General features: G+C 74.4%; 99 protein-coding genes and 1 tRNA gene (2 of these 100 cut by a window edge). 67 read left to right on the forward strand and 33 right to left on the reverse strand.

Features of this window, described 5'->3' with window-relative positions:
* The 4 genes from ABIE39_RS09910 to ABIE39_RS09925 form a co-directional block, all read left to right on the forward strand.
* Positions 1-270 carry the end of an acyltransferase gene (locus tag ABIE39_RS09910; RefSeq protein WP_155098530.1) on the forward strand. The gene continues 327 nt to the left of window position 1, outside the view, so only the last 270 of its 597 coding nucleotides appear in the window; the start codon falls outside the window, past its left edge; the stop codon is at positions 268-270.
* Positions 267-1,367, forward strand: a complete 1,101-nt coding sequence (locus ABIE39_RS09915) for an aminotransferase class I/II-fold pyridoxal phosphate-dependent enzyme (protein ID WP_175009109.1) — start codon at positions 267-269, stop codon at positions 1,365-1,367. The genes ABIE39_RS09910 and ABIE39_RS09915 overlap by 4 nt, the downstream gene beginning before the upstream one ends.
* Positions 1,367-2,353, forward strand: coding sequence for a Gfo/Idh/MocA family oxidoreductase (locus ABIE39_RS09920; protein ID WP_175009110.1), 987 nt, complete (start codon positions 1,367-1,369; stop codon positions 2,351-2,353). The genes ABIE39_RS09915 and ABIE39_RS09920 overlap by 1 nt, the downstream gene beginning before the upstream one ends.
* Before the next feature lie 265 nt (positions 2,354-2,618).
* On the forward strand, positions 2,619-5,249 hold the full coding sequence (locus ABIE39_RS09925; protein ID WP_354051573.1) for an FG-GAP-like repeat-containing protein: 2,631 nt from the start codon (positions 2,619-2,621) through the stop codon (positions 5,247-5,249).
* Positions 5,250-5,304: 55 nt separating this feature from the next.
* On the opposite strand, the gene ABIE39_RS09930 is transcribed toward ABIE39_RS09925, so the two are convergent.
* The 3 genes from ABIE39_RS09930 to ABIE39_RS09940 form a co-directional block, all read right to left on the reverse strand.
* Positions 5,305-7,299 (reverse strand): SpoIID/LytB domain-containing protein, encoded by a 1,995-nt coding sequence (locus tag ABIE39_RS09930; protein ID WP_354051575.1) that lies wholly within the window; start codon positions 7,297-7,299, stop codon positions 5,305-5,307.
* A 72-nt stretch (positions 7,300-7,371) separates the two neighbouring features.
* Positions 7,372-8,550 carry a glycosyltransferase gene (locus ABIE39_RS09935; RefSeq protein WP_354051577.1) on the reverse strand — a complete coding sequence of 393 codons (1,179 nt, stop codon included), beginning with the start codon at positions 8,548-8,550 and terminating at the stop codon, positions 7,372-7,374.
* A gap of 7 nt (positions 8,551-8,557) precedes the next feature.
* On the reverse strand, positions 8,558-9,739 hold the full coding sequence (locus tag ABIE39_RS09940) for an acyltransferase family protein (RefSeq protein WP_354051579.1): 1,182 nt from the start codon (positions 9,737-9,739) through the stop codon (positions 8,558-8,560).
* Positions 9,740-9,875: 136 nt separating this feature from the next.
* Between ABIE39_RS09940 and ABIE39_RS09945 the strand changes: the two genes are divergently transcribed.
* The 13 genes from ABIE39_RS09945 to ABIE39_RS10005 all read left to right on the forward strand — a co-directional run bounded on the left by ABIE39_RS09945 (position 9,876) and on the right by ABIE39_RS10005 (position 26,520).
* Positions 9,876-11,087, forward strand: a complete 1,212-nt coding sequence (locus ABIE39_RS09945; protein WP_209829551.1) for a glycosyltransferase family protein — start codon at positions 9,876-9,878, stop codon at positions 11,085-11,087.
* Positions 11,088-11,152: 65 nt separating this feature from the next.
* Positions 11,153-12,934, forward strand: coding sequence for an ABC transporter ATP-binding protein (locus ABIE39_RS09950; protein ID WP_354051580.1), 1,782 nt, complete (start codon positions 11,153-11,155; stop codon positions 12,932-12,934).
* Between the two features lie 3 nt (positions 12,935-12,937).
* The gene (locus ABIE39_RS09955; protein WP_175009116.1) at positions 12,938-14,188 is read left to right on the forward strand and encodes a glycosyltransferase family protein; all 1,251 of its coding nucleotides are present in this window, start codon (positions 12,938-12,940) and stop codon (positions 14,186-14,188) included.
* The gene (locus tag ABIE39_RS09960; protein WP_354051582.1) at positions 14,185-15,336 is read left to right on the forward strand and encodes a glycosyltransferase family protein; all 1,152 of its coding nucleotides are present in this window, start codon (positions 14,185-14,187) and stop codon (positions 15,334-15,336) included. Before ABIE39_RS09955 ends, ABIE39_RS09960 begins: the two co-directional genes overlap by 4 nt.
* Before the next feature lie 30 nt (positions 15,337-15,366).
* Entirely contained in the window at positions 15,367-16,452 is a 1,086-nt protein-coding gene (locus ABIE39_RS09965; RefSeq protein WP_354051583.1) for a glycosyltransferase family 2 protein, read from the forward strand.
* Between the two features lie 67 nt (positions 16,453-16,519).
* Entirely contained in the window at positions 16,520-17,818 is a 1,299-nt protein-coding gene (locus ABIE39_RS09970) for a nucleotide sugar dehydrogenase (protein WP_175009119.1), read from the forward strand.
* Positions 17,815-18,780: a glycosyltransferase gene (locus ABIE39_RS09975; protein WP_175009120.1), complete on the forward strand. Its 966-nt coding sequence runs from the start codon at positions 17,815-17,817 to the stop codon at positions 18,778-18,780. The genes ABIE39_RS09970 and ABIE39_RS09975 overlap by 4 nt, the downstream gene beginning before the upstream one ends.
* Positions 18,777-19,664 carry a glycosyltransferase gene (locus ABIE39_RS09980; RefSeq protein WP_175009121.1) on the forward strand — a complete coding sequence of 296 codons (888 nt, stop codon included), beginning with the start codon at positions 18,777-18,779 and terminating at the stop codon, positions 19,662-19,664. Before ABIE39_RS09975 ends, ABIE39_RS09980 begins: the two co-directional genes overlap by 4 nt.
* Before the next feature lie 15 nt (positions 19,665-19,679).
* Positions 19,680-21,653, forward strand: a complete 1,974-nt coding sequence (locus tag ABIE39_RS09985) for a DUF6541 family protein (protein ID WP_175009122.1) — start codon at positions 19,680-19,682, stop codon at positions 21,651-21,653.
* Between the two features lie 112 nt (positions 21,654-21,765).
* The gene (glf, locus tag ABIE39_RS09990) at positions 21,766-22,953 is read left to right on the forward strand and encodes a UDP-galactopyranose mutase (protein ID WP_034650576.1); all 1,188 of its coding nucleotides are present in this window, start codon (positions 21,766-21,768) and stop codon (positions 22,951-22,953) included.
* Positions 22,950-24,947: a glycosyltransferase gene (locus ABIE39_RS09995; protein ID WP_255437260.1), complete on the forward strand. Its 1,998-nt coding sequence runs from the start codon at positions 22,950-22,952 to the stop codon at positions 24,945-24,947. The genes glf and ABIE39_RS09995 overlap by 4 nt, the downstream gene beginning before the upstream one ends.
* Complete coding sequence (locus tag ABIE39_RS10000) at positions 24,944-25,798, forward strand: ABC transporter permease (RefSeq protein WP_175009123.1); 855 nt, start codon at positions 24,944-24,946, stop codon at positions 25,796-25,798. Before ABIE39_RS09995 ends, ABIE39_RS10000 begins: the two co-directional genes overlap by 4 nt.
* The gene (locus tag ABIE39_RS10005; RefSeq protein WP_175009124.1) at positions 25,798-26,520 is read left to right on the forward strand and encodes an ATP-binding cassette domain-containing protein; all 723 of its coding nucleotides are present in this window, start codon (positions 25,798-25,800) and stop codon (positions 26,518-26,520) included. Before ABIE39_RS10000 ends, ABIE39_RS10005 begins: the two co-directional genes overlap by 1 nt.
* Before the next feature lie 35 nt (positions 26,521-26,555).
* On the opposite strand, the gene ABIE39_RS10010 is transcribed toward ABIE39_RS10005, so the two are convergent.
* Positions 26,556-27,344 (reverse strand): TIGR03089 family protein, encoded by a 789-nt coding sequence (locus tag ABIE39_RS10010; RefSeq protein ID WP_354051587.1) that lies wholly within the window; start codon positions 27,342-27,344, stop codon positions 26,556-26,558.
* Positions 27,345-27,522: 178 nt separating this feature from the next.
* Here ABIE39_RS10010 and ABIE39_RS10015 point away from each other — a divergent pair, with 178 nt between their 5' ends.
* From ABIE39_RS10015 to ABIE39_RS10025, 3 genes are all read left to right on the forward strand, one after another.
* A complete protein-coding gene (locus ABIE39_RS10015) occupies positions 27,523-27,852 on the forward strand; it encodes a WhiB family transcriptional regulator (protein WP_342779589.1) in 330 nt (109 codons plus the stop codon).
* 133 nt (positions 27,853-27,985) lie between these two features.
* On the forward strand, positions 27,986-31,351 hold the full coding sequence (locus ABIE39_RS10020; protein ID WP_354051589.1) for a glycosyltransferase: 3,366 nt from the start codon (positions 27,986-27,988) through the stop codon (positions 31,349-31,351).
* 5 nt (positions 31,352-31,356) lie between these two features.
* The gene (locus ABIE39_RS10025) at positions 31,357-33,108 is read left to right on the forward strand and encodes a DUF5719 family protein (protein ID WP_175009127.1); all 1,752 of its coding nucleotides are present in this window, start codon (positions 31,357-31,359) and stop codon (positions 33,106-33,108) included.
* 7 nt (positions 33,109-33,115) lie between these two features.
* Here the strand turns inward: ABIE39_RS10025 and ABIE39_RS10030 are convergent, their stop codons facing one another.
* Positions 33,116-33,694 carry a metallopeptidase family protein gene (locus tag ABIE39_RS10030; protein WP_342779587.1) on the reverse strand — a complete coding sequence of 193 codons (579 nt, stop codon included), beginning with the start codon at positions 33,692-33,694 and terminating at the stop codon, positions 33,116-33,118.
* Between the two features lie 146 nt (positions 33,695-33,840).
* Here ABIE39_RS10030 and ABIE39_RS10035 point away from each other — a divergent pair, with 146 nt between their 5' ends.
* Entirely contained in the window at positions 33,841-34,194 is a 354-nt protein-coding gene (locus ABIE39_RS10035; RefSeq protein WP_009863301.1) for a DUF3499 domain-containing protein, read from the forward strand.
* Position 34,195: 1 nt separating this feature from the next.
* Here ABIE39_RS10035 and ABIE39_RS10040 read toward each other — a convergent pair whose 3' ends face one another.
* Positions 34,196-34,813 carry a dTDP-4-dehydrorhamnose 3,5-epimerase family protein gene (locus tag ABIE39_RS10040; RefSeq protein ID WP_085387525.1) on the reverse strand — a complete coding sequence of 206 codons (618 nt, stop codon included), beginning with the start codon at positions 34,811-34,813 and terminating at the stop codon, positions 34,196-34,198.
* 38 nt (positions 34,814-34,851) lie between these two features.
* On the opposite strand from ABIE39_RS10040, the gene rfbD reads away from it, so the two are divergent.
* Positions 34,852-35,751 carry a dTDP-4-dehydrorhamnose reductase gene (gene rfbD / locus ABIE39_RS10045; RefSeq protein WP_209829617.1) on the forward strand — a complete coding sequence of 300 codons (900 nt, stop codon included), beginning with the start codon at positions 34,852-34,854 and terminating at the stop codon, positions 35,749-35,751.
* Here rfbD and rfbA read toward each other — a convergent pair.
* Positions 35,724-36,587 (reverse strand): glucose-1-phosphate thymidylyltransferase RfbA, encoded by an 864-nt coding sequence (gene rfbA, locus ABIE39_RS10050; RefSeq protein ID WP_175009128.1) that lies wholly within the window; start codon positions 36,585-36,587, stop codon positions 35,724-35,726. The genes rfbD and rfbA overlap by 28 nt on opposite strands.
* Positions 36,588-36,708: 121 nt before the next feature.
* Between rfbA and rfbB the strand changes: the two genes are divergently transcribed.
* From rfbB to ABIE39_RS10070, 4 genes are all read left to right on the forward strand, one after another.
* Positions 36,709-37,704 carry a dTDP-glucose 4,6-dehydratase gene (gene rfbB / locus ABIE39_RS10055; protein ID WP_175009129.1) on the forward strand — a complete coding sequence of 332 codons (996 nt, stop codon included), beginning with the start codon at positions 36,709-36,711 and terminating at the stop codon, positions 37,702-37,704.
* Between the two features lie 66 nt (positions 37,705-37,770).
* The gene (locus ABIE39_RS10060) at positions 37,771-39,213 is read left to right on the forward strand and encodes a phosphomannomutase/phosphoglucomutase (protein WP_209829558.1); all 1,443 of its coding nucleotides are present in this window, start codon (positions 37,771-37,773) and stop codon (positions 39,211-39,213) included.
* 61 nt (positions 39,214-39,274) lie between these two features.
* Positions 39,275-40,453 carry a cell wall-binding repeat-containing protein gene (locus tag ABIE39_RS10065; protein WP_175009131.1) on the forward strand — a complete coding sequence of 393 codons (1,179 nt, stop codon included), beginning with the start codon at positions 39,275-39,277 and terminating at the stop codon, positions 40,451-40,453.
* A 106-nt stretch (positions 40,454-40,559) separates the two neighbouring features.
* Entirely contained in the window at positions 40,560-40,748 is a 189-nt protein-coding gene (locus ABIE39_RS10070) for a hypothetical protein (protein ID WP_175009132.1), read from the forward strand.
* 168 nt (positions 40,749-40,916) lie between these two features.
* Here ABIE39_RS10070 and ABIE39_RS10075 read toward each other — a convergent pair whose 3' ends face one another.
* The 3 genes from ABIE39_RS10075 to ABIE39_RS10085 all read right to left on the reverse strand — a co-directional run bounded on the left by ABIE39_RS10075 (position 40,917) and on the right by ABIE39_RS10085 (position 44,205).
* Complete coding sequence (locus ABIE39_RS10075) at positions 40,917-41,852, reverse strand: glycine betaine ABC transporter substrate-binding protein (protein ID WP_175009133.1); 936 nt, start codon at positions 41,850-41,852, stop codon at positions 40,917-40,919.
* A gap of 125 nt (positions 41,853-41,977) precedes the next feature.
* The gene (locus ABIE39_RS10080; RefSeq protein ID WP_061267508.1) at positions 41,978-42,847 is read right to left on the reverse strand and encodes an ABC transporter permease; all 870 of its coding nucleotides are present in this window, start codon (positions 42,845-42,847) and stop codon (positions 41,978-41,980) included.
* Complete coding sequence (locus ABIE39_RS10085) at positions 42,844-44,205, reverse strand: quaternary amine ABC transporter ATP-binding protein (RefSeq protein ID WP_209829560.1); 1,362 nt, start codon at positions 44,203-44,205, stop codon at positions 42,844-42,846. Before ABIE39_RS10085 ends, ABIE39_RS10080 begins: the two co-directional genes overlap by 4 nt.
* Positions 44,206-44,789: 584 nt before the next feature.
* Here ABIE39_RS10085 and ahcY point away from each other — a divergent pair.
* The 5 genes from ahcY to ABIE39_RS10110 all read left to right on the forward strand — a co-directional run bounded on the left by ahcY (position 44,790) and on the right by ABIE39_RS10110 (position 50,858).
* Positions 44,790-46,343, forward strand: coding sequence for an adenosylhomocysteinase (gene ahcY / locus ABIE39_RS10090; RefSeq protein WP_021483170.1), 1,554 nt, complete (start codon positions 44,790-44,792; stop codon positions 46,341-46,343).
* A gap of 40 nt (positions 46,344-46,383) precedes the next feature.
* A complete protein-coding gene (locus tag ABIE39_RS10095) occupies positions 46,384-46,992 on the forward strand; it encodes a hypothetical protein (RefSeq protein WP_175009135.1) in 609 nt (202 codons plus the stop codon).
* 82 nt (positions 46,993-47,074) lie between these two features.
* Positions 47,075-48,574, forward strand: coding sequence for a sensor domain-containing protein (locus ABIE39_RS10100; protein ID WP_175009136.1), 1,500 nt, complete (start codon positions 47,075-47,077; stop codon positions 48,572-48,574).
* A 115-nt stretch (positions 48,575-48,689) separates the two neighbouring features.
* Positions 48,690-49,349 (forward strand): response regulator transcription factor, encoded by a 660-nt coding sequence (locus ABIE39_RS10105; RefSeq protein WP_354051594.1) that lies wholly within the window; start codon positions 48,690-48,692, stop codon positions 49,347-49,349.
* Positions 49,350-49,505: 156 nt separating this feature from the next.
* Positions 49,506-50,858 carry an acyltransferase family protein gene (locus tag ABIE39_RS10110; RefSeq protein WP_354051596.1) on the forward strand — a complete coding sequence of 451 codons (1,353 nt, stop codon included), beginning with the start codon at positions 49,506-49,508 and terminating at the stop codon, positions 50,856-50,858.
* On the opposite strand, the gene ABIE39_RS10115 is transcribed toward ABIE39_RS10110, so the two are convergent.
* On the reverse strand, positions 50,831-51,649 hold the full coding sequence (locus ABIE39_RS10115) for an RDD family protein (protein ID WP_074807620.1): 819 nt from the start codon (positions 51,647-51,649) through the stop codon (positions 50,831-50,833). The genes ABIE39_RS10110 and ABIE39_RS10115 overlap by 28 nt on opposite strands.
* An 86-nt stretch (positions 51,650-51,735) precedes the next feature.
* Here ABIE39_RS10115 and ABIE39_RS10120 point away from each other — a divergent pair, with 86 nt between their 5' ends.
* On the forward strand, positions 51,736-52,725 hold the full coding sequence (locus ABIE39_RS10120; RefSeq protein WP_085387529.1) for a stage II sporulation protein M: 990 nt from the start codon (positions 51,736-51,738) through the stop codon (positions 52,723-52,725).
* Between the two features lie 16 nt (positions 52,726-52,741).
* Here the strand turns inward: ABIE39_RS10120 and ABIE39_RS10125 are convergent, their stop codons facing one another.
* The 7 genes from ABIE39_RS10125 to ABIE39_RS10155 all read right to left on the reverse strand — a co-directional run bounded on the left by ABIE39_RS10125 (position 52,742) and on the right by ABIE39_RS10155 (position 60,167).
* Entirely contained in the window at positions 52,742-54,052 is a 1,311-nt protein-coding gene (locus ABIE39_RS10125; protein ID WP_354051598.1) for a winged helix DNA-binding domain-containing protein, read from the reverse strand.
* Positions 54,053-54,059: 7 nt separating this feature from the next.
* Positions 54,060-54,182, reverse strand: a complete 123-nt coding sequence (locus ABIE39_RS10130; RefSeq protein WP_255179365.1) for a hypothetical protein — start codon at positions 54,180-54,182, stop codon at positions 54,060-54,062.
* A 143-nt stretch (positions 54,183-54,325) separates the two neighbouring features.
* Positions 54,326-55,618: a DUF58 domain-containing protein gene (locus ABIE39_RS10135; protein WP_175009138.1), complete on the reverse strand. Its 1,293-nt coding sequence runs from the start codon at positions 55,616-55,618 to the stop codon at positions 54,326-54,328.
* 10 nt (positions 55,619-55,628) lie between these two features.
* A complete protein-coding gene (locus ABIE39_RS10140) occupies positions 55,629-56,603 on the reverse strand; it encodes an AAA family ATPase (RefSeq protein ID WP_209829619.1) in 975 nt (324 codons plus the stop codon).
* Positions 56,604-56,806: 203 nt separating this feature from the next.
* Positions 56,807-58,072: a DUF4350 domain-containing protein gene (locus ABIE39_RS10145; RefSeq protein ID WP_354051600.1), complete on the reverse strand. Its 1,266-nt coding sequence runs from the start codon at positions 58,070-58,072 to the stop codon at positions 56,807-56,809.
* Positions 58,069-58,731, reverse strand: coding sequence for a DUF4129 domain-containing protein (locus tag ABIE39_RS10150; RefSeq protein ID WP_175009139.1), 663 nt, complete (start codon positions 58,729-58,731; stop codon positions 58,069-58,071). Before ABIE39_RS10150 ends, ABIE39_RS10145 begins: the two co-directional genes overlap by 4 nt.
* Positions 58,728-60,167 (reverse strand): DUF7847 domain-containing protein, encoded by a 1,440-nt coding sequence (locus tag ABIE39_RS10155; protein WP_175009140.1) that lies wholly within the window; start codon positions 60,165-60,167, stop codon positions 58,728-58,730. Before ABIE39_RS10155 ends, ABIE39_RS10150 begins: the two co-directional genes overlap by 4 nt.
* 203 nt (positions 60,168-60,370) lie before the next feature.
* Here ABIE39_RS10155 and mtrA point away from each other — a divergent pair, with 203 nt between their 5' ends.
* The 7 genes from mtrA to secA all read left to right on the forward strand — a co-directional run bounded on the left by mtrA (position 60,371) and on the right by secA (position 71,511).
* The gene (gene mtrA / locus ABIE39_RS10160; RefSeq protein WP_034655451.1) at positions 60,371-61,054 is read left to right on the forward strand and encodes an MtrAB system response regulator MtrA; all 684 of its coding nucleotides are present in this window, start codon (positions 60,371-60,373) and stop codon (positions 61,052-61,054) included.
* The gene (gene mtrB, locus ABIE39_RS10165; RefSeq protein ID WP_342779588.1) at positions 61,051-62,892 is read left to right on the forward strand and encodes an MtrAB system histidine kinase MtrB; all 1,842 of its coding nucleotides are present in this window, start codon (positions 61,051-61,053) and stop codon (positions 62,890-62,892) included. Before mtrA ends, mtrB begins: the two co-directional genes overlap by 4 nt.
* A complete protein-coding gene (locus ABIE39_RS10170) occupies positions 62,889-64,649 on the forward strand; it encodes an LpqB family beta-propeller domain-containing protein (protein WP_354051603.1) in 1,761 nt (586 codons plus the stop codon). Before mtrB ends, ABIE39_RS10170 begins: the two co-directional genes overlap by 4 nt.
* Before the next feature lie 146 nt (positions 64,650-64,795).
* Entirely contained in the window at positions 64,796-65,713 is a 918-nt protein-coding gene (locus tag ABIE39_RS10175) for a ComF family protein (RefSeq protein WP_354051605.1), read from the forward strand.
* A 270-nt stretch (positions 65,714-65,983) separates the two neighbouring features.
* Positions 65,984-66,637, forward strand: a complete 654-nt coding sequence (gene hpf, locus ABIE39_RS10180) for a ribosome hibernation-promoting factor, HPF/YfiA family (RefSeq protein ID WP_175009143.1) — start codon at positions 65,984-65,986, stop codon at positions 66,635-66,637.
* A gap of 263 nt (positions 66,638-66,900) precedes the next feature.
* The gene (locus tag ABIE39_RS10185; RefSeq protein ID WP_175009144.1) at positions 66,901-68,145 is read left to right on the forward strand and encodes a DNA glycosylase AlkZ-like family protein; all 1,245 of its coding nucleotides are present in this window, start codon (positions 66,901-66,903) and stop codon (positions 68,143-68,145) included.
* A 300-nt stretch (positions 68,146-68,445) separates the two neighbouring features.
* On the forward strand, positions 68,446-71,511 hold the full coding sequence (gene secA, locus ABIE39_RS10190; protein WP_175009145.1) for a preprotein translocase subunit SecA: 3,066 nt from the start codon (positions 68,446-68,448) through the stop codon (positions 71,509-71,511).
* A gap of 117 nt (positions 71,512-71,628) precedes the next feature.
* Here secA and ABIE39_RS10195 read toward each other — a convergent pair whose 3' ends face one another.
* Both ABIE39_RS10195 and ABIE39_RS10200 read right to left on the reverse strand, forming a co-directional pair.
* Positions 71,629-72,219: an Rv3235 family protein gene (locus ABIE39_RS10195; RefSeq protein WP_209829567.1), complete on the reverse strand. Its 591-nt coding sequence runs from the start codon at positions 72,217-72,219 to the stop codon at positions 71,629-71,631.
* A gap of 28 nt (positions 72,220-72,247) precedes the next feature.
* The gene (locus tag ABIE39_RS10200) at positions 72,248-73,312 is read right to left on the reverse strand and encodes a LysM peptidoglycan-binding domain-containing protein (RefSeq protein WP_354051608.1); all 1,065 of its coding nucleotides are present in this window, start codon (positions 73,310-73,312) and stop codon (positions 72,248-72,250) included.
* Positions 73,313-73,479: 167 nt separating this feature from the next.
* On the opposite strand from ABIE39_RS10200, the gene ABIE39_RS10205 reads away from it, so the two are divergent.
* Positions 73,480-74,019, forward strand: a complete 540-nt coding sequence (locus ABIE39_RS10205; RefSeq protein WP_175009147.1) for a hypothetical protein — start codon at positions 73,480-73,482, stop codon at positions 74,017-74,019.
* Between the two features lie 92 nt (positions 74,020-74,111).
* On the opposite strand, the gene ABIE39_RS10210 is transcribed toward ABIE39_RS10205, so the two are convergent.
* Positions 74,112-74,327, reverse strand: coding sequence for a helix-turn-helix domain-containing protein (locus ABIE39_RS10210; RefSeq protein WP_175009148.1), 216 nt, complete (start codon positions 74,325-74,327; stop codon positions 74,112-74,114).
* Between the two features lie 124 nt (positions 74,328-74,451).
* Between ABIE39_RS10210 and ABIE39_RS10215 the strand changes: the two genes are divergently transcribed.
* From ABIE39_RS10215 to ABIE39_RS10225, 3 genes are read left to right on the forward strand one after another with little or no spacing between them, the layout of a single operon-like run.
* Entirely contained in the window at positions 74,452-75,144 is a 693-nt protein-coding gene (locus ABIE39_RS10215; RefSeq protein ID WP_354051610.1) for a hypothetical protein, read from the forward strand.
* Positions 75,141-76,517, forward strand: coding sequence for a CpaE/TadZ family protein (locus ABIE39_RS10220; protein ID WP_175009150.1), 1,377 nt, complete (start codon positions 75,141-75,143; stop codon positions 76,515-76,517). The genes ABIE39_RS10215 and ABIE39_RS10220 overlap by 4 nt, the downstream gene beginning before the upstream one ends.
* A gap of 4 nt (positions 76,518-76,521) precedes the next feature.
* Complete coding sequence (locus ABIE39_RS10225) at positions 76,522-77,052, forward strand: DUF6912 family protein (RefSeq protein ID WP_175009151.1); 531 nt, start codon at positions 76,522-76,524, stop codon at positions 77,050-77,052.
* Positions 77,053-77,115: 63 nt separating this feature from the next.
* Here the strand turns inward: ABIE39_RS10225 and hisN are convergent, their stop codons facing one another.
* The 4 genes from hisN to ABIE39_RS10245 form a co-directional block, all read right to left on the reverse strand.
* Positions 77,116-77,910: a histidinol-phosphatase gene (gene hisN, locus ABIE39_RS10230; protein ID WP_021482063.1), complete on the reverse strand. Its 795-nt coding sequence runs from the start codon at positions 77,908-77,910 to the stop codon at positions 77,116-77,118.
* 58 nt (positions 77,911-77,968) lie between these two features.
* Positions 77,969-79,036, reverse strand: a complete 1,068-nt coding sequence (gene rsgA, locus ABIE39_RS10235; protein WP_354051612.1) for a ribosome small subunit-dependent GTPase A — start codon at positions 79,034-79,036, stop codon at positions 77,969-77,971.
* The gene (gene aroA / locus ABIE39_RS10240) at positions 79,036-80,430 is read right to left on the reverse strand and encodes a 3-phosphoshikimate 1-carboxyvinyltransferase (RefSeq protein WP_175009154.1); all 1,395 of its coding nucleotides are present in this window, start codon (positions 80,428-80,430) and stop codon (positions 79,036-79,038) included. Before aroA ends, rsgA begins: the two co-directional genes overlap by 1 nt.
* Before the next feature lie 83 nt (positions 80,431-80,513).
* On the reverse strand, positions 80,514-81,140 hold the full coding sequence (locus tag ABIE39_RS10245; protein ID WP_354051614.1) for a DoxX family protein: 627 nt from the start codon (positions 81,138-81,140) through the stop codon (positions 80,514-80,516).
* 313 nt (positions 81,141-81,453) lie between these two features.
* Between ABIE39_RS10245 and ABIE39_RS10250 the strand changes: the two genes are divergently transcribed.
* Both ABIE39_RS10250 and rsrA read left to right on the forward strand, forming a co-directional pair.
* On the forward strand, positions 81,454-82,185 hold the full coding sequence (locus ABIE39_RS10250; RefSeq protein ID WP_354051616.1) for a sigma-70 family RNA polymerase sigma factor: 732 nt from the start codon (positions 81,454-81,456) through the stop codon (positions 82,183-82,185).
* Positions 82,182-82,517, forward strand: coding sequence for a mycothiol system anti-sigma-R factor (rsrA, locus tag ABIE39_RS10255; protein ID WP_021483111.1), 336 nt, complete (start codon positions 82,182-82,184; stop codon positions 82,515-82,517). The genes ABIE39_RS10250 and rsrA overlap by 4 nt, the downstream gene beginning before the upstream one ends.
* Before the next feature lie 133 nt (positions 82,518-82,650).
* Here the strand turns inward: rsrA and ABIE39_RS18720 are convergent, their stop codons facing one another.
* A complete protein-coding gene (locus ABIE39_RS18720) occupies positions 82,651-82,725 on the reverse strand; it encodes a 50S ribosomal protein bL37 (protein WP_099052597.1) in 75 nt (24 codons plus the stop codon).
* Between the two features lie 234 nt (positions 82,726-82,959).
* Here ABIE39_RS18720 and ABIE39_RS10260 point away from each other — a divergent pair, with 234 nt between their 5' ends.
* The 3 genes from ABIE39_RS10260 (at position 82,960) to ABIE39_RS10270 (ending at position 85,356) form a co-directional block, all read left to right on the forward strand.
* Positions 82,960-83,889 carry a DUF4097 family beta strand repeat-containing protein gene (locus tag ABIE39_RS10260; RefSeq protein WP_354051618.1) on the forward strand — a complete coding sequence of 310 codons (930 nt, stop codon included), beginning with the start codon at positions 82,960-82,962 and terminating at the stop codon, positions 83,887-83,889.
* The gene (locus tag ABIE39_RS10265) at positions 83,889-84,488 is read left to right on the forward strand and encodes a PadR family transcriptional regulator (protein WP_354051620.1); all 600 of its coding nucleotides are present in this window, start codon (positions 83,889-83,891) and stop codon (positions 84,486-84,488) included. The genes ABIE39_RS10260 and ABIE39_RS10265 overlap by 1 nt, the downstream gene beginning before the upstream one ends.
* Before the next feature lie 64 nt (positions 84,489-84,552).
* Positions 84,553-85,356 (forward strand): DUF4097 family beta strand repeat-containing protein, encoded by an 804-nt coding sequence (locus tag ABIE39_RS10270; RefSeq protein WP_074807571.1) that lies wholly within the window; start codon positions 84,553-84,555, stop codon positions 85,354-85,356.
* 92 nt (positions 85,357-85,448) lie between these two features.
* Here the strand turns inward: ABIE39_RS10270 and ABIE39_RS10275 are convergent, their stop codons facing one another.
* Together ABIE39_RS10275 and ABIE39_RS10280 are read right to left on the reverse strand one after the other, a co-directional pair.
* The gene (locus ABIE39_RS10275; protein WP_031316757.1) at positions 85,449-86,072 is read right to left on the reverse strand and encodes a GDSL-type esterase/lipase family protein; all 624 of its coding nucleotides are present in this window, start codon (positions 86,070-86,072) and stop codon (positions 85,449-85,451) included.
* Between the two features lie 88 nt (positions 86,073-86,160).
* Positions 86,161-87,075, reverse strand: coding sequence for an aldose 1-epimerase family protein (locus tag ABIE39_RS10280; protein WP_209829577.1), 915 nt, complete (start codon positions 87,073-87,075; stop codon positions 86,161-86,163).
* A gap of 108 nt (positions 87,076-87,183) precedes the next feature.
* Here ABIE39_RS10280 and ABIE39_RS10285 point away from each other — a divergent pair, with 108 nt between their 5' ends.
* A complete protein-coding gene (locus ABIE39_RS10285) occupies positions 87,184-88,179 on the forward strand; it encodes an aldo/keto reductase (RefSeq protein ID WP_175009159.1) in 996 nt (331 codons plus the stop codon).
* Positions 88,180-88,366: 187 nt separating this feature from the next.
* Here the strand turns inward: ABIE39_RS10285 and ABIE39_RS10290 are convergent, their stop codons facing one another.
* The 3 genes from ABIE39_RS10290 to ABIE39_RS10300 form a co-directional block, all read right to left on the reverse strand.
* A complete protein-coding gene (locus tag ABIE39_RS10290; protein ID WP_502914849.1) occupies positions 88,367-92,179 on the reverse strand; it encodes a multifunctional oxoglutarate decarboxylase/oxoglutarate dehydrogenase thiamine pyrophosphate-binding subunit/dihydrolipoyllysine-residue succinyltransferase subunit in 3,813 nt (1,270 codons plus the stop codon).
* Between the two features lie 395 nt (positions 92,180-92,574).
* Positions 92,575-93,780 (reverse strand): ATP-binding protein, encoded by a 1,206-nt coding sequence (locus ABIE39_RS10295; RefSeq protein ID WP_175009161.1) that lies wholly within the window; start codon positions 93,778-93,780, stop codon positions 92,575-92,577.
* Positions 93,777-94,583, reverse strand: a complete 807-nt coding sequence (locus tag ABIE39_RS10300) for a response regulator transcription factor (RefSeq protein WP_228088118.1) — start codon at positions 94,581-94,583, stop codon at positions 93,777-93,779. The genes ABIE39_RS10295 and ABIE39_RS10300 overlap by 4 nt, the downstream gene beginning before the upstream one ends.
* 185 nt (positions 94,584-94,768) lie before the next feature.
* On the opposite strand from ABIE39_RS10300, the gene ABIE39_RS10305 reads away from it, so the two are divergent.
* From ABIE39_RS10305 to ABIE39_RS10320, 4 genes are all read left to right on the forward strand, one after another.
* Complete coding sequence (locus ABIE39_RS10305; RefSeq protein WP_114553572.1) at positions 94,769-96,145, forward strand: hemolysin family protein; 1,377 nt, start codon at positions 94,769-94,771, stop codon at positions 96,143-96,145.
* A complete protein-coding gene (locus ABIE39_RS10310; protein ID WP_034655108.1) occupies positions 96,142-97,185 on the forward strand; it encodes a hemolysin family protein in 1,044 nt (347 codons plus the stop codon). The genes ABIE39_RS10305 and ABIE39_RS10310 overlap by 4 nt, the downstream gene beginning before the upstream one ends.
* A 155-nt stretch (positions 97,186-97,340) precedes the next feature.
* The gene (locus ABIE39_RS10315; RefSeq protein ID WP_175009162.1) at positions 97,341-98,147 is read left to right on the forward strand and encodes a D-alanyl-D-alanine carboxypeptidase family protein; all 807 of its coding nucleotides are present in this window, start codon (positions 97,341-97,343) and stop codon (positions 98,145-98,147) included.
* Between the two features lie 55 nt (positions 98,148-98,202).
* On the forward strand, positions 98,203-98,766 hold the full coding sequence (locus ABIE39_RS10320) for a hypothetical protein (protein WP_175009163.1): 564 nt from the start codon (positions 98,203-98,205) through the stop codon (positions 98,764-98,766).
* A gap of 41 nt (positions 98,767-98,807) precedes the next feature.
* Here the strand turns inward: ABIE39_RS10320 and ABIE39_RS10325 are convergent, their stop codons facing one another.
* Complete coding sequence (locus ABIE39_RS10325) at positions 98,808-99,440, reverse strand: CYTH domain-containing protein (RefSeq protein ID WP_034655122.1); 633 nt, start codon at positions 99,438-99,440, stop codon at positions 98,808-98,810.
* A gap of 110 nt (positions 99,441-99,550) precedes the next feature.
* Positions 99,551-99,623 (reverse strand) — tRNA-Arg (locus ABIE39_RS10330).
* 193 nt (positions 99,624-99,816) lie between these two features.
* On the opposite strand from ABIE39_RS10330, the gene argS reads away from it, so the two are divergent.
* From argS to ABIE39_RS10400, 14 genes are all read left to right on the forward strand, one after another.
* Positions 99,817-101,502, forward strand: a complete 1,686-nt coding sequence (argS, locus tag ABIE39_RS10335; protein WP_354051627.1) for an arginine--tRNA ligase — start codon at positions 99,817-99,819, stop codon at positions 101,500-101,502.
* Positions 101,499-102,887: a diaminopimelate decarboxylase gene (gene lysA / locus ABIE39_RS10340; protein ID WP_175009165.1), complete on the forward strand. Its 1,389-nt coding sequence runs from the start codon at positions 101,499-101,501 to the stop codon at positions 102,885-102,887. Before argS ends, lysA begins: the two co-directional genes overlap by 4 nt.
* 162 nt (positions 102,888-103,049) lie before the next feature.
* Entirely contained in the window at positions 103,050-104,390 is a 1,341-nt protein-coding gene (locus ABIE39_RS10345) for a homoserine dehydrogenase (RefSeq protein WP_354051629.1), read from the forward strand.
* A gap of 11 nt (positions 104,391-104,401) precedes the next feature.
* Positions 104,402-105,505, forward strand: coding sequence for a threonine synthase (gene thrC / locus ABIE39_RS10350; RefSeq protein ID WP_175009213.1), 1,104 nt, complete (start codon positions 104,402-104,404; stop codon positions 105,503-105,505).
* Positions 105,505-106,434, forward strand: coding sequence for a homoserine kinase (gene thrB / locus ABIE39_RS10355; protein ID WP_175009166.1), 930 nt, complete (start codon positions 105,505-105,507; stop codon positions 106,432-106,434). Before thrC ends, thrB begins: the two co-directional genes overlap by 1 nt.
* Before the next feature lie 249 nt (positions 106,435-106,683).
* Complete coding sequence (gene rho, locus ABIE39_RS10360; protein ID WP_354051631.1) at positions 106,684-108,801, forward strand: transcription termination factor Rho; 2,118 nt, start codon at positions 106,684-106,686, stop codon at positions 108,799-108,801.
* A gap of 164 nt (positions 108,802-108,965) precedes the next feature.
* On the forward strand, positions 108,966-109,184 hold the full coding sequence (gene rpmE / locus ABIE39_RS10365) for a 50S ribosomal protein L31 (RefSeq protein WP_074807541.1): 219 nt from the start codon (positions 108,966-108,968) through the stop codon (positions 109,182-109,184).
* A 201-nt stretch (positions 109,185-109,385) separates the two neighbouring features.
* Positions 109,386-110,489, forward strand: a complete 1,104-nt coding sequence (prfA, locus tag ABIE39_RS10370; protein ID WP_175009168.1) for a peptide chain release factor 1 — start codon at positions 109,386-109,388, stop codon at positions 110,487-110,489.
* Between the two features lies 1 nt (position 110,490).
* A complete protein-coding gene (prmC, locus tag ABIE39_RS10375) occupies positions 110,491-111,561 on the forward strand; it encodes a peptide chain release factor N(5)-glutamine methyltransferase (RefSeq protein WP_175009169.1) in 1,071 nt (356 codons plus the stop codon).
* Positions 111,558-112,325 (forward strand): L-threonylcarbamoyladenylate synthase, encoded by a 768-nt coding sequence (locus ABIE39_RS10380; protein ID WP_175009170.1) that lies wholly within the window; start codon positions 111,558-111,560, stop codon positions 112,323-112,325. The genes prmC and ABIE39_RS10380 overlap by 4 nt, the downstream gene beginning before the upstream one ends.
* Positions 112,322-113,578, forward strand: a complete 1,257-nt coding sequence (locus ABIE39_RS10385) for an MraY family glycosyltransferase (RefSeq protein ID WP_175009171.1) — start codon at positions 112,322-112,324, stop codon at positions 113,576-113,578. Before ABIE39_RS10380 ends, ABIE39_RS10385 begins: the two co-directional genes overlap by 4 nt.
* Positions 113,575-114,102: a Cg1360 family ATP-synthase-associated protein gene (locus ABIE39_RS10390; protein WP_354051634.1), complete on the forward strand. Its 528-nt coding sequence runs from the start codon at positions 113,575-113,577 to the stop codon at positions 114,100-114,102. Before ABIE39_RS10385 ends, ABIE39_RS10390 begins: the two co-directional genes overlap by 4 nt.
* A 238-nt stretch (positions 114,103-114,340) precedes the next feature.
* On the forward strand, positions 114,341-115,135 hold the full coding sequence (atpB, locus tag ABIE39_RS10395; protein ID WP_354051636.1) for a F0F1 ATP synthase subunit A: 795 nt from the start codon (positions 114,341-114,343) through the stop codon (positions 115,133-115,135).
* Positions 115,136-115,239: 104 nt separating this feature from the next.
* Positions 115,240-115,343, forward strand: partial view of an ATP synthase F0 subunit C gene (locus ABIE39_RS10400; protein WP_021482769.1) — the start only. The gene runs 127 nt beyond the window's last position; only the first 104 of its 231 coding nucleotides appear in the window; it begins with the start codon at positions 115,240-115,242; the stop codon falls past the right edge of the window.

Consider the following 115,343-nt stretch of genomic DNA (forward strand, 5'->3'; position numbering starts at 1 on the left):
ACGATCGGCGAGGGGGCCGCGATCGGAGCTCGCGCCGTGTGCGTCGCCCCCGTGACGATCGGCGCCTGGGCGACCGTGGCCGCCGGCGCCGTCGTCACCAAGGACGTCCCGGACCACGCCATCGTCGTCGGGGTTCCCGCGCGGCGCGTCGGCTGGGTCGGGCGAGCGGGCCGACCGCTGGAGCAGGACGGCGAGCACTGGGTCTGCCCGGTGACAGGGGTTCGCTACGAAGAGCACGACGAGACCATCAGAGAGGTTGCGGCCGAATGAGCCAGACACTGATCCCCGCGGCGAAGCCGATCGTCGGGGACGACGAGCGAGCGGCCGTGGACCGCGTGCTGCGCAGCGGGATGATCGCCCAGGGCCCGGAGGTCGCCGCCTTCGAGCAGGAGTTCGCCGACGTGCTCGTCGGCGGGCGCACGTGCGTCGCCGTCAACTCCGGGACCTCCGGGCTCCACCTGGGCCTCCTCGCCGCGGGCATCGGCCCCGGCGACGAGGTCATCGTCCCGTCGTTCACGTTCGCGGCGACCGCGAACTCGGTCGCGCTGACCGGTGCGACGCCGGTGTTCGCGGACATCGAGCCGGACCACTTCTGCCTGTCGCCCGACGCGGTGCGCGCCGCGATCACCGAGCGCACCAAGGCGATCATGCCGGTGCACCTCTACGGCCACCCCGCGGACATGGCGGCGCTGGGAGCGATCGCCGAGGAGCACGGCCTGCTGCTCTTCGAGGACGCCGCCCAGGCGCACGGTGCGACGCTCGACGGCCGCCCGGTCGGCTCGTTCGGCACGTTCGCGATGTTCAGCCTGTACCCGACGAAGAACATGACGTCGGGCGAGGGCGGCATGGTGTCGTGCGCGACCGACGAGGTCGCCCGCAACGTCCGTCTGCTGCGCAACCAGGGGATGGAGCGTCAGTACGCGAACGAGGTCGTCGGGTTCAACGCCCGCATGACCGACGTCCACGCGGCGATCGGCCGGGTCCAGCTCACGAAGGTCCAGGGCTGGACCGCGGACCGCCAGCGCAACGCGGCGTTCCTCACCGAGAACCTCGAGGGCGTCGTCACGCCGCCCGTCGCCGACGGCGCGGTGCACGTCTACCACCAGTACACGATCCGGGTCGCCGACGACCGGGACGGCGTGGTGACCGCGCTCCGCGAGGAGCACGGCGTGGGCTCGGGCGTCTACTACCCGATCCCGAACCACCGTCTCGAGAGCCTGCGGCACTTCGCGCCGGGCCTCGACCTGCCCGAGACCGAGATCGCGGCGCAGCAGGTGATCTCCCTGCCCGTGCACCCGTCGCTCACCCAGGCCGACCTCGACCGCATCGTCACCGCGGTCAACACCGTCGTGAAGGCAGGTGCGTGATGGCAGACCTTCGCGCAGGTCTCATCGGGCTCGGCGCCATGGGTCGGCACCACGCCCGGGTGCTCCGCGAGATCGACGGCGTCGACCTCGTGGCCGTCGCGGACCCGGGCGGCGACCCCTACGGGGTGTCGGGGGACCTCGACGTCCTTCCCGACGTCGAGGCGCTGATCGCCGCCGGTATCCAGATGGCGGTCGTGGCGGTCCCCACCGTCTTCCACGAGGACGTCGCGCTCGCCCTCGCCGCGGCCGGCGTCCACACGCTCGTCGAGAAGCCCATCGCCGCGACGAGCGAGGCCGGCCGGAAGGTCGCCCAGGCGTTCGCGGAGGCCGGCCTGGTCGGCGCCGTCGGGCACATCGAGCGCTTCAACCCCGCGCTCCAGGAGCTCCGCCGCCGCACGGAGGCGGGCGAGCTCGGCGAGGTGTACCAGATCGCGACCCGTCGCCAGGGGCCCTTCCCCGCGCGCATCGCCGACGTCGGGGTCGTCAAGGACCTCGGTACCCACGACATCGACCTCACGGCCTGGGTCGCCCAGAGCCCGTTCCGGTCGGTCGCGGCCCAGACGACCCACCGCAGCGGTCGCCCGCACGAGGACATGGTGACGGTGACCGGACGGCTCGAGAACGGCGTCGTGACGAACCACGTCGTCAACTGGCTCTCGCCGATGAAGGAGCGGGTCACCATCGTCACCGGCGAGCGCGGCGCGTTCGTCGCGGACACCGGGACCGCCGACCTCACCTTCTACGCCAACGGGGTCATCCCGACGGAGTGGGAGGCCGTCTCGGCCTTCCGGGGCGTCTCCGAGGGAGACGTCACGCGGTACGCCTTCGCCAAGCGCGAGCCGCTCCGCGTCGAGCACGAGGCGTTCCGCGACGCGGTGCTGGGACTGCGCCACGACGTCGTGACCATGGAGGAGGGGCTGCGCACCCTCGAGGTCGCGGAGGCCGTGCTCGATTCGTCCCGTACCGGCACGATGATCACCCTCTGAACCTGCTCGCCCGCACTGCGGACTTTCTCCCGGGAACGTACGGTGACGAGAGAGTGCCCAAGGCACACATCTCGACCACAGGGGAGGAACGATGCAGTCGCATCGGTTCGGCACGTCACTTCGATCCCTCGTGGCGGGCGCCGCGGTACTCGCGCTGCCGTTCACGGCAGCGACCGCGGCGCCCGCCACGTCGGCACCAGCCACGTCGGCACCAGCCACGTCGGCACCAGCCACGGCGGCGCCCCCTCGCGCCTCGCTCGAGGTCGTGGAGGGCGACGAGGGGATCGAGTCCGACGTCGCGGAGCTCGCCGTGGACGAGAGCCCCCAGGCGCTGGACGCGCCCGCGGACGCCGACGCCCCGTTCACGGAGGCAGGTGCTCCCGAGCAGGACGGCACGGTCGTCGCGACCTCCGGCGAGACGACCGGCCTCGCGGTGGTCGGCGTCACCTGGGAGCAGGGCACCGCACCTGACGGCTCGACCGTGGTGCTGCGGACGCGCACGGCGGACTCCTGGTCCGAGTGGGCGGTCCTCGACCAGGAGGAGGTCGTCTCGGACGACCCCACGGAGGACGAGGTCGGGTCCGACGCGACCGTGCTCCGCGACGGAACGGAGCCGGCCTTCGTCGGGGACGTCGACGAGGTCGAGGTCGCTGTGCGCGGCGCGGCCGACAGCCTTCCGCAGGACATCCGCCTCGTCGTGATCGAACCGGGAGAGGCCGACGCGGAGCCGACCGTGGCGACGACGAGCCTCGTCGAGGAGCCGGATGCCGCGCCGCCCGCGATCGTCGACGAGTCCGCGCCCGGCGGCACCTCCTCCGAACCCGACGGCTTCGCGGCGGCCGCCGTGTCCCGTCCGACGATCAACACGCGCGCGCAGTGGGGCGCCGACGAGTCGATCATGACCTGGACGCCGCAGGTCGGCCGCGTCAACGGCGCCGTGGTGCACCACACCGCCGGCTCCAACAACTACACCGCGGCGCAGGTGCCGTCGATCATCCGGGGCATCTACACCTACCACGCGCAGTCCCGCGGCTGGGGCGACATCGGCTACAACTTCCTCGTCGACAAGTTCGGTCGCATCTGGGAAGGACGCGCGGGCGGGGTGGAGCGAGCGATCGTGGGCGCACACGCGTCAGGCGTGAACTCCCACACGTTCGGCCTCTCGCTCATGGGGAACTACGACCAGGTCGCCGTGCCGGCCGCGGCCATGGACTCGATGTCGCGCCTGATCGCGTGGAAGCTCTCCCTCCACGGCGTCCGCGCGAACGGGACCGCGGCCATCGACGGTCGCACCCAGCCTGCGGTCGTCGGGCACCGCGACGTCGGGCAGACGTCCTGCCCGGGGGCGAACCTCTACCCCCGGCTCGGAGAGCTGCGCTCGCGTGCGTCGAGCCTGCAGGGCGGCGGACCCTTCCGGTCGATCACCCGTAGTCTCGTCGGCGACGCGCAGCCGGATCTCGCCGTGCAGAAGAACGGCGTCGTGTCGCTGCTCACCCAGGCCGGCTGGGCGTGGTCGTCACCCACCGCCGTCGGGAACGGCTGGAGCTCGGGGACCGTGATCGGAGCGGGCGACTGGAACCGCGACGGGCGGGGTGACCTCATCCTTCGGGACGCGGCCGGTGGACTGTTCCTCTACGGACGCACGGCCGACGGCTGGCAGCCCCGGAAGCAGATCGGCAGGGGCTGGGGCACGATGACCCTGATCACCGGTGGTTCCGACTGGGACGGCGACGGTGTTCCCGACCTCCTGGCGCGGACTCGCGACGGCGCGCTGTGGCTCTACCCGAACAACGGATCCGGCGGTTTCGGTACACCGCGCAAGATCGGTACGGGATGGGGCTCCATGTCGGCCGTCGTCATGCTGGGCAACGTCCAGGGCGGACGACCGGCGCTCGTCGCGAGGTCGTCCGACGGTCGCCTGACGACCTACTTCGGGGACGGCAAGGGCGGCTTCTCCGGCAGCGTGGCCTCCGGCTCCGGCTGGAACGCCATGACGACGATCCTCGGCGTCGGCGACGCGTCCGGTGACGGGCACGCGGACCTCATCGCCCGGGACGCGCAGGGGCAGATGTGGCGGTACCCGGGGAACGGTCAGGGCGGGTTCGGCGCGCGAACGCAGATCGGGACCGGCTGGCAGTCGTTCACCAGCGTCGTCGCGGCCCGGACCGGGAGCACGGTCGAGGTCTACGCGGTCGCCAAGGACGGGCGCCTCCACCGGTACGCGTACGCGAAGAGCGATGTGCTCGCGCGGAGCGTCCCCACCACGGTCCGCGTCGCGCAGGGCGCCGACGTGATCGTCGCCGGGGACTGGGACGGCGACTCTCGCCCCGACCTGATGGTGCGCAACCCGGGCGGCGAGCTCCTGCTCCACCGGGGGACCGGGAACGGGACGTTCGCGACCAGCGGTGTCCGCGTGGGCAGCGGGTGGAACGCGATGCGGGACGTCGTCGCCGCACCCGGCTTCGTCGGCGACGGGAAGCCCGCGCTGCTCGCGCTCGACCGGACGGGCGGGCGGATCTGGCTGTACCCGGGCGACGGGAAGGGCGGCTTCGGCGCGCGCATCCTCCTCGCGACCGACGCGGGCGCCGCCGACACCATCGTGAGCGCCGGCGCGTGGACCGGGCTCGTCCCGGACGTGATCACCCGGGAGAACGGCCGACTCTTCCTACGCCAGGGCAACGGGGCGGGGACGCTCGGCCCGTCCCGCCAGATCGGGTCCGGCTGGGGTTCGGCTGCCGCCGTCATCGGGACGGGCGACGCGACGCGGGACGGCAACCCCGACCTCGCGTTCGTCGGGAACGACGGCCGGATCACCCTCTACCCGGGCAACGGCCGAGGCGGGTTCGTGCCTGCCTGGAGCTTCGGCGCCGTGCCCTCCGGAGGCGTGGCGTCCTGACACGGCTGCGGCCGGGGCAGCACATGCCACCCCGGCCGCAGCGCGTCGACGCGTGTCACGCCAGACGGGCGACGACCCCCCAGCCGTTGCCGATGGTCGTCCGGCTGGCGAAGCCGGAGCCCGTCCAGCGGTAGAGGTACAGGAGCCCGTCGGCGCCGGTGGCGACGAGGTCAGGGAGTCCGTCGCCGTCCCAGTCCCGCACGACGGTGAGCAGCCGCATGGAGCCCCACCCTGTGCCGATCTGTGCGCGGTCGAACCCGTTCCCCGCACCGCGGTACAGGTAGAGACGTCCGGCACCGTCGCGGGCGAGGAAGTCCGCCCTCCCGTCCGAGTTCCAGTCCCCGCCGCCGACCACGACGGACATCGACTGCCACCCCGCGCCCATGCGCTCGCGTGCCGAGAACCCGCCGTTGCCCTGGCCCCGGTACCGCCACAGGACGCCCGCCGTGTCGATGGCGAGGAGGTCAGCGTTGCCGTCGCCGTCGAGGTCCCCGGGGGCGACGACCGTCCGTGCGCCTCCCCAGCCCGAACCGACGCGGACGCGCGGCGCGAACGTCCCGTCGGCCGTGGTCGGGTAGCGCCACATGACGCCCGCCGCGTCGACCGCGAGAAGGTCGGTGCGGCCGTCGCCGGTGAGGTCGTTGGCCCGGACGACGAGCCGCATCGTGGACCATCCGTTGCCGACCTGGCGAGACTCGGCGAACCCGCCCGTCCCGTTCCCCTCGTACACCCGGAGGGTCCCGTCGGACATCACGGCGGTGAGGTCCGTCCGTCCGTCCGTCGTCGTGTCGGAGTCGAGCGCCGTGCTGCCCGTGATCTTCCACCAGTCGCTCCGCAGGCCGAGCGCGCTGCGGAACCCGGAACCCGTCGTGGACGTCGACCCGCTCGACCCGGAGACCACGACCTCGACGACGCGACCACCCCACTCACCGTCGCCGGTCCGGCGCCGGATCTCGACGGAGCGGGGGGTCCCGACCTGGGGGAACGCCGAGCGCAGCGTGCTCGCCGAGACCTTCACCGACCACGCGTGCGACGGGTTGCCGATCGGGTCCCAGGGATCGCGTCGCGCCACCTGGTAGGGCAGGTTCCCCGCGGCCGTCCAGCCACCGTTGGACGCGCTGAACTGGGTGAAGGCGAGCGCCCCGCCGTAGTGGCGCACCTGGTTCGCCGTCGCCGAGATCGCGGCGTCGGTGGACGCTGCCTCGTGGACGGCGGTCACGGTGCCCGACGCGTTGAGCGTCCTGATCCCGGCGTAGACCTGGCACTGCGTGGTGTCGCAGGTCTGCCACCCCGCGTTCCCCGCGGAGGCCCGCTGGTGGGACGCGTACGTCCGGGCCGCGACGGCCTGTGCCCGCAGCGCGTCGGCGGGCCAGCTCGACGGCGACTCGGCCGGCACCACGGAGCGCAGGTACGACTCGAGCGGCACGGCGTTCACCGTCCGCAGCCGGGGAGAGTCGCCGTCGCTCACACCACGGAGCGACCCTCGGTACTCCTTCTGCCGTCCGTCCGGGAGGATCAGCCGCAGGGTGCCGTCGGGTGAGGCAAGGTCGAGGTACGTCGCGGACGCGCCCTGCGACCACCTCCGCCACGAGCCGTTCACGAGCCCTTCGAGGTACAGTCCGGGCGCCTGGCGGACGATCCGCCACTGTGTGACCTGCTGACCGCTGAATCCGATGGGGCGGGGCCCGTTGACGGTGTCAGAGGCGGTCATTCCGGCCTCCGCGACGACCCGGACCTCGTTGTCGGTGTCGGCACTGATGAGCACGCGGATCGCCTGGTTCGACTGGGTGACCGCCACGGTACCGGGATAGTAGAAGTCGAGGATGGCCGGGTAGCCGACGCCCTGAGCGGCCGCCGCTCGGGCCCCCCACTGCGACAGTCCACGACCGTGGCCGTAGCCGCGTCCCGCGATCGTCACCGTCCCCGACGGTGGGAGGACGACGCGCTCCGAGGTCACCACCGCGGCGGACGCCGCGACGGGACCGACGAGGCCGGAGACGAGCAGCCCCAGGGCGGTGAGGAGTGCGAGGGCGCGAGGACGACGTGGCATGGGGGCAGCATCCCACGCGCTCAGGGACCTGGCAGCGCGGCACGGCGCACCGCCGTCGGTGCGTGGGCTCGCCTAGCGGCGTGCGGCCAGGACGATCTCGGCGACCCGCTCGCCGACGGCGTCGAGCGAAGCGTTGGCCTGCACCCATGCCGCGCGCTCCGCGCGTCTCCCCGCGTCGCCGTCGGAGCCGCGGGCGACCGTCCGGAGTGCGTCGGCCACGGCGTCGGCGTCCCACGGGACCGCGTGCCCGAGCCCGCCCTCGGTCACGACGTCGACGGTCGGTCCCTCGCCCGCGAAGACCACGGGCGTCCCGGTCGCCGCCGCGGCGACCGCCTTCGTCGCGAGGGCGATCGTGTAGCCGCCGCCGGGTCGGACGGAGGCGAGGGCCGCCGTGGCTCCGCGCACGATCGCGGCGACGTCCGTCCCCGGCATCGCGTCCAGACCCACGAACGAGCCAGGCTCGAGGGTGGCGCCTGCGGCGGCGACGCGCTCGACCTCGCTGCCGCGGCCCACCATGACGAGCGTCGCCCCGGGGAGGTCCGGGAGCGCCCGCCGGAAGCCCTCGACGAAGACCTCGGCACCGTGCAGGTCGTTCATGGTCCCGGGATAGACGAAGAGCGGTCCCGACCGCCCGGGTGCGACGTCCCGGACCGGGCCGTCGAGGGTGAAGACCCCGGTGTCGACTCCGTTGCCGACGACGTGGACGCGCGAGGGCGTCGCTCCCAGGCGCTCCACGTGCCGGCGGAGGTCGTCGTTCACCGTCACGACGGCGGCGGCGCGACGCACCGCGAAGGCCTCGAGCGCCCGCGTCAGCGCGACGACCGGGGCCGGGAAACCGGCACCCTCGGCGGCCGCCGACACGAGGTCCGCGGCGTAGTAGACGTAGGGCGTCCGGCGGATCGTGAGCGCCAGGCGCGCGACGGTGCCCGTGGTCGGGGGCGGCTCGACGAGGACCGTGTCGTTCCGTCGGCCGAGGAGGAGCCGCCCGAGCAGGGGTGCGTCGAAAGAGGCGTACGGGAGGTAGCCCCGGACCGTGCCGTCCTTCGCGCGCAGGACCGGCCACCGTCGGACCCGTACCCCGCGCTCGCCCGCGAGACCTGCTGCTGACGTGCGGCTCGTGAGGACGGTCACGTCGGCCCCGCGTCGTGCGAGGGCAGAAGCGGCGGCCCGGAGCCGGAAGGCCGCGGCCGCGGGCTCGGGAGCATAGACCCGGGAAGCGATCGCGACGCGGGTCGGGGTGCGTGGGGGCATCGGTTCCTCAGACGGTGGTGGGCTTGGGCTGCGGCATCGTCGCACCAGGGCTCGGGACGAGCCCGGTCGGTGGCTGCCTGCGTGCACGGCGTGCGTCCCACCATCGCCGCATGCGCCGCTCCACGGGTGCCTCCACGCCGTGGTGCAGCGCGAGCGCGAGCGCCAGCGAGAGCGCGAAGGTCACCGCGTACCACCCGAGGTTCGCCCATGCTTCGCCCCGGTGACCCAGGAGGGCGAGGAGCGCGTAGAGCACCGTAGCGTGCACCAGGTAGAAGGCGTACGAGGCGTTGCCCAGGGCGACCAGGGGCCGGGTGCGGAGCAACGAGGGGCGGCCGGCGAGGTCGCGCACCGCGACGAGAACGATCATGAGGGCGCAGACGACCATGGCCAGCTCGTTCGCCGAACCGTTGACCCAACGTGCGACCGAGGCGGGCGCGGCAGGAGTCCGGCACACGATCAGCAGGCCGACGAGACCGAGCGCGGCGGCGTACCCGAACCATGGGCGCAGCCGAGGACGCCAGCCGCTCCGTACGGCCCAGGCCAGGCACATGCCGAGGAAGAACTCGCTGAGCCGGACCACGGGCCACGGGAGACCGGAGGACCACCATGAGCCCGGTGCCCCCATCGCGGCGGTGCGATACGTGAGCGCGACGACGATGGTGCCTGCGGCAAAGAGGAGCGCGCCACGCGTGCGCACGGCCAGGAGAGGTCGCTGCAGCGCCGGGTGCAGGGCGTAGAAGAAGGCCTCGCAGGTGAGCGTCCACGCGGCCGGATTGCCGGAGAAGAGGACGGACGGGTCCCGCGACCAGCCCTGCAGCAGAGGGATCGAGAGCAGGAGCACGGCGCCGAAGGGTTTGACCCACCACTGCTCGGGGTCGGGCGACACCGAGTAGAAGACGGGTATCGCGAGGGCGAGGGCGACGAGGTGCGCGGGGTAGATGCGTGCCACGCGTCGCCACCAGAACGTCGTCGCGGGCGTGGCGGACGACCATGCCCAGGTCAGCACGAACCCGGAGAGGACGAAGAAGAACGTCACCCCGAAGTTGCCGTAGTCGAACACCGCCTGGACCGGCAGGGGGGCGAAGTTCGCCATGTGGTAGCAGAAGACGCCGAACGCCGCCCACCACCGCAGACCGGTGAGAGAGTCGGCTCGCGGCATGCGCGCGACGGGGCCTGACCACGACGACATGGTCGAGAGGCTATCAATCGGGCACGCCCGGCCCGCGCAGGGCGGAGCGGCCGTTTGTCCTCGGCGCGGTGCGAACACCATGATGGGCTCCGTCCTGGGCGGAGGTCCGACGGACGACGAGACTCCAGGAGGTTCGATGGGCGCGGCGGGACGGCTCCGCGGGATCGTTCCCCCGCGGCTCGACGGGTTCCTGTACGAGGTGCAGCGGCGGCTCCCGCTCGTGGTCGGGGAGCGGCTCGACGAGCGCTACTTCGGGTACAGCGCCGCGGACCGCCCCGCGCCGGTCGCGGTGCCCGCGACCGGTCGACGGGTCTACGTCGCCCCCGCCAACTTCGCCGGCCAGGGGTATGCGTGGTCGCGCGCGCTCGAGCGGCACGTCGACGACCTCACCGCGGTGAGCATGGCGCCCGTGCGCGACGGGGGCTTCGGGTTCCGTGTCGACGACCCGGTGCCCTACCCGGTCTACGCCGCCTCGCGACGGTGGCAGCGCGCGCAGCGGAAGCAGGTGCTGCGCTTCACGCACGTCGTCCTCGAGGCGGGGCGACCGCTCTTCCCTCGTCTCGGGGCGGGGACCGCCGCGGCCGAGGTCGCCGAGCTGCGCGCGCACGGGCTGCGGGTGGCGATGCTGTTCCACGGGAGCGACATCCGGTCCCCGGACCGCCACGCGGCGTCGAGCAGGTGGTCCCCGTTCCACGAGAACGGTTGGGAGGAGGTCCCGCGGCTCCGCGAGATCGCCGCGGTGAACAAGGCCACCGCCACCGACCTGGGCGTGCCCGTGCTCGTCTCGACACCGGACCTCCTGCTCGACGTGCCGTGGGCGCGGTGGTGCCCCGTCGTCGTCGAGCCGGAGCGGTGGGCGAGCGGGACCCCGCTGCTCGAGCGGGAGCGACCGCTCGTCGTGCACGCCCCGAGCCGGGGCGTCGTCAAGGGCACGGCCCTCGTCGAGCCCGCACTGCGTGAGCTGGACGCCGCGGGGGTGATCGAGTACCAGCCTGTCTCGGGCGTGCCGAACGACGCCATGCCCGCGCTCTACGGGGAGGCCGACGTCGTCGTCGACCAGTTCCGGATCGGGAACTACGGCGTCGCGGCGTGCGAGGCGATGGCCGCGGGGCGCGTCGTCGTGTCGCACGTCGACGACCAGGTGCGGTCCGCCGCGCGGGACGCGAGCGGCCTCGACGTTCCCATCGTCGAGGCGACACCGGATACGCTGTCCGACGTGCTGCGGCGGATCGCCGGTGACCGGGAGGCATTCCGTGAGGTCGCCTCGCGCGGGCCGCGGTTCGTCGACACGTTGCACGGGGGGAGGTTCTCGGCGCGCGTGCTCGCCGAGACGCTCGACGTCCTCTGACGAACGGCGCGGTGCCCGCACACGTGCGGGCTCAACCACCCGTCCAGGTGAAAGGTCCGGTCCGCTTGAAGGTCATCTTCGGAACGCTCAGCAGCATCCTGCCCTACCTCCCCGGCGGCGCGCGCCGGTTCCTCAAGTGGTACGTCGCGCTCAGCTGCGCGCTGGGTCTGCTGGACATCGCGGCCCTCGGCGTGATCGCCGTGGCGCTGTCCAGCATGGCGACGGGGTCGTCCACGATCGACCTGCCGCTCGTGGGCTCGGTCGAGCAGTCGAGCTTCGTGTGGGTCATCCTCTTCGCCTGCCTGCTGATCATCACCAAGTCGGGGCTCTCCGTCCTGCTCCAGTGGTTCGCGACCCGCCGCTTCGCCGCGTTCGAGCTCGAGATCGGCGACAGGCTCTTCGAGGCGTACATCCGGGCGCCGTGGACCGAGCGTCTCGGGCGGAACACCGCGCAGCTGGTACGTCTCGCGGACGTCGGCATCGCGAACGTCACCTCGGGCTTCCTGCTCCCCGTCGCGGGTCTGCCGATGCAGGTGGTCACGCTCGGAGCGGTGCTCCTGGTGCTCGCCGTGTCCCAGCCCGCGACCGCCGGCATCACGTTCGTCTACCTCGGTCTGGTGGCGGCCTTCCTCTACCTGTGGGTCGGGCGCCGTTCGTACCAGGCGGGCCGGGTGAACCGCGACTACTCGTTCCGGGTCGCGACGCTCATGACGGAGATGGTCTCCGCCCTGAAGGAGATCACGCTCCGCGACAAGGCGGGCGAGGTCGCCCAGGTCGTGCACGCGAACCGCATCCACACCACCCGGGCGCGTGCGAACATCTCGTTCCTCGGTGCCGTGCCGAAGTTCGTCATCGACTCCGCGCTGATCGGCGGGTTCGTCCTCGTCGGCGGGTTCGCCTGGCTCACCCAGGGGCAGGCGGAGGCCTTCGCCAGCGTCGCGCTCTTCGGCGTCGCAGGCTTCCGCATGGTGCCCGCGCTCGTCACCTTCCAGTCCACGATGTCGAGCGCGACGGCGAACATCCCGCACGTCCAGGCCGTGATCGGAGACATCCGCGCCGCCCAGGAGTACATCGCGCACGCCGAGCAGATCGGCAAGGCGCCCATCGTCGGCGAGCCGCGCACGCTCGAGCTGCGTGACGTCGCGTTCACCTACCCGAGGACGACGGTCGAGGCCGTGCACGGGATCACCCTGTCCGTCCCGCTGGGCAGCACGGTCGGTGTCGTCGGGCAGTCCGGCGCGGGAAAGTCGACCCTGATCGACATCTTCCTGGGCCTGCTCGTGCCCTCCCGTGGGTCGATCACCGTCGGGGACCAGCGTCTCGAGGACGTCCTGGGCGCCTGGCGCAGCCGCGTGGGGTACGTCCCGCAGGACGTGGCGCTCTTCGACGGGACCGTGGCCCAGAACGTCGCCCTCTCCTGGAGCGGCGACATCGACCGCGACCGTGTCGTGGCCGTGCTCCAGCAGGCGCAGCTGTGGGACGTCGTCGCGTCGCGCGACGGAGGGATCGACGCCCGCATCGGTGAGCGAGGCATGGCATTCTCGGGCGGCCAGCGTCAGCGTCTCGGGATCGCCCGTGCGCTCTACTCCGACCCGCTCGTGCTGGTGCTCGACGAGGCGACGAGCGCGCTGGACACCAAGACGGAGGCCAGCGTGGCGGAGGCCATCAGCGGGCTGCGCGGTCGGGTGACCGTCATCAGCGTGGCGCACCGGCTCTCGACCGTCCGCAACAACGACCTGATCTGCTTCATGCGGGACGGCACGATCGTCGACCAGGGCCGGTTCGACGAGCTGGTGGAGCGGGTGCCCGAGTTCGCCGTGCAGGCGACGCTCGCAGGCCTGGTGTAGCTCATGTCGATCTCCACGCGTCTCAACCGGCTCGTCAGCGCGCTCGTCGCGCGTCGCTCGCGTCTGCCCCGCCCCGTCAACGCAGCGCTCGACCGGATCGTGGCGGGCGGCGGAGGCCCGCTGGGCCGCGTCGCCCAGGACGTCCTCGGCCGCCTGTCGGGCGGGGGAGCGCGCGCCGGATCGCGTCCACCGGTGCCGGGCACGCCGGTGCGTCTCTTCGTGGGCCCGACGAACTACGCGGGGCAGGGCTACCTGTGGGCCCGTGCGGTCGAGCGCGAGATCCCCGGCGTGGGGGCCGTGAACATGGTGGCCGAGGTCGAGCACGGGTTCCGGTTCCCCGCCGACGACGCGGTACCGGTCGCGACCTACCTCCTGTCCCGGCCCTGGCAGGAGGAGCAGCGGCGGTACGTCGAGCAGTTCACGCACGTCCTCGTCGAGGCGGAGCGCCCGCTCCTGGGCCGGCTGCACGGGGGAGACGCCTTCGTGGAGGCACGGTCCTTGCAGGAGTCGGGGCTGCGCGTCGCGATGATGTGCCACGGCACCGACGTGCGCCTGCCGAGCCGGCACCGGGACACTCACCCCTGGTCGCCCTTCCACGACGACCCTGCCGCTGCCGCCACGCTCGAGGACGTCGCCCGCAAGAACATCGACGGGCTCGCCTCTCTCGGCGCGCCGGTCTTCGTCTCCACGCCCGACCTCCTGGACGACGTCCCCGACGCCACGTGGTGCCCGGTCGTCGTGGACGCGGCCCGGTGGTCTCCGTCGGCGCGCGTGCTCGAGCGACCGCGACCGCTCGTGGTGCACGTCCCGAGCAGCTCGTCCGTGAAGGGCACGCAGCTGATCGCCCCGGTGCTCGAGAGGCTCGCCGAGCGCGGGACGATCGACTTCCGGTACGTCGAGGGCGTCGCGGCGGCCGACATGCCCGCGCTCTACGGTGAGGCCGACATCGTGCTCGACCAGTTCCGGATCGGCAGCTACGGGGTCGCGGCGTGCGAGGCCATGGCGGCCGGCCGTGTGGTCGTCGGGCACGTGTCGCCCGCGGTGCGGTCCCACGTCCTCCGGGCGACCGGCCTGGAGCTGCCGATCGTCGAAGCGACGCCCGACTCGCTCGAGGAGGTGCTGACGTCCGTGCTCGACGACCGCGAGCGCCACCGACACCGAGCGGCCCGAGGTCCCGAGTTCGTCGCGGCCGTCCACGACGGCCGGACGTCGAGCCATGCACTCCGCCCGTTCCTCCTGGAGGCCCGCACGTGACGGACCGGTCGCGCCCACGACTGCTCATCCTCTCCTTCTCGCCCATCGTCTCCGACGCCCGGCTGCTCAAGCAGGTCCGGAGGTTCCGCGACGACTACGCGGTGACGACCTGCGGGTACGGAGACGCGCCCGAGGGTGTCGACGAGCACGTGCGGATCCCCGACGATGCCCCCTACAACGACGTGAACGCCAAGCTCCTCGCGGTGCGGCAGTTCTCCGTCGCCTACTGGCGCACGAGCGCCGTGCGGGCCGCCCACCGTGCGCTCGCCGGGCGCGAGTTCGACGCGGTGCTCACGAACGACCTGGAGACCGTCCCGCTCGCGCGGCGGCACTGGCCCTCGCGGATCATCCACGCGGACCTCCACGAGTACAGCCCACGGCGGCACGAGCACGTCGCGGACTGGGTGCGGTGGCGGCAGCCGTACTACGAGTGGTTGTGCCGCGCCCACGTCTCCCGGGTGGCCTCGACCTCGACGGTCTCCGGAGGGCTGGCGCGCCAGTACGCGGAGCAGTTCGGCTTCCACCCGGAGGTGGTGACCAACGCCGCGCCCTACGCCGACCTCGCGGCCCGGCCGACGGGCGAGCCGCTGCGGCTGGTCCACAGCGGCGCGGGGATGGCGGACCGCGACCTCATGCTCATGATCGACGCCGTCGACCTCGCGCGCACCGACGTCACGCTCGACCTGTTCCTCACGCCGAACAACCCCCGGTACGTCGACGACCTCCGCGCCCGCGCGAGCCAGGTCGAGGGCGTCACGGTGCACGATCCCGTCCCGTACGAGCGGTTGGTGGCGACGCTCAACGAGTACGACGTCGGCGTTTTCATCCTGCCGCCCATCAACTTCAGCTATCGGTGGGCTCTGCCCAACAAGTTCTTCGACTACGTCCAGGCCAGGCTGGGTGTCGTCGTCGGGCCTTCGGAGGAGATGGCAGGTCCCGTCCGGGCCCACGGGATCGGGGCGGTGGCGAAGGCCTTCGACGCGCCAGCGCTGGCCGAGGTGATCGACGGCCTCAGCCCGGAGCAGGTGACCGCCTGGAAGCGGGCCTCAGACGCCGCGGCGCACGAGCTGTCGGCGGAGAACGTCGCGCACGTGTGGGCACGCGCCGTCGACGCGATCGTCGCGGGACGCCCCGGCGGCGGTCGATGACGCCGACCCAGGAACGACCAGGAGGATCTCATGAGCATCTCTGACCCGACACCCGCGGTCGACCTCGTCGTCGCCGTCCACAGCGCGGGGCGGCCGGTGGAGCGCGCTGTCGCGTCGGTGCTCGACGGCACCCGGGCGGCGATCCGCGTCACGGTGGTGTGCCATAACATCGATCGCGCCGAGATCGCCGAGAAGCTGGGTCCCCTCGCCGCCGATCCCCGGGTGCGGCTCGTCGAGCACGTCGACGGCGTGCGGTCGCCCTCCGGCCCGTTCAACCGGGGCATGGACGAGGCGACGGCGCCGTTCACGTCGATCATGGGCTCCGACGACGTGCTGGAACCGGGCGCGGTCGACTCCTGGCTGAGGAAGCAGCGTGCCGACGACGCCGACGTCGTGGTCACCCGGCTCCGGCATGCGGCCGGTCCGGTCGTGCCGACGCCACCCGTCCGCCCGGGCAGGACGCGCCGCCTGGACGGGACCCGCGACAGGCTCTCGTACCGCAGCGCTCCGCTGGGGCTCGTCCGTCGGGAGGCGTTCCCGACGCTCCGCCTGACGGAGGGAGCGCCGGTGGGAGGGGACATCGCGTTCGTCCTCGCGCTGTGGTTCTCCGGGCGCCGCATCAGCTACGACAGGACCGGTCCGGCCTACGTGATCGGTGCCGATGCGGTAGATCGCGTGACGTTCCGCCCCAAGCCCGTCGCCGAGGAGTTCACGTACCTGCCGAGCCTCGTCGAGGCGGAGTGGTTCATGAACCTGCCTGCCCGGGCCAGGGCGTCCTACGCGGTCAAGTTCCTCCGGGTCCAGGTCTTCGGTGCTGTGCACAACCGACCCGATCCCGCGTTCTGGACGCCCGAGGAGCGCGACGACCTGCGCGACGTGACGCGGCGTGTGCTCGGGTTCGCCCCCGGTGCGGAGCGTGTGCTCTCCGTGGCCGACCGCCGTCTTCTGGACGCCGTCCTGGACGTGGGCACCCCCGTCGACCGCCTCTTCGCGCTCAGCGAGGCGCGGCGCCGCTACCGCTCGGCCGCCGCTGTGCTGACTCGGGACCCGTCACGTCTCCTGGCTCGCGAGGCGCCGCTGCGTTTCATGACCGCGTCGGTCCTGACACGACGCTGACCGCCATATCATCCTGTACGGCGCACTGCTGTCGCGTGCGCAACGTCCCCTTCCAGATGAGGAACCCATGCGCATCGCCGTCATCGCTCTCGGCAAGATCGGTCTTCCCCTTGCCGTCCAGTTCGCCGACCAGGGGCACGACGTCGTGGGCGTCGACGTGAATCCCGCCGTCGTCGAGAAGGTCAACGCCGGGGTGGAGCCGTTCCCCGGGGAGGCCCACCTCCAGGAGAAGCTCACGGAGCTCGTCCCTGCCGGCCGGCTGCGCGCGACGACCGACTACGGGGACGCGGTGCCGGGTGCGGACGCCGTCGTGCTGGTGGTGCCGCTCTTCGTCGACGAGGAGACGGCGCAGCCGGACTTCGGCTGGATGGACGCCGCGACCCGGTCGCTGGCGGAGCACCTGACCCCCGGGACCCTCGTGTCGTACGAGACGACGCTGCCCGTCGGCACGACGCGCAACCGCTGGAAGCCGCTCCTGGAGGAGGTCTCCGGCCTGCGTGAGGGAGAGGACTTCCACCTGGTCTTCTCGCCGGAGCGGGTGCTGACCGGACGGGTGTTCGCGGACCTGCGTCGCTACCCGAAGCTCGTCGGTGGGCTGTCCGAGGCCGGCGCGCAGCGGGCCCGGGAGTTCTACGAGGCGGTCCTCACGTTCGACGAGCGGGACGACCTCGCCCGTCCGAACGGGGTGTGGGACCTGGGGTCCGCCGAGGCGGCGGAGCTCGCGAAGCTCGCCGAGACCACCTACCGGGACGTCAACATCGGCCTCGCGAACCAGTTCGCCCTGTTCGCCGACGAGCACGCCATCGACGTGTACTCCGTGATCGAGGCGTGCAACTCCCAGCCGTACAGCCACATCCACCGTCCGGGCATCGCGGTCGGCGGCCACTGCATCCCGGTGTACCCGCGCCTCTACCTGTCGGTGGACCCGAAGGCGTCGATCGTCCGCGAGGCCCGCGCCGTGAACGCCGCCATGCCGGACCGCGTGGTGGAGCGCGCGGCCGAGGTCCTCGGTGACCTCACGGGGCTGCGCGCCGTGGTCCTCGGGGCCGCGTACCGCGGCGGGGTCAAGGAGACGGCGTTCTCCGGCGTGTTCGCCACCGTCCGAGCGCTCGAGGATCGTGGCGCGACCGTGGTGGTCCACGACCCGCTGTACTCCGACGACGAGCTGCGGTCGCTGGGCCTCGAGCCGTACGCCTACGGGGACACCGCCGACCTCGCGGTCGTCCAGACCGACCACGCGGAGTACGCGGAGCTGGGGCCGGACCGGCTGCCGGGTGTCCGCCTCGTCGTCGACGGGCGTCGGGTCACCGACGCGGCGCGCTGGTCCGGCACGCCGCGCATCGTGCTCGGGGGCGGGACGGCGTGATCACCTCGGGCGGCGCACCGGCGCGGGTCGTCGCGGTCGTCGTCGCGTACGCGCGCCGGGACCTGCTCGTGGAGGCGCTCGACGCGCTCGCTGCCCAGACGCGGCCGGTCGACGCGGTGCTCGTCGTGGACAACGCGTCGCCCGACGACTCGGCGGTCGTCGCTGCGGCCCACCGCGTCGCGCCGACCGTGCTCGAGCTGGCGCGCAACACCGGCGGTGCCGGGGGCTTCGCCGTCGGCCTCGCGCACGCGGTCGAGGCGATGGACGCCGACCTGGTCTGGCTCATGGACGACGACACGATCCCGACGCCGGAGGCGCTGCAGGAGCTCCTGGCCGCCCGCGACGGCTACGGCGGGCCCGTGGCACTCCTGGGGAGCCGCGTGGTGTGGACCGACGGCCGCGACCACCCGATGAACACGCCGCGACGGCGCCCCGGTGCGGCCGGGGCGGAGGTGCGGTCCGCGGCCTCGGTCGCCGCAGTCCCGGTGCGGTCCTCCTCGTTCGTCTCGATGCTCGTCGACGCACGAGCGGTCCGGCACCACGGGCTGCCCGTGGCGGACTACTTCATCTGGAACGACGACTTCGAGTACTCCGCCCGGTTGCTGCGGTCGGGGACCGGACTGCACGTGCCGCGGAGCGTCGTCGAGCACCGGACGAAGACCTTCGGGGCGACCGATGCCGACCCGGGGCCCCGGTTCTACTACGAGGTGCGCAACAAGATCTGGATGCTGACCCGCTCGTCGTCGCTCTCGGCGTCGGAGCGGGTGCTGTACGCCGGGGCCAGCGCGCGGCGGTGGCTGCGCACCGCGGCCCGCTCGCAGGACCGGCGCACCCTGCTGACCGCCGGGGCGAAGGGGCTGCGGGACGGGGTGTTCCGCCGCCCTCGGCCGAACACCCGGGTCCTCGCGGGGCTCGGTCCGGTCAGCGCCTCGGTCGAGCGGCTCGAACGGTCCGCAGCGTGACGACGACGTCGTTCTCCGTCCTGCTCCCGTACTACCGCAGCGACGACCCGGAGCACCTGCGGAGGTCGTTCCTCTCGGTGACGGCCGACCAGACGCTCCCGCCGGACGAGGTGGTGCTGGTTCAGGACGGACCGACGGGCCCGGAGCTCGACGAGGCCGTCCGCGCACTCGTGGACGCCTCCGTCGTCCCCGTCGACCACGTCCGGCTCGAGGCGAACGTCGGCCTGGCCCGCGCGCTGGAGGCCGGCCTCGTGCGTTGCCGTCACGAGGTCGTCGCCCGGCAGGACGCCGACGACGTCTCCCGCCCCGAGCGCTTCGCCGCCCAGCTGCCGCTCCTCGAGCGGGGGTTCGACCTGGTCGGCAGCGCCATCGAGGAGCTCGACGACAGCCGGCCTGACGACGGGCTGGTCCGCGTCCCCCCGACGACGCAGGCGGAGATCGTGCGACGGGCCCGGTTCGCGTCTCCGTTCAACCACCCGACGGTGGTGTTCCGTCGGAGCGCGGTCCGCGAGGCCGGTGGGTACCAGCACCTCGACCTGCTCGAGGACTACTGGCTCTTCGCGCGCATGATCGCAGGCGGTGCCCGGGTGGCGAACGTCCCCGAACCGCTCGTCCTCTACCGGGTCGACGCCGGGGCCTACCGGCGGCGCGGTGGACGCCGGCTCCTGCGGTCGGAGATCGAGCTGCAGCGACGCATGCGGGCCATCGGGTTCACGACGCTCGCGCAGTTCGTGCGCAACGTCGTCGTCCGTGGCGGATATCGTGTCCTGGGCGAACCGGTTCGGCGTGCCCTGTATCGGGTGTGGGTGCTGGTGGCGGTCCGACGGGAGCCGCTGGTGCCCGCCCGGCACGCGAACCGGCGGACGAAGACCCGTCGTGAGTGAAGAATCGAGGCCTCGGTGAGCTGGTGGTCCGTCCTGGACGAGCTCGGGTGGGCGCTGCTGTTCCTGTTCGGGCCGGGCCTCGCCGTCGGCGCGGCGCTGGGCCTGCGGCGCGTGTGGCTGTTCGCTGCCGCCCCTGCGGTGAGCATCGCCGTGCTCGGCGCCGGCGCGGTGCTCCTGGAGCTCGTCGGGATGCCGTGGGGCCGGCTCGGTGCGCTCGTCGTCACGGTGGTCGTCCTGGTGTGCGTGCTGGGACTGCGCCGCCTGCTCGGCAGGCGTTGGCCGACCGACGCCCCCTCCCCGCCCTCGGCGCTGTGGACCCTCGTGGGTCTCGTCGTGTCCGCACCTCTCGCGGCGCTCCCCGTCAAGCGCGGCATGGTCGACCCGGGGATGCCCGCGCAGACCTGGGACACGCCCTTCCACGTGAACGCGGTGCGATGGATCCTGGAGACGGGTGACGGGTCGACGCTCCACCTCGGCGCGGTGTCGAGCAACCCGCAGATCGCGCGCTTCTACCCGGCCGGGTGGCACGATCTCGTCGCCCTCGTCGTCGGTGACTCGATCCCCGCCGCGGTGAACGTCACGGCCATCGTGGTGGCCGCGGTCGTCTGGCCGCTGGGTCTGGCCTGCCTCGTCGGCGCCGTCGTGCCGACGAGCCGCCTCGCGCCCGTCGTGGCGATGTGCCTCGGCGGCGCGTTCATCGCGTTCCCCGCGCGGATCCAGTCGGTCGGGACGCTCTGGCCCAACGCGCTCGCGTTCGCGCTCGTGCCGGTCGCGCTCGCCCTGACCGTCCGTCTGACGGGGATGCGACGTGCGGCGCTGCCGGGAGCCGACCCCGGCAGCAGGCCCGCGGTGCTGGTCGGGCTCGTGGCCGTGCTCGGCGGGGTGACCGTCTGCCACCCCAACGGGCTGCTGGCCTACGTGGTGCTCGGTGCTCCGCTGTGGGCGGCGACGTGGTGGCGTGCCGCGCGCGGATACCGCGAGTCCTCCCGGGTGGTGCGCTCGGTCGTCGTCGGGATCCCCGTGGCGGTCGTCGCGCTCGCCGTCGTCCTCGCGTTCTCCCCTCTCGTCCGGTCCGTGTCGTCGTACCGGCGTGAGCAGCTCGAGGGGCGTCTCGACGCCGTCCTCAGCGTCGTCACGGACTCCCAGCAGGGCGCCATGCTCTACGGCAACACCGACCGTGCCTGGTGGCTGCTCGGGCTCGTGATCCTCGGAGTCCTCACGACGTTCCTGCTGCGCCGAGGACGGTGGCTCACCGTGAGCCTCGTGATCGTCCTGGGGATGTACACGCTGACCGTGGCGCCGCTGCCCGCGCTGCAGTGGGTCGTCGGCCCGTGGTACTCGGACCCGCTGCGCATCGGGGCGCTCTGCGTGGTGGCGATGGCGCCGTTGACCGCCATCGGGCTGGTAGGAGTGGGTGAGGCGGTCCGTCGGGTTCTCCGAGGGCGCGGGGCAGGCCGGGCCGCGGTCGCGGCCGAGGTGGTGACCGCCGTGGCGCTCGTCGCCGTGATCCTCGGCAGCGGCTGGCTGCGTGCAGACGGGCGGCAGTGGATGTACGACCTCTACTACGCCGACCCCGAGGGTCGTTGGGGCCTGGTCACGCAGGACGAGCTCGCCATGATCGACCGCCTCGACGACGAGCTGCCCGACGACGCGGTCGTGCTCGGGTCGCCCTTCACCGGGGCGCCGTTCGTCTACGGGATCACCGGTCACGACGTCGTCTTCCCGCACATCAGCGGAAGCTGGGGGGCAGACGAGCTGCTGCTCGCGACGGAGCTCGACGCGAGGAGCGAGGTCGACGACGTCTGTGCAGCCCTGGACCGGATCGGCGTGACGCATCTCTACACGGACTCCCGGCCCTACTGGCCGGAGAACGAGAACCAGGTCCGCTACGAGGCTCTGCTCGAGGACCCCGAGGACCTGCCGCTCGGCCTCGAGCTCGTCGACGAGGGCGGTTCGGCGCGGGTGTACGCGATCACGTCCTGCGGGTAGTCCTCGCGCGTGAACGTTCCGTGTTGACCGTTCCCCGCGGCTCGCTGCGGGCATTCCCGGCCGTGCCGGTCACGTAGGCTGTCCCGGCCAGCGTGCTACCTAAGGAGATTGAGTGGACGCCGACCTTGTCGTTGTCGGTTCGGGTTTCTTCGGCCTGACCGTCGCGGAGCGGATCGCCGCAGAATTCGACCGGAAGGTCCTCGTGATCGACCGCCGGTCCCACATCGGTGGCAACGCCTACAGCGAGGCCGAGGAGTCGACCGGGATCGAGGTGCACCGCTACGGCGCGCACCTGTTCCACACGTCGAACGAACGGGTGTGGGAGTACGTCAACCGCTTCACGGCGTTCACGAGCTACGTCCACCGGGTGTACACCACGCACCGTGGCGAGGTCTTCCCGATGCCGATCAACCTCGGCACGATCAACCAGTTCTTCCGTTCGGCCCACGGGCCCGACGCCGCGCGCGCGCTCGTCAAGGAGCTGTCCGCGGAGCTCGGCGGCAAGAAGCCCGAGAACCTCGACGAGCAGGGGGTCTCCCTCATCGGGCGCCCGCTGTACGAGGCGTTCATCCGCGAGTACACGGCGAAGCAGTGGCAGACGGACCCGCGCGAGCTGCCCGCGTCGATCATCTCGCGCCTGCCGGTCCGGTACACGTACGACAACCGGTACTTCAACGACACGCACGAGGGACTGCCGGTCGACGGCTACACGGCGTGGCTCGAGCGCATGGCCGACCACAAGAACATCGAGGTGCGTCTGGGCGTCGACTTCTTCGACGAGTCGCAGCCGGTGAGCAAGGGCAACGTGGTGGGGAACGTCCCCGTCGTCTACACGGGTCCGGTCGACCGGTACTTCGACTACGCCGAGGGCGACCTGTCGTGGCGCACGCTCGACTTCGAGGAGGAGGTCCTCCCGGTCGGCGACTTCCAGGGCACCCCGGTGATGAACTACGCCGACGCGGACGTGCCGTACACGCGCATCCACGAGTTCCGGCACTTCCACCCCGAGAGGGACTACCCCACGGACAAGACCGTGATCATGCGGGAGTTCTCCCGCTTCGCCGACCGCGCCGACGAGCCGTACTACCCGGTCAACACGCCGGCGGACCGTGAGCGGCTCCTCAAGTACCGCGACCTCGCGGCGGGGGAGACGGACGTGATCTTCGGTGGCCGGCTGGGGACCTACAAGTACCTCGACATGCACATGGCCATCGGAGCCGCGCTCTCCGTGGTCGACAACAAGCTCGCGCCGCACTTCGGTGGGGGCACGCGAATCGAGAGCGGAGGGGTCGACGCGTGACGGCGACCGACGAGAAGCAGACGACGACGCAGAGCGAGACGATGCGGACGGTCCAGCGGGTCATCTTCCCCGTGGAGTCCGACTCCGACAGCCTGGCGCTCTACGTCGAGGCGGGGGAGGCGCGGCCGGCGCCGTCCAAGACGGACTTCGACTCCCTCCGCGCGGGAGCAGGTGCGGGTTCGGCGCCCCGGGCCTCCGAGTCCGTCCGCGCCCAGGACATCCGCAGCCGACTGTCGATGAGCGTCCGGGCGGGGCGTCGTGTCTCCTTCGGCAGCTACTTCAACGCGTTCCCCGCCGGGTACTGGCGCCGGTGGACCGTGGTGCGCTCCGTCCGGCTGACCGCCGAGCTCGTGGGCAACGGGAACCTCACCGTCTACCGCTCGAACGCCAAGGGCGCCCAGCACCGGGTGGAGTCGTTCCACGTGGAGGGGCGCCAGACGATCTCCGTGGACCTCCCGCTCGACCGCTTCGGCGACGGCGGGTGGTACTGGTTCGACCTCATCGGCGGCACGGAGCCCCTGTTGCTCGAGAGCGCGGTGTGGGAGGTCGAGGACGACGCGGCGCGGCACGGCCGGACGTCGCTCGGCATCACGACGTTCAACCGCCCGGACTTCTGCCTCGAGACCATCCGCAGCGTGGCCGAGAACGACTCCGTGCGCGCGCTCCTCGACGAGCTGATCATCGTCGACCAGGGGTCGCAGCGCGTCGAGGACGAGGACGGGTTCGCCGACGTGGCGGCCGCCATGGGCGACCAGCTGCGCATCATCAAGCAGGCCAACATCGGCGGGTCGGGCGGCTTCTCGCGCGCGATGTACGAGACCGTCACGGCCGGCCGCAGCGACTACGTGATCCTTCTCGACGACGACATCGTCCTCGAGCCGGAGAGCATCCTGCGGCTCGTGACGTTCGCGGACTTCACGCGGGTGCCGACGCTCGTCGGTGGGCACATGTTCGACATGTACAACCGTTCCGTCCTGCACACCTTCGGCGAGATCGTCGAGCCCTGGCGGATCCAGCCCGGCGTCCCGCACCCGGACATGGAGAACGGCCACGACTTCCGCGAGAGCGGGCTCCGGGCCACCTCGTGGCTGCACCGCCGCGCGGACGTGGACTACAACGGCTGGTGGATGTGCCTCATCCCCACCGAGGTGATCCGGACGATCGGCCTGTCGCTCCCGGTCTTCATCAAGTGGGACGACGCCGAGTACGGCCTGCGTGCGCGGGCGCACGGCTTCCCGACGGTCTCGCTCCCCGGGGCGGCCGTCTGGCACGTCTCGTGGGGGGACAAGGACGACCTCGTCGGGTGGCAGTCGTACTTCCACGAGCGCAACCGGCTCATCACGGCGCTGCTCTACTCCCTGTACGAACGAGGCGGGCGTGTGCTGCGCGAGTCCACGTACATGGACGTCAAGCACCTGATCTCGATGCAGTACTACACCGAGCAGGGGCGCATCCTCGCGATGCGGGACGTCCTCGCCGGGCCGGACGGCCTGCACGGCATGATCGGGACGAAGCTCCCGGAGATCCGTCGGCTCACGCAGGACTTCACGGACGCCCAGCTCAAGCCTGATCTCGACGAGTTCCCGGCGCCCGCGGCGGCGAAGCCCCGGAACAAGGGGCGCGGCGTCCAGATGCCGAGCCGCCTGATGCTGGGGCCGTGGGCGGCGAAGACCGTCGTCCGGCAGATCGCCAAGCCGGTCCCGGAGAACAAGCGGGAGCGTCCCGAGGCCGTCGTCCCGCACCAGGACGCGCGCTGGTGGCGCCTGTCGCAGTACGACTCCGCGATCGTCTCGAACGCCGAGGGCACCGGGGTCTCCTGGCACCGGAGGGACCCGCGGGTCGTGCGCACGATGCTCACCGAGGCCGTGAAGCTCCACGCGGAGCTCTTCGCGCGCTGGGGCGACCTGCGGACCGCCTACCGTGACGCGCTCCCGCGCATCACCTCCGTCGAGGCGTGGGAGAGGACCTTCTCCGACAACCCGCCGTCCTCGTGAACGCACCGGCTCCGCTCGTCGCCCCCGGGCAGGGGCGAGGTCTCCTCGACGTCCTCGACCGACGGTTCCTGCTCCGCCTGATCGTCCGGAAGGAGCTCCGGGTCCGCTACCGCGGGTCGGTGCTGGGGATGGCGTGGTCGTACGTGAAGCCGGCGACCCAGTTCGCCGTGTTCTTCGTGGCGATGGGCCTGTTCCTCCGGCTGGGCGACCAGATCGAGGACTACGCGGTCTACCTCTTCTCGGGCATCGTCGTCATCAACTTCTTCGGCGAGGGTTTCGGCAACGCGACGCGTTCCATCGTCTGGAACGCGCCGCTCGTGCGGAAGATCTACCTGCCGCGCGAGCTGTTCCCCGTCGCGTCGATCTACGTCTCGGCGGTGCACTTCTTCCCGCAGCTCGTCGTCCTGCTGGTCGGTACGGTGATCGCAGGGTGGAGGCCGAACCCGGCGGAGGTCGCGGCGGGGCTGCTGGGCCTGGTGATCATCGCGACGCTCGCGCTGGGTCTGGGGCTCCTGGCCGGTGCGATCAACGTCTTCTACCGGGACGCCGAGAACTTCGTCGACCTCATCGTGATGGTCGCCACGTGGGCGTCGCCGATCCTGTACAGCTGGGAGATGGTCCGGGACACGCTGCCCGGCTGGCTCTTCACCGTCTACCAGCTCAATCCCATCACCGCCGCCGTGGAGCTCTTCCACTACGCCTTCTGGTTCCCTGCCACGTCGCGCACCGCCGCGATGCCTCCGAACCTGTGGATGTGGGGATTCGTCGGCCTCGCCATCTCGGTCGTGGTCGTGTTCCTCGGGCAGTCCGTCTTCCGGCGCCTCGAGGGGCGCTTCGCGCAGGAGCTGTGATGACGTCGTCCATCGAGATCTCTCACGTCCAGAAGCGGTTCACGCTGCGGCACAACCGTTCCCTCAAGGAGCTGGCCGTCGCGATGGTCCGGGGCAAGGACCTGTCCGACACCTTCCTCGCGCTCGACGACGTCTCGCTCACCGTCGAGGAGGGCGAGACGGTCGCGCTGCTGGGGTTCAACGGCTCCGGCAAGTCGACGCTGCTCAAGCTCATCTCGGGCGTGCTGCAGCCCGACGCCGGCACGATCCGTACGCGGGGGCGGGTCGCCGGTCTCATCGAGGTCGGAGCGGGCTTCCACCCCGACCTCACCGGTCGCGAGAACGTCCTGCTGAACGGTGCGATCCTCGGCATGTCCGAGAAGCAGGTGGAGCAGCGGTTCGACGAGATCGTCGCGTTCAGCGAGATCGAGAAGTTCATCGACACCGAGGTGAAGTTCTACTCCTCCGGCATGTTCCTGCGGCTCGCGTTCGCCGTCGCGGTGCACTCCGACCCGGAGGTCTTCCTCATCGACGAGATCCTCGCGGTGGGGGACGAGCCGTTCCAGCGCAAGTGCCTCGACCGTGTCCGTCAGCTGCGCGACGAGGGCCGCACCCTCGTGATCGTCAGCCACGACCTCGACATGGTGGCCGACCTGTGCGACCGCGGCGTCCTCCTCGAGAAGGGTGTGGTCGTCGCGGACGGCGAGTCGCACGCCGTCGTGGAGAAGATGCGCGGCGACTGACGTCTCCGCCCGGTCCGTCGACCCGACCGAGCGCGTCAGCGGGTGACGCGCTCGGTCGACACGAGACGCTGGAGCCGCTGCTCGTCGGCCGACAGCATCCCGGCCGTGGCAGGGGAGACCACGACCGCGGACCCGTCGGCCGCCAGGAGGGCGAGGACCTCGCGCAGCCCGGAGGCGAGCGAGCCGCCCTCCAGCCCGACGAGTGCGCGCGGGCCCGGCCCGCCGTTCCCGGAGACGCCCGCAGGGGGCGGCACGAGGCTCTCGTGGCGGACGACGAGGGGGCCGTCCACGAGCGCGTCGAGCTCCCGGTCCGGCTCCGGCGCCCAGCCGAGCTGGTCCCCGTAGCTCATCACCGCCGAGGCGGCGTCGATCGCCCCCGTGGGCAGGGCGCCGTCGAACCGGCGCGCCAGGGCCGGCAGCGCCACGGCGACGAGCTCCGCGCCGGAACCCGTCCGGGCGTCGGGGCGGTGGGTGACGACGACCTCGGCGTGCGTGGAGCCCGGGTCGGTGGCATTCTCGTCGACCAGGACCACGGTGGCTCCCACGCGCCATGCAGCCAACGCCCAGATCAGCGTGCGCCAATGCACAGGAAGATCGAGAACGACACGCGTTCCGGGACCGGCGTCGAATTCCTCGACGAGCAGGTTCGTCGTCTTGTTGACCCAGTTCTCGAGCACCGCGCCGGAGAGCTCGACCCGTTCGCTGTCGTCCCCGTACCACGTGAGCCGGGGCCGGCCGGGGTCGCGCGTGACGAGTCGGAGCAGGTCAGCGACGTGGGCAGGACGGCCGCCGCGAGGGGCGGGGGTGTGGGGAGCGGGCACCATGGACACCACCCTAGGGTGTTGATATCGACACCCGAGATGTGGTGATTTCACCCTCGGCCTCCGCGGGGCTATCACATTTCGGCTTGACGCCCGCGGATGACACGCGTGTAATTTCTTCAATGCAGTTTCCTGCCTGGTTCTCGCTCGAGGCCCGGCGAACGGCATGAAGGGGCGAGCAATGTGGAACATGCTGGACGGGACGGGCGGGGTCTTCCCCACCGACGCTGAGCGAGAGGTGGAGCGCGTGGCACCGGTGCTGCCGCTCTTCGGTGAGCCGGTCGACGACTCGCTCATGGGGTGGCAGGAGCGCGCGCTGTGCGCTCAGACGGACCCGGAGGCCTTCTTCCCGGAGAAGGGCGGGTCCACGCGCGAGGCGAAGAAGGTCTGCACGGGCTGCGAGGTCCGCGCGGAGTGCCTGGAGTACGCGCTCGAGCACGACGAACGCTTCGGCATCTGGGGCGGTCTGTCGGAGCGGGAGCGCCGCAAGCTCAAGCGCCGCGTCGTCTGACGCCCGGGGCACGTCGCGGAGTGCTCCTCGGCGCCGCCGACGGGTGCCGTCGTGACGGGTGCCCGACACCCGCCACACCGGGGCCGCGCAAATGCCGCGCCTGGAGCCGTGTCCGTCGCATGATCGACGGGACATGACTTCCTCCGACCTCACCACGTCCGCGCGCAGCGCCCGTCCCGGCGACGTCACGCCGGGGGCCGCCGCGCGCGCCGCCGCCGTGCCGGGCGTCGTCGCGGCACCCGGGATCGTCGCCGCCGTCACGGGCGCGCTGCCCGTCGTGACCACGGTCACGGCGGTGGTCGTGACCCGCGGCCGCACCCCGTTCCTCGCCCACACCCTCGCGGCGCTGCGCGCCCAGACGGCGAGCCCCCACGAGGTGGTCGTCGTCGACGCCGCGACCGGCGACGCGAGCAGCGAGCACCAGGGCCTGCAGCTCGGGGACGCGCGCTTCGTCGCCGCCCCGCGCGCCCGCTCGTTCGGTGACGCGGTCGACACGGCGCTCGCGAACGTCGAGCCGGGCACGTGGCTCTGGCTCCTGCACGACGACTCGGCACCCGCGCCCGACGCGCTCGCCGAGCTGCTGCGCGCCGTCGAGCACTCGAGCGCGGTCGCGGTGGCCGGCCCCAAGCAGGAGCGCTGGGTGCCCGGCACCGACGCCCAGCCCGCGGCGCCGTTCGAGCCGGGCACGGTCAGCCGCCTCGTCGAGGTGGGCGTGACCACGACCCCGCTGGGGCGCCGGCTGACCGGCATCGACGAGGACGAGGTCGACCAGGGGCAGCACGACGCGCGCGAGGACGTGCTCGCCGTCGGGCTGGCCGGGGCGCTCGTCCGGCGGACCGTGTGGCAGGAGCTCGGCGGGACCGACCCCGAGCTCGGCCCGTTCGGCGACGGCCTCGACCTGTGCCGACGGGCGCGCCTCGCGGGGCACCGGGTCGTCGTCGTCCCGTCGGCCGTGGTGCGGCACGCGCAGGCCTCCCTGCTCGGGCTGCGCGAGCGCCGGCGCGGGACGACGGCGCTCCCCGCGCCGGACCCCGACGCGTCGTCGGCGGCGCGCCGCCACTCCCAGCTCCACGCGCGGCTCGTCGGCGTCGCGTCACCGTGGCTCCCGTTCGTCGCGCTCGCGATGGTCGTCGGCGCACCGTTCCACGCCGCGTTCCGGCTGCTCGTCAAGCAGCCCGGGCAGGCCCGGGACGAGCTGCTCGCGCCGCTGTGGGCGCTCGTGCGGGTCGGTCCGGTCGTCCGGGCGCGTCGCGTGGCACGGCGGACCCGCCGGCTCCCGCGCCGGGCGCTGCGCCCGCTGCGCGGCACGTGGCGCGAGGTGCTCGCCGAGCGGCGCGACCGGCGGCTCGCGCGCGCCGAGCAGCGGCGCACCGCGTGGGCGCCCACCGACATCGAGCGGCGCGAGCTCCGCGCTCTCGCGGTGCGGCGTCGGGCGGGGCTCGCGGGGGCCGTCGTCGTGCTGGCGGGCTTCACCGCCGTCGTCTTCGGGCCGTTGGCGGGGGCTCTCCTCGCGGGCGGGCGGCTCGTCGGCGGCTCGCTGCTCCCGGCCACCGGGACGCTCGGCGACGTGTGGCGCGCGGCGACGACGGGCTGGGTCAGCACGGGGCTCGGCGCGCCCGCGCCGGCGGACCCCTTCGTGTCCGCGCTCGTCCCCGCGTCGCTGCTCGCCGGGGGCGCCACGCAGACCGCCGTGAACCTGCTCGTCCCCGCGTGCTTCCTCGCCGCGGGCCTGGGCGCGTGGTTCGCCGCGGGCGCGGTCACGCGCTCCGTGCCGCTCCGCGCCTGGGCGACCCTCGTCTGGGTGGCTGCTCCCGCGCTCCTCACGGCCGTGGGCGCCGGCCGGGTCGGCGCCGTCCTCGTGCACGCCACGCTCCCGTGGCTCGCGCTCGCGGTCGTCCGCGCGCTCGGGCTCCAGCGGCTCGACGTCGTCGCGCCCCCGACGCAGGACGTCGCCCGCCGCGCCGTACGCCGCGAGCCCGGCTCGCTCGCCGCCGCCGCCACCGCGGGCCTGCTGCTCGCGGTCGCCGTCGCGGGGGCGCCCGTGCTCCTGCCCGTCGGCGTGGTCGTGCTCGTCGTCGTGGCGCTCGGGGCCCGGGCGCACCGGCGCTACCTCGCCCTCGTCCCGGTGCCGTCCCTCGTGCTCTTCGCCCCGTTCCTCGTCCACATGGCCCGCACGGCGGGCGACGGCGGGTGGCGGCTGCTGCTCGCCGACCCGGGGGCGCCGGTCGCGGCGACGCCGGCCGCGCCGTGGCAGCAGCTCCTGGGGCTGCCGACCGCGCCCGAGGCGTGGTTCGGGCTCGACGGGGGCGGAGCCGCCGACCTCCTGGCGCGCTGGGCCCCGTTCGCCGCCGGTGCGGTCGTCGTGGTGCTCGCCGTCCTCGCGGTGCTGCGCGGCCGTCGTCTGGCCGTGGGGGCGTGGTTCGTCGCGGCGCTCGGGCTGGCCGCGGCCGTCCTCGCCGGGTCGACCGTGGTGGCCACCGGGACGACGCCCGACGCCCCGGTCACGGGCTGGCCGGGCGCCGGCCTGTCGCTCGCTCTCCTCGCCCTCCTCGGTGCCGCGCTCGTGGGCGTCCCCCGGTGGCCCGGTGCCGGGGCCCCGGCCTGGCGCTCGGGAACCGTCGTCGCGCTCGCCCTGGTCGTCACGCTGCTCCCGCTGGGGGCGGCGGCGTCGTGGACCGTGGGCGTGCTCGACCGCGACGACGCCCGGGTCGGGGCGGTCGTGGCCACGACGGAGCCGGTGGTGCCGCCGGTCGGCCGCCAGATGCAGTCGTCGCCGCGCCAGGCGCGCGTGCTCACGCTCGAGCTCGGCCCCGGCGACGTCGTGGAGTACGGAGCGCTGCGCTCGGACGGCCCGCAGGCGGTCGACTCGTCGGCCGTCGTGCACGCGTGGCAGGCGGCCGACCCCGCGGTGACCGAGGGCGAGCTGCCCCGGCTCGTCGCGGAGCTCGTCTCCGGGACGTCGGCGGACGTCGCGGGCGGCCTCGGACGACTCGGCATCGGGGCCGTGCTCCTGCCGGCGTCCGCGCCGGAGGACCAGGCGCGGGCCGAGCTCGTCGCCCGGCTCGATATGGTTCCCGGGCTCGAGCGCATGACGGAGGGCCGCTCGGCGCTCCTCTGGCGCGTCGTCCCCGAGGGTGGGGAGCCCTCGTGGGCGCGTGTCGAGTCCGGCGCGGGCGTCGAGCCGCTGGCCGCGGACCGCGAGGCGCTGCGGCCCGTCGTCACGACGGTGCCCGAGGGGCCCGAGGACCGGCAGGTCGTCCTCGCGGAGGACGCGTCGTCCGGGTGGCGCGCGACGCTCGACGGCCGCCCGCTGGAGGCGGCCGACCCGGCGACGACGGGCGGGCTGCAGGCTTTCGCCCTCGGGGCCGACGCCGGGCGGCTCGAGGTGTACCACGCCGCGGACCACCGGTCCGGCTGGATGGCGGCGGCGGGCGTGACCCTGGTCGTGTACGTGCTGCTCGCGGTGCCGGTCCGGCGCCGTCGCGCGGGAACGAGGTAGGAACGGTGTCGACGACGAACGGCACGAGCCCCGACGAGGCTCGGGAGACGGACGCGCGCCCTGGCCGCGCCCGGGCGGTGGTGCGCCGTGTCACGACGACGGGCGCCGGGCTGGTCGGCGTCCTGGCGGTGGGCGCGGTCGTCGTGCTCGGGAGCACGGGCGCGGCGCTCCTGCCCGCGGCCCCGGCCCCGGCGGACGCGGTCGAGGAGGTCACGGTCGAGCCCGCCCAGGAGGTCTCGGTCTGCCCGGGCCCGGCGCGGCTCACCGACCCCGAGACGGTCGGTGACGCGCAGTTCGGTCCCGCCCCGGTCGGCACGTCCAGCAGGCTGCGGGCCGTCGTCGAGGGCGACGGGACCGCTGGGCTCGGCGTGCTCGACGGCGGCGAACCCGAGGAGCAGGAGCTCGCGCCCGGGCCGGGCGCCGAGGTCACCGTGGGCGACGTCGAGGACCCGGAGCACGGCAGCGTCCTGACGGTGCGCCCCGCCCAGGACGCGTCCCCCCGCGTGGCCGCGTCCGTCGGCTCCGTGACGACGGAGGGAGACCTGCGCGGTCTCGCCGCGGCGAGCTGCTCGCGGCCGGGCATCAGCCAGTGGCTCGTCGGCGGGAGCACCGAGATCGGGAGCAGCTCGCAGCTCGTGCTCCAGAACCCCGGTCTCACGCCCGCCGTCGTCCAGGTCCAGGTCTGGGGACAGGGGGGCGAGGTCGTGCTCTCCGGCGGCGGCCAGCAGCTCGTCGGGCCGGGGCAGGAGGTCGTGACCCTGGTCGAGGCCGCGGCCCCCGAGCAGCGTCGCCTGGTCGTCCACGTGGCGGCGTCGGGCGGCCTCGTGTCGGCGTACCTGCAGCACTCGACGCTCGACGGGCTCGTGCCGCTCGGCGTCGACCACGTGGTCCCGGGCGCGGAGCCGACGACGGACCTCGCGCTGGTGGGCGTCGAGAGCGTCGGCGAGGCGGTCGACGACCCGCACGCGCCGCAGCTGCGCCTGCTCGCCCCGGGCGACGAGGCGGGGACCGCGCGCGTCACCGTCTACGGCGAGGACGGCGCTGTGCCGCTGCGCGGGGCCGAGGAGGTCGAGATCACGCCCGGCGTCGTGACGGACCTCTCGCTCGGCGGTCTGCCCGCGGGCGCGTACGCGGTCTCCGTGCACGCCGACGTCCCCGTCGTCGGCGGCGCGTCCGTCGACCGGCGCGGGGAGCCGGACCCCGACCTGCTCCACGAGGAGCGGCAGTACGACCGCGCCTGGCTCGCGGCACGACCGCTGCCGCCCGTGGAGGACACGGACCCCGTCGACGAGAGCACCGGATCCACGGACGCCGCGTCCCGGGCCGGCCAGGTGGCCCTCGTGCCGGGCACGTCCTCCGCGCTCACGCTCGCGGCCGTCCCCGCGGCCCACGCCGACGAGGACGCCGACGAGCCGGCGGGCTCGCTCGAGCTCCTCGTCCGTGTCTACGACGAGAGCGGGACGGAGGCGGGCACCACGACCTTGACCCTCCGTGCGGGCACGACGCAGACGCTCGACCCGGCGACGGTCCGGGCGGAGGGGTCCGAGGCCGTCCCCGCGGCGGTGACGGTCGACGTCGTCGGCGACGGGGACGGCCTGCTCCCCGTCTGGTCGCTGACGGCGAGCGCAGGCTCGCCGAGCGGCGACGACGGCGACGGTGCGCCGAGCCTCTTCTCGGTGCTCCTGCCCGTCACGGACGCCCCGGCTGCGCACGAGGTCGCGGTCCGCGCGTCGGACACGGCCGGGCTCGGACGCTAGGCGACGGTCAGCGGTCGCCCGTGTAGCGCGGGTCGATCTCCTCGGGGGTGCGCGCCAGCAGGTGCGCGACCTGCTCGACGAGCACGTCGCGGACGAGGTCCTCGAGGTCCTCGGCGTCGAACGCGCGCGCCTCGACGGGCCGGCGGTAGACCACGATGCGTGCAGGCTGGCCCGACTCGGCGGGGAAGCACCGGCCGAGCGGCACGCCGCCGTCCTCCCACGGCGCCGGGTCCGACGGCGGCACGTCCTCCACCGCGAACTCCGTCCCGCGCAGCTGCTTCGCCCACGAGCGCTGCACGCGCTCCACGACGTCGAGCACGACGTCGTCGAACTTCTCCGCGCGCGTCCGGTTCGCGGGTGCGGTCGGCGGGAGGAGGGGGCCGCGGATGCCGCGGCCCCGGCGGTCGCGGCGTCGCGGCACCGGGCCGTGGCCGCCCGGCCCCGGGGCGCGCGGCGGGATGACGAGCTCGTCGAACGAGACCGGGGGAGGGGTGACGGCGCTGCGTCGCGACCAGCGGTCACGGGCTCGGCGCCCTGCGCCGGCCGGGTCGGGGCGCGAGCCGGGGGACGGAGAGTTGCCACGCACACCACGACTGTAGTCGGCCGTCGCCCGGCGCACCGGGGCTCGCCGGGCCCTCCCACGAACCCGGCCGGGACCAGCCACGGCCCGGCGCGGGGCGCGGACGGCGTGTGGCGTCTCCAGGACCGCTCGGGAAGGCGTAAGGTCAGGCCGTGAGATCCGTCAGGCAGTGCTCGCGCACGGCGTGCGTCCGTGCCGCCGTCGCGACCCTCACCTACGTCTACGCCGACTCCACGGCGGTCCTGGGCCCGCTCGCGCACCTCGCCGAGCCGCACAGCTACGACCTGTGTGCCGAGCACGCGGAGCGGCTCACCGCGCCGCGCGGCTGGGAGGTCGTGCGCCTGTCGCCGCAGTTCGTCGAGACCGGTCCCAGCGACGACGACCTCTCCGCGCTCGCCGACGCCGTCCGCGAGGCGGGCAAGGTCCGCACCGAGCCGGAGCCGCCGGACGTCACCGAGGTCGGACGCCGAGGGCACCTGCGGGTCCTGCGCGCCGAGGCCGACTGACCTACCCCTGCAGCGTCCGGACGAACGCGGCGACCTCGTCCGCGCGGGGGAGGGATCCCGCCGCGAGCGCCTCCCGCAGGGACGGCGCCGCCGCGTCCTTCGCGGAGAACGACGGCACGAGGGCGCGCCCGTCCGGACCGGTGGTCGGCCACTCGATGGCGAGCTCGGGGTCGGTCGGGTCGACGCCGTGCTCCCGCTCGGGGGCGTACCCGCTCGAGCACAGGTAGACGACGGTCGCGCCGTCCTCGAGCGCCATGAACGCGTGCCCCACGCCCTCGGGGAGGAACACGGCGCGGCGCTCGCGGGCGTCCAGCAGGACCGCGTCCCAGCGCCCGAAGGTGGGCGACCCGACGCGGAGGTCGACCACGACGTCGAGCACGGAACCCGTGACGCAGGTCACGTACTTCGCCTGCCCGGGCGGGACGTCGGCGTAGTGGATCCCGCGCACGACGCCGGCCCTCGACACGGAGGCGTTCGCCTGGGCGAGGTCGAGGTCGCGCCCGGTCGCCTCGCGCAGGGCCGCCGCGGTGAACCACTCGAGGAAGACGCCCCGGTCGTCGGCGTGCTGGCGCGGCAGCAGCTCCCACGCGCCGGGGACGGTGAGCTCGCGGACGTTCATGGTGCTCCTCGGTAGGGTGCCGTGCGGAGGTGGTCGTGGTGCGGTGGGCGGTGACAGGGGCCGGCGGGATGCTCGGGGCCGAGGTGGTGGCGCTGCTGCGCGCCGGCGGGGAGCCCGTGCGCGCGCTCGACCGCGCGGCGCTCGACGTCACGGACGGGGACGCCGTCGCGCGCGCGCTCGCCGGCGCGGACGTCGTGGTGAGCTGCGCGGCGTACACGGCCGTCGACGCCGCCGAGACGGACGAGGCGACGGCCTTCGCCGTCAACGCCGTCGGGGCCCAGCACGTCGCGCGCGCGGCGGCTCGCCACGGGGCCCGGCTCGTGCACGTGTCGACGGACTACGTCTTCGACGGCGGGCCCGCGGTCGTCGGGGTCCCGTACGCCGAGGACGCGCCGCTGGCGCCGCGGTCCGCGTACGGCCGGACGAAGGCCGCCGGGGAGTGGGCGGTGCGGACCGAGCACCCGGACGCTCTCGTGGTCCGCACGGCGTGGCTCTACGGCGCCCACGGCGTGTGCTTCCCGCGGACGATCGCGCGGGTGGCGCGCGAGCGCGGAGCGCTCGAGGTCGTCGACGACCAGGTGGGACAGCCGACGTGGGCGCGGGACCTCGCCGACCTCGTCGTGCGGCTGGTGCGGTCCGCGGCGCCGGGCGGCGTCTACCACGGCACCTCGCAGGGGCAGGCCTCCTGGTGGGACCTGGCCCGCGAGGTCGTCGCCGCGGCCGGGCTCGACCCGGCGATCGTCCGCCCCGTCCCCAGCGTCGCGTCCGCGCGCCCTGCGCCGCGGCCCGCGTGGTCCGTGCTCGGTCACGAGGCGCTGCGCCGGGCCGGCGTCGAGCCCGTCGGCGGCTGGCGCGAGCGCTGGGTCGTCGCGGCGGCCGACGTGCTCGCCGGAGCCTCGGCCCCGGGCGCTCACGCGTCGAGCAGCGACAGCAGGTAGCCGCCGTAGCGCGACCGCCCCAGCGCGGCCGCACGCTCGCGCAGACCGTCGTCGTCGAGGAACCCGCGGCGCCACGCGACCTCTTCGGGGGCCCCGATCTTCAGGCCCTGCCGGTTCTCGATCGTGCGGACGAAGTCGCTCGCGTCGAGGAGCGAGTCGACCGTCCCGGTGTCGAGCCAGGCGGTCCCGCGCGGCAGGACCTCGACCTGGAGCCGGCCCTCGCGCAGGTAGTGCAGGTTGACGTCCGTGATCTCGTACTCGCCGCGCGCCGAGGGCCGGAGCGAGCGGGCGACGTCGACGACGTCCGCCGAGTAGAAGTACAGGCCAGGCACCGCGTAGCTGCTGCGCGGGTGCGCGGGCTTCTCCTCGATGCTGAGGGCGCGTCCCGACCCGTCGAACTCGACCACGCCGTACGCCGTCGGGTCCGAGACGCGGTACGCGAAGACGGCGCCGCCGTCGATCTCGGCGAACCGCTGGAGCCGGTCGCCGAGGCCGGGCCCGTAGAAGATGTTGTCGCCGAGGACGAGCGCGGCGGAGTCCCCGTCGAGGAAGTCTGCGCCGAGCACGAACGCCTGGGCGAGCCCGTTCGGCTCCGCCTGCACCGCGTAGGAGATCGAGATGCCGAACTGCGAGCCGTCGCCGAGCAGGCGCGTGAACGCGTCGGCGTCGTGCGGCGTCGTGATGACGAGCACGTCCCGAACCCCGGCCAGCAGCAGCGTGGAGAGCGGGTAGTACACCATCGGCTTGTCGTAGACGGGCAGGAGCTGCTTGCTCACCCCGAGCGTGATCGGGTGCAGGCGCGTGCCCGCGCCCCCTGCCAGGACGATCCCCTTCATCCCGGCAGGCTCTCACGACAGCACCGTGCCGCGGCGGGTGAAATGCCGCCGCGGACCCCGGGGCCGGGGTTCTCCGTCGATAGACTCGCCGCGCCAGGAGGACGGATCGAGGAGGTCGGCTGTGCGGGTGCTCGTGACCGGCGGCGCCGGCTTCATCGGGGCGAACTTCGTGCATCGCACGGTCGAGACGCGGCCCGACGCCGCGGTGGTCGTGCTCGACGCCCTCACGTACGCGGGGGACGCACGGTCCCTCGACCCGGTGCGCGACCGTGTCGAGCTCGTCGAGGGCGACGTCGCGGACGCCGACCTGGTGGACCGGCTCGTCGGGGAGGCCGACCTCGTGGTCCACTTCGCCGCGGAGTCGCACAACGACAACTCCCTGCGGGACCCGTCCCCGTTCGTCCGGACCAACGTCCTCGGCACGTTCACCCTGCTGGAGGCCGTGCGCCGTCACGACGTGCGGCTGCACCACGTCTCGACGGACGAGGTGTACGGCGACCTCGACCTCGACGACGTCGCGCGCTTCACGGAGGCGACCCCGTACAACCCGTCGTCGCCCTACTCCTCGACGAAGGCGTCGAGCGACCTGCTGGTGCGGGCGTGGGTGCGCTCGTTCGGCGTGCGCGCGACGATCTCGAACTGCTCCAACAACTACGGGCCGTACCAGCACGTCGAGAAGTTCATCCCCCGCCAGATCACCAACCTGCTCGACGGCGGTCGTCCCAAGGTCTACGGCGCGGGGGCGAACGTGCGGGACTGGATCCACGTCGACGACCACAACGACGCGGTGTGGGCGATCGTCGAGCGGGGCGCCGTGGGCGAGACCTACCTCGTCGGGGCGGACGGCGAGCGGTCGAACCTGCAGGTCGTCCAGGACCTGCTCGAGATCTTCGGCCGCGACCGCGACGACTACGAGCTCGTCGCGGACCGTGCGGGGCACGACCTGCGCTACGCGATCGACGCCACGCGGCTGCGCACCGAGCTGGGGTGGGAGCCGGCCTTCACGTCGTTCGGCGACGGGCTCGCCCGGACGGTGGACTGGTACCGCGACCACGAGGCGTGGTGGCGCCCGGCGAAGGCGCGGACCGAGGAGCGGTACGCGGCGGCAGGGCAGTAGCCCGCGCCGTACCCCTCCGAGCAGCCCGCCGCCGCGCGCGGCGCACCCGCCGATAGGGTGGGTGGCGTGAGCACCGACCTCTCCCACCTCATCAAGGCGTACGACGTCCGTGGCACCGTCCCGGACCAGCTCAACCCGGAGGTGGCGCGGGCCGTCGGCGCGGCGTTCGCGCAGGCCGTGGTGCTGCCGGAGGCCCCGGCCGGCACGCGGGCCAGCGCCGTGCTCGGTCACGACATGCGCGACTCGGGCCCGGAGCTCGTCGACGCGTTCGCCGCGGGGCTCACGGCCGCGGGGGTGGACGTGACGCGCATCGGGCTGTGCTCGACCGACGGCCTCTACCACGCGTCCGGGGTCCTCGGCGTCCCCGGGGCGATGTTCACCGCGAGCCACAACCCCGCCGTCTACAACGGCATCAAGCTGTGCCGCGCGGGCGCGCGCCCGGTCGGCCAGGACACGGGCCTGATCGACGTGCGGACCCTGGCGGAGGGGTACCTGGACGGCGGCCTGCCGACCGCGGCCGAGGAGCCCGGCACCGTCACGGACCGCGACATGCTGGCCGAGTACGCGGCGTTCCTGCGCGGCCTCGTCGACCTGTCGGGCATCCGCCCGCTCAAGGTCGTCGTCGACGCCGGCAACGGGATGGGCGGGCACACCGTCCCGGCCGTGCTGGGCACGGGCGCGGGCCTGCCCGCCCTGCCGCTCGACGTCGTCCCGCTCTACTTCGAGCTCGACGGGACGTTCCCGAACCACGAGGCGAACCCGCTGGACCCCAAGAACCTCGTGGACCTGCAGGCGGCCGTGGTCGAGCACGGGGCCGACCTCGGGCTCGCGTTCGACGGCGACGCCGACCGCTGCTTCGTCGTGGACGAGCGCGGCGAGCCGGTCTCCCCGTCCGCCGTCACGGCGCTGGTCGGCCTGCGCGAGGTCGCGAAGGAGCTCGAGGCCGGGCGCACCCCCACGGTGATCCACAACCTCATCACCTCGCGCGCCGTCCCCGACTTCCTCGGCGCCGCCGGAGCGCGCACGGTCCGCACGCGTGTGGGCCACTCGTTCATCAAGGCGCAGATGGCGGAGCACGACGCAGTGTTCGGGGGCGAGCACAGCGCCCACTACTACTTCCGCGACTTCTTCTTCGCGGACACCGGGATGCTGGCGGCGATGCACGTCCTCGCCGCGCTCGGGTCGCAGCCGCACGCGCTGTCCGACCTCGCGGAGATGTACGAGCCCTACGTCGCGTCGGGGGAGATCAACTCGACCGTGGCGGACGTCCCGGCGGCCCGGGCGCGCGTCGTCGAGGCGTACGTGACGCAGCAGGGGGCCGGCCCCGTCGAGGTCGACGAGCTCGACGGCCTGACGGTCTCGCACTGGGGCTCCCACCCGCAGTGGTGGTTCAACCTGCGGGCGTCCAACACCGAGCCGCTCCTGCGGCTCAACGTCGAGGCCGCGGACGAGGACATCATGGAGAAGGTGCGCGACGACGTCCTGTCGCTCGTGCGCGAAACGCTTTAGGGGAACGTCTGCCCGACCGCTACTCTCAGCGCACCCTGTACAACCGCTGAGAGGACTTCTGATGGCAACAGCCCTGCGAGGAGCGGACTTCGGCCGCCGACCCCGTGCCCGTACGCGCCGCCTCACACGTGCGCTCCTCGCGTCGACGCTGGCGCTCGCGGTCGTCGCGGGCGCGAGCGCCACCGCCGGCGCGGAGACGGCGCCGCCGTCGGAGACGGCCCCGCTCGACGGCCTGGCCGGCGCGACGACGACGTTCCACGCGACGCTCTCGGCCCGCCTGACGCCCGAGCGTCGTGCCCTCCTCGAGGAGCGCACGGCGATGCTGTCCGCCGCCGGGACCGAGAGGATCGCAGGGAAGGACCGGTACGAGACCGCCGTCGGCGTGTCCTCCGTCTTCGACCCCGGCGTGCCCGTCGTCTACGTCGCGAGCGGAGCCGGCTTCGCCGACGCGCTGAGCGCTGCGCCCGCGGCCGCGGTCCAGGGTGGGCCGCTCCTCCTGGTGCAGCCGACCGGGGTCCCGGCCGTCGTCGCGACCGAGCTCCGGCGGCTGGCGCCGCAGCGCATCGTCGTCGTCGGCGGTCCGGGAGCAGTCTCCGACGGGGTCTACCGGCAGCTCGCCGGGTACACGAACGCGATCCGTCGGGACGCCGGGGCAAACCGCTACGCGACGTCCCGGCTGGTGAGCGAGCGCGCATTCGCCGGCCAGGCCGTCGAGGTCGCCTACGTAGCCACGGGGACCGACTTCCCCGACGCGCTCTCGGCCGGCGCGGTCGCCGGGGCCTATGGCGTCCCGGTCGTCCTGGTCAACGGCAGGGCGACGGCTGTCGACGCCCCGACAAAGCAGCTGTTCCAGGCCCTCGGCGTCGGTGCCGTCGGCATCGCCGGCGGTGAGGGCGCGGTGAGCGCAGCAGTCGAGGCCGACCTCCTCGACGAGCCCTACCTCAACGGGAACGTCGTGCGGTTCGCCGGCAAGAACCGCTACGAGACGTCGGTCGCGCTGAACCGCGACGTCTTCGAGTGGGCGAACGGTGCCCTCCTCGCGACGGGCGCCGGATACGCCGACGCTCTCGCCGGTGCCGCTGCGGCCGGGTACATCCCGGTGCCGCTCTGGGTGGTCCCGAGCACGTGCGTGCCCGCTGCGGTGCTGGGCGACGGTGCGGCACTCGGCGTGAGCACGTACGTCCTGCTCGGCGGACGCGGGGTCCTGGGCGACGGCGTCGCCAGCCTGCGGCAGTGCTGACGGTCGGGCACGCGTGAGCTCCGGCCCCCGTCGCGGACGGGGGCCGGACCGCTCGGGCCCGTAGACTCCTCACCGTGCTGTACCCGGACGACGGAGGAGAGCGAGCATGAGCCTGCAGATCGACCCCTGGGTGCGCGAGGCGCTGCGGTGCCCGGTGACGGGCGCCCGCCTCGTGGACGGGACGGGCCCGTCCGGGGAGCCGGAGCTGCACTCGACCGACCCGGAGCGACCGCTGGCCTATCCCGTGCGCGACGGCATCCCGGTCCTGCTGGAGGACGACGCGCGCGAGCTCTGAGGGCGCCACGCCCCGCTGCACGACCGAAGGCCGGCCCCCGCGAGGGAGCCGGCCTTCGGCGTCGGGCACCGAGGTGCCCGCACAGCTGCGGCGAACCGGGACCGCAGCCCGTCCGGGGCGGGCCCTGCAGATCTCGTCGGCAGGGCCCGTCGGCACGCGGGCGGGACGTCAGACGCCCGCGGCCTCCTTGAGGTCGTCGACGAACGTCGGGTTCTCCTCGAGCCACGCCTCGACCGCGGCCTGCTCGTCGGCGTACTCGTCGGAGTTGAACATCATGTTCTCGAGCGAGAACAGCTGCTCGTCGTCGAGGGAGAACGCGCCGAGCATCTTCGTCAGCGTCGGGTAGCGCTCCTCGAAGTCGGACGAGCCCCACATGTGGATCTTCTCCGCCTCGCCGAGCGCGCCCTCGGGGTCCTCGAGGTCGCGGACGGGGAACTCGTCGTAGGCCCAGTGCGGGCGCCACAGCGTGACCGCGATGTTCTCGCCGCTGTCGGTCGCGCCCTTGAGCTCGGCGAGCATCGCGGGGGTGGAGGAGATGGAGTAGTCCATGTCCTCGAGGCCGTAGGTGGGGATGACCTGGTCCTGGGTGATCTCGGTCAGGCCGGCGCCCGCCTCGATGCCCACGAGCTTGTTGCCGTACTCGTCGGACATGTCCGCGAGGTCCTCGAGGGACTGCGCGGGGGAGTCCTCGTTCACCGCGATGGTGAGCTTGGCGTCGTCGTACCAGTAGCCGAGGTCGGTGATCTCGCCGCCGTACTTCTTCTCGTACGACGCGTGCGTGTAGGGCAGCCAGACGTCGAGCGTGAGGTCGAAGTCCCCGCCGACGAGGCCGGTGTAGACGACGCCGACGTCGGCGGTCTGCGTCGACACGTCGTAGCCCTCGTCCTCGAGGATGGTGGTCCACAGGTGGGAGACGGCGATGCCCTCGTCCCAGCCGGACGGGATGCCGATGGAGACCGACGTCTCGTCCTCGCCGGTCGAGGAGGCGCCGTCGCCGGAGCCGCCCGAGCCGGAGTCGGACGCGCAGCCGGTGAGCGCGAGGCCGAGGACGGCGGTCGCGGCGACGGCGGCGGTGCGGGTGGTGCGCTTGCGTGCGGGGGTCATGCGTTCCTTCCGTGGGCCGGGAGGCCCGGTCGGGGTGCCCGACGGCGGGTGCGTGGGCAGGGTCCCGGCGCGCGGCCGGGGATGGTCGGTGACGTGCTCGGTGGCGAGCTCGGTGGTGCGGCCGGTCAGACGCGCGCTGCGGCGAGCGCGCGCGCCACGGGGGCGCGGTCGCCCAGCGCGGAGGTCACGCGGTCGAGGAACATCGCGAGGATGACGACGGCGAGGCCTGCCTCGAACCCGAGGGCCACGTCGACGCGCTGGAGCGCCGCGACGACGTCCTCGCCCAGGCCGCCGGCGCCGACCATGCCGGCGATGACGACCATGGAGAGCGAGAGCATGATGACCTGGTTGACGCCCGCCATGATCGTCGGCAGGGCGAGGGGGAGCTGGATCTGACGCAGGATGCGGCCGGGGGTCGAGCCGAACGCCTGGCCGGCCTCGACCACCTCCTTGTCGACCTGACGGATGCCGAGCTCGGTGAACCGGACGCCGGGCGCCATGGCGAAGACGATCGTCGCGATGATCCCGGGGACGGGCCCGGTGAGGAAGATGACGACGGTCGGGATGAGGTAGACGAACGCCGGCATCGTCTGCATGAAGTCGAGCACGGGGCGCACGACGGCGGAGACGCGGTCGTTGCGCGCGGCCCAGATGCCGAGCGGGATCGCGATCGCGATCGCGAGGACGGCGGACAGCAGGACGAGCGCGAGGGTGTCCATCGCGTTGTCCCACTGGTTCACGCCCGCGATGAGGACGAAGCCGACGAGCGTGCCGACCGCGAGCCGCCAGCCCTTGACGAAGAACGCCAGCGCGGCGAGTGCGATCGCGACGACCCAGAACGGCGGTCCGGACAGCACGGCGTCGAGCCCGTCGTAGACGCCGACGAGGACGTCCTTGATGAACCGGAAGAGCGGGCGGAACGTGGTGGTGACCCAGCCGACGAAGGCGTCGACCCACTCGCCGAGCGGGATGCGGGGGACGAGGGTGTCGTTCACGCGGCACCGCCTTCCGTCGGGGCGGCGGCGAGCGGGGCGGTGTCCTGCGCCGGCGCGTCCTGGACGACGGGCGTCTGCCCGAGGTCGATCTCGCCGGTCTTCGGCTGGTCGCCGGGGACCATGGCCTCGAGGAGCGTGACGCGGGGGACGACGCCGACGAGCCGGCCCTGCTCGTCCGTGACCGCGACCGGCAGCGGCGACTCCGCGGCGGGCGCGAAGACGTCGGCGAGCGGGGTGTCGGGGGAGACGGGCGCGACGCCCTGGCGCACCAGCCCGTCGAGGCTGTCCTGGCCCTTCTTCAGGGCCGCGACCGCGTCCTCGTCGCGCACGACGCCCTGCAGGCGGCGCTGCCGGTCGACGACGTACGCGGCCGACACCTGCGCCTCGCGCATGGTGCGGCTCGCCTGGCGGGGACCGCCGGAGAGCGGGACGACGACGGCGGGGCGGACCATGACGGACGACGCCGTGAGGACGCGCGTGCGGTCCACGTCGGCGACGAACTGGGCGACGTAGTCGTTCGCGGGGTCGGACAGGATCTGCTCGGCGGTGCCGATCTGCACGATCCGGCCGTCGCGCATGACGGCGATCCGGTCGCCGAGGTGCATCGCCTCGTTGAGGTCGTGCGTGATGAAGACGATCGTCTTGCCGAGCGTCTGCTGGAGCTCGAGGAGCTGCTCCTGCATCTCGCGCCGGATGAGCGGGTCGAGCGCGGAGAACGCCTCGTCCATGAGCAGGACGTCGGTGTCGGCGGCGAGCGCGCGGGCGAGCCCGACGCGCTGGCGCATGCCGCCGGAGAGCTGCGAGGGCAGGGAGTCCTCCCACCCGCCGAGCCCGACGAGGCCGAGCGCGGTGCGGGCCTTCTCGCGGCGCTCCGCCTTGCCGACGCCCTGGATCTCCAGGGGGTACGCGGCGTTGTCGAGCACCGTGCGGTGGGGCAGGAGCGCGAAGTGCTGGAAGACCATCGACACGTGCTTGCGGCGCAGCGCGCGCATCTGCTTGGCGTCGGCCTGGGCGAGGTCCGTGCCGCCGAGCAGCACGTGCCCGGACGTCGGCTTCCACAGCCCGTTGAGCATGCGGATGAGCGTCGACTTGCCGGAGCCCGAGAGGCCCATGACGACGAAGATCTCGCCCTGCTTCACGTCGAACGACGCGTCGATCACCGCGGCGGTGCCGAGCGGCTTGACGTCGTCGCGGCTCGCGCCCTGCTCGAGGCGGCGGATCGCCTCGACGGGGCGGCGCCCGAAGACCTTGTAGACGTCGCGGACCGAGAGCGCGGTCGCGCGGTCGTCGGTGCCGACGGGCGCGGCGCCGGAGTGCGCGGCCGGGTCGGTCGGCACGGGTGTGCTGAGAGCTGTCATGCGGTGGGTGTCGCCACCTTCCGGTCGTGGACCAGCGTCACGCCCCTCCGGAGCACCCGGGTGCGGGCGCTCGACGAGAGGGCACGGCAGGAGGCCCCGGGTGCGAGGACGTCCTCCCTGGGGTGGCGCGTCCGGCCGGTTGCCCCCGCAGGGGCCGGCGCACACAGGGCCTCACGCTGATCCGATGTCAATCGGTTCGCGCCCACCCTGCCTGATTCGAGGTTCAACTTCTACCCAGGACCCCCACGATGGGGGCGATTCCAGGACGATTCTTGACCGAACATCGTTGGAATGCTGCGGCCGAGGGCAGAACCGGGATCGTTATCCCTTCGTGATCTTGAGCTGGTCAAGCGTTCGTGTTACGCGCGCGCCCGGGCGCGCGCGCCGGACGAACGGTGGCGGCGAACGCCCGGACGGCCCGCGCCCCGGCCGGACGGCGTCGGCCTCGGTAGGCTGGTGCCGGGCGGGCCGCGGTCCCGTCCCGCGCGGACGGGAGCCCCCAGCGCAGCAACCGACCAGCCATCGACGCCACCCGCGGAGCCGGCACCACCGGCCCGCAGGCGCCGAGAACGCACAGGAGAACCATGTCCACCACAGCGCAGGCCCCGACCTCCGGCGCCACGCCCGGCTTCGACGAGATCCCCGGGCGGTACAAGGTCCGCGACCTGTCCCTGGCCGAGGCGGGCCGCCACCAGCTCCGCCTCGCCGAGCACGAGATGCCCGGCCTCATGGCGCTGCGCGCCGAGTACGGGGAGTCGCAGCCGCTCGCGGGCGCACGCATCGCCGGCTCCTTGCACATGACCGTGCAGACGGCCGTCCTCATCGAGACGCTCGTCGCGCTCGGCGCCCAGGTGCGCTGGGCGAGCTGCAACATCTTCTCGACGCAGGACGAGGCGGCGGCCGCCGTCGTCGTCGGGCCGCACGGGACGCCCGAGGATCCCCAGGGCGTCCCGGTGTTCGCGTGGAAGGGCGAGAGCCTCGAGGAGTACTGGGACTGCACGGAGCAGATCCTCGTGTGGCCGGGGGACGAGTCGCCCAACCTCATCCTCGACGACGGCGGCGACGCCACGATGCTCGTCCACCTCGGCCTGCAGTACGAGCGCGCCGGCGTCGTCCCCCCGGACACGCTCCCGGGCGAGCCGGACCACACCCACGAGATGAACGTCGTGCGCGGGGTGCTGCGCCGCGCGCTCGAGGCGGACCCGCTGCGCTGGACGACGATCGCGCAGGAGATCCAGGGAGTCACCGAGGAGACGACGACGGGCGTGCACCGCCTGTACCAGCTCGCCGAGTCGGGCGAGCTGCTCTTCCCGGCGATCAACGTCAACGACTCGGTCACCAAGTCGAAGTTCGACAACAAGTACGGCATCCGGCACTCGCTGCCCGACGGCATCAACCGCGCGACCGACGTCCTCATGGGCGGCAAGGTCGCGTTCGTCGCGGGCTACGGCGACGTGGGCAAGGGCGCGGCCGAGGCGTTCCGCGGCCAGGGCGCGCGTGTCATCGTGTCCGAGGTCGACCCGATCTGCGCGCTCCAGGCCGCGATGGACGGCTACCAGGTCGCCCGGATCGAGGACGTGCTCGGCGAGGCCGACTTCTTCATCACGACCACGGGCAACAAGGACGTCATCCGCGCCGAGCACCTCGTCGCGATGAAGGACAAGGCCGTCGTCGGCAACATCGGCCACTTCGACAACGAGATCGACATGGCCGGTCTCGCCGAGGTGCCCGGGGTGTCGCGGACCGAGATCAAGCCCCAGGTCCACGAGTGGACGTTCGCGGAGCCGGGCCCTGACGGGCAGCCCGCGGGCCGCTCGGTCGTCGTGCTGTCCGAGGGCCGCCTGCTCAACCTCGGGAACGCGACGGGCCACCCGTCGTTCGTCATGAGCAACTCGTTCTCGAACCAGGTGATCGGCCAGATCGAGCTCTACCAGGACGCGACGGCCGCCGCGCGCGAAGGGCGCGAGCGCGCCTACGCGCGCCAGGTCTACCGTCTGCCCAAGGTGCTCGACGAGAAGGTCGCGCGCCTGCACCTCGACGCGCTCGGCGTCCGGCTCACCGAGCTCTCGCCGTCCCAGGCGGACTACCTGGGCGTCCCCGTCGAGGGGCCGTACAAGCCGGAGCACTACCGCTACTGAGCCCTTCCCCGAGTCGTCCGGCACGCGCCGAGGAGGTCGCATGGACCCGTCGTCCGACGAGCGCACGCCGGTCGTGCCCTCGCCCCCCGCGGGCGAGGGCACGGCGGGGCCGGTCGACGAGGTGCGCGACGAGCCGCCGCCGGGTCGGGTACGGCCGCTGTGGCACCGGGTGGGCGACCGGTGGGAGCGCGAGCCCCCGCACGACCTGCTGTACGGCGCGATCGTCGCGGGCTTCGTCATGGCGGTCTCGAGCGTGCACGCCCCGACGGGCGACCGCGTCGTGCTCGCGACGTCCCTCGTGGCGGTGGGCTACTGGCTCGCGCACTGCTACGTGGACGCGGTGAGCGGGCGCTTCCACGACACCGGGCACTCGCTGTGGGGCCGCACCGTGGTCGCGCTGCGGTCGAACGTCGGGGTGCTGCTGGGGGCGGTCCCCGGGGTCGTCGTGTACCTCGTGGCGCTCGCGGTCGGGCTCGGCGTCGAGGAGTCCGCCCTGGTGGCGGTGTGGTTCACCGTGCTCCTCCTCGGCGTCGTGGGGTTCCTCGCCGCGTTTCGTGCCGGGGCGCGCGGCGGCCGGCTGGTCGGGGAGACGCTCCTCGCCGCGGCGTTCGGCGGCGTGGTCATCGCGGTCAAGTACCTGCTGCACTGACGGCGCCCACGGGGGTTGTCCCCACCTCGGCGCGGCGGACGCCACCCTGTCGCCGCCACGCGCGCGCGCCCAGACTGGCACCATGACTGCCGTGACCCCTGACCAGCCGAGCGTCGTGCCCGCGGGCGAGCCCTCGCCCGACGCGGTCGTGCCGACGCCGCACCCTGCCGCCGCGCCGTCGTCGCCCGCGGCGGCGGGTACGCCCGGGATCCCGGGCGCGTTCGCGGGCTCGCAGCCCGACCCGCGGTACGTGGACCACCGCGAGCAGGTCGGCTTCGCTCGCGCGCCGTTCGCGGGGCGCACGTGGCGCGAGTACGGCTACCTCTCGCTCGCGCTCCTGCTCGCGCCCTTCGCGTTCTCCTACGGGCTGTTCTCCGTGGTCTTCCTCGTCGCGATGATCGTGCCCGTCCTGGGTCTCGTCGTCGCGGGGTGGGTCGTGGTCGGCGGGCGCGGCTGGGGCTCGATGTACCGGTCGCTCGCGCGGTCCCTCCTCGGGGTCGACGTCGCCGCCCCTGCCCCGTACACGCGCCGCCGCGGCTTCTGGAGCACGCTGTGGAGCGGGATCGGCGACGGTACCGGGTGGCGGGCCGTGCTGTTCCTCGTCGTGACGTTCCCGCTCGCCATCCTGTCCTTCGTCGTGAGCACGGTCTTCCTCGCCGTCGGGCTCGGCGGCATGACGCACTGGATCTGGTCGCGGTGGCTCCCGCTGCAGCAGGCCGCCGACGGGTCGTGGCACCGCGGCGCGCAGTTCGGGGTCGACTGGTACGTCGACACCCCGGCGCGCCAGCTCGGCCTCGTGCTCGTCGGAGCGCTCTTCCTGTGGGTCTGGCCGCACGTCACGCGCGCGTTCGCGCACCTCTTCCGCGTGCTCACCGTCGCGCTGCTCGGTCCCACGCTGTCCAGCCTGCGCGTCGCCGACCTCGAGGAGTCGCGCGGCCGCACGGTCGAGGACGCCGACGCGAAGCTGCGTCGCATCGAGCGCGACCTGCACGACGGCACCCAGGCGCGTCTCGTCGCGGTCGCGATGCAGCTCGGCGAGGCCAAGGAGCAGCTCGCGGCGGGTGGCGACGCGGGCGACGCGCTCGAGCTCGTCGACCTCGCGCACTCGTCGACCAAGGAGGCGCTCGTCGAGCTGCGCGAGCTCGCGCGCGGCATCCACCCGCCCGCGCTCGACAACGGCCTCGCCGTCGCGCTCGAGACCCTCGCGGCGCGCTCGCCCCTGCCGGTGACGGTCGACGTCGACCCGGCCGTCGAGGCGTCCGGCCGGCTCGCTCCCGCGGTCGAGTCCATCGCGTACTTCTGCGTCGCCGAGCTCGTCACCAACGCCGTCAAGCACGCGCGCGCGACCGGGGTGTACGTGCTCGTGGAGCGCCAGGGCAGCGGCCGCGGGGCGCGCCTGCGCCTGCGGGTGCGCGACGACGGCCAGGGCGGCGCGCGCGTCGTGCAGCCGGGCTCGGACGGGCACCGCTCCGGGCTCGCGGGACTCGCCGAGCGCGTGCGCTCCGTGGACGGCTCGTTCGAGCTCACGAGCCCCGTGGGCGGCCCGACGGTCGTCACGGTCCTCCTGCCCGTCCGGGTCTGACGTGCTGCGCACGGACGGGACGGTCCTGCCCGGGCGGCGGGGCGGCGTCGGGCAGGATGTCCTCGGGGCACCACGCCCGCCCGGGCCGCCCGGCCCGTCCGACCGGAAGGACACCATGCGGCTCGTCATCGCCGAGGACTCCGCCATCCTGCGCGACGGTCTCGTCGCGCTCGTCATCCGCCGCGGTCACGAGGTCGCGGCGGCGGTCGCGGACGGCGACGAGCTCGTCGCGCAGGTCGCGCGGCTCGCGGCGCAGGACGCGCTGCCGGACGTCGCCGTCGTCGACATCCGCATGCCCCCGACGTTCACCGACGAGGGGCTGCGCGCGGCGCTCGCGCTGCGCGCGGCGCACCCCGACCTCGGGGTGCTGCTGTTCTCCCAGTACGTCGAGACGCGGTTCGCGAGCGAGCTGCTCACGGGCGGGGCGCGCGGCGTCGGCTACCTCCTCAAGGACCGCGTCGCGGACGTCGGGGAGTTCGTCGACGCGCTCACGCGCATCGCCGCGGGCCAGACCGTCCTCGACCCGGAGGTCGTGAGCCAGCTCATGGGGGCGTCGCGTTCCGACGACGGTCTCGCGCGCCTCACGCCGCGCGAGACCGAGGTGCTCGAGCTCATGGCGCAGGGCCGGTCGAACTCCGCCATCGCGGAGGCCCTGTTCCTCTCCTACGGCGCGGTCGAGAAGAACGTCACCTCGATCTTCGGCAAGCTCGGGCTGCCGCAGGACGCCGGGGACCACCGCCGCGTCCTCGCGGTGCTGCGCTACCTCAAGGTCTGAGCGGCTCACGGTCTGAGCGGCGGGGGACAACCCCCCGGAACCTCGGTGGACGACCGCGACGCGGTCGGGGGACCGTCCCGTACCGGGACGAACAGGATGTTTCGAGACTGGTGAGCACCGGGAGACCTCCCGGGCCCGCCGACCGAGGAGCATCCCGTGGCCGTCCTGTCGCCACCCCCCGCCCGACCCCGCGCGTCGTCGCCCGTCCGCCCGGCTCCGCCCCGGCTCCGGGACACCGCCCCGCCGGCACCGCGCCGGGACCGGCCCGGTACGGCGGCCGCGGCCGGCGACGGACCCCGCCGCCCGTCGCGCGACGTCTTCGTCGACGCGGTGCGCGCCGTCGCGACCCTCAGCGTCCTCACGGTGCACTGGCTCATGGCGGACGCGACGTGGGACGGCGAGCAGCTCCGGATCGGGAACGCGCTCGCGCACGGCGGAGGGTGGGTCGTGACGTGGGTGCTCCAGGTGCTCGCCCTGCTGTTCTTCGCGGCGGGCGCGTCGGCGGCGTACGGGCTGCGGCGGGCCGACGACCGCACCGGGACCGTGGCCCGGGGCCGGGTCGTGACCCGTCCGAGCGCGGTCGCCGACCTGGCCGACGGCGTCCGCCTCGCCGGCGCCCGGCTACCCCGCCTGCTGCGTCCGGTGGCCGTCTTCGTCGGGGCGTGGGTGGTGGCCGTCGGCGTCCTGCTGGCCGTCGGGCTCCCGGCCGACGCCGTCCGCTCGCTCGCGACGCTCGCGCCGCAGCTCCTGTGGTTCCTCGCGGTCTACCTCGGCCTCGTCGTGCTCACGCCGCTCCTGCGCCGCGCGCTGCACGCCGCCGGCTGGTGGGCCGTCGCCGGGCTCGCCGCCGCCCCGCTCGCGGTCGAGGCGCTGCGCTTCGGCGCAGGCTTCGAGCGGCTCGCGCTCGTGAACGTGGTGCTCGTGTGGGCCGTGCCGTACGCCGTCGGTCTCCTCTACGCCGACGCCCGCTCCGGCCTGCGGGTCGCGCGCCGGGGCCGCCTCGTCCCCGTCGCCGTCGTGCCGCGCCCCGGGGTGCTCGTGGCCGTCGGGCTCGCCGCGGCTGCCCTCGCCGCCCTGCTCGTGGCCGTCGGGCCCTACCCGGTCTCGCTCATCGGCATGCCGGGCGACACGATGTCCAACCTCGGGCCGCCGACCGCGCCCGTCGTGCTGCACGCCGTCGCGCTCGTCGCGCTCGCGCTCGCCGCGCGGGGACCGCTCGTGCGCTGGGCCGACGGCCGGGGACGGTCCGTCGTCCGCGGTCTCGCACGGCGCTCGATGACCGTGTACCTGTGGCACCTCACCGCGATGGTGGTCGTGGTCGGGGTCGTCCTCGTGGTGCTCGGCCAGGAGCTCCCGGCCGTGGGCGGCGCGGACTGGTGGGCGAGCCGACCCGTCTGGTTCGGCGCGTTCGCCCTCGTGCTCGTCGGGATCGCACGCGTCGTCGGGCGGTTCGAGGACGCCCCGAGGAGGCGCCCCACGCGTCAGCGCGTCGGGTCGGGCACCGAGTAGGGGAGCCGGTGGAGCAGCTCGGCCTGCTCGCGCGCGGCGGCCTGCGCGCGCTGGGCCGTCGCGCGGTCCCGGTCGCGGCGCTCGGTGAGCACGGCGAGCAGGAACGTCTCGGGGTGGGTGCCGGGCGGCGGGCCGGGCGCGACGTACCGCTCGACCTGCCCCGCGAGCTCCTGGCCGAGCCGCGCGCGCGACGCCGGGTGCAGGCGGGCGGCGCGCCCGAGGAACTGCCGGGCGGCCAGCGCGAGGCCGTCCGGGAGGCGCCGCATGTCCGCGTGCGCGGCCCACGCGGCGAGGTAGGGCGGCATCGCGAGGGGGGCGAGCGTCGGTCGCCCGCCCCGCACCCGGATCGCGTACGTGCCCGCGGCCATGTCGCCGAGCCGCTTGCCCTTGTCGTTCGTCAGCGACGCGACCAGCGCGACCGAGCCGAACGTCAGCCAGATCTCCCCGACCCCGACGAGCGCCCGCAGGAACGCGTGCCGGAACCGGACCGGGCCGCCGTCGTCGCGCACGACCCGGATGCCGAGCGCGAGCTTGCCGAGCGAGCGGCCGCGCGAGAGCGTCTCGACTGTGGTCGGGATGACGACCATGACGAGGACCGAGAAGGCGATGAGGATCGCGGTGACCATGTCGAGCTCGAGCGACCCCAACGAGGCGCCGAGCACGAAGAGCGTCGCGACGAAGAACACGAGCACGACGAGGAGGTCGAGCGCGAGCGCCAGCCCGCGCGTCGCGAACGACGCCGGTCGCGCGTCCAGGACCACGCCCTCGCCGATCACGATGCCTTCGCGCACGCCCGCTCCCGTCCTCGCCGTCGCGGGTCCTGCCCGCCCGTCGGTCGGCGCACCGGTGGCACGCCCCGTGTGGCAGGGTATCGGTCGTGGACCTCGACGCCTTCACCGACGTGCACGGCGCGGAGTGGGACCGCCTCGACGCGCTCGTCCGCCGCCGCACGCTCGACGGCGCGGAGGCCGACGAGCTCGTCCGGCTCTACCAGTCCGTCGCCACGCACCTGTCGACCGTGCGCTCCGTCGCGCCGGACCCGGTGCTCATCTCGCGCCTGTCCGTGCTCCTCGGGCGCGCCCGCACGCGCATCGCGGGGGCGCACGAGCCTGCGTGGCGGGACGTCGTGCGGTTCCTCACCGTGTCCCTCCCGGCGGCGCTCTACCGGATCCGGTGGTGGTCGGTCGGCGTGACCGCGGCCTTCCTCCTCGTCGCGGTCGTCGCGGGCGTCTGGGTCGCGACGACGCCCGAGGGCCTCGCGTCCATGGGCCCGCCCAGCGTCCAGGAGGACTACGTGAACGACGCGTTCGCGTCCTACTACGACCCGGGCGTCGACTTCGCCGCCGTCGTGTGGACGAACAACGCGCGGATCGCGGCGTTCTGCGTGGGCCTGGGGATCACGGGCGTCTTCCCCGTGTGGGTGCTGTTCCAGAACGCGGTCGGCGTCGGCTCGATCGGCGGCATGATGGCCGCGCACGGCGAGCTCCCGCTCTTCCTCCAGCTCATCGCGCCCCACGGGCTGCTCGAGCTCATGTCGATCTTCGTCGCCGGCGCCGCCGGGCTGCGGATCTTCTGGGCGTGGATCGACCCCGGCCCGCTGCCGCGCTCGCGCGCCCTCGCGCAGGAGGGCCGGGCGCTCGTCACCGTCGCGATCGGCCTCGCGATCGCGCTCGCGGTCTCCGGCGTCATCGAGGGGTTCGTCACCGGGTCGGACCTGCCGTGGTGGCTCAAGATCGCGATCGGGGCCGTCGCGCTCGCGGCGTTCTGGGTCTACACGATCGTGCTCGGCCGCCGCGCGGTCCGGGCCGGGGAGACGGGCGACCTCACGGCCGACCACGCGGGCGACGCGGCCCCCGTCGCGGCCTGACCCACGACGCCGGACGTCAGTCGTCGAGCACGACGCGCGCCCGCGCGTGCGGCCACCCGCACCGCACCCAGTCCTCGGCGCGCGCGACGACCTCGTCGCGCACCGCAGGGTCGCGCAGGCGGTCGGCGGGGCTCGGCGCGCGGTCGTCGGACGCGCCGGGGCCGCTCGGTGCGTGCAGGGGTCGTACCTCGACGTGCACGACGACGTCCGTCCCGGCGGCCGGGAGCGTGCCGCCCTCCGGGCCCGCCGCTCGGGCACCGCGCGCGGCCGGGGTCGTTGCTCGGGCGCCGCGCGCCGCCGGGGCCGCCGGGCGGGCCGTCCAGGCGCCGGCGGCGCGGCCGTCGACGAGCACCGCCGCCGCGACCTGACCGTTGACGCTCACGACGCTCGTGACCGGCAGGTCCCCGAGGACGCGCGTGCGGTCGTCGTGGGACAGGAGCAGGTTGTCGAAGTCGCCCGCGAGGGCCACCGGGACGGGCTCGTCGCCCGGCGGGCGCGGCGCGTCGGGCAGGTCGAGGAGCTCGGTGCCGGCCGGGCCGGTGAACGTCACGAGCTCGGGCCGCAGCACGTCGACCGCGGCGCGCAGCCGGGTCAGGCCCGCCCAGCGCTGCGCGTCGGCCACCGACGCCGGCCCGAACGCGGCGAGGTACCGGCGCACGAGCCGCACGCGCGCCGCGAGGGTCGCGTCCGGGTCCGTGCCGTGCGCGACGGCGTCGAGGACGGCGTCGGACCGCCCGAGCCAGGCCCGCGCCGTCGTCCAGGTGGTCGTCGTGCCCGTCCCGCTCGCTCCCCACAGGCCACGGGGCGGCACCTGCACGAGCGGAAGGAGGCAGCGCGCCGCGTACGCGAGGTGCTTCGGGTCGACGTCGGGCCACCGCTCCGCGAGGCGCCGCCCGAGCTCGACCGACGTCAGCGGCTCGGCGATCAGGTCGTCCGCGACGCGCTCGAGGTCGTCGAGGTCGACGTGCGCGAGGGCCGTCCCGTGCTGGTTGCGCGACCGCAGGTAGGTCGCCAGGGCGGGCCGGGCGAGCGCCGTCAGCTCGAGCGCGTCGTCGGCTGCGACGAGGTGCACCGTGCCGCGCAGCGTCGCCACGCGCACCACCTGGCGGTCGAGCAGGCGGTCGCCCAGGTCGTCCGGTGTGAAGCCCGTCAGGCGTGACCAGAGCGCCGGGTACGGCGACGACGGGACCTGCGACTGCAGGCCGACGAGGTGACGCACCTCGTCGACGACGGCTGCGTCGCGCGAGGGCGCGAGGTGCTGGCGCGCGAGCAGCGCACGGTTGAGGTCGTCGTGGTTCAGCCGCGGCCCGAACCGCTCGTCGACCATCGCCCCGTCAGGACAGGACGATCGCGAGGGCCGGGACGAGGAACGTCGCGAGCAGCGCCACCACGACGATGATCGCGACGCGACGGTTGCGCCGGACGCGCTGCCGGGGGTCGGTCGGCTGCCAGGCCACGGGAGTCTCCTGAGGTCGGGATGGACGTGCTGAACGACCCTACCTCCCGCCCCTGACGGTCGGGGGAGAGGGCGCCCCTACCTCGCGCGACCGTGGCTTCGTCTCGCGCGACCACCGGCTCCGGCTCGGTGACCCCGCGGGGCTCAGAGGCGGCCGGCCGCCTTGAGCGCGAGGTAGGTGTCGGCGAGTCGGGGTGCGAGGTCGTCGGGGAGGGCGTCGACGACCTCGACGCCGCGCTGGCGCAGGACGGTCGTCACGGCGGCGCGCTCGATCTCGCCGCGCGCGGCGGCCGCGGCGTCGTAGGCCTCAGCCGTCCCGGTGCGGTCCTCGCGCAGCGCGGCGACCTCGGGGTCGCCCGCCGCGGCGAGCACGACCTGGTGCTTGGCCGTGAGCTGCCCGACGACGGGCAGCAGGCCGGACTCGACGGCGGCGGCGTCGAGCGTCGACAGGAGCACGACGAGCGCGCGCTGCGACAGGCGCTCGTGGACGGTGCTGACGAGGCCTGGCCAGTCGGTCTCCAGGAGCGCGGGCTCGAGCGGTGCGAGGGCGTCCGCCATGGCGGGCATGAGGCGCGGCCCCGCAGCCCCGGCGACGCGCGAGCGCACGGTGCGGTCGTACGCGACGAGCTCGACGCGGTCCCCGGCGCGCCCCGCGAGGGCGGCGAGCAGGAGCGCTGCCTCGATGCTCGCGTCGAGGCGCGGCGCGTCGCCGACGCGCGCCGCGGACGTGCGGGACGTGTCGACGACGATCAGCACGCGGCGGTCGCGCTCGGGCCGCCACGTGCGCACGACCATGTCCCGACCCCGCGCCGACGCGCGCCAGTCGATCGAGCGGACGTCGTCGCCGATGACGTACTCGCGCAGCGAGTCGAACTCCGTGCCCTCGCCGCGCACCTGCACCGCGGCCCGCCCGTCCATCTCGCGCAGGCGTGCGAGGCGGCTCGGGAGGTGGCGCCGCGACGCGAACTCGGGGAGCACGCGCAGGCGCCCGGGCACGGGGAGCGAGGCCTGGCGCGCCGCGAGCCGCAGCGGGCCGAACGAGCGGATCGTCACGCGGTCCGCGACGCGCTCGCCGCGGCGGGTCGGGACGAGCACGGTCGTCACGCGCGTCGCCTCGCCGGGCGGCAGGTCGACGTCGTGGCGGTTGACCTGCGTCCCCGCGGACGGCGGCCACGCGTCGCGCACGAGCGCACGCAGCCGCCGCGAGGCGAGGTTCGTGAGCGTGAGCCGGGACGCCGTCGCGTCGGTGAGGCGCACGGAGCCCGCGACGCGCCGCTCGATCGCGACGCGCCGCGGCGACGCCGCGAGGGCCGCGTCGAGCGCGCACAGCGCGACGACGAGCAGCGTCCACACGAGCACCGTCCCCGGCACGGGGACGAGCAGCACGGGGACGATCCCGAGCGCCGCCAGCACGACGGCGCGCCACGTCAGGGCCACGAGCGACGCCTCAGCGGGGGACGGGGACGGACGCGAGCACGGTGTCGAGCACGCTCTCGGCCGTCACGCCCTCCAGCTCGGCCTCGGGCCGCAGCTGCACGCGGTGGCGCAGCGTGGGGTGCGCGAGCGCCTTGACGTCGTCCGGCGTCACGTACGAGCGGCCCGAGAGCCACGCCCACGCGCGCGACGTGGCGAGCAGCGCCGTCGCGCCGCGCGGGGACACGCCGAGGGACAGCGACGGGGAGTGGCGCGTCGCGCGGCACACGTCGACGGCGTAGCCGAGCACCTCGCGCGCGACCTGGACGCGCGCGACCTCCGCGCGCGCACGGTCGAGCACCTCGCGCGCGGCGACGGCGCGCACCCCGGCGCCCGCGAGGTCGCGCGGGTCGAAGCCGGCGGCGTGGCGCGCGAGCACCTCGACCTCCTGCTCGCGCTCGGGCAGGGGCAGCACGACCTTGAGGAGGAAGCGGTCGAGCTGGGCCTCGGGCAGCGGGTACGTGCCCTCGTACTCGACCGGGTTCTGCGTCGCGATGACGAGGAACGGGTCGGGCAGCGGGCGGGGCGTGCCGTCGACCGAGACCTGCCGCTCCTCCATGGCCTCCAGGAGCGACGCCTGGGTCTTGGGAGGCGTGCGGTTGATCTCGTCGGCGAGCAGCAGGTTCGTGAAGACCGGGCCTTCGCGGAACGAGAACTCGGCGGTCCGCGCGTCGTACACGAGCGAGCCCGTGACGTCGCCCGGCATGAGGTCGGGCGTGAACTGCACGCGCTTCGTGTCGAGGTCGAGCGACGCGGCGAGCGTGCGCACGAGCAGCGTCTTGGCGACGCCGGGCACGCCCTCGAGCAGCACGTGGCCCTTGCAGAGCAGCGCGATGAGCAGGCTCGTCACGGCGCCGTCCTGCCCGACGACGGCCTTGCCCACCTCGCTGCGGACGGCGGCGAGCGCCTGGCGCAGCTCGGGCGACGGCGCGGGCGGGGCGTCGTGCACGGGGGAGGGTGCCGGCGCGGGGGTCGGTGCGGGCGCAGCAGGCGCCTGGCCCTGGCCGTACGGCGCCTGCGGGGCGGGCGCCGCCGGTCCGGGCTGGTGCGCGGGCTGGCCGGCGGCCGCGCTCACGCGGTCGGCGACGCCCTGGTCCTGGGCGGGCGGCGCGTAGCGGTCGGGCTGCGGCACGGAGCCGTCGGGGTGGTGCGTCACGAGTGGTAGACCTCGCTCTCGATCCGGTCAAGGTGACGCGCGAGCTCGAGCAGCGCCGCGTCGTCGGCGGGTGGTGGTCCGTACAGGAGCTGGGCGACCTCGTCGCCCGGCCGACCCGTCGCGCGGGCGACGGCGTCGACGACGGTGGGGGCGTCGGCCGAGCGGGGCAGGCCGAGGCGGTGCGCGAGGCGGTCGGCGGCGCTCGCGCGCAGCCCCGCGGCGGCATGGCCGCGCGCGCCCGCGCGTCGGTAGAGACGGCCGCGGCCGCGCGTCGTCTCGGCGGCGCGCACGATGACCGGCAGGTCCTCCGTGACGAGGGGGCCGAGCCGGCGGCCGCGCCACAGCACGACCACGAGCAGCACGACGAGCGCCTGCAGGGCGACGACGCCGAACCACGGCGGCAGGGACAGGGCGGGTGCCTCGTCCCCGTCGTCGGTGAGCGACGTGTCGAACGGGTCGGGCACGAGCCACACGAGGCGGTCGTGCGCGCCGAGCGTCCAGAGCGCGAGGGCGGCGTTGCCGTCCTCGGTGATCGTGTCGTTGCGCAGGACGGCGGAGGTGTCCACCGCGCGCACGGTGCGCCCGTCGGCCTCGTGCACGAGGTAGGCGCCCAGGGACGGGTCGTCGGGGGAGGGGAAGCAGAGGACGGTCGCGTCGTCGAGCGCGACGAAGCCGACGCCGTCGGAGCGCAGCGAGCCCGCGGCCTGGGCGGCCGGGTCCGCGCAGCGCGCCGGGCGTGCCGACGCGCCGGACCCCCAGTCGTACGCGAGCTCCGCGCCGCCGTCGGTCGCCGCGGCGAGCAGGTGATCGGGCGGGGCGACGAGCACGAGGTCCGTGGGGGTCCCGACGAGCGCGTCCACCTGCTCGTCGAGCAGGTAGTCGCCCTGCGCGACGAGGAGCGTGCCGCCCTCGTCGGCGGCGCGCACCGCGTCGGCGACCGTGCGCACGTAGGTGACCTCGACGCCCTGGTCGCCCAGCACCTGCGCGACGGCGCGCGCCCCGGCGGGGCCCGGGTTGTCCGGCGCGAGCGGCGTGGCCGACGTCGCGGGCCGAGCGAGCGCCGTCAGCCCGGCGAGCAGCAGCAGCGCGCCGACGACGGCGACGGGCCAGCGCGCCCGGCGCCAGCGGCCGGCGGCGCGCGAGCGGGCGGTCGTGCCGTCGCCGACGACCGGCACGTAGGCCGTCGTCACGGCCCGCGGGTCGCCCGACGCGCCGGCGGAGGGTGCCGCGCCGGGGGAGACCGGGGTCGTGGGGGCGCTCATGCGCCGTCTCCCGGCACGGCCGCGGCGAGCTCCGCGCGCAGCGCGGGACGCGTCGCGAGCGTCCGCTCGTCGAGCGCGCGCAGGAAGGCGTCCGCCTCGGGGCCGACGGTCGCCGCGCCGTACGCGACGTCGTCGAACAGGTGGGCGCCGCGCTCGAGCCCGTCCGCGACGTCGGGCAGGCGCTCGCCCGCCGTCCGCGCAGCCTCCCACGCGGTGCGTCCGGGACGCGGGTCGAGGACCGCGCGCTCCTCGAGCGAGCGCACGACGCCGCGGAAGCGCTCGAGCACGGCGGTCGCCCAGTCGCCCTGGGCCGCCGCGGCGTCGGCCGCGGCCCGCATCTCGGCCGCGGTGCGCGCGTCGTCGTCGAGCACGACGGCGGAGGCCTTCGCGCGGCGCGACAGGCGCACCGGGCCGGCCACCCAGTAGGCGATCGCCGCGACGACGGCGACCGCCACGACGACGACCACCGCCGTGAGCGGGCCGCCCAGGTCGAGCGTGGGCGCGCCGTCGAACAGCCCCTGGAGCCACTCGAGGAACCGCTGCAGGAGCGACGGGTCCGTGCGGTACTCCGGCCCGGCGAGCTCTCCGACGAGCCAGCGCCGGGCCTCGTCGGCGCCCGGCTGCACGGGCACGTCGGCCGCGAGCGACCGCACGGTCATGCGGGCGGCTGCTCGCTCGCCGCCGCGGCGAGCTCGACGTCCAGGCCCTCGCGGCGCATGCGCACGTCGATGTAGAGGAGCGCGACGATGCAGCCCATGAAGACCGACGTGAGGATCATCGAGAGCGCGACGCCGATCGCCTGCACGACGTGGTAGAGGAAGGTCTGGCCCGCCATGAGCAGGAACGAGGAGGCGAGGCTCGCGGGGTACGCGACGATCCCGGAGACGAAGCTCATCGCGACGAGGGCGAGCAGGTAGATGCCGAAGAGGCGCCAGAAGCTGCCGCGGGTGAGCAGCCACGCCCGCTTGACGGTCTGCCAGAACGGCTGCCCCTCCAGCGCGAGCGCGGGTGGCACGAGCCCGGTCCGCGTCCCGACCCAGACCATGAGCACGGGCCAGGCGAGCAGGGCGACGACGATGAGGAACGCGCCGAGCCCTTCGGAGACCGCGAAGCCCGCGACGACGAGGAGCGTGGCCAGGCCGAGCGCCACGGACGCGGCCAGCCCGGTCAGCAGGGGGAAGGCGATGAGGAACCACGTGCGCCGTCCCACCTGGGACCAGACCTCGCCGACGCCGGCCTTGCGCCCGATCGCGGACTGCCCGACGGAGACGGTGAGGAGTCCCGCGATGACGGGAGCGGCGAAGAACGTCGTCACCTGGATCCCGAAGGAGCTGGCGAGCGTCGTGGCGAAGCTCTCGTCGAAGCCGGGGAACGTGGCCTCGTCGAGCACGACGTCGAAGTACTGGGCGACGTAGCCGGAGAACGCCCAGCCCAGGAAGGTCCCGAGGAGCGTCGCCACCACGACGACGAGCGCGCTCATGCCGAGCACGACCCGGGGGTTGTGGCGGATCGCGCCGAACGCGCCGTCGAAGATCTCGCCGAGCGACAGCGGGCGCAGCGGGATGATGCCGGGCTTCGCGGCGAGCGGTGCGTAGGGTGCGCCCGCGAGGCCGGGAGGCGGGCCGTAGCCCGGCGCGCCGTACTGCTGCTGCCCGTACTGGCCCTGCCCGTACTGGCCCTGCCCGTACTGCTGCTGGCCGTAGCCGGGCTGTTGTCCGTAGCCGGGCTGCTGACCGAATCCCGGCTGCTGCTGGCCGTCACCGGGCTGCTGGCCGTAACCCGGCTGCTGGCCGTAGCCGGGCTGGCCGTAGCCCGGCTGTCCCGGAGCGGCGCCCGGGGCACCCCACGCGCCGGGTGCGGGCGGCTGGTCCGGCGGGGTCTGCTGACCGGGCTCGTGGCCGGGTGCGTACTGGCCGTACCGCGGCTGGGGGGCCGGCGAGCCGGGGGCCCCGTAGCCGGGGGCGCCGTACGACGGCGCGCCCCAGCCGCTCGCGTCGCCGCCCGGACCGGGCGCGGCGGGCGGCGTGGGGCCGGGGGCCGTCGTCGGGTCGGGCGTGGCACCGTCCGGCGTGCCGGAGGTGTCGGGTGTGCTCATGTGCTCGTGGTCCCCCGCGGTCGGCTCGGGCGTCGGTCCAGGCCGCCGGGCGAGGATCGGCAACGGCGGCGAGGCCACCCTAGTACGCGGCCCTGCGCGTCGGCCGCCCGGCCCGCACCGTCGGCGGCGCCCGCCCACGGGTTCACCCTCGCCGCGGGCCCCGGCCGCCCCGAGGTCGGGCCCGTCGATGGCAAGATGTCCGCATGAAGGTTCGTGTGCTCGTGGTGGACGACGACACCGCCCTGGCCGAGATGATCGGCATCGTCCTGCGCTCCGAGGGCTTCGAACCGGTGTTCTGCGCGGACGGCGACCTCGCGCTCGAGACGTTCCGCACCACGCAGCCGGACCTCGTCCTGCTCGACCTCATGCTCCCGGGCAAGGACGGCACGGAGGTGTGCCGCCTCATCCGGGCGGAGTCCGGCGTCCCCATCATCATGCTCACGGCGAAGAGCGACACGGTCGACGTCGTGCTCGGCCTCGAGTCGGGCGCCGACGACTACATCTCGAAGCCGTTCAAGCCCAAGGAGCTCGTCGCCCGCATCCGGGCGCGCCTGCGCCGCACCGAGGAGCCCGCCCCCGAGCACCTGTCCATCGGCGACGTCGAGATCGACGTCACGGGGCACCGCGTGTCGCGCGGCGGCGAGCAGGTGTCGCTGACCCCGCTCGAGTTCGACCTCCTCGTCGCGCTCGCGCGCAAGCCGTGGCAGGTCTTCACGCGCGAGGTGCTCCTCGAGAAGGTGTGGGGCTACCGGCACGCGGCGGACACGCGGCTCGTCAACGTCCACGTGCAGCGCCTGCGCTCCAAGATCGAGCACGACCCGGAGAACCCGGAGATCGTCCTCACCGTGCGCGGCGTCGGGTACAAGGCGGGCGCGACGCGCACGTGAGCACGACGGCCGGCTCCGCCGACGGGCGCGGGCGAGGGCTCTGGCGTCGCGTGCGACGCCGGGCGCGCGCGACCGTCCGCCGCGTGGTCTGGCGCTGGCGCTCGTCGATGCAGCTGCGCGTCGTCACGTCGGCGCTCGTCGTCGGAGTGCTGACCGTCGGGGCGCTCGGCGCCTACCTCACCGACGCCATGCGCGACGGCCTCTACGAGCGGCGTGCCGCCGAGCTCGACCAGGAGAGCGCCCAGTCCACGCAGCAGGCGCGCCGCACGCTCGACGCGTCGCCCGCGTCGACGCCGACCGAGGCCCAGTCCCTCCTCTTCGACCTCTTCTCCATGCTCCAGACCACCGGGTCGTCGCGCGACGTCTTCCTGTGGCAGTCCGGCGGGTCGAGCACCGTCGGCTTCCTCGACCAGTCGACCGACCAGCAGCTCGACGGCCTCGTGTCGCCGGAGATGCGGGCGGCGACCGTCGCGGCGGACGGCGAGCAGTACCTCCAGTCCGTGGCGATCCCGGTCGACCCGGCGCACCCGGAGTCGTCGGCGGTGGTGCCGGGGATCGTCGTGGGCTCGACCGTCGAGGTGCCGGTCGCGGGCACGTACGAGCTCTACTACCTCTACGACCTCGAGGCGGACCAGGAGACGCTGCGCTTCCTCCAGTCGGTCCTGCTCGTCGGGGCGCTCGTGCTGCTCGCTCTCCTCGTCGGGATCACGGCGCTCGTGACGCGCCAGGCGGTGCTCCCGGTGCGCCAGGCCGCGAGCGTCGCGGAACGGCTCGCGGACGGCCGCCTCGACGAGCGGCTCCCGGTCAAGGGCCACGACGAGATGGCGTCCCTCGCGCACTCGTTCAACGAGATGGCCCAGAGCCTCCAGGAGCAGATCGGGCGCATGGAGGAGCTGTCCATGCTCCAGCGCCGGTTCGTCTCCGACGTGTCCCACGAGCTGCGCACGCCGCTCACCACGATCCGCATGGCCTCCGAGGTGCTGCACGCGTCGCGCGAGGACTTCGACCCGGTCTCGCGACGCTCGACCGAGCTCCTGCAGGCCCAGCTCGACCGGTTCGAGGACCTGCTCGCCGACCTCCTCGAGATCAGCCGGTTCGACGCCGGCGCCGCGGTCCTCGACGCCGAGCGGCGCGACCTGCGCGACGTGGTGAACGCCGCCGTCGACCACGCCGCCCCGCTCGCCGAGCGCAAGGGCGTGTGGCTGTCGGTCCACCTCGGCGACGAGCCCGTCACGGCCGACATCGACCCGCGGCGCGTCGAGCGCATCGTGCGCAACCTCGTCGTCAACGCGATCGAGCACGCCGAGGAGCGTCCCGTCGAGATCACGGTCGACGGCGACGGGCACGCCGTCGCGGTCACGGTGCGCGACCACGGGGTCGGGATGACGACCGACGAGGTCCAGCACGTGTTCGACCGCTTCTGGCGCGCCGACCCCGCCCGCGCCCGCACGACCGGCGGCACGGGCCTCGGGCTCGCGATCTCCCTCGAGGACGCGCACCTGCACGGCGGGTGGCTCGAGGCGTGGGGCCGCCCCGGCCGGGGCGCGAGCTTCCGGCTCACGCTCCCGCGGCGCGCCGGGATCCGGCTCCAGTCGTCCCCGCTGCCGCTGGTCTCGGAGGCGGCGACCGGCCGCGGGCTGCCCGCGGAGTGGAGCGTGCGGACGCCGGTCGTCGAGGACGTCGAGGGGACGGCGGGCCCCGCCGACCTGCCGTCGGTCACCGGCGGCATCCCCGTCGTCATCCCGCGCGACCACGCGCCCCAGCACGGCCGGGCCACGGTGCCCGGCTCCCGCGGTGGTCCGGCCGCCGGCCCCGACGACGTCCAGGAGGGGCGATGACCACGACGGGGACCCTGCGGCGTCCGACCGCGGGGCGCGCGAGCCTGCGGCGCCGGGTCGGCCGCGCGCTCGCGGTCGGCCTCGCGACCGTGGGGGTCGCCGCCCTCGGGGCGTGCGCCTCGATCCCCACCTCCGGTCCCGTCGTCGAGGGCGAGGCGACGCCGGAGGACCCGGGCCAGCCGTTCGTCAGCGCCGCGTCTCCCCGCCGCGACGCGTCGCCCGACCAGATCGTCCGCGGCTTCCTGGCCGCCCAGGCCCAGGGCGCGCGCGGCTCGTTCGACGTCGCGTCCGAGTTCCTCACGCGCGACGCGCAGGACGACTGGTCGCCCGTCTCCCAGGTCGCGATCCTCGAGGACGTGCCGCAGCTCGACGTCGACGAGGCGGCGATCGAGGGCGGCACGACGACGGTCCGCGCCACCGCCGACGTCGTGGGCACCGTGGACGCGCGCGGCGTCTATACGGAGCAGGCGCCCGGTCGGACGACCGAGGTCTCCTACGGCCTCGTCCGCGACGCCGACGACCAGTGGCGCATCGACGTGGTCGACGACGGGCTGACGATCACGGCCACGAACTTCGCGCGCACGTTCAAGCAGGCCAACCTCTACTTCCCGACCCTGGACCGGACCTACCTCGTGCCCGACGCCCGCTGGTTCCCGAGCCGGAACTGGCAGGCGCTCGCGGTCCGCGAGACGCTGCGCGGCCCGGCGGACTGGCTCGCGGGTTCCGTCGCGACGGTCGCGCCCGAGGGGACCTCGCTGAGCATCGACTCCGTCCCGCCGGGAGAGGGCAGGGTCGCGGTGCCCCTCAACGACCCGGTGACCGCGGCCTCGCCGGCCGACCGCGCGATGCTCATCGCGCAGCTCCAGGCCTCGCTCGGCGTGCCCGTCGACATCACGGTGGGCGTGGGCGGCTCGGAGCTCTCGGCCGACGACGTCCCGACCATCGGCGTGGCCACCACGCCCGACGAGCCGGTCGTGCTCTCGGGCGACCAGATCATGAGCCTGGAAGGGCGCACGACGCGGGCGGTGACGTCGGCCGCGCCGCTCGCCGGGCTCCAGCCCACCGCGCTCGCGTTCCGCGGCCGGGCCGACGACGCCACGTACGTCGTGCGGGACGGCGCCGGCCGGCTCGTCACGGTGCCGACGGCGGAGGCCGCGCCCGTCACGCTCCTCACCGGGACGAGCCTCGTCGCGCCGTCGATCGACCGGTTCCAGTACGTCTGGAGCGGCCCGCAGGTGCAGGCCGGTTCGCTGCAGGTCGTGGACCTGCGGGAGGCCGGCAGCGACGCGGCCGTCTCCGATGTGGCCGCGCCGTGGCTCGACGGGCGCACCGTGATGTCGCTACGGGTCGCGCCGGACGGCGCCCGGGTGGCCGTCGTGAGCGACTCGGGGTCGGGGGCGCAGGTCCACGTCGCGGGCATCGTCCGCGACGAGACGGGCCGGCCGACCCAGCTCTCCGAACCGGTCCGGGTCGGGCAGCCGATCGCCGCCGCGACCCAGGTGACGTGGGTCGACCGCGCGCTCCTGGGGGTCCTCGGCCGGGCGTCCGGGGAGTCCGAGGTCGTCGTCCAACGGGTGCCCGTCGGAGGGCCGACGGTCGCCGCCTCGCCCGTGGAGGGCGCCGTCTCGCTCGCGTCGGCCACGGGCGTCGGCACGACGCTCGTCGGGACGAGCGACAGCAGCCTGTACGCCGCGGGCACGTCGAGCCTCTGGACGAAGATCGCGACCGAGGTCCGCCTGCCCACGTACCCCGGCTGAGGCGCCGCGCGCCCGGCGGTGCGGGGCGCGCCGGGCGACCACAGGCTTCCGGACGGCCCGCGTCGGGATTCGACGGGCTCGTGCGTCGTCCACAGAGGGCCGGGTCCCCGGTGCCGGACGGCCGCGTCACCGGGCACGCTGGCCCGGTGCTCCTCGCCGCTCTCGACGACGTCGCCCGCCTCGTCCTGCCCGTCGCGTGCCCCGGCTGCGACGCCCCCGACGTCCGGTGGTGCGAGTCCTGCCTCGCGCCGTTGCGCGCCCCGCTCCGGCGGCGCGAGCGCGGCGCGCCCCGTCTCGACCGGCTCGACGGCATCGCGCCCCTGCCCGTGTGGGCTCCGGCGCCCTACGCCGGGCCGGTGCGCGGCGTCGTGGTCGCCTGGAAGGACCGCGGCCGCGCGGACCTCGACCGGCCGCTCCTCGACGTCGCGCGGCGCGCGGGTACGACGCTCGGCCCGGTGCTCGGGCCGGTGCTCGGAGTGGTCCCGGGGGCGGGCGGGGCAGCGGCGGGCGAGGGCTCCCGGCGCTGCCCGGTGCTGGTCGTCCCCGCGCCCACGACGCGGGCCGCGCGTCGTGCTCGCGGGCGGGACCCCGTCGCTCTGCTCGCGCGTGCGGTCGCCGCCGGCCTCGACGCCTCGGGGACGCGCGCGCGGAGCGTCTCCCTCCTCGTGCACCGCGGGCGCGCCCGCGACCAGGTCGGGCTCGGGTCCCGGGCGCGCGGGGCCCGTCTCGGCACGGTCGCCGTCGCCCCCGGGAGGCTCCTCGGGACCGGTGCCGGAGGGCTCGTCGGACCCCTCCTCGGACCGCCCTCCGGAGCGCGTCGAGGACCGCTCCTCGGGCCGCCCTCCGCAGGGCGTCGAGGACCGCCCGGGGGGCACCCGCCGAGCGGTGCGCCGGCACCGGTCGTGGCGTGCCTCCTCGTGGACGACGTCGTCACGACGGGAGCGACCCTCGCCGCGTGCGAGAGGGCTCTGACCAGCGCGGGCGCCCTCGTGCTGGGCGCCGTCGCGCTCGCCGCGACCCCCTCGCCGGGCGAACGACGCCGGTCCGCCGGGGAGCCTCGGTGAGGTCCGCGCCGCGGGGGCCGAAGGTCCCGTCGTTCAGCTCCCGTTGGTGCTGCCGACACCCCGGACCGGGGGTTAGGCTGAGGGCCAGTCGCCGCGGACGACGGACGTGCAGGACACGTGCGCCGCCGCGCGAGCGTACCGAGCGCGCGGCCCTGCGCCGCAAGGAGGTGGTAGCCCACCGCACCCGGCAGCGGGTGCTCCTACCGAATCCGAACGAGGCGCCCGGACGCACCGGGCCGGGCGTCGCACTAGATCCTCGCGGAGGCTCACATGGAGATCGTCGTCGTCGGCAGGCACACGGAAGTGGCAGACCGCTTCCGCCGGCACGTGGAGGACAAGCTCGCCAAGGTCCAGCAGCTCGCGCCCACGGCGCAGCGCGTGGACGTCGAGGTCACCCACGAGAACAACCCGAGGCTCTCGGGGGTCCGCGAACGCGTCGAGCTCACCGTGCGGGCCAAGGGACCCGTCGTCCGCGCCGAGGCCGCGGCCGACGACCGGTTCGGCGCCCTCGACCTCGCGATGGACAAGCTCGCGGAGCGGCTGCGCCGCGCACGCGACCGTCGCAAGGACCACCGCAACCACACCGTCGTGCCGCCCGTCGACGTGCGTCCCTACGACCCGGCCACGCACGAGGCACCCCCGCCGCCGGCGCCAACCGCGCCGACCGAGCCCGGGGAGGCCGTCGAGACGACGCTCGGCGACTCGCCCGTCGTCATCCGGCAGAAGCTGCACAGGGCTGAGCCCATGACGGTGGACGACGCGCTGTACGAGATGGAGATGGTCGGCCACGACTTCTTCCTCTTCGTCGACATCGAGACGTCGCGCCCGTCCGTCGCCTACCGCCGTCGCGGCTGGACGTACGGCGTCGTCGCGCTCGACACGTCCTGCGACTGCGCCGACGCCACGGTCGAGAAGAGCGCCTGACCGCACCCGACGCGCCCGGACCCTCGAGGGTCCGGGCGCGTCGTGCTGTCCGGACCCGTCGCCCGCTGACCGACCCCGCCGCCCGCCGTGTCCGTCGCCGACCAGGCGATCCCGGTCGGCCGAGCAGGTGGTTCTGGCGCGTCCCGGTCGCCGGACGCGCCAGGACCGCCTGTTCGGCGGGGGCGGGGTGCGCGCAGGGTGGGCGTGTGGGTGGGCGCGGGCAGGATCGGAGGGTGGTCGCCACGCCGTCGAGGTCCGAGTCGATGTCCCTGTCCCAGGCGCGCCGTGTCGCGCTCGCCGCGCAAGGTCTGCACCGGGAGCGCCCGGACGACGGCGCGGGTGCCGGGTCCGCAGGCCGCGCGCCGACGATGCGCCAGGTCCAGGGGGTCATCGACCGCCTCGGGCTCCTGCAGATCGACTCGGTCAACGTGCTCGCGCGGGCGCACCTCATGCCGCTCTACGCGCGGCTCGGCCCGTACGACACGGCCCTGCTCGACCGCGCGGCGGGCCGCGCGCCCCGTCGGCTCGTGGAGACGTGGGCGCACGTCGCGTCCTACGTGCCGCCCAGCACGTGGCCGCTGCTCGAGTGGCGCCGTCGTCGGTACCGCACGGAGGCGTGGGGCACCATCAGCGCGGTCGAGATGAGCCACTCCGAGGCGGTCCAGGACGTGCGGCGCCTCGTCACGGAGCGCGGCCCGATCACGGCGAGCGAGGTGCACGAGATCCTCGAGGCCGAGGGGCGGGCGCACCCGCGCGACCGCTCGCAGTGGGGGTGGAACTGGACGGTCGCGAAGCGCGCGCTCGAGTTCCTCTTCTTCACGGGGGAGATCACGTCCGCGCGGCGCAACGGCGCGTTCGAGCGCTGCTACGACCTCACGGAGCGCGTGCTCCCGCCGGAGGTCGTCGCGGCGCCGTCGGTCGCGGACGCCGACGCCGTCCGGGCGCTGCTCGAGATCGGCGCCCGCGCGCACGGCGTCGGGACCCTGCGCTGCTTCCGCGACTACTTCCGGCTCAAGGGGCCCGCGGTCCGCACGGCGCTCGACGAGCTCGTCGAGGCCGGCACCCTGCGCCCGGTGACCGTGCGCGGCTGGGACGAGCCGACCTACCTGCACGCCGACGCCGCGATCCCGCGGCGCGCGACGGCGACGACGCTGCTCAACCCGTTCGACCCGCTCGTCTTCGAGCGCACCCGCCTCGAGCGGCTGTTCGACGTGCACTACCGGATCGAGATCTACGTGCCCGCGGCGAAACGCGTCCACGGCTACTACGTCCTGCCGTTCCTCGAGGGCGAGGTGCTCACCGCGCGCGTCGACCTCAAGGCCGACCGCCGGGCCGGGGTGCTGCGGGTGCAGTCGGCGCACCGCGAGCAGGCGGCCGGGCCGCAGACGGCGGCGCGCCTCGCCGCCGAGCTGCACGTGCTGGGCCGGTGGCTCGGGGTGCCGGAGGTCGACGTCGCGCCGGCGGGGGACCTGGCGCCCGCGCTGGCCGCCGAGGTCGCGGCGCGCTGACGCCACCCCTGTCGGTGCCTGCGACGTCGCGGCCCTCCGCCGTTGCTGCTGCCGCCGCCGGCGGCGGTGGACGGCGCGCCCGGACGAGGTGCCTGCGCCGTAGGCTGGCGGGCGACGTCGCGGGGGAGAGGTTCGTCGTCGGCGAAACCCGGACGGGACCGGCGCGGCCCCGACTCCCCTACGATGTTGTGTGACGTTGCCGACGTCCGCTGCCGTGCGCGCCCGCGCGCCCGCGCGGCAGAGCGTCGGCTCTGCTCCCGGACCACCCGGCCCGGGCACCGATCGATACGGGAGTCCTGCGTGCCTTCGATCCTCGACAAGGTCCTTCGCATCGGCGAGGGCCGGATCCTCAAGAAGCTGTCCGGCATCGCCGACCAGGTGAACAAGCTCGAGCCCGGCTTCGAGGATCTCACCGACGAGGAGCTGCGGGAGGAGACCGACCGCTTCAAGGCGCGCCTCGAGGCGGGCGAGACCCTCGACGACCTGCTCCCCGAGGCGTTCGCCGCGGTGCGCGAGGCGTCGCGGCGCACGCTCGGCCAGCGGCACTTCGACGTCCAGCTCATGGGCGGCGCGGCGCTGCACCTCGGCAACATCGCCGAGATGAAGACCGGTGAGGGCAAGACGCTCGTCGCGACGACGGCCGCGTACCTCAACGCGCTCGAGGGCAAGGGCGTCCACGTCGTCACGGTGAACGACTACCTGGCGAAGTACCAGTCCGAGCTCATGGGCCGCGTGTACCGCTTCCTCGGGCTGTCGACCGGCGTGATCCTGTCCGGCCAGACGCCCGCGCAGCGGCGCGAGCAGTACGCCGCCGACATCACGTACGGGACGAACAACGAGTTCGGCTTCGACTACCTGCGCGACAACATGGCGTGGTCCACGGACGACCTCGTGCAGCGCGGCCACCACTTCGCGATCGTCGACGAGGTCGACTCGATCCTCATCGACGAGGCGCGTACGCCGCTCATCATCTCCGGCCCGGCCTCGGGCGACACGAACCGCTGGTTCGGCGAGTTCGCGAAGGTGGTGCGCCGTCTCAACCCCGGGACGGACTACGAGGTCGACGAGAAGAAGCGCACCGTCGGCGTGCTCGAGCCCGGCATCGAGAAGGTCGAGGACTACCTCGGCATCGACAACCTGTACGAGTCGCTCAACACGCCGCTCATCGGGTTCCTCAACAACGCCATCAAGGCGAAGGAGCTCTTCAAGCGCGACAAGGACTACGTCGTGCTCAACGGCGAGGTCATGATCGTCGACGAGCACACGGGCCGCATCCTGCCCGGCCGTCGGTACAACGAGGGCATGCACCAGGCCATCGAGGCCAAGGAGGGCGTGCAGATCAAGGCGGAGAACCAGACGCTCGCCACGATCACGCTCCAGAACTACTTCCGCCTGTACTCCAAGCTCGCGGGCATGACCGGTACCGCCGACACCGAGGCGGCCGAGTTCCAGGGCACCTACAAGCTCGGCGTCGTGCCGATCCCGACGAACCGCCCGATGCAGCGCGTCGACCAGCCCGACCTCGTCTACAAGAACGAGGAGGGCAAGTTCGACGCCGTCGTCGCGGACATCGTCGAGCGCCACGCGCAGGGCCAGCCGGTGCTCGTCGGCACGACGAGCGTCGAGAAGTCGGAGCTCCTGTCGTCCAAGCTGAAGAAGCAGGGCGTCCCGCACGAGGTCCTCAACGCGAAGCAGCACGAGCGCGAGGCGGCGATCGTCGCGCTCGCGGGCCGCAAGGGCGCCGTGACGGTCGCGACGAACATGGCCGGTCGTGGTACGGACATCATGCTCGGTGGCAACGCCGAGTTCATGGCGGTCGCCGACCTCGCGGCGCGCGGCCTGGACGCGGCGGAGAACCCGGAGGAGTACGAGGCCGCCTGGCCCGACGCGCTGGAGAAGGCGAAGGCCGCGGTCGCCGCGGAGCACGACGAGGTCCGCGAGCTCGGCGGTCTGTACGTCCTCGGCACCGAGCGGCACGAGTCGCGCCGCATCGACAACCAGCTCCGTGGTCGCTCCGGTCGTCAGGGCGACCCGGGCGAGTCCCGGTTCTACCTGTCGATGCAGGACGACCTCATGCGCCTGTTCAACTCGACCCTCGCCGAGTCGATGATGAACCGCGCCGGGTTCCCCGACGACGTGCCGCTCGAGTCGAAGATGGTCACGCGTGGCATCGCGAGCGCGCAGGGCCAGGTCGAGTCGCGCAACTTCGAGATCCGCAAGAACGTCCTCAAGTACGACGACGTCCTGTCGCGCCAGCGCACCGTCATCTACGACGAGCGTCGCCGCGTGCTCGAGGGCGAGGACCTGCAGGAGCAGGTGCAGCACTTCCTCACCGACGTGGTCACCGCGTACGTCGAGGGTGCGACGACCGAGGGCAACCCGGAGAGCTGGGACCTCGAGGGGCTGTGGACCGCGCTCAAGGCGGTGTTCCCCATCTCCATCACGGTGGACGAGGTCGTGGAGCAGGCCGGCGGCGAGACCCGCCTCACGAGCGAGATGCTGCTCGAGGAGATCCTCTCGGACGCCCGCATCGCCTACCAGAACCGTGAGGAGCAGCTCGGCGCGGCGAACATGCGCCAGCTCGAGCGCCGCGTGACGCTCTCGGTCCTCGACCGCAAGTGGCGCGAGCACCTCTACGAGATGGACTACCTCAAGGAGGGCATCGGGCTGCGCGCGATGGCGCAGCGCGACCCGCTGGTCGAGTACCAGCGCGAGGGCTTCCAGCTCTTCCAGGCGATGACCGAGGCCATCAAGGAGGAGACGGTCGGGTACCTCTTCAACCTCGAGGTCAAGGTCGCCGAGCCGGGTGCGGCCACGGGCCAGGCGCCGGCGATCTCCGTCGCGGGCGCGGCGCAGGCCGCGCAGTCGGCCGCGGGCCAGGCGCTCGGCGGCGCGGCGGGTGCCGCGTCGGCCGGTGCGGCGGCCGGTCTCGCGGCGGCGGCGCAGCGCGAGGCGGCTCCGGCGCAGCACGCGCCCGTCGACGGTGCTCCCGTCGCGGACGAGCCGGTCGAGGACGCCTCCGTCGAGGACGCGCCCGTCGAGGACGCGCCGGTCGCTCCGGAGCCGGTGGCGGCGCGTGCCGCGGCCGAGGGCCCGAGTGGCGACCGCCCCGGCACACTCATCGCGAAGGGTCTCGACGGCCCGGACCGCCAGGTCCCGCTGTCGTACACCGCCCCGAGCGAGGACGGCACCGGCCAGGCCGTGGTGTCGGGCGACGCGGGCCGACGCTCGCGCCGCGCGCTGCACGGCGAGGCGACGGCGGTCGAGAGCGACGGCCGGACCTTCCCGGGCACGCCCCGCAACGCGCAGTGCCCGTGCGGCTCGGGCAAGAAGTACAAGGTCTGCCACGGCCAGAACGAGGCCTGACCGGGCACCCGTACGCCGGGTGACCTGACGACGACGGCGAGGCGTCCACCTGCGGGTGGCGCCTCGCCGTCGTCGTGCCCGGTCCGGGAAGGGCGTCGTGCCCGGTCCGGGGCGGGCTCAGCCGATCTCGAGCGCGACCACGCGCCAGGCCCCGCGGCGGGCCTCCAGCCGCGCCGCGGCGGCGCGGACCCGGTCCCCGTCCTGGACGACGACCGTCCCCTCGGCGACGCCGTCGCCGATCCGCAGCACCCGCGCGCGACGGACGGCGACCGGGCGGGCCGGGGTCTCGCCGGGACCGTCGGCGACGATCCGGGCGCGCCGGGCGAGCGCCTCGTAGATCTCCGGCGACACCCATCGCGCGAGCTGTCCGACCGTGCGCTCGCCCCGGACGACCTCGACCGCCGCCCGGACCACGGCGCAGCACAGCGCGGTCGGGTCCGGCAGGGGGACGGGCGTCGTGGGGCGCCCGAGGGGACGGCCCCGGACGACGTGCTGCGGCACGCGGGCAGTCGTCGGGTCGGACACGTCCACCGTGGCGACGGTCGGGTCGCCGAGGCAGCGGAGCAGTCGCGCCGGCGGGGCGGACGGGACGCTCGTCGCACGGAGCGGGCGGGCGCCGTCCCCCCTCGTCGGTGGGGCCGCCGGTGCGGCCGAGGGCGTCGTGGTGATGACCGGGGCGTGCGCGCCGGCCAGCAGGGGAGCGGTCATGGTGGGGCTCCTTCGAGGTCGGCGGTGGTCAGGCGGGCGGTGCGACGAGGACCTGGCCCGGCCGGACGAGGTCGGGGTCGGCGCCCACCACGTGGGCGTTCGTCGCGTACCAGCGCTCCACCGCCTCCGCGACCTGGCGGTCGGTGGAGCCCGCGGGCAGGTGCCGGGCGGCGATGGACCACAGCGAGTCGCCGCGCACGACGACGACCTCCGGCGCAGCCTGCGGCCCGGGGGCGCCGCGCGTCACGGCCAGGGCCGCGTCGCGCTGGAGTCCGGCGTCCGGCGACGCCCCCTTGGCGGCGACCGTCGGTCCAGCGGCGCCAGAGGCCTCCGCCCCCTGGCCGACGTCGCCCGGCCCGGCGGCGTGCGTCCCTCCGTGGTCCACGGCGTCTCTCGCGCCAGTGCTCTCGGCGCCGACCGGCGGCGTCGCGCCGGTCGGCGCGGAAGGCGCCGGCACGAGCGAAGGCGGCGTCGAGGTGACCACCGCGGGTCGGCCCGGTGCGGCGTCCGCCGGGGCGCCCGCCGGACCGCCGGACGCCGCCGTGGAGCCGTCCGCCGTGGCGGGCGAGGTGCCGGGCGTCGTCGAGGCCGTCGAAGCGGTGCCCTCCGACGCGGCGTTCCCTGGCCCGACACCCTCGTCCCCGGCGCCGGCACCGCTGGGTCGCCACCCGAGGTCGACGGCCACGACGCCCGGATCGTCCGCCGGGGTCGTCGTGGCGTGCGCCGTCCCGCCGGCGAGGAGCAGGCTCGCGCCGACGGTGACACCGACTGCGGTCCGCGCCGCGTGCCGGACGACACCTGGCGCCGCGCGGCGGAGGAGCCGCTCGCCCGTCGACCAGGACCGTCCCGCCGCGCGGGCGGCGACGCAGGCCAGCGCCACGAGCGCGCTCAGGGCCACCCAGAGTGCCGCCAGCGCGCCGATCGACACGGCGCCGAGCTCGACGAGCGGCTCGACGCGGTGCGTCGGCAGCGCGGAGGCGAGGTGCCGCGCCCGGAGCGACAGGACGGTCGTCGCGCCGCCCAGGACGAGGACGAGCGCGAGGAGGACGAGCAGACCCCCGGCTCGTCCGGGTGCGGCAGTACCCCGGTCCATCGATGCCCCCTGCCTGCCGTCGCGCACTCGACGGCCTTTGATGTCGTTTGATGTCGTTTGATGACAACAGGTCGATCTAATCGGCCGGGACGGGGACTTGTCCAGGTCCGTCCCGTGATGTGGACGACCGAGGGGGCGGGGCGGTGGCATCCCGCTACGGTGTGCCGATGCGATGGGACGCCCTGTTCGACGACCTCGCGGCGCAGCTCGCCGCGGCGCAGTCGCAGGACCGCGTCGCGGCCGTGGCCGACCTGACGCGGGCCGAGCACGCGACCGTCTCCCTCGCCGAGCGGCTGCGCGCCGCGCCGGGCGTCGTGACGCTCGACCTGCGCGACGCGTCCGCGGTGACCGGCGAGGTGCGGGAGGTCGCGCAGGAGTGGACGCTCCTCGCCGACGGCCGCCGTCAGCACCTCGTCCCGCTGGACGCCGTCGTCGCGGTGCGTGGTCTCGGACGGCACGCCGACCCGCCGCGCTCGTCCCGGTCGGCGACGCTCGGCCTCGGTCACGCGCTGCGCGCGCTCCAGCGTGACCGGAGACCGGTCCAGGTGCGGACGGCCGCCGGGTCCTGCTCCGGGTGGGTCGCCCGCGTGGGGAAGGATCATCTCGACCTCGAGCCGTCGCCCGGTAGCGCGCACGGCGCGCGGGTGGTCCCGTGGTCGGCCGTCGTGTGCGTCAGCGAGGCGGAGACGGGGTACGTGCCGAGGTGAGCACGCGGCAGGGGGTGCCGGAGGAGCGAGGACGCCGTCGCACGACGGCGCGGGGACGCGCCACGGGGCGGCGGAGGCGCGACGGCGTGCCGTCAGCCGTCGAAGTCGCCCGCCTCGATGCGCTGGCGCGTCTGCGCGTACATGCGCTGGATGTACGCCTCGAGCTCGCTGACCTCGACCCGCCACTGGCCGCGACCGCCCACCTGGATCGCGGGCAGCTCTCCCGAGCGGACGAGCGCGTACGCCTGCGCCGCCGAGATGTTGAGCTCGTCCGTGACGTCGGCGAGGGTGAGGAACCGCTGGGACATGGCGTCAGTCTGGCACGCACGCGCCCGGAGAGGTTCTCGTCCACAGGCCCTGCCACGCACCCCGCCGAGCGGGGATCATGAAGCCGCGGCACGGGCGACGTGCCGACCACCGAGGGGGAGATGGATGACGACGACCGTGGAACGACCCGTCCCGGGGGCCGCGACGCCCCCGCCCGCCGCGCGGCTGCGGCGTCCGGGCTGGAAGGACCCGCGGCTCCTCGTGGGGGTCGTCGTGGTGGCGCTGTCCGTCGCGCTGGGGTCCTGGGCCGTGAGCAGCGCGAGCCGGACGGTCGCGGTGTACGCGGCCGGCACGGCGCTCACGCCGGGCACGACCGTGGGCGCGGCCGAGCTGCGCACGGTCGAGGTCCGCCTCGGCGCGCAGGCGGACCGCTACCTCCTCGTCGAGGACGGGCTCCCCGACGAGGAGGTGGTCCTGCGGACGGTCGCCGCGGGCGAGCTCGTGCCGGCGGCGGCGCTCGGTGCGGCCGCCGACCTCACGGTGCGCGCGGTCGCGGTGCCGGTCACCTCGGGTCTCTCGGAGCGGATCGTGGCCGGCGCCGACGTCGACCTCTGGCACGTCCCGGAGACCGGCGCCGAGCCGTCCTCGGGCGGTGCGCAGGACGGGCCGGAGGCCGTGCCGGAGATGCTCGTCGGCGGCGTCACGGTCGCCCAGGTCGACGAGGGCGAGGGCACGTTCGTGGTCGGCGGCCCGGTGACGGTGCATCTCCTCGTCGAGGTCGACGACCTCCCCGCCGTGCTCGCCGCCGTCGCGGGGGAGGGCACCCTCGCGCTGGTCCCGGTCGGCGGTGCGGGGTGAGCGGCGCGACCACGGTCACGACGGTCCTCTGTGCCGTCCGCGGGTCGCGCGAGGCGGAGGTCGTCACGACGCTCGACGCGTCGGGGCTGCGGGTGACGCGGCGGTGCGCGGACGTCGTCGAGCTGCTCGCCGCGGCGGCCGCGGGGGCCGGGCGGGTCGCCGTCGTCTCGCACGACCTCCCGGCGCTGGACCGGCAGGCCGTGGCCGAGCTGCACGCGCACGACGTCCGGGTCGTCGCGCTCGCCCCCGGGGGCACGTGGGAGGAGGACCGGCTGCGGGCCCACGGGGTGGACACCGTGGTGGACGTGGACCGGTCCCCGGGCACCCTGTGCGACGCCGTCCGGGCGGTCGTGCCGGCGCGCACCGCGCACGCGGGCCCGCCCGGCGCGCCCGCGCGCGTCCCGGCGCCCGTGCCGGCCGACGGCGAGGGCGACCGGCGCGACGGCCGGACTGTCGCCGTCTGGGGTCCGACAGGGGCGCCGGGCCGCACGACCGTCGCGACGAACCTGGCCGTCGAGCTCGCGGGCCCGGCACCCGCGGGGCGGGCCCGGCGGCGCCGTGCCGGACGCCGCGAGGCGGAGGTCGACGTGCCTGCCACGACCACCGCGGCACCACCGGCCGAGGTGCTGCTCGTCGACGCGGACACCTACGGCGGGACGGTCGCGCAGCGTCTCGGGCTGCTCGACGAGTCCCCGGGGCTCGCGGCCGCCGCCCGCAGCGCCGGGCAGGGCGTGCTCGACACCGAGGGCCTCCGCGCGCTCGCGCCGGTGCTCGTGCCCCGGGTCCGCGTCCTCACGGGTCTCGCCCGTGCGGCGCGCTGGCCCGAGCTGCCGGGCCCGTCGCTCGACGCGGTGTGGCAGGTGGCACGGTCGGTCGCGGACTGGACCGTCGTCGACTGCGGCTTCGGCATCGAGCAGGACGAGCTGCTCAGCTACGACACCCGCGCCCCGCAGCGCCACGACGCGACGCTCAGCGCGCTGGGGGCGGCGGACGTCGTCGTCGTCGTGGGCGGCGGCGACCCGGTCGGGCTCCAGCGCCTCGTCCGCGCGCTCGACGAGCTGGGAGACTCCGGGGCGGCGGCCGCCGCGGCCCGGGTCGTCGTCGTGAACCGGGTGCGGGCGAGCGTCGTCGGGCCCCGGCCCGAGCGCGCGGTGCGCGACGCGATGGCGCGGTACGCCGGCGTCGAGGACCTGCACGTCGTCCCGGAGGACGCCGCGGTGGACGCGGCGCTCCGGGAGGGGAGGACGCTCGTCGAGACCGCGCCGACGAGCCCCGCCCGGCGCGCGCTCGCCCGCCTCGCAGAGCACGTGCGCGAGGCCGTCCCGGCCGGGCGTGGTGCGGCGCCCGGTCCGGTGCTCGAGGCGGCACACTGAACCCATGCGCATCTATCTCCCCGCGACGCTCGACGAGCTCGACGCCGTCACCGTGACCGCCGACGCCGCCCGCTGGACCGTCGCCCCGCGCGGCGCCCACGCCGTGACCGCCGCGCTGACGCGTGCGCTGCCCGACGAGGACGAGGAGGGCCTCGAGTACGCGGCGGCCCTCGAGGCGGCGGACGACTCGCTCGCGCTCGTCGCGTCGCGCCCGGACGCGCCGCGGCAGCGGCTCGTCGTCACGCTCGAGGTGCCCGACGGCGCGGTCCAGGTCGTGGGGGCCGAGGACTCCGACGACGAGGACGCGCCCGCGCCGAGCGCCGTCGAGGTGCTGCGGACGGTGCCCGACGTCGCGATCGTGTGCGTGCACGTCGACGAGCCGGAGGCGGTCGCGGACGTCGAGGCCGTGCTCGCCGCGGCGGACGACGACGGTCCCGACGCGGACACGGCGCTCGACGCGGCCATCGAGCGCGTGGGCGAGCGCGACCTGCTCTGGTACGACTGGTCCGAGCTCAAGGACGTGCCGCGCGGCTGACGGCAAAGCGACCCCGAGGCTGACCCGCGGCGGACCCGCGGCGCGGCCGGGCCACGAGCCCCGTCAGCCCAGGCGGCCGAGCACCTCGTCGTGCAGCAGGCCGTTCGTCGCGACCGCGTTCCCGCCCCACGGGCCGTCGGCGCCGTCGAGCGACGTGAACCGCCCGCCCGCCTCGGTGACGATCGGCACGAGCGCGGCCATGTCGTAGAGCTCGAGCTCGGGCTCCGCGGCCGCGTCGACCGCTCCCTCGGCGACGAGCATGTACGACCAGAAGTCGCCGTAGCCGCGCGTGCGCCACGCGCCGCGCATGAGGTCGAGGAACGGCTCGAGCTTCCCGCGCTCCTCCCAGCCGTCGAGCGACGCGTAGGCGAGCGACGCGTCGGACCACGACGAGACGCCCGAGACGTGCAGGCGCGACGCGGCGGCGAGCGACTTGCCCGTCCACGCGCCGGTGCCCTTCGAGGCCCACCAGCGGCGGCCGAGCGCGGGCGCCGACACGAGCCCGACGACGACCTCGTCGCCGTCGGCGAGCGCGATGAGCGTGGCCCACACGGGCACGCCGCGCACGAAGTTCTTCGTCCCGTCGATCGGGTCGACGATCCAGCGCCGGGCGCCGTGGCCCGTCTCGCCGTACTCCTCGCCCACGATCGCGTCGCGGCCGCGGGCCCGGCCGAGCTGGCCGCGGATGATCTCCTCGGCGGTGCGGTCGGCGTCGCTCACGGGCGTCGAGTCGGGCTTGGACTCGACGTGCAGGTCGAGCGCCTTGAAGCGCGACAGGGTGTGGGCGTCGACCTGGTCGGCGATCACGTGGGCGAGGCGCAGGTCGTCGTCGTAGCCGCGCGTCGAGGGGGGCGTCATGGCTCACACCGTAGCGGTGCGCGCGCGGGCCGGGGGAGGCGCCGCGCGGGGTGCGGGCTCAGGCGGCGCCGGTGCGCGACGCGAGCACGCGCCGGAAAGACTCCAGCCGCGCCGCGCGGGCGTCGCGGGTCGCGTCGTCGGGGGAGTCCGCCACCCAGTCGTCGAGCGCGCAGTCCGGCGCGTCGTCGAGGTGGGTGCACCCGCGCGGGCACGCGGCGGCGACGGCGTCGAGGTCCTCGAACGCGCGCAGCAGGTGATCGACCTGCACGTGCGCGAGCCCGAACGACCGCACGCCGGGCGTGTCGATGACCCACCCGCCGCCCGGCAGGCGCAGCGCGACCGCCGACGTGGACGTGTGCCGGCCGCGCCCCGTGACGTCGTTGACGTGCCCCGTCGCGCGCCGGGCGTCGGGCACGAGCGCGTTGACGAGCGTCGACTTGCCCACGCCCGAGTGCCCGACGAACACCGACGTGCGCCCGGCCAGGGCCGCGCGCACGGCGTCGAGCGGCTCGATGGCCCAGCCGTCCGGCGCGAGACCGTCGGGCGCGCGCCGCGTGACGACGACCGAGACGCCGAGCGGCTCGTACAGCGCGCGCAGCGGCGCGGGGTCCGCGAGGTCCGCCTTGGTGAGGCACAGCAGGACGTCCATGCCGGCGTCGTACGCGGCGACGACGCACCGGTCGATCATGCGCGTGCGCGGCTCGGGCTCGGCGAGGGCGGTGACGACGACGAGCTGGTCCGCGTTGGCGACGATGACCCGCTCGTAGGGGTCGGTGTCGTCGGCGGTGCGGCGCAGCACCGACGACCGCTCCTGGATGCGGACGATCCGCGCGAGCGAGCCGTCGTCCCCGGTGACGTCGCCGACCAGGTCGACGCGGTCCCCGCACACGATCCGGGTGCGCCCGAGCTCGCGCGCCTTCATCGCGAGGACCGTGCGCTCGTCCTCGGCGCCGACGGTCGTCCCGTCGTCGGTCCCGCCCACGAGCAGCGTGTACCGGCCCCGGTCCACGCCCGTGACGAACCCGGTCACCGCGTCCGCGTGCTCGGGGCGCTGCTTGGTGCGCGGGCGGCTGCCGCGCTTGCCGGGGCGCGAGCGGAAGTCGGACTCGTCCGGGACGCGGGCCATCAGCGGGCCGCCGCCCCCGAGCCGGCTGCGGGGCCCGTGCCCGAGCCGGCGCCCGGCCCGGCCGAGCCGCCGAGCATCCGCTCCCACATGCCCGCGAAGCCGGGGAGCGTCTTGGCCGTCGTCGCGACGTTCTCGACGCCGACGCCCGGCACCCGCAGCCCGATCACGGCGGCCGAGGTCGCCATGCGGTGGTCGTGGTAGGTGCGGAAGACCGCGCCGTGCAGGGGGCGCGGGGTGATGACGAGCCCGTCGCGCGTCTCCTCGGCCCGCCCGCCGAGGCGCGTGATCTCCGTCGCGAGCGCGGCCAGGCGGTCGGTCTCGTGCCCGCGCAGGTGCGCGATGCCGCGCAGGCGGCTGGGCCCGTCGGCGAGGGCCGCGAGCGCGGCGATCGTGGGGGCGAGCTCGCCGGCGGCGTGGAGGTCCACGTCGACGCCGCGCACCTCGCCCGTGCCCGTCACGGTGAGCACGTCCCCGTCGAGGGACGACGTGGCGCCCATGGTCTCGAGCAGCTCGGGGACCATCGCGCCGGGCTGCGTGGTCGTCGTCGGCCAGCCCGTGACGCGCACGGTGCCCCCGGCGACGAGCGCGGCCGCGAGGAACGGCGCGGCGTTCGACAGGTCGGGCTCGACCTGCACGTCGCGCGCCGCGATCGGCCCCGGCTCGACGCGCCAGATCGCCGGGCGCGAGTCGTCGACGACGACCCCGACCTCGCGCAGGACCTCCACCGTCATCTCGATGTGGGGCATGCTCGGGAGCGTGTGCCCGACGTGCCGGACCGTGAGGCCCTGGTCGTAGCGCGCCGCCGCGAGGAGCAGCCCGGAGACGAACTGGCTCGACGCCGACGCGTCGATGTCCACGGACCCGCCGCGGACCCGGCCGCGCCCGCGCACGGTGAACGGGAGCGTCGTGGGCAGGCTGCCGCCGTCGTCGCCCGCGACCGGGACGTCCAGCGCGCTGAGCGCCGCCACCACCGGGCCCATCGGCCGCACCCGAGCGCCCTCGTCGCCGTCGAACCGCACCGCGCCGTCTGCCAGCGCCGCGACCGGCGGCAGGAAGCGCATGACCGTCCCGGCGAGGCCGCAGTCGACGTCGACGGGTCCGCGCAGGGCGCCGGGCGTCACGTGCAGCTCGGTCGGCGACGCGCCCTCCTCGATCCCCACGCCCAGCGCGCGCAGCGCCGCGATCATGAGGTCGGCGTCGCGGCTGCGCAGCGCGCCCCGCAGCGTCCCCGGGCCGTCGGCGAGCGCGGCGAGCACGAGCAGCCGGTTCGTCAGCGACTTCGACCCCGGGACCTCGACCGTCGCGTCGAGCGGCCCGCGCGCCGTGGGCGCGACCCAGGCGTCGGCCGGGGCGGGGGACGGTGCGTCGGTGGGCGCGGGGGGCTGCGTCGTCATGGCGTCCAGGCTAGTGGAGCGTCGCGGCCCGACGGCGGCCGGTCCCGCCGGGCGGACGGCTCACCGCCGCGTGGGGCGACGCGTCAGGCGACCTTGGCGCGGACGGCGGCCCCGGCGTCGTGCACGGCACCCGCGGTGCTGCTCGCGGTGTGCTGCGCGGCGTCCTGGGCGGCCTTGGCGGCCCGTCGTGCCGAGCGCGACACGTCCTTCGCCGTGCTCTTCGCCCCGGCGACGACGGCCTCCTGCTTCGCCTGCTTGGCGAGCGCGAGGTCGTGCCGCGCGCGCTCGAGACGCCACTGGACGCCTGGCCGGCCCTCGTAGTCGGCGCCGGCGATGAGGGCGGCCCCGATCGCACCGAGGTTCGCGACGAACTTCCGCGTGCGCTCGGTCCGCGCGGCCTCGCCGCCCGTGAACGGCTGGTTGACGACGGCCAGCGGGACCGTGAGCGCGGCGAGCGTGAGCGCGGCGGTCCGGGGCGCCTTGCCGACGGCGAGGCACAGGCCGGCGACCGCCGTCGCCGCACCGTGGGCGCGGACGAGGGTCGTCACCTGCCGCTCGCTCAGCGGGGCCTCGATGCCGACGCGCTTCTCGACGAGCTCGACGCCCGCGCGCGCGGCTCGCACGTGCTCCGCGGGCTTGAGCGCGGCCTGGACCCCGTCGTAGACGAACCACGAGGCCAGCATGGGCCTCGCGAGGTGACGCAGCAGCATCGGTTCTCTCCTCATCGCTGGTGACTCGCCGGTGCCCTGGGCGGGCGTCCTCCGGTGGGTCCCAGCCTGCCGCGCCCCCCGGGACGGCGCCACCCGCGGCGGTGCCCGGGCCGGGAATGCCTGGGGACGCTCGCGGGTTGCACCCCTCGTGACCGCCCTGCTCCAGACCCCCGCACCCGCCGCCCGGGTCGCGTCGCCGACCCCGGGGTCCCCGGCGCCGGACGCCGCGTTCGCCGCCGCGTGGTCGGTGCCGAGCCGTGCGCGGGACGCCTCACAGAACACCCAGACGAACGGGGGACTAGGCTCGTTGTTGATGACAGAGCGAATCTCCGGCAGCGACGTCTCCGGCAGCCCTGCGACGACGTCGGGAACGACGTCGGACGCCGGTGCGCCCGCCGGCAGGACGCAGCCCGCCGACGCGACGGACGCCGAGGACACGAACCGCGCCCCGGAGGCCGAGAGCGACGCCGCGCGCGCCGCCCGGTTCGAGCGGGACGCCCTGCAGTACCTCGACCAGCTGTACTCCGCCGCGCTGCGCATGACGCGCAACCCCTCGGACGCCGAGGACCTGGTGCAGGAGACGTTCGCGAAGGCGTTCGCGGCGTTCCACCAGTACCGGCCGGGCACGAACCTCAAGGCGTGGCTGTACCGGATCCTCACGAACACGTTCATCAACACGTACCGCAAGAAGCAGCGCGAGCCGCAGCAGGCGCAGACGGACGACGTCGAGGACTGGCAGATCGCGCGCGCGGCGTCGCACACGTCGCAGGGGCTGCGCTCGGCCGAGGCGGAGGCGCTCGACCGCCTGCCCGACTCGGACGTCAAGCGCGCGCTGCAGGAGCTCCCCGAGGACCGGCGCATGGTCGTGTACTACGCCGACGTCGAGGGCTTCCCGTACAAGGAGATCGCGGAGATCATGGGGACACCGATCGGCACGGTCATGTCCCGCCTGCACCGAGGCAGGCGCCAGCTGCGCGAGCTGCTGGCCGACTACGCCGCGAGGCGAGGACTGGTGGGCGCGAAGAGCCCCGGAGGTGAGTCGTGAGCACGTCAGAGACCCGTGAGCCCGGACGGGGTCCGGTCGAGGAGCCGGTGACCCCGATCCCGCACTCGACCGCGGGCGAGTCCGAGTGCGAGCACGCGCTCACGCACCTGTACGAGTACCTGGACTCCGAGATGACGCCCGACGACGAGCTGCGCATGCGCCAGCACGTCGCACACTGCTCGCCGTGCCTGGCCGAGCTGAGCGTCGAGGAGCTCGTCAAGCAGCTCGTGCGCCGCTCGTGCCACGAGAAGGCGCCGGCGGGCCTGCGGGAGCGCATCCACACGCAGCTCACCGTGATGGTCACGACGACGACGGTCGTCGAGACCCGCTGACCGCGGCACGACCGCGGCACGCGGCGCGGATCCCCGGGCCGCGCACGGGGGCGAGACACGAGAGAGGGCCCGGACCGACGTCGTCGGTCCGGGCCCTCTCCACGTTGCTCCCCCTCGCGGGGGCTGCGCCGTCTCAGGCGTTGGGGCGCTTGCCGTGGTTCGCGGCGTTGCCCTTGCGGCTGCGACGCTTGCGTCCGCGCTTGCTCATGGTGTTCTCCTGACGGTCGGGGAGTGCTGCCGGTCTCGGCGGTTCTCGACGGGTGTCGACGTGGAACGACCGGTCTCGGCGTGTCCAGTCCGTCTCCCATGGTCCCACACGCGACCCCTTGTCACGGTCGAGCACGCGATATATCGTGTCTGGCAGAACGAGATATATCGCGAGTGCCCTCCGGGTCGACCCCGGCCGCCCCGGGCGCGCGCGGCGACCAGGACGGAGCGCGGGATGACGCAGGAGCTCTGGACCCTCACCGGTCCGCAGGCCATCGACCTCGCGCTCGTGCGCCGGCTCGACGCGACGATGATCGGGGGGCGCATCGACGTCGTCGCGCACGAGGACCCGGCCCGCGCCGACGCGCGCGTCGAGGTGCACTCCGTGAGCGGGCGCGCGCTCGAGGTGCGGCTCGACGGGACGACGCTCCGGGTGGGCTACGGCCCGTTCGAGGCAGGCTGGAAGGGCTTCCTCGAGCGCTTCCGCACGTACACCGGCAAGGACACCGCGGAGGTCCACGTCGCCGTCCCGGCGGGCGCGCAGGTCGAGGTCGCGACGGTCCAGGGCGAGGCGCTCGTCGCGGGCGCCCGGGAGGGCGTCCGGCTCGCGACCGTGTCCGGCGCCGTCATGACCAGCCGGACGCGCGGCCCGCTGCGCGTCGACACCGTCTCCGGCGAGGTCGCCGCGAGCGAGCACGACGGCCCGGTCCGGATGGAGACCGTCTCGGGCGGCCTCACGGCCACGGGCGCGCTGCGCTCGCTGCGCCTCGACTCGGTCTCCGGCTCCGTGACCGTGGACACGCGCACGACCCCGGACGAGATCACGGTGAGCGCCGTCTCCGCCGACGTGCTCGTGCGCCTGCCCGACCCGGACGCGATGGACTACGCCGTGCGCTGCCTCAGCGGCCGGCTCGTGGTCGACGGCGAGGAGCAGCGCGGGTCCGCGCGCTCCTTCCACCGCGCGGCGCGGCTCGGCGCGGGGGCGCCCGTCCGCGTCTCCGCCGTCTCGGGCGACGTCACCGTCCTGCGGGGGACCACCGGGACGTCGTCCGCCCCGGCCGACGCGCCCTCGGTGCAGGACGCCGCCCCCGACGCCCCGGCGTGGGGCAGCCCCGGCGCTCCCGCCGGACGGCCGGCTCCCGCGAGCGGCCCGGTGGACCGCTGATGGCCACCGTCTTCGCCCACGGCCAGCTCCGGCTCTACCTGCTCGCGCTCCTCGCGTCGGGCCCCAAGCACGGGTACGAGCTCATCACCGAGCTGTCCGAGCGGTTCGGGGGCACCTACCGCCCGAGCGCCGGGACGATCTACCCGCGCCTCGCGCGGCTCGAGGACGAGGGCCTCGTCCACCGCAGCGCCGACGGGCGCAAGACGACGTACGAGCTGACCCCCGCGGGGCGCGCCGAGATCGAGGCGCGGCGCGCGGACGTCGCGGCGCTCGAGCACGGCATCGCCGAGACGGTGCGCCAGCGCGCCGAGGCGCTGCGCGCCGACGTGCAGGGGTCGCTGCGCGGGCTGCGCGCCGAGCTCGCGGCCGCCGCCCAGACCGCCCGCGCCCGTCCGCGCGACGGCGAGCCCGACACCCGTCGCCGCGAGTCGACCGCGCGGCGCGCCGAGGCCGAGGCCGTGCTCCAGCGGTTCCGCGACGAGCTCCGCGCCGACCTGCGCCGGGCCGACGCGGCCGGCGGCGTGCCCGAGCTGACGGTCGACACCCTGCGCACCGTGCTCGACAGCGCCCGCCGGGCCGTGCGGGCGACCCTGCCCTGACGGACGAGCCCAGAAGACCCGCAACGACCGACCACGCACCAGAGAACCGAACGAGGAGAAGCGCATGAGCACCGAGTCCTGGGTCATCAACGCCCCCCGGAGCGTCGACGTCGCGGACGTCCGGCGCGTCGTCGTCCAGCTCACGGACGGGTCGGTCGACGTCGTCGCCGACCCCGGCCGCGAGAGCGGGGCGCACCTCGACGTGAGCGAGGTGTCGGAGCGCCCGCTGCAGGTGAGCGTGCACGACGGCGAGCTGCGCGTCGGGTACGACTTCGCCGGCATCGAGGGCCTCGTCGACCGCGCGAAGGGCCTGCGCGACAAGGACCGCGCCGTCGTGCGGGTCACCGTGCCCGCGAACGTGCCGCTCAAGGTGACGACCGCGCGCGCCGCGGCGACCGTCGTCGGGACGCGCGCCGACGTGTCCGTCACGACCGGGACCGGCGCCGTCCGCGTCCAGGGGGTCTCCGGCACGGCGTCGGTCCGCACGGCCACGGGGTCCGTCGACGTCGGCGAGCACGTGGGCGACGTCCACGTGAGCACGGCGTCCGGCACCGTCACGCTCGGCGGGACGCTCGGGCGCGTGTCGGTCAACACCGTCACGAGCGGCGTCGAGGTCGTCGCGCGCGAGAGCACCCCGCTCGTCGACGCGCGCACGGTCTCCGGCGACGTGGCGGTGCGTCTCGGCGCCGGCTCGGCCGTGAACCTCAAGGCCCGCAGCGTCACCGGCAAGGCCGTGCTCGACGGCGTGCGCCTCGACTCCAGCGCCCAGCGCACCACGTCCGTCGACCACGTCGACCAGCACGGCGCCGGCGGCGCCTACGTGTCGGCGAGCACCGTGTCGGGCGACCTCACGGTCTCGCGCGGCTGAGCGGCGCCGCTCCGGCGGCGAGGGGAGGCATGGTCGGCGACCATGCCTCCCCTCGCGCGTCCGTCCCTGCTGGTGCGGCTGCCGATGCAGGCTCAGACGGTGTCGTCGGGCAGGCCGAGCCACGCGTGCCAGCCGGTGTGCAGCACGAGCCACGCCATGAGCCCGTAGCCCGCCTGGCCGGGGAAGCCGTTCCCGCTCTGCGCGAGGTCGGCGAGCCACTGCTCGTGCGTGACGAGCGGGCTGAACGTGTCGACGTAGGGCACCCGGCGCCGGTTCGCGACGTCGGAGAACGCGTGGGACAGCTCGGCGAGGCGCTCCGCGTCCTGCGCGTGCCCGGGCGGCGGCCCGACGACGAACGTGGGCAGGCGGTGGGACTCCGCGACGTCGAGCACGTTCGCGAGGTTGAGGCGCGAGCGCGCGACCGACAGCCCCGCGTCGAGGTCGTGGCGGCCGAGGCCGATGACGAGGCGGTTGTCGACGTCCGGCTCGGGGGAGAACCGCCGCGCGGTCTCCGCCTCCCAGCGCTGGCTGAGCGCCGTCGTCGTCTCGCCGGGGATGGCGAGCGGGAACACGTACGCCGGCTGGGGGAAGCGCGTGCGCGCGACGACGCGCCCCGCCCACCCCAGGGCCTTCGCGTCGCCGACGCCGGCGCTCAGCTCGTCGCCGACGACGCAGATCCGTACCTCACGACTCACCGCGTCTTCCACGAGCGCCATTCTCCCCGACGCGGGGCGCGCGGGTCGATCCGAGCCGGTGCGGACGGCGTGTCGACCCGCGCGGGGGTCGACACAGCGCTCGGACGCCTCAGAGCAGCGTCGCTCCCCAGGTCACCTCGTGCGACGCCCCGGGCTCGAGCCGGACGAGGCGGTCGCCCGTGCGGAACGCGTCCGCGATGCAGCTCATCGGCTCGGCGGCGACGCCGGTGCGGCGGAACGCGACGTCGCCCACGTGGTCGCCCGTGCAGACCTGCCACGTGTCCATCGAGCCGTCCATCCACACCGCTGCCGTGCGGTCGTCGGGTGCGGTGAGGCGGATCCAGGACAGCCCGTCCTCGTCACGCAGGGCGTCGACGTACGCGTCGTCGAGGTCGACGCCCGCGAGGAGGCGCGGCTCGCGCAGGTCGAAGGTGCCGGCGGCGGGCTCGGTGCCGGTCGGCAGGAGGCGCTCGTCGGTCGTGACACGCGTCGCGGCGTCCAGGCGCAGCGTGCACGCGTCGAGGTCCGCGCCGTCGGCCGAGAGCCACGGGTGGAACCCGACGCCGTACGGGGCGGTCGCGCTCCCGACGTTCGTCGTGCGGACGTGGACGCGCAGCCCCGCGTCGTCGAGCGAGTAGGTCACGCGCGCGACGAGGTCGAACGGGTAGCCGGGGGACGGCGGCAGGTGCAGCTCGAGCGTCGCGCGCGCGGGCTCGTGCTCGACGACCGTCCAGCGCTGCCAGCACGCGAGGCCGTGCAGCGCGGTCCCGCGGTCCGGCTCCGAGATCGGGACCTGGTACGTCGTGCCGTCGACCGTGTACCGCCCGTCGCGCAGCCGGTTGGGCCAGGGGAGCAGGACGGCGCCGTTGAACGCCGGCGAGACCTCGTCCTCGCCGAAGGGCGTGAAGACCGGCCGACCCCCCACCGTGTACTCGCGGACGGCCGCTCCGACCTCGGTGATCGTCGCTGCGTGGTCGCCGTGGGCGATGCGGACCTGGGTCCCCGAGGGGGCATGGGTGTTCACGCTCACATACGGTACTCGGCGTGCGCGGGTGCGCGATGCGCCCGCGCCCGTCAGACTCGGTGCCCGGGTGTGTCTTCCGGCGCACCCGACGCAGCACGAGGAGGAACGATGGAACGACAGGTGCTCGGGCGGACGGGACGGCTCGTCTCGGTCGTCGGACTGGGAACCTGGCAGCTCGGCGCCGACTGGGGCGACGTGAGCGAGGACGACGCGCGCACCGTCCTCGACGCCTCCGCGCAGGCCGGCGTGACGTTCTTCGACACCGCGGACGTCTACGGCGACGGGCGCAGCGAGCAGATCATCGGCTCCTACCTCGCCGACAACCCCGGCCACGGGATCACGGTCGCCACGAAGATGGGCCGCCGGGAGCCGCAGGACGCCGACAACTACACGCTCGCGAAGTTCCGCGAGTGGGTCGACCGCTCGCGCCGCAACCTGCGGACCGACCGGCTCGACCTCGTGCAGCTGCACTGCCCGCCGACCGCCGTCTACTCGCGCGACGAGGTCTACGACGGCCTCGACACGCTCGTCGCCGAGGGCGCGATCGCGAGCTACGGCGTGAGCGTGGAGACGGTGGACGAGGCGCTCACCGCCATCGCGCGCCCCGGCGTCGCCACGGTCCAGATCATCCTCAACGCGTTCCGGCTCAAGCCGCTCGACGCGGTGCTGCCCGCGGCATCCGACGCCGGCGTCGGCGTCATCGCGCGCGTCCCGCTCGCGTCCGGGCTGCTGTCCGGGAAGTACACGAAGGACACGACGTTCGCCGCGGACGACCACCGCACGTACAACCGCGACGGCAGCGCGTTCGACGTCGGCGAGACGTTCTCCGGCGTCGACTTCGAGACCGGTGTCCAGGCGGCGGCCGAGTTCACCACGCTCGTGCACGACGTCGTCGGGCAGGACCTCACCCCGGCCCAGGTGGCCATCGCGTGGGTCTGGCAGCAGCCGGGCGTGTCGACGGTCATCCCCGGCGCGCGCAACGTCGAGCAGGCGCGCTCGAACGCCGCCGCGGGCGACGCCGACGTCCTCGGCCCGCTCTTCACCTCCGGTGTGCGCGAGATCTACGACCGCTACCTGCGCGAGAAGATCCACGACCGCTGGTAGTCCCGCGAGATCGACCCGCGCGTCGCCACGTCGGCCTCCTGAGGGCCGATCTCGGGCGCTCGGGTCGATCTCACCGCTCCCCGGCCGCGGCCCGCGCGAGCTGCGGCGGCGGGCGACGGACGCACCGACGACGAAGGCCCCCTCCGTGCGGAGGGGGCCTTCGTCGTGCGCGGGTCGTGCGGGCCGGTCAGCGGGCGAAGGCCTGCTCCAGCAGCACGGCCTGCTGCGCCTGGTGCTTCTTCGCCGTGCCGGCGGCCGTGGAGGCCGACGCCGGGCGGGAGACGACGCTCACGCGCGGGAGGTCCTCGGGCAGGTTGATGTGCACGAACGACCAGGCGCCCTGGTTCTCGGGCTCGTCCTGGACCCAGACGACCTCGGCGTCCGGGTACTTCGCGAGCTCGGCCCGGATGCCGTCGACGTCGAGCGGGTACAGCTGCTCGAGGCGGACCAGCGCCACGCCCTCGTCGCCGCGCTTGGTGCGCTCGGCGAGCAGGTCGTAGTAGACGCGGCCCGTGCACAGGAGCACGCGGTCGACCTTCGCCGGGTCGGCCGACGCGTCCGGGATCACCGGGCGGAACGTGCCGGTCGTGAAGTCCTCGACGCTCGACGCGGCAGCCTTGAGGCGCAGCAGCTGCTTCGGCGTGAAGACGATGAGCGGACGGCGCGGGCGCGCGTACGCCTGCCGGCGGAGGAGGTGGAAGTACGACGCCGGCGTGGACGGCTGCGCGACCGTCATGTTGTCCTCGGCCGCGAGCTGGAGGAAGCGCTCGATGCGCGCGGACGAGTGGTCCGGCCCCTGGCCCTCGTAGCCGTGGGGGAGCAGCATGACGACCGAGGAGTACTGGCCCCACTTCTGCTCGGCGGACGAGATGAACTCGTCGATCACCGTCTGGGCGCCGTTGACGAAGTCGCCGAACTGCGCCTCCCACAGCACGAGCGCGTCGGGGCGCTCGACCGAGTAGCCGTACTCGAACCCGAGCGCGGCGTACTCCGAGAGCGACGAGTCGTAGACCCAGAACTTCGCCTGGTCCGCCGACAGGTACAGCAGCGGCGTCCACTCGGCGCCCGTCTCGCGGTCGTGCAGGACGGCGTGACGCTGCACGAACGTGCCGCGGCGCGAGTCCTGGCCGGCGAGGCGCACCGGGGTGCCCTCGACGAGGAGCGAGCCGAACGCGGCGAGCTCGCCGAAGCCCCAGTCGATGTTGCCCTCGACGGACATCTGCCGGCGCTTCTCGAGGAGCTGCGCGAGCTTCGGGTGGACGGTGAAGCCCTCCGGCGGCGCGACGTGCACCTGGCCGACGCGCTCGAGGACCGAGCGGTCGATCGCCGTCTTCCAGCCGACCATCGTGCCGGCGTCCTCGAGCTGGGACTCCGGGCGCTCGAGACCGGCGACCGGCTCGCGGTCCGCGGCGGGCGTGAAGCCGCCCTCCTTGGTCTCGGTGAAGACGCGCTCGAGCTGGGCCTGGTAGTCCTGGAGGACGTGCTCGGCCTCCTCGAGCGTGATGTCCCCGCGCGCGACGAGGTTCTCGGTGTACAGCTTGCGCACCGAGCGCTTCGCCTCGATGAGGTTGTACATGAGCGGCTGCGTCATCGAGGGGTCGTCGCCCTCGTTGTGACCGCGGCGGCGGTAGCAGATCATGTCGATGATCACGTCGCGGTCGAACTGCTCGCGGAACGCGAAGGCGAGCTCGGCGACGCGCACGCATGCCTCGGGGTCGTCGCCGTTCACGTGGAAGATCGGGACCTGGTAGCCCTTGGCGACGTCGGTCGCGTACGTCGTCGAGCGTGACGACGACGGACCCGTGGTGAAGCCGACCTGGTTGTTGATGATGACGTGCACGGTGCCGCCGGTGCGGTACCCGCGCAGCTGCGCGAGGTTGAGCACCTCGGGCACCACGCCCTGGCCCGCGAAGGCCGCGTCGCCGTGGATGAGGATCGGCAGCACGGAGAACCCGTCGCCGCCCAGGTCGATGCGGTCCTGCTTGGCGCGCACGATGCCCTCGAGCACCGGGTCGACCGCCTCCAGGTGGGAGGGGTTCGCCGCGAGGTAGACCTTCGTCGTCGCGCCGGTCTCGGCCGTGAAGACGCCCTCGGTGCCGAGGTGGTACTTCACGTCGCCCGAGCCCTGGACGCTCTTCGGGTCGAGGTTGCCCTCGAACTCGGCGAAGATCTGCGCGTAGCTCTTGCCCGCGATGTTGGCGAGCACGTTGAGCCGCCCGCGGTGCGCCATGCCGATGCCGACCTCGTCGAGGCCGTTCTCCGCGGCCTTCGACAGGATCGCGTCGAGCAGCGGGATGAGCGCCTCCCCGCCCTCGAGCGAGAAGCGCTTCTGCCCGACGAACTTCGTCTGCAGGAACGTCTCGAACGCCTCGGCGGAGTTGAGGCGGCGCAGGATGCGGAGCTGGTCCTCGCGCGGCGTGCGCGCGTACCCGGACTCGAGGCGCTCCTGGAGCCACTTGCGCTGCGTGCGGTCGGCGAGGTGCATGTACTCCACGCCGACGGTGCGGCAGTAGGAGTCGCGCAGCAGGCCGAGGATGTCGCGCAGCGTCGACTTGGTGCGGCCGCCGAACCCGCCCGTGGGGAACGTGCGGTCGAGGTCCCACAGCGTCATGCCGTGGTTCTGGATGTCCAGGTCGCCGTGCTTGCGCTGGCGGTACGCGAGCGGGTCGGTGTCCGCCATGAGGTGCCCGCGCGAGCGGTAGGAGTGGACCAGCTCGGCGATCTTCGCGGGCTTGGCCGCCTCGATCTCGGCGTCCGTCGTGTTGTCGCGGACCCAGCGCACCGGCTCGTAGGGGATGCGCAGCGCGGCGAACACGCGGTCGTAGAAGCCGTCCTCGCCGAGGAGCTTCTGCGACAGGATGCGCAGGAACTCGCCGGACTGCGCCCCCTGGATGATGCGGTGGTCGTAGGTCGACGTGATCGTCAGGACCTTCGAGATGCCCAGGCGGGCGAGCCGCTCGGTCGAGGCGCCCGCGAACTCCGCGGGGTAGTCCATCGCGCCGACGCCGATGATCGTGCCCTGGCCCTGCATGAGGCGCGGCACCGAGTGCACGGTACCGATGCCGCCCGGGTTGGTGAGCGAGATCGTGGTGCCCGCGAAGTCGTCGACGCCGAGCTTGCCGCCGCGCGCACGGCGCACGAGGTCCTCGTAGGCCGCCCAGAACTGGGCGAAGTCCATCGTCTCGGCCTTCTTGATGCTCGGCACGAGGAGCTGGCGCGAGCCGTCCGGCTTCGCCAGGTCGATCGCGAGCCCGAAGTTCACGTGCGCGGGCTGGTTGACCGCGGGCTTGCCCTCGATCTGCGTGTAGCTCGCGTTCATCACCGGCATGTCGGCCAGCGCCTCGACGAGCGCGAACCCGATGAGGTGCGTGAACGAGATCTTGCCGCCACGACCGCGCGCGAGGTGGTTGTTGATGACGATGCGGTTGTCGACCATGAGCTTGGCCGGCACCGCGCGGACCGACGTCGCCGTCGGCACCTGGATGCTGGCCTCCATGTTCGTCACGACGCGCGCGGCGGGGCCGCGGAGCTTCTGCACGTCGTCCGTGGCCTCGTCCTCGGGCGCGGGGGCGCCGGCGACCTTGCGCGCGGGCACCTGGGCGTACGGCGCCGTCGCGGGCTGGGCGGTCGCGACGGGGCGCGACGCGTGGACGGCCTCGACCGCGGCGTTGACCGCCGGGTCGGCCGGGAGCTTCGGCGGCTTGACGCGCTGCGCGGCCTCGGCGGCGGCCGAGCCGTCGGTCACGGCGGCCGGCGCTGCCGGAGCCGGCGCGGCGGGGGCGGCGGGCGCCGCCGAGGCGGACGCGCCGTTCACCGGCGCCGCGGCCGGGCGGGAGCCGTTCGCGGGCGCCGCGGGGGCGTCGCTCGTGGTGTCGGCGTCCGAGCGCTCCGCAGGGCGGTAGTCCTCGAAGAAGTCCCACCACGCGGGGTCCACCGCGTTCTTGTCCTGGAGGTACTGCTCGTACAGCTCGTCGACGAGCCACTCGTTCGCTCCGAACACGGAGCTTGCGTCGCTGATCGCCTCTGACTCAGCCTTCGGGGACACGCGAGGATCGCCCACTTTCACACACAGGTCGCTGTCGGTCACAGCCCGCGACCGTGGCACGACGGCGCACCGCTCCTGCGGCGCCCCCGACATCGGCACGGGCTCGTCCGGGTTCCGGACCACTCCAGCCTAGGCCCTCGTCGTCGGCCTCGGGGGTTGGGCGGAGCGTTCCGGCGCGGCCTGTTCGCGGGTTCTTCACGCCGTGTCTGGGCCAGGCAAACGCGACCCCACGCGCACCTCGTCGGAGGGCAAGATCGCGGAATTCCACGCCATCCCGAGGTATCTCCGCGCGACGGTGTGACGCATCTCACCCGCGAGCGCGAGCCGGTGCGCGTGCTGTCAGGACGGGGTCACCGCACGTCGGGGTGCGCCGCGTACGACGCGTCGCCGTCCTCGGGCGGGAACGGCGCGGAGCCCGCGTGCGCGGGCAGGGTGACGCGCATCGTCGCCCCGCGGCGCGAGTCCGCGACCTCGATCCGTCCGCCGTGCAGGTCGACCGCCCAGCGCACGATCGCGAGCCCGATCCCCGTCCCGCCTGTCGAGCCGCCGGTCGTCGTGTGCGCGCCCGTCGCGCTCGCCCGGGCGAACCGCTCGAAGATCCGCTCGCGGTCCTCCTTGGCGATCCCCGGTCCCTCGTCCACGACCTCGAGCACGACGTCGTCGTCCACCGGGTACGCCTCGAGCCGGATCTCCCCGCCCTGCGGCGAGTGGCGGATCGCGTTCTGCAGGAGGTTGGTCACCACCTGGTGCAGCCGCTCGCGGTCCGCCTCGAGCACGAGGTCCGGGGGCGTGACGTCGACGACGTAGCGCAGCTGCTTGCCGGCCTCGACCATCGACACCGCCTCGGCGTTCTCCTCGAGGAAGTCGCCGACGTCGATCTGGGTGATGTTGAGCGCCGCCGCGCCCGCCTCGATGCGGGACAGGTCCAGGAGGTACGCGACGAGCCGCGTGAGTCGCTCGGTCTGCGCGAGCGACATCTCCATCGTCGCGGGCGTCGGGGGTGTCACCCCGTCCACGACGTTCTCGAGCTGGGCCTGCAGCGCGGCGATCGGGGTGCGCAGCTCGTGCGAGACGTTGGCGATGAGCTCGCGGCGCACCTGGTCGCTGGTCGCGAGGTCCTCCGCCATGACGTTGAACGCCACCGCGAGCTGCCCGACCTCGTCCCGGCTCGTCGCGCGCACCCGGCGCGTGTAGTCCCCGTCGGCCATCGCGCGGGCGGCGGCGGTCATCTCCCGCAGGGGGGACGTCATGCCGCGCGCGAGGAGCTGCGTGAGCAGCAGGGACAGGACGATCGCGAGCGGGAACGTGCGCGACGGCCCGAGCTGGTTCTGCAGCCCGATCCACGTGATGAGGACGGCGAGCGTCACCGTCGCGGCGACGAGCACCCCGAGCTTGATCTTCAGCGACCGGAACGAGTCGAGCGGTCGGACGTCCGGCAGGTGCGGGCGGATCGTGTGGGCCCGGTGCGGCGCCGGCCGGGCCGGGCCGGGAGCCTGCGCCTGCCCCGGGTCCGTGCCGTCGGCGGGGTCGGTGGGGTCGGCAGCGGGGGAGGTCATCCGGCGGGCGGCTCGAACGCGTAGCCGACGCCGTGGACCGTGCGGATGAGGTCCGCACCGAGCTTGCGGCGCAGCGCCTTGATGTGGGAGTCGACGGTGCGCGTCCCGCTGGCGTCCGCCCAGTCCCACACCTCGGCGAGCAGGCGCTCGCGCGTGAGGACCGTCTTCGGCGAGCTCGCGAGCATGACGAGCAGCTCGAACTCGGTGGGCGTGAGGTGGACCTCCTCGCCCGCGCGGTAGACGCGGCGCTGGGCCTTGTCGATCGTCACGTCGCCCACCGTCATGGGCGGGTCGCTCGGGGCGGAGCTCGCGGCCTGCGTGGCGCGGTCGACGCGCCGCAGCAGCGCCTTGATGCGCGCGACGAGCTCGCGCATGGAGAACGGCTTCGTCATGTAGTCGTCCGCGCCGACGCCGAGCCCGATGAGCATGTCGGTCTCGTCGTCGCGCGCGGTGAGCATGAGGATCGGGACGGGCTGCTCCGCCTGGATGCGGCGCGTGACCTCGAGGCCGTCGATGCCGGGGAGCATGACGTCGAGGACGATCGCGTCCGGGCGCAGCCGCGTCGCGGCGTCGACGGCGGACAGACCGTCCCGCGCGACCTCGACGCGCCAGCCCTCGGCGCTCAGTCGCTGGGCGATGGCGGTCGCGATGGCCGGCTCGTCCTCGACGACGAGGACCGTGGCCGCCTGCTGCGGGGTGCCGCCACCGGCCACCGGCGCGGTCGTGGGCACGGGCCCGCGGCCGGGGACGGGACCGGCCCCCGCGCCGGTCGGTGCTGCGCTCGCTGCCCTCGGATCTGCCATGGGATACAGCGTGGCACACGTCGGCCCAGGTCGGCTGGATTTCGTCGTCGTCCCGGGGCCAGGTCGCGTGGCCCGGTCGGCCGCCCGGGCGCCGCCGGGCCCTCCCTCCCGGGCGCCGCGCGACGGGCGAGCGCTACCATCGTCGGCACGATGAAGAGCACCTCCCGATATCGGTGGAGCACCTCGTGGTAGGCGACTGGGTCATGGTCGCGCTCGGGGTGCTCCTCACCGCAGGTACCGCCGTCTTCGTGGCCAGCGAGTTCTCCCTGGTCACCCTCGACCCCGCCGTCCTCCCCGCCGGGGACGACGCCGACCAGGAGGGCGACAGACGCGGCTCCCCGCCGTCGGGCGGGACGGGCGGCCCCGACCGCCGCGACCGCAGCGTCCGGGCCGGGCTCAAGCACCTGTCGACCGAGCTCTCCTCGGCGCAGGTCGGCATCACCCTCACCACCATCCTCCTCGGGTACACCGCGCAGCCGGCGCTCCTCTCGCTCTTCGGGGAAGCCCTGAGCTCGACGCCGCTCGGCCGCGCGGCCTCCGCGGTCCTCGCGGGCGTCCTCGCGCTGCTCGTCGTGAACTTCGTCTCGATGCTCTTCGGCGAGCTCATCCCGAAGAACTTCGCACTCAGCGCGCCCTACGCCACCGCGCGGCAGGTCGTGCCCGTGCAGCGGCAGTTCACCAAGCTGTTCCGGCCGGTCATCGCCGTGCTCAACGGCTCGGCGAACGCGATCCTGCGCCGCGTCGGGGTCGAGCCGCGCGAGGAGCTGTCGGGCGCCCGCTCGGCGTCCGAGCTCGCCGCGCTCGTACGCCGTTCGGCGCAGGAGGGCACGCTCGACGTCTCCGTCGCGACCCTCCTCACCAACTCGATCGAGCTCGACGAGCTGAGCGCCGTCGACGTCATGACCGACCGCATGCGCATGGTCGTCGTGGACCGGGACGCGACGGCCGCGGACGTCGTCGACGCCGCCCGCCGGACCGGGCACTCGCGGTTCCCCGTCATCGGCGAGGACCGCGACGACGTCGTCGGCCTCGTCCACCTGCGGCGCGCCGTCGCCGTCCCGTACGACCGGAGGCACGAGGTCCCGGCGGCGGCCCTCATGGCCGACGCCCCGCGCGTGCCCGAGACGGTGCGGCTCGGACCGCTCCTCGTCGAGCTCCGCGGCTTCGGTCTCCAGATGGCGGTCGTCGTCGACGAGTACGGCGGCACCTCGGGCGTCGTCACGCTCGAGGACGTCGTCGAGGAGCTCGTGGGCGACGTCGCGGACGAGCACGACCCCCGGCGCTCCGGCGCGGCCCGCCGCGCGGACGGCTCGTGGCTCGTGCCCGGCGTCATGCGGCCCGACGAGCTCACCGAGGTCACCGGCCTCCGTGTCCCGGAGGACGGCGCCTACGAGACGCTCGGCGGCCTCGTCATGGCCCGCCTGGGCAGGGTGCCCGAGCCGGGCGACGAGGTCGCCGCAGGCGCGGGCCGGCACCGCGTGGTGCTGCGCGTGGAGGCGATGGAGGGGCGGCGCGTCGAGCGGCTCTCGGTCCGCGCGACGCCGACGGAGGGGGACGCATGAGCTCCACCACGGCGCTCCTCGTCGCGCTCCTCCTGCTCGCCGGCAACGCGTTCTTCGTCGGCGCCGAGTTCGCGGTGATCTCCGCGCGCCGCTCGGCGATCGAGCCCCTCGCCGCGCAGGGCAACCGGCGCGCCCAGACGGTCCTGTGGGCGATGGAGCACGTGTCGCTCATGCTCGCGTGCGCCCAGCTCGGCGTGACCGTCTGCTCCACGGGTCTGGGCGTCGTCGCGGAGCCCGCCATCGCGCACCTCATCGAGGACCCGTTGCACGCGCTCGGCGTGAGCACCGCGCTCGCGCACCCGATCGCGTTCGTCGTGGCGCTCGCGATCGTCGTCTACCTGCACGTGGTGCTGGGCGAGATGGTCCCGAAGAACCTCGCGGTCTCCGGTCCGGAGACGGCCGTCATGTGGTTCGGCCCGCCGCTCGTGTGGATCGGCCGCGTGCTGCGCCCCGTCATCGTCGCGCTCAACTGGCTCGCGAACCACGCGGTGCGCGCCACGGGCGTCGAGCCGAAGGACGAGGTGGCGTCGGCGTTCACCGCCGAGGAGGTGCAGTCCATCGTCGAGCACTCCCAGGCCGAGGGCGTGCTGCGCGACGAGCAAGGGCTGCTGTCGGGAGCCATCGAGTTCTCCGAGCGCACCGCGCAGGACGTCATGGTGCCCGTCGCGGACCTCGTCACCGTGACGGAGGGCTGCACGCCCGACGAGGTCGAGCGCCTCGTCGCGAAGACCGGCTTCTCCCGGTTCGCCGTCGCGGACGTCACGGGCGACCTCGTGGGCTACCTGCACGTCAAGGACGTCCTCTACGCGGACGAGACGACGCGCGAGGCCCCCGTCCCGTCGTGGCGCGTGCGGGCGCTCGCGGCCGCCGCGCCCGACGACGAGGTGGAGGACGCGCTGCGCGCCATGCAGCGCTCGGGGGCGCACCTGGCGCGCGTCGACGGTCCGGAGGGCGGCGGCGCGCTCGGGGTCGTCTTCCTCGAGGACATCCTCGAGGAGCTCGTCGGCGAGGTGCGCGACGCGATGCAGCGTCGGCCGTAGGTCGGCGGGTCCGGCGGCGCGAGGTTCGCGGAGGACGCTCCGCCGAGGCCCTGAGCAGGGGACTTGGCATCGCCGGAGCCCTTCGTTACTGTTCCGTGATTGATCGGTCATCGGTGGCTCGGAGCCACCCCGAAGACGTGAGAGGCAGGTGGCGGGTGGAGTCGCAGAACGGCGCACCCGCCCTCGACTCACGACGGGCCCGGCGCGAGGCGGAGCAGGGCTCCCGGCGTCGCCGCCCCCAGGCACAGGTCTCCAGCCAGCACCGCTGGGTGCCGCGCGTCGCCGTCCTCGGGACGCTCGCCGCCGCGACCATCGCGATGCCGCTCTCCGCGGGCGCCGACGACGCGCTCGGCACCGGCTCGCCCTTCGAGCCGGACACCCGCCCCGTCGGCCCGAGCGCGCTCGACCTCGCGACCGCCGCCCCGACGGCGCCCGCCGTGTCCCCGAGCGTCGCCGCCGCCCCCCGCGTCGAGGTGCGCCGGGAGGCGGCCTCCCGCTCCGCCGCGCGCGACCCGCTGCCGGGCTGCGACCCGACGGTGCGACCCGAGGGCACGAACGGCAACCTCGACGAGCACGCGCTGTGCGAGCTGTGGCAGGCCGACGAGCACCTGCGGCCCGACGCGGCCGTCGCCCTCTCCGCGATGAACGAGGCGTTCCGGGCGACCTTCGGCCGAGACCTCTGCCTCGTGTCGTCGTACCGCACGCTCTCGACGCAGGTCTCGCTCAAGTCCTCCCGGGGCGCCTTCGCGGCGCCCCCCGGCTGGTCCATGCACGGGTGGGGGCTCGCGATCGACCTCTGCTCCGTGGAGACCGGCTCGCGCGAGGTCTACGCGTGGATCAACCAGAACGGCGGCACGTACGGCTGGGCCAACCCCGCGTGGGCCAAGCGCGGCGGCAGCGGCGCCTACGAGCCCTGGCACTTCGAGTTCGTCCAGGGCGTCGAGGAGATCCAGAACTCCTGACGCGCCTCCGGCCGGTCGCCCCGCGCGCGGCCGCGCCGCGCCGTATCGTCGGACCGTGGCCGACCTGCTCCTCGCCGCGGTCGTCCTGCGCCGCCCCGAGCACGCGCTCGCCGCGCAGGTGCTGAGCCTCGCCGTGAGCGGCCTCGTCCGCGTGGAGCCGACGGCGCCCGGCGAGCCCCCCGTCCTCGTCCTCCTCGACGCGTCGCCCGCCTCCGAGCGCGAGCACCTCGCGCTGTCGACCCTCTTCGGCGAGACGGCGGACGAGGGCGCCCGCGTCGCGCTCGACCCCGCCGACGACGCCCTGCGCCTCCGCGTGCACGACGCCGCGCGCCGGGTCGTGCGGAGCGCGCGCCACGACGGCTACCTGGAGACGGGACGGGCACACCGGCTCACGGAGAAGGGCGACGCGGTGCGGGCCGACCTCGTCGCGCTGGAGGACGCCGTCGAGCGCGAGGTCGCGGAGGCGCGTGCGCACGACCGTGCGCGCGAGCACGTGTCGCCCGGCGCGCTGCCGTGGGCCGTCCTGTTCGGGCACGAGCCCGGGTGGGTGCCTGTCGACGGGCGCACGGTCCGGTTCGACGTCGGCGCGGTGTGCGCGGCGGCGGACGCGCTGCGCTGACCGGGGCGGGGGGACCGCCGTCGGGCGTGGCCGCGCGGCGGCTACGGGCCGGAGAGCCGCTCGTTGCGGCCGAAGTCCTGGAGGAACCGCGGGCCGGACGCGGCGAGCTCGGCCTCGAACTCCTCGCGCCACGCGCCGTAGGGGCGGCCCGCGAGGGCGTCGTTCGAGAACCGGGGGTCGTCCGTGAGCTCGGTGACGCAGAACGCGGGGATCTGCAGGTCCGTGACCGGGCCGGTGCGCTCGCACTCCGCGACGACGAGCGGGTGGTTCGCCCCGCCGAACACGTCGACGACCCAGCCGTCGGCCCCGACCCACACGGAGTACCGCGTCTTGACGACGCGCGCACCGCCGCGGCGGATCATCTGGACGCCGACCGCCACGTCGACCTCGCGCTCCGCCTCGTAGCGCGTGCCGCCGGCCATCGGGCCCTTGACGGTGAGCGTGCACAGGTCGACGGCGGGGGCGTAGCGGTCGAGCAGCCGGACCGGGTCGGTCGTGGCGTCCATCGTCGCGTCGACCGTGGGCACCTTGGCGCGCAGCCGCAGCGCGTAGCCCTCGTCGGCCAGGTAGTAGCTCTGCACGATGAGGGCGGGCGCGTCGCGCAGGTCCTCGGGCAGCTCGCGCACGAGGAACCGGCGCTCGAACTCGAAGTCCCCGTAGCCGCCGTCGGTCATGGCCCCACCGTAGCGGGAGCGCGGGGGTCGTGGCGGGACCTCGTGCACGGGCCGGAGACGGCGCGAGCCCGGCCGCGCGAGGCGGGCCGGGCTCGTGGGAGCGGTGCGGGTGCCCTCGATAGGATTCGAACCTACGACCTTCTGCTCCGGAGGCAGACGCTCTATCCACTGAGCTACGAGGGCGAGCGCCGACGGTGACCGCCGACGCGATGCACGAGACTACCAGCCCGCGCGGGGTGCGCCGACCTCCGGGCCCACCTCCGGCCGGACCCCTGGGCCGACTCCGCGCCAGCCCTGCGCCAGCACTGCGCCGACCCGGCGCCGGCCCGGCGAGATCCCGCGACGGACGGTGCCCGCGCCTCGGTAGAATCGCCCGGTGACCCCCGACGAGCTCTCCGAAGCGCTGAGCGCTGCCCTGGCCGCCGCCGTCGCCGACGGCACCCTCGACCTGGACCCGACCGCGGTCCCCGAGCGCGTCCACGTCGAGCGACCCCGGCAGCGCGAGCACGGCGACTGGGCCACGAACGTCGCGCTGCAGCTCGCGAAGAAGGCGGGCACGACGCCGCGCGTGCTCGCCGAGGACCTCGCGCGCCGCCTCGCCGCGCACCCGGGCATCCGGGCCGTGGACGTCGCGGGCCCCGGATTCCTCAACATCACCCTCGACGCGGCCGCCGCGGGCGAGCTCGCGCGCACCATCGTCGAGGCCGGCCCGGCGTACGGGCGCGGCGACTCCGAGGCGGGCAAGAAGGTCAACCTCGAGTTCGTCTCCGCGAACCCGACCGGGCCCATCCACATCGGCGGGGTCCGCTGGGCCGCCGTCGGCGACTCGCTCGCGCGCGTGCTCGAGGCGAGCGGCGCGACCGTGACGCGGGAGTACTACTTCAACGACCACGGCGCGCAGATCGACCGCTTCGCGCGCTCGCTCCTCGCGCGCTCGCGCGGCCAGGAGGCACCGGAGGACGGGTACGGCGGCGAGTACATCACCGAGATCGCGGACGCGGTCGTCGCGGACGCCGTCGCCGCGGGCGACCCCGACCCGCGCACGCTCCCGGACGCGGAGGCGCAGGAGGTGTTCCGCGCGCGCGGCGTCGAGCGCATGTTCGGCGAGATCAAGGCGTCGCTGCACGACTTCGGCGTCGACTTCGACGTGTACTTCCACGAGGACTCGCTGCACGAGTCGGGCGCCGTCGAGCGGGCGGTCGAGCGTCTGCGCGGGTCCGGGCACATGTTCGAGAAGGACGGCGCGACCTGGCTGCGCACGACCGACTTCGGCGACGACAAGGACCGCGTCGTCATCAAGTCCGACGGCGACGCCGCGTACATCGCGGGCGACATCGCCTACTACCTCGACAAGCGCGAGCGCGGCTTCGACGAGGTCATCATCATGCTCGGCGCCGACCACCACGGGTACGTCGGCCGCATGATGGCGGTCTGCGCGGCCTTCGGTGACACGCCGGGCAAGAACCTCCAGCTCCTCATCGGGCAGATGGTCAACCTCGTCAAGGACGGCCAGCCCGTGCGCATGTCCAAGCGCGCCGGGACGGTCGTGACGCTGGAGGACCTGGTGGACGCCGTCGGCGTCGACGCCGCGCGCTACTCGCTCGCCCGCTCCTCCGCGGACCAGAACATCGACCTCGACCTCGACCTGCTCGCGCGGGCGACGAACGAGAACCCCGTCTACTACGTGCAGTACGCGCACTCGCGCACCGCGGCGGTGGACCGCAACGCGGCCGACCGCGGCGTCTCGCGCGCCGACGGGTTCGAGCCCGCGCTGCTCGACCACCCGAGCGAGGCGGCGCTCGTCGGGCGTCTCACCGAGTTCCCGCGCATCGTCGCCCAGGCGGCCGAGCTGCGCGAGCCGCACCGCGTCGCGCGCTACCTCGAGGCCCTGGCCGGCGACTACCACACGTGGTACCAGCAGAAGTCGCAGCGCGTCCTGCCCTACCCGGACGAGGAGGTCACGGACACGCACCGCACGCGCCTGTGGCTCAACGACGCGGTGCGCCAGGTCCTCGCCAACGGCCTGGGGCTGCTCGGCGTGACCGCGCCGGAGCGCATGTGAGCACGAGCCTGCCGGGTCACCCCGGCGAGCCGTGGTCGCGCGGCGTGCGGCGCCGGGACGACGGCGTCGTCGAGGTCGCGGGCGTCGACGTCCGCACGCTCGCGGCCGAGCACGGGACGCCCGCGTACGTGCTCGACGAGGCGGACTTCCGCGCCCGGGCGCGCGCGTACCGCACGGCGTTCGAGACGGCGTTCCGCGCCGTCGGGTCGGACGTCGACGTGTACTACGCGGGCAAGGCGCTGCTCACGGTCGCCGTCGCGCGCTGGGCGCGCGAGGAGGGCCTGCGCGTCGACACCGCGAGCGGGGGAGAGCTCGCCGTCGCGCTGCGCGCCGGCGTCCCCGGTCCCGAGATCGGCCTGCACGGCAACAACAAGTCCGACGCCGAGATCGGGCGCGCGCTCGACGAGGGCGTGGGTCGGATCATCGTCGACTCGCTCGTCGAGGTCGAGAGGGTCGCACGCCTCGCGGGGGAGCGCGGCGTCGTCGCGCCCGTCATGGTCCGCGTGACGACGGGCGTCCACGCGGGCGGGCACGAGTACATCTCGACCGCGCACGAGGACCAGAAGTTCGGGCTGTCGGTCGCGTCGTCGCGCTCCGCGGACGGCAGACCGGCCGGCGACTCCCCGGCGATGACCGCGCTGCTCGACGTCGTCGCGCGCCCCGAGCTGCACCTGCTCGGGATCCACTCGCACATCGGCTCCCAGATCCTCGACCCCTCGGGCTTCGAGGTCGCGGCGCGCGCCGTGCTGGAGCTGCGGGCGCGGCTCGCGGACCGCTCGGGCGTGCTCGTCGACGAGGTCGACATCGGCGGCGGCTACGGCATCGCGTACCTCCCGGGCGACGTCGCGCTCGACCCGGAGCGCGTCGCGAAGGACGTCGCGCGCGCGGTCGAGGCGGTGGCCGCGGAGCTCGGCACTCCGCTGCCGCGGTTCTCGATCGAGCCGGGGCGCGCGATCGTCGGGCCGGCCGGTCTCACGCTCTACACGGTCGGCACCGTGAAGCCCGTGACCCTCGACGACGGGCGCGTGCGCACGTACGTGTCGGTGGACGGCGGCATGAGCGACAACATCCGCCCCGCGCTCTACGCGGCGCAGTACCACGCGGAGGTCGTCGGGCGGGCGTCCGAGGCCGGGCCCGTGCTCGCGCGCGTCGTGGGCAAGCACTGCGAGAGCGGCGACATCGTCGTGCACGAGGTGCTGCTCCCCGGCGACGTGCGGGCGGGCGACCTGCTCGCGGTGCCCGCCACGGGGGCGTACGGCCGCTCGATGGCGTCGAACTACAACCTGCTGACGCGTCCGCCCGTGGTCGCCGTGCACGACGGCGCGAGCCGCGTGCTCGTGCGGCGCGAGACCGTCGAGGACCTGCTCGCGCTCGACGAGGGCTGACCCCACCGGGTCGTGCCCGCCGGTCGGCATCCGACCTGTGGGCACGCCCCGGGCGGGCGGACCCGTCGCCGTATCCTGTGCCTGCGGCTCCCGCGCCACCCGGGCACGACCCGGACCGTGCGCGGTGCCGCACCCGTCCTGACCACCCGAGGAAGGTCCGTCGTGCCGTCTGCCGCCGAGTCCCACCCGCCCCTGCGCGTCGCCCTGCTGGGGTGCGGCGTCGTCGGCACCCAGGTCGCGCGGCTGCTCACGGAGCAGGCCGACGACCTCGCGTCCCGGGTCGGGGCGCCCCTGGAGCTCGTCGGGATCGCGGTCCGGGACTCGTCCGCGCCGCGCGACGCCGCGGTGGACCGGTCGCTGCTCACGGAGGACGCGGCGGGCCTCGTCGAGCGTGCCGACATCGTCGTCGAGGTGATGGGCGGCACCGAGCCCGCGCGGTCGCTGCTGCTGCGCGCGATCGAGGCGGGCGCCGCCGTCGTGACGGCGAACAAGGCGCTGCTCGCCGAGGACGGCCCCACGCTCTACAAGGCGGCCGACGCCGCCGGGGTGGACATCTACTTCGAGGCCGCCGTCGCGGGCGCGATCCCCATCGTCCGCCCGGTGCGCGAGTCGCTCGCGGGCGACCGCGTGCGGCGCGTGCTCGGCATCGTCAACGGGACGACCAACTACGTGCTCGACCAGATGGCCTCGACGGGCAGGGACCTCGACGAGGCCGTCCGCGAGGCGCAGGACCTCGGCTACGCGGAGGCGGACCCGACGGCGGACGTCGAGGGGTACGACGCCGCGGCCAAGGCGGCGATCCTCGCGAGCCTCGCGTTCCACACGCGCGTGTCCCTCGACGACGTCGCGCGCGAGGGCATCCTGGCCGTCACGGCCGACGACGTCGCGTGGGCCGCGCAGACGGGCCACGTCATCAAGCTCCTCGCCATCGCCGAACGGCGCGACGGCGACGCCACCGGCGCGGAGGCGGGCGTGTCCGTGCGCGTGCACCCCGCGCTCGTGCCGACCTCGCACCCGCTCGCGAACGTGCGCGGCTCGTTCAACGCGGTGTTCGTCGAGGCGGAGTCCGCGGGCGAGCTCATGTTCTACGGGCGCGGCGCGGGCGGCGCCCCGACGGCGTCCGCCGTCCTGGGCGACGTCGTCTCCGCCGCCCGCCACCGCGTGCTCGGGGGCAAGGGGCCGCAGGAGTCCACGTACGCCGAGCTCCCGATCCTCCCGGCGAGCGCCGCGGTCACGCGCTACCAGGTGCGCCTCGACGTCGAGGACCGCCCGGGCGTGCTCGCGCAGGTCGCGCACGCGCTCGCCGAGCACGGCGTGTCCATCGAGGCGGTCCGCCAGCCGACGGCGCGCGGCGGGGCCGACGTCGCCGAGCCGGGCGTCGCGGAGCTCCTCATCACCACGCACGCGGCGCCGGAGTCGGCGCTGTCGGCCACCGTCGCGGCGGTCGCCGAGCTCGAGCCCGTCCGCACGATCACGTCCGTCCTGAGAGTCGAGGGAGCCTGATGGCCCACGAGATGGCCCACCAGTGGCAAGGCATCATCGCCGAGTACCGTGACCGGCTGCCCGCGCACGTGTCCGAGCGCATCGTCACGCTCGGCGAGGGAGGCACGCCGCTCGTCGAGGCGCCGGCCCTGTCGGCGCGCACGGGTGCCCAGGTCTTCGTCAAGGTCGAGGGCATGAACCCGACGGGGTCGTTCAAGGACCGCGGCATGACGACGGCGATCTCCGCGGCCGCCGGGCGCGGCGCGCAGGCGGTCGTGTGCGCGTCCACGGGCAACACGTCGGCGTCGGCGGCCGCCTACGCCGTGCGCGCGGGCATGACGTGCGCGGTGCTCGTCCCGGACGGCAAGATCGCGATGGGCAAGCTGAGCCAGGCGATCGCCCACGGCGCGCGCCTGCTCCAGGTCGACGGCAACTTCGACGACTGCCTCGTCGCGGCGCGCAAGCTCGCCGAGGCGTACCCGGTCGAGCTCGTGAACTCGGTCAACCCCGACCGCATCGAGGGCCAGAAGACGGGCGCCTTCGAGATCGTCGACGCGCTCGGAGACGCCCCGGACATCCACGCGCTGCCCGTCGGCAACGCGGGGAACATCACCGCGTACTGGAAGGGCTTCCGCGAGTACGCCGGCCAGGGCGTCGCGGGGCACGCGGGGGAGGGCCTGCCGGCCGTCGCGACGCGCACGCCGCAGATGTGGGGCTTCCAGGCGGCGGGCGCCGCGCCGATCGTCGCGGGCCACCCGATCACGGAGCCCGAGACCGTCGCGACCGCCATCCGCATCGGCAACCCCGCGTCGTGGGAGCTCGCCGAGGCCGCGCGCGACGAGTCGGGCGGCGTCATCGAGGCCGTCTCCGACGAGCAGATCCTCGCGGCGCACCGCGTCCTGTCGAGCGAGGTCGGCGTGTTCGTCGAGCCCGCGTCGGCCGCCGGCGTCGCCGGGATCCTCGCGCGCGCCGAGCGCGGGCTCGTGCCCGCCGGCGCGCGGATCGTCGTCACGGTCACCGGGCACGGTCTCAAGGACCCGCAGTGGGCGCTGCGCACGCTCGACGGCACCGAGGTCCAGCCGACGCGCGTGACCGCCGACGTCGTGTCCATCGCCGACGCCCTCGGGCTCGACTGATGCAGCTCGGCGCGGACCACGTACGGGTGCGCGTCCCGGCGACGAGCGCGAACCTCGGCCCCGGCTTCGACGCGCTGGGCCTCGCGCTCGCGCTCCACGACGTGCTCGAGGTGCGCGCGCTCGCGAGCGACGACGTCGTGGTCGACGTCGAGGGCGAGGGCGCGGGGGAGGTGCCCGGCGACGCGTCGCACCTGGTGGTGCGCGCACTGCGGGCCGCGCTCGACGTGGCGGGTGCGCCGCAGACGGGCCTGCACCTGACGTGCGTCAACCGCGTCCCGCACGGGCGGGGCCTCGGGTCGTCCGCCGCGGCCGTCGTCGCGGGCATCGTCGCCGCGCGCGCGCTCGTCGCCGACCCGTCGGTCCTCGACGACGACGTCGCGCTCGGCCTCGCGACCGCGATCGAGGGGCACCCCGACAACGCGGCGCCCGCGCTGCTCGGCGGCGCGACCGTCGCGTGGGAGAGCGGGACGCCCGGATCCGGGGCGCGCGCCGTCCGGCTCGACGTGCATCCCGACCTGCGGGCGACGGTGCTGGTCCCCTCGGCGCGGCTCGCGACGAGCCGCGCGCGCGGCGTGCTCCCCGCGCACGTGCCGCACGCCGACGCGGCGTTCAACGCGGGGCGGTCGGCCCTGCTGGTCGAGGCGCTCACGCGACGCCCCGACCTGCTCCTCGACGCGACCGACGACCGGCTCCACCAGGGGTACCGTGCCGGCGTCATGCCGACGACGTCGGAGCTCGTCCGCGCGCTGCGGGCGCGAGGGCTCGCGGCGACGGTGTCGGGTGCCGGTCCTACCGTGCTCGTCCTGTCCGGGGCGGACCGCCTCGACGAGGTCGCGGGCGTCGCGGACGAGCTCGTCGGGGGGAGCGCGGACTGGTCGGTCAGCCGCCTCGACGTCGACACGCGCGGGGTCGTGGCCGAACGGCTCTGAGCGCTGTCCTGCCGGTGCTAGGATGGTCCCAGCCTTCGGTCACGCTCTCGCATCAGCAGTCGAGCGTTCTCCAGCGCGGAAGTGCCGCGACAGAGCCCGTCCGAGAGAAGGCAATCCAGCCCGCGTCAGATGACGTCGTCGTACCACTGACGCGTGGTGACACCTGCGCACCGGCCGTCACGGCCGGGCGTCGACCACCCGCGGTCCGCCCTCTGAGAGACGGACGCAAACGAGGGGGAAGGGTCCTTCGTGACAGACACCATCGACACCGCCACGAGCAGCGCGACCGGTTCGGCCGCTGCCGGCGGTACCGCCCGGAACGGCGCGCTCTCCACCCTGCGCCTCCCGGAGCTGCAGGCGCTCGCCTCCCAGCTCGGGGTCAAGGGCACGTCCAAGATGCGCAAGGGCGATCTCGTGGACGTCATCCGCGCCCGCACCGGCGAGCAGGGCGCCTCCGAGCGCCCCGCCGCGTCGCGGCGTGACACGGACGCGGCGCCTGCCGCGTCGCGTGAGACGAACGAGGCGCCCGTCGCCTCGGGGCGCGGCCGCAGCCGCCGCGCCGAGCGGCCCGCGGCGAGCCCCGCGGCCGGCACCGACTCCCCGGTGGCGCGCCAGGACGCGCCGTCGGCCGCGAGCCGCGAGGAGCGCACCGCCGCTCCCGTGCTCGACCTCCCGGTGCGCGCCGACGAGCAGCGCGGTGAGCGCCGCGACGGCCGCCGCGACGCCCGCTCGGAGGCCGCGGCCGCCGTCGCCGAGGCGCTCGGCGAGGGGGTGCGCACGCGCGACACCTCGAACGAGTCGCCCGACGAGCGCGCCGCGCGCGCCGCCGCCGCCGTCGGTCTCGTCACGGGCGAGCGCGGCTCGCGCCGTGCGGGTCGGGGCACCGGCGCACCGCGCACGGGCGAGGGCGACGCCGACGCGCCGCGCGGCGACCGCCAGCGCGACCAGCAGGGCGGCGAGCGCCAGCGCGAGCAGCAGCCGGAGAAGCAGTCCGGTCAGCAGTCCGGTCAGCAGGGCCGCGGCGAGCGTCAGGGCGACCGCCGCGACGACCGCCAGCTCCTCGACGACGAGCGCGGCGGGCGCCGCCGTCGGGGCCGCGACCGGGGTCGCGACCGCGACCGCAAGCGCGGCCGCAACCGCCAGGGTCCGGACCTCTCGGGCCTCGACGACATCGAGGTCAACGAGGACGACGTCCTGCTCCCCGTCGCGGGCATCCTCGACATCCTCGACAACTACGCGTTCGTCCGGACGAGCGGCTACCTGCCGGGCAACAACGACGTCTACGTGTCGCTCGGCCAGGTGAAGAAGGCCGGGCTGCGCCGCGGCGACGCCGTGACGGGCGCCGTGCGCCAGCCGCGCGAGGGCGAGAACCAGGGCAACACCGCGCGCCAGAAGTTCAACGCGCTCGTCCGCCTCGACACGGTCAACGGCATGTCGCCCGAGGCGGCGCGCGAGCGCCCGGAGTTCAACCGGCTCACGCCGCTGTACCCGCAGGAGCGCCTGCGCCTCGAGAACTCCGAGGCCACGCGTCTCACGCCGCGCGTCATCGACATCGTCGCGCCGATCGGCAAGGGCCAGCGCGGTCTCATCGTCGCGCCGCCCAAGGCCGGCAAGACGATCATCATGCAGCAGATCGCCAACGCGATCGCCGCGAACAACCCCGAGGTCCACCTCATGGTGGTGCTCGTGGACGAGCGGCCCGAAGAGGTCACCGACATGGAGCGGACGGTCCGCGGCGAGGTCATCGCCTCGACGTTCGACCGCCCCGCGTCGGACCACACGATCGTCGCCGAGCTCGCGATCGAGCGCGCGAAGCGCCTGGTCGAGCTCGGCCAGGACGTCGTGGTGCTCCTCGACTCGCTCACCCGCCTCTCCCGCGCGTACAACCTCGCGGCACCGGCCTCGGGCCGCATCCTGTCCGGTGGTGTGGACGCGTCCGCGCTCTACCCGCCGAAGCGGTTCTTCGGCGCGGCGCGCAACATCGAGAACGGCGGCTCCCTGACGATCCTCGCCTCGGCGCTCGTCGAGACGGGCTCGAAGATGGACGAGGTCATCTTCGAGGAGTTCAAGGGCACGGGGAACATGGAGCTCCGCCTGTCCCGCAACCTCGCGGACAAGCGCATCTTCCCGGCCGTGGACGTCAACGCGTCCGGCACGCGCCGCGAGGAGATCCTCATGTCGCAGGACGAGCTGAAGATCATCTACAAGCTCCGCCGCGTCATGGGTGCCCTCGACCAGCAGCAGGCGATCGAGCTGCTGCTCGGCCAGCTCAAGAAGACGCAGACGAACGTCGAGTTCCTGCTGCACGTCCAGAAGACGACGCCCGGCGGGCTGGCCGACGACGACAACGTCGGCCGCACGATCTGACGCGTCGCCCGGTCATCGACGGCGGGTGGCCCCGGGAAGTTCTCGGGGCCCCCGCGCGTTCTGGCACAATGGTTCGTCGGCCTGCGCTCGTCAGGCCGCTTGTCGCCGGTTCACAGGCGCGGTAGCCGCACCTGACCCGGAGACGTCACCCCAAGGAGAAAACCGTGAAGTCTGGTATCCACCCCGAGTACGTCGTCACCGAGGTGACGTGCACCTGCGGGAACACGTTCGTGACGCGCAGCACCGAGACGTCGGGCAAGATCAGCTCCGACGTGTGCAGCGCCTGCCACCCGTTCTACACGGGCAAGCAGAAGATCCTCGACACCGGTGGTCGCGTGGCGCGCTTCCAGGCGCGCTACGGCAAGAAGGACGCCGGCAAGTAGCAGCACCGCAGCGCCGGTGGTCCGAGCCCGACAACCTCTCCAGGGGCAGTCGGTGCGCTCGGACCACCGGCGCTGTCGCGTTGTCGGGGCCGGCCGGACCGGTCGGCCCCGCGACGCGCCCGCGTGCGACCGCACGCCCGGCGCCGCCGCGCCGGGCCGCGACCGCCGTCCCGCACCGCCGTACCGTCCGAGGAGCCGTCCGTGACCGAGTCGTTCGCCGCCGTCGAGCCGTTGCTGGCCGAGCACGCCGAGATCGAGGCGCAGCTCGCCGACCCGGCCGTCCACGCCGACGCGGGCCGCGCCCGCACGCTCGGGCGGCGCTACGCCGAGCTCAACCAGGTCGTGGGCGCCTACCGCGCGTGGCGCGAGGCGAGCGACGACGCCGAGGCCGCGGTCGAGCTCGCCGCGCTGGGCGGCGACGACGGCGACGCGTTCGCGGCGGAGCTCCCGGGCCTGCGTGCCACCGAGGAGGAGGCGCGCGAGCGCCTGCGCCGCGTGCTCGTCCCGCGCGACCCCGACGACGGCCGCGACGTCATCCTCGAGATCAAGGCGGGCGAGGGCGGCGAGGAGTCGGCGCTGTTCGCCGGCGACCTGCTGCGCATGTACCTGCGGTACGCCGAGCGCCGCGGCTGGAAGACGGAGGTCCTGGAGTCGACCGACTCCGACCTCGGCGGCTACAAGGACGTCCAGGTCGCGGTGAAGGCGCGCAGCACGCCGTCCGACCCGGCCGAGGGCGTCTGGGCCAACCTCAAGTACGAGGGCGGCGTGCACCGCGTCCAGCGCGTGCCCGTGACCGAGTCGCAGGGTCGCATCCACACGTCCGCCGCCGGTGTCCTCGTGTTCCCCGAGGTCGAGGACGCGGGCGAGGTCGAGATCGACCCGAACGACCTGCGGATCGACGTCTACCGCTCGTCGGGCCCGGGCGGGCAGTCCGTCAACACGACGGACTCCGCGGTGCGCATCACGCACCTGCCGACAGGGATCGTCGTGTCGATGCAGAACGAGAAGTCCCAGCTCCAGAACCGGGAGCAGGCGATGCGCGTGCTGCGCGCGCGCCTGCTCGCCGCGCAGCAGGAGGCGGCCGCCGCGGAGGCGGCGGACCTGCGGCGCTCCCAGGTGCGGACCGTCGACCGCTCCGAGCGCATCCGCACCTACAACTTCCCGGAGAACCGCATCGCGGACCACCGCACCGGGTACAAGGCGTACAACCTGGACCAGGTGCTCGACGGCGACCTCGACCCCGTCGTGCGCTCGGCCGTGGAGGCGGACGAGGCGGCCCGGCTCGCGGCCGCGGGCGGGGCCTGAGATGCGCGACGCGCGCTCCGGGTCGTCCGTGCCGGTCGAGCCGTCCGTGCCCGCGGCGTCGGTGACCGCCGGGACCGCGGTCCCCGCCGTGCTCACCGTGGACGACCTGCGGCGCGCCGTGCGGGCCGCCGAGGGGATCCTCGCGGAGGCCGGCGTCCCGTCCGCGCGCCACGACGCGGAGGCCCTCGCGGCCTGGAGCCTCGGCCTGCCGCGCCTCGAGTGGTACCGGCTGCCCGCGGGCGACGCCCCGCTCGCCCCGGCGCTGCCCGCGGGCGCGACCGACCGCTTCCTCGCCGACTACGCGGACGCGGTGGAGCGCCGACGGGGGCGCGAGCCGCTCCAGCGCATCGTCGGGCACACGGTCTTCCGGCACGTCACGGTCGAGGTGCTCGACGACGTGTTCGTGCCCCGTCCGGAGACGGAGACGGTCGCGCAGGTCGCGATCGACGAGGCGGCACGGCTCCGCGGCGACCCGGAGCGCACGGACCGGCCGCCGCTCGTCGTGGACCTGTGCTGCGGGTCGGGCGTCATCGGGATCAGCGTCGACGTCGAGGTGCCGGGCTCGCGGGTCGTCGCGGTCGACCTCTCGCCCGACGCCGTGCGGGCCACGACGGCGAACGCCGGGCGCGTGGGGTCGGGCACCCAGCGCACGCTCGTCGGTGACGTGGGCGACCCGGCGCTGCTCGCCGAGCTCGACGGGACGGTCGACGTCGTCGTGTCGAACCCGCCGTACATCCCGCCGGACGCGGTGCCGGTCGACCCGGAGGTCCGCGACCACGACCCCGACCTGGCGCTCTACGGGCGCGGCGCCGACGGCCTGGAGGTGCCGCGCGCCGTCGTGCGCGCCGCCGCGCGCCTGCTGCGGCCCGGCGGCCTGTTCGTCATGGAGCACGCGGAGGTGCAGGCGGCCGACGTGCGGGCCGCCGCCCGCGCCGCAGGCGCGTTCGTCGAGGTGCGCACCCTGACGGACCTCACGGGCCGCGACCGCATGGTCGTGGCGCGCCGAGCCGGTGCCGTCGGTGCCGCCGATGACCCAGGGTCCCCGCACGGGCGTGGAAGGATGGACCCGTGAGCTCCGTCCACCCCGTGACCGACCCGAACACCTGGGGCGCCGGCATCGACGAGGCGGTCAACGCGATCTCCCGCGGTGGCCTCGTCGTGCTGCCCACCGACACCGTCTACGGCATCGGCGCCGACGCCTTCGACGCCGAGGCGGTGTCCGCGCTGCTCGCCGCGAAGGGCCGCGGCCGGCACATGCCGCCGCCGGTCCTCGTCCCGGACGCGCGCACGCTCGACGGCCTCGCCACCGACGTGCCCGACGACGCCCGCCGCCTCGTCGAGGCGTTCTGGCCCGGCGGGTTCACCATCATCCTGCGGGCCCAGCCGTCGCTCGCGTGGGACCTCGGCGAGACGCACGGCACGGTCGCCCTGCGCATGCCCGACCACCCTGCCGCGCTCGCGCTCCTGCGCCGCACCGGGCCCCTCGCCGTGTCGTCCGCGAACGCCACGGGCCGCCCTGCGGCGCTGCACGTCGACGACGCGCGCGAGCAGCTCGGCAGCGCCGTCGGCGTCTACCTCGACGGCGGGACGGCGCCCGGGGGAGTGGCGTCCACGATCGTCGACGCGACGTCCGGCGCGCTGCGCGTCGTGCGGCAGGGCGCCGTGACGCTCGAGCAGCTGCGCGAGGTCGCGCCCGTCCTCGGACCCGACGACGAGCTGGCCGCCGAGGCCGCTCCGGAGGGGCCAGGGCCCGCGCCCACCGACGCCCTGGCCGACGCGTCTACCGAGACCCGAGGCTCCGGCGACGCCGGGGAGCCGGAGGCGAACGGCGGGTGAGGGTCTACCTGCTCGTGATGCTCGTCGCCGCGGCGGTGACGTTCCTCGCGACACCCTTCGCGCGCTGGGTCGCGCTGCGCACGGGCGCCATCACGGCGGTGCGCGACCGCGACGTCCACACGATCCCGACCCCCCGGCTCGGCGGCCTCGCGATGCTGCTGGGGCTGGTCGTGGCGGTCGTCTTCGCGTCGCAGATGCCCTTCCTCGAGAGCGTGTTCGTCGGCGAGGTCGCGGGGCAGATGGTCGCCGACGCGCGGATCTGGGGGATCGTCGGGGCGGCGGCGATCGTCTGCCTCCTCGGCATCGCCGACGACATCTGGGACCTCGACTGGATGACCAAGCTCGCGGGCCAGGTGCTCGCGGCAGGGCTCATGGCGAGCCAGGGCGTCGTGCTGTTCACGCTGCCCATCCCCATCGGGGAGCAGCAGCTCATCTGGTCCTCGCGCCTCCAGCTCGTCGCGACGATCCTCGTGGTCGTGGTGGCGATGAACGCCGTGAACTTCGTGGACGGCCTCGACGGCCTCGCGGCCGGCCTGGTCGCGATCGGGGGCGCCGCGTTCTTCCTCTACTCGTACGTGCTCACGCAGAAGGCGAGCGCCGACGACTACTCGAGCCTCGCGACCCTCGTCATCGCGGCCCTCGTCGGCATCTGCGTCGGGTTCCTGCCGCACAACTTCCACCCCGCCCGGATCTTCATGGGGGACTCGGGCTCGATGGTCCTCGGCCTCGTGTTCTCCGCCGCGGCGATCGTCGTGACGGGCCGGGTCGACACGACCACGCTCTCCGGCGCCCAGCAGATCCCGGCGTTCATCCCGCTCCTCCTGCCGCTCGCGGTGATCCTCCTGCCGCTGCTCGACATGGTCATGGCGGTCGTGCGCCGCGTCGCGCGCGGCAAGTCCCCGTTCCACCCGGACCGCATGCACCTGCACCACCGGATGCTCGCGATCGGGCACTCGCACCGGCGCGCGGTGCTCATCCTCTACGTCTGGACGGCCGTGTTCGCGTTCGCCGCTGTCGCGCTGGTCCAGTGGCACTGGCACGGTGTCGCCGCAGGCCTCGCGGCGGCCGTCGTGGCCGCTGCGCTCCTCACGCTCGGACCCCTGCGCACGCGCGGGCGGTTCCTCGACGACGACGCCGCCGCGTCGGTCGACGTCCCGCCGGTCCTCGCGCCCCCCACCCCCTCCGCGCCCGGGTCGACCGACCCGGCCGCGTCGTCCGCCGTCCCCACCCCGCCGAAGGAAGCCCTGAGATGACGACGAGCCAGCCCGAGCCCGCCCGCCCGGACGACCGACCGGACGCCAGGTCGGAGGGCGCGTCGGACGGTACGGCGACCGGCGGCCCCGTCGAGCAGACGATCGGTGCGCACGGACGCGCGGTGCGCGCGGTGTTCCGGACCGCGCTGCGCGACGTGCTGGTGCTGCTGGGGGCGCTGACGGTGCTCGGCGTCGCCGTCGGCGCGCTCGTCGCCGGGCTGCCGGGGGTCTGGGGCGCGCTCCTGGGCGTGGGCGTCGCGCTGATCTTCTCCGCGACCACGGTCTGGACGATGCTGCGCACCGTCGACTCGAGCCCGACGACGACGGCGGCGATCGTCATGGCGAGCTGGCTCGGCAAGATGGTGGTGCTCGTCGCGGTCCTCGTCGTCCTGCGTGGCATGGACTTCTACGACCGGTGGGTGTTCGCCGGGGTCCTGCTCGTCGGGGTGATGGGCTCCGCGGCGCTCGACTACCGGGCGGTGAGCAGGGGACGGATCCCCTACGTCGACCCCGCGGCGCGCTGACGTACCACCGACGCGCGGCCGACGTACCACGAGGTCGCCGGGCCGGGGGAGAGACCCTCGTCCCGCAGCATGAGCAAAATGTCACAAGCGGCCGGGAACGGCGAGAGCACGCGGATCCATACGTTAGGCTACTGGCGAATCCATGACGGCCAGGTCCGACGGCGTGCCCACCCACGGGTGACGGCTGCCCGGACCACACGACCATTGGGAGTCCACCCTGTCCACGCTTGCGACCCCCGTGCTCCTCGCTGCATCCGAGAGCGAAGGTGGCTTCCACGCGCCGTCCATCGCCGACTTCTTCCCGCCGGCGATCCTCTTCGAGGGCACCATCTTCCAGATCGACCGGATCTGGATCGTCCGGATCGTGGCCACGATCGTCCTCCTCGCGATCTTCGTCGTCGCCGCGCGTCGGGCGCGCCTTGTCCCCGGGCGCTTCCAGAACGCGATCGAGATGATGCTGGACTTCGTCCGGGTCCAGATCGTCGAGGAGATCATGGGCAAGGAGCACGCCAAGCGCTTCGTCCCGATGATCACGACGATCTTCTTCGCGGTCCTCGCCTTCAACCTCACGGGCATCATCCCCGGCCTCAACATGGCGGGGACCGCCCGCATGGGCCTGCCCTTCCTGCTCGCGCTGTGGGTGCTCGTCACCTACTGGGTCGTGGGCATCAAGGCGCACGGCCTCGGCGGCTACCTCAAGAACAGCCTCTTCCCCCCGGGGATCCCGGCGCCGATCTACCTGATCGTCACCCCGATCGAGCTGCTCCAGATCCTCATCATCCGGCCGGCCTCGCTCGCCATCCGTCTCGTCGCCAACATGGTCGCCGGCCACATCATGCTGGTGCTGTGCTTCGCCGCGACGCAGTACTTCGTGTTCGAGGCGGTCCCCGCGATGAAGGCCTTCGGCGTGCTGACGCTCGCCGGCGGGCTGATCTTCACGCTCTTCGAGCTCCTCGTCGCGGCCCTGCAGGCCTACATCTTCGCGCTCCTCGCGTCGGTGTACCTCAACATCGCGCTCGAAGAGGAGCACTGACCCGAGGCCGCACCGCGCGCCCCGACCGACCCTCTCCCACCACGCACCACTCAATGTGACGCCCGGCCGACCGGTCGGGCGCCCAACGGAAGGAACGAGCACACGTGGACGTCACCACCCTCGCCGAGGTCTCCGGCAGCATCAACACGATCGGCTACGGCATCGCCGCGATCGGCCCGGGCATCGGCCTCGGCATCCTCATCGGCAA

The organism is Cellulosimicrobium sp. 4261, assembly GCF_040546915.1.
Classification (GTDB): domain Bacteria; phylum Actinomycetota; class Actinomycetes; order Actinomycetales; family Cellulomonadaceae; genus Cellulosimicrobium; species Cellulosimicrobium cinnabarinum.

Bases quoted from the DNA above. Each gene is read 5' to 3' on its own strand.
- ABIE39_RS09915 (WP_175009109.1), top strand. From the start codon at position 267: ATGAGCCAGACACTGATCCCCGCGGCGAAGCCGATCGTCGGGGACGAC.
- ABIE39_RS09920 (WP_175009110.1), top strand. From the start codon at position 1,367: ATGGCAGACCTTCGCGCAGGTCTCATCGGGCTCGGCGCCATGGGTCGG.
- ABIE39_RS09930 (WP_354051575.1), bottom strand. From the start codon at position 7,299: ATGCCACGTCGTCCTCGCGCCCTCGCACTCCTCACCGCCCTGGGGCTG.
- ABIE39_RS09935 (WP_354051577.1), bottom strand. From the start codon at position 8,550: ATGCCCCCACGCACCCCGACCCGCGTCGCGATCGCTTCCCGGGTCTAT.
- ABIE39_RS09940 (WP_354051579.1), bottom strand. From the start codon at position 9,739: ATGTCGTCGTGGTCAGGCCCCGTCGCGCGCATGCCGCGAGCCGACTCT.
- ABIE39_RS09945 (WP_209829551.1), top strand. From the start codon at position 9,876: ATGGGCGCGGCGGGACGGCTCCGCGGGATCGTTCCCCCGCGGCTCGAC.
- ABIE39_RS09955 (WP_175009116.1), top strand. From the start codon at position 12,938: ATGTCGATCTCCACGCGTCTCAACCGGCTCGTCAGCGCGCTCGTCGCG.
- ABIE39_RS09965 (WP_354051583.1), top strand. From the start codon at position 15,367: ATGAGCATCTCTGACCCGACACCCGCGGTCGACCTCGTCGTCGCCGTC.
- ABIE39_RS09970 (WP_175009119.1), top strand. From the start codon at position 16,520: ATGCGCATCGCCGTCATCGCTCTCGGCAAGATCGGTCTTCCCCTTGCC.
- ABIE39_RS10005 (WP_175009124.1), top strand. From the start codon at position 25,798: ATGACGTCGTCCATCGAGATCTCTCACGTCCAGAAGCGGTTCACGCTG.
- ABIE39_RS10010 (WP_354051587.1), bottom strand. From the start codon at position 27,344: ATGGTGCCCGCTCCCCACACCCCCGCCCCTCGCGGCGGCCGTCCTGCC.
- ABIE39_RS10015 (WP_342779589.1), top strand. From the start codon at position 27,523: ATGTGGAACATGCTGGACGGGACGGGCGGGGTCTTCCCCACCGACGCT.
- ABIE39_RS10020 (WP_354051589.1), top strand. From the start codon at position 27,986: ATGACTTCCTCCGACCTCACCACGTCCGCGCGCAGCGCCCGTCCCGGC.
- ABIE39_RS10040 (WP_085387525.1), bottom strand. From the start codon at position 34,813: ATGAACGTCCGCGAGCTCACCGTCCCCGGCGCGTGGGAGCTGCTGCCG.
- rfbA (WP_175009128.1), bottom strand. From the start codon at position 36,587: ATGAAGGGGATCGTCCTGGCAGGGGGCGCGGGCACGCGCCTGCACCCG.
- ABIE39_RS10065 (WP_175009131.1), top strand. From the start codon at position 39,275: ATGGCAACAGCCCTGCGAGGAGCGGACTTCGGCCGCCGACCCCGTGCC.
- ABIE39_RS10070 (WP_175009132.1), top strand. From the start codon at position 40,560: ATGAGCCTGCAGATCGACCCCTGGGTGCGCGAGGCGCTGCGGTGCCCG.
- ABIE39_RS10075 (WP_175009133.1), bottom strand. From the start codon at position 41,852: ATGACCCCCGCACGCAAGCGCACCACCCGCACCGCCGCCGTCGCCGCG.
- ABIE39_RS10085 (WP_209829560.1), bottom strand. From the start codon at position 44,205: ATGACAGCTCTCAGCACACCCGTGCCGACCGACCCGGCCGCGCACTCC.
- ahcY (WP_021483170.1), top strand. From the start codon at position 44,790: ATGTCCACCACAGCGCAGGCCCCGACCTCCGGCGCCACGCCCGGCTTC.
- ABIE39_RS10095 (WP_175009135.1), top strand. From the start codon at position 46,384: ATGGACCCGTCGTCCGACGAGCGCACGCCGGTCGTGCCCTCGCCCCCC.
- ABIE39_RS10100 (WP_175009136.1), top strand. From the start codon at position 47,075: ATGACTGCCGTGACCCCTGACCAGCCGAGCGTCGTGCCCGCGGGCGAG.
- ABIE39_RS10105 (WP_354051594.1), top strand. From the start codon at position 48,690: ATGCGGCTCGTCATCGCCGAGGACTCCGCCATCCTGCGCGACGGTCTC.
- ABIE39_RS10125 (WP_354051598.1), bottom strand. From the start codon at position 54,052: ATGGTCGACGAGCGGTTCGGGCCGCGGCTGAACCACGACGACCTCAAC.
- ABIE39_RS10145 (WP_354051600.1), bottom strand. From the start codon at position 58,072: ATGAGCGCCCCCACGACCCCGGTCTCCCCCGGCGCGGCACCCTCCGCC.
- ABIE39_RS10150 (WP_175009139.1), bottom strand. From the start codon at position 58,731: ATGACCGTGCGGTCGCTCGCGGCCGACGTGCCCGTGCAGCCGGGCGCC.
- ABIE39_RS10155 (WP_175009140.1), bottom strand. From the start codon at position 60,167: ATGAGCACACCCGACACCTCCGGCACGCCGGACGGTGCCACGCCCGAC.
- mtrA (WP_034655451.1), top strand. From the start codon at position 60,371: ATGAAGGTTCGTGTGCTCGTGGTGGACGACGACACCGCCCTGGCCGAG.
- ABIE39_RS10170 (WP_354051603.1), top strand. From the start codon at position 62,889: ATGACCACGACGGGGACCCTGCGGCGTCCGACCGCGGGGCGCGCGAGC.
- hpf (WP_175009143.1), top strand. From the start codon at position 65,984: ATGGAGATCGTCGTCGTCGGCAGGCACACGGAAGTGGCAGACCGCTTC.
- ABIE39_RS10185 (WP_175009144.1), top strand. From the start codon at position 66,901: ATGTCCCTGTCCCAGGCGCGCCGTGTCGCGCTCGCCGCGCAAGGTCTG.
- ABIE39_RS10195 (WP_209829567.1), bottom strand. From the start codon at position 72,219: ATGACCGCTCCCCTGCTGGCCGGCGCGCACGCCCCGGTCATCACCACG.
- ABIE39_RS10200 (WP_354051608.1), bottom strand. From the start codon at position 73,312: ATGGACCGGGGTACTGCCGCACCCGGACGAGCCGGGGGTCTGCTCGTC.
- ABIE39_RS10205 (WP_175009147.1), top strand. From the start codon at position 73,480: ATGCGATGGGACGCCCTGTTCGACGACCTCGCGGCGCAGCTCGCCGCG.
- ABIE39_RS10210 (WP_175009148.1), bottom strand. From the start codon at position 74,327: ATGTCCCAGCGGTTCCTCACCCTCGCCGACGTCACGGACGAGCTCAAC.
- ABIE39_RS10215 (WP_354051610.1), top strand. From the start codon at position 74,452: ATGACGACGACCGTGGAACGACCCGTCCCGGGGGCCGCGACGCCCCCG.
- ABIE39_RS10225 (WP_175009151.1), top strand. From the start codon at position 76,522: ATGCGCATCTATCTCCCCGCGACGCTCGACGAGCTCGACGCCGTCACC.
- hisN (WP_021482063.1), bottom strand. From the start codon at position 77,910: ATGACGCCCCCCTCGACGCGCGGCTACGACGACGACCTGCGCCTCGCC.
- rsgA (WP_354051612.1), bottom strand. From the start codon at position 79,036: ATGGCCCGCGTCCCGGACGAGTCCGACTTCCGCTCGCGCCCCGGCAAG.
- aroA (WP_175009154.1), bottom strand. From the start codon at position 80,430: ATGACGACGCAGCCCCCCGCGCCCACCGACGCACCGTCCCCCGCCCCG.
- ABIE39_RS10245 (WP_354051614.1), bottom strand. From the start codon at position 81,140: ATGCTGCTGCGTCACCTCGCGAGGCCCATGCTGGCCTCGTGGTTCGTC.
- ABIE39_RS10250 (WP_354051616.1), top strand. From the start codon at position 81,454: ATGACAGAGCGAATCTCCGGCAGCGACGTCTCCGGCAGCCCTGCGACG.
- ABIE39_RS10260 (WP_354051618.1), top strand. From the start codon at position 82,960: ATGACGCAGGAGCTCTGGACCCTCACCGGTCCGCAGGCCATCGACCTC.
- ABIE39_RS10265 (WP_354051620.1), top strand. From the start codon at position 83,889: ATGGCCACCGTCTTCGCCCACGGCCAGCTCCGGCTCTACCTGCTCGCG.
- ABIE39_RS10270 (WP_074807571.1), top strand. From the start codon at position 84,553: ATGAGCACCGAGTCCTGGGTCATCAACGCCCCCCGGAGCGTCGACGTC.
- ABIE39_RS10275 (WP_031316757.1), bottom strand. From the start codon at position 86,072: ATGGCGCTCGTGGAAGACGCGGTGAGTCGTGAGGTACGGATCTGCGTC.
- ABIE39_RS10285 (WP_175009159.1), top strand. From the start codon at position 87,184: ATGGAACGACAGGTGCTCGGGCGGACGGGACGGCTCGTCTCGGTCGTC.
- ABIE39_RS10295 (WP_175009161.1), bottom strand. From the start codon at position 93,780: ATGACCTCCCCCGCTGCCGACCCCACCGACCCCGCCGACGGCACGGAC.
- ABIE39_RS10300 (WP_228088118.1), bottom strand. From the start codon at position 94,583: ATGGCAGATCCGAGGGCAGCGAGCGCAGCACCGACCGGCGCGGGGGCC.
- ABIE39_RS10310 (WP_034655108.1), top strand. From the start codon at position 96,142: ATGAGCTCCACCACGGCGCTCCTCGTCGCGCTCCTCCTGCTCGCCGGC.
- ABIE39_RS10325 (WP_034655122.1), bottom strand. From the start codon at position 99,440: ATGACCGACGGCGGCTACGGGGACTTCGAGTTCGAGCGCCGGTTCCTC.
- thrC (WP_175009213.1), top strand. From the start codon at position 104,402: ATGGCCCACCAGTGGCAAGGCATCATCGCCGAGTACCGTGACCGGCTG.
- thrB (WP_175009166.1), top strand. From the start codon at position 105,505: ATGCAGCTCGGCGCGGACCACGTACGGGTGCGCGTCCCGGCGACGAGC.
- prmC (WP_175009169.1), top strand. From the start codon at position 110,491: ATGCGCGACGCGCGCTCCGGGTCGTCCGTGCCGGTCGAGCCGTCCGTG.
- ABIE39_RS10390 (WP_354051634.1), top strand. From the start codon at position 113,575: ATGACGACGAGCCAGCCCGAGCCCGCCCGCCCGGACGACCGACCGGAC.